The following is a 110,853-nucleotide window of genomic DNA, read 5'->3' as shown; positions in this document are numbered from 1 at the left end:
TCGAAGTCTGCGATCGGCACATCGTCATGAACCACGGGCGCAAGATCCTCGACGTTCGCCGCGAGGACACGAGCGTCGAAGAACTGACAGCCGCCGTCGTCGAAGGTGAACTCGGCATCCGCCGATACCGTGAGAACGCCACCGCGGCCTGACCCGACAAGCCGGTGATGACGGGACCCGGCGCACGCCTCGGAAGAGGTTCCCCGGCGACGGCCTTGCCCATGGGGCGGCAGGGCCGTCGAGTCGGGCAGACGTCACGGTTTCTCATCGTCAACGGACGTCCGCTGGCTTCCTGCCCCTACCCGTTCGCAACGTCATTCCGGAGGACCACAATGCTGCAGGATCACATCGTCTTGCCAGAGGACCTTTTCGTGGATGTCGACCGCGCAGGTCCCGTTCCCCTCTACTTCCAGGTCTCGTCCTGCATTGAGCAAGCAATTCTCACCGGCCACCTGCCCGCCGGTGCACGCCTGGAGAACGAGATGGTTCTGGGGCGACGGCTGGGCCTCTCACGGCCAACCATCCGCCACGCGATCCAAGAGCTCGTCGACAAAGGACTCCTGGTGAAAAGCCGGGGAGTCGGCACCCAGGTTGTCCACGGCCAGCTCACCCGGGATGTGGCACTGTCCAGCCTCTTTGAAGACCTGTCCAGGATTGGCAAGCGCCCGAGTTCCAGCGTTCTGACGCACGAGCTCATAACAGCCCCTCCACAAGTTGCCGAAGCCCTCGGCACCGGACCTGGCGCCAGGGTCTTGCACCTGCGCAGGGTACGTCTCGCAGACGGCGTCCCGTTCGCCATCCTCGAGAACTACCTGCCGGAAAGGTTTGCCGCCTTGTCGCACGGACAGTTGGAGCAAGGCAGCCTCTACCGGCTGATGCGAGCCCGTGGCGCAACCATGCGGGTGGCCAAACAGAACATCGGCGCCCGTACTGCCGAGCCGGACGAGGAACGGCTCCTTGAAATGCCTCCTGGAGCTCCCGTACTTACCGTCAACCGCCGGGTCTATGACAGCCTCGGGAAGGCTGTCGAGATCGGCCGCCATTGCTACCGTCCAGACCTGTACTCATTCGACATCACGCTGGTCGACAAGTAGACGGCTGGTCGGCTGCGTATAAAAGCGGCACCAACGCAAGCGGACGACGGCGGGAGGTCGCCCGCCGTCGTTCGCTTCTTGCCGGTAGCGGGTACTGCCTAGAGTGCGCCCTCTTGGGAAGTTCCGGCTGGGATCGGCACCTGGCGGACGACCTTCACGGGTTCCGCCAGGAGTCCCTCGAGCGCAGCATTGAGCCGCTTGACGGGATCCCCGTCGCCGTGGGCGTCGAGCAGTTCGGCGCCAGCAACCCAGCGGCTGAGACCTGGTCGGATGATGCCAGATTCGCGCCGGCCTCGCTGTCGAAGTAGCTGGCCATTCTGGCCTCGAGGGCTATGGTGCAGGGATCTCCGGCCATCAGGCGTGCTTGTCCCGTCTGGCGGATCCAGATGAGGTCGTCCTGGTTGAGTTCCCACATTTTCGGGCCGAGGGCAGGGTCCGGCTGGACTCCGATCAGGGTGTCCGCGCCGAGGTCTTCGATTCGCCGGACGGTACCCGCCAGACGCCGGCCGCCGACGTCGGCTGAGACCGTGAGATGCTCCGGTCGCAGGCCCACTCAAAGGTGCTTGTGCGTCCATTAGCTGCTGATTTCCGGTGCGGGGCGGATTCGGTGGGGGAATGGAACCTTGAGGCGTTCACACTGCGACGGCGGATGCCAACACCGCTCCGGCCGGCTGGCAAGACTGGCGTTCGATCAACCTGACGGGAATGACGTTTTTGCGCCGGAACCTCTTGTCGGGCGTCGCGATTCGGGCGAGGATGCGCTCGGCAGCAATCCGTCCGACCTGACGAGGATTCTGGTCGATGACTGACACTGAGGGTTGGAGGACATCCGCCATGGGAAAGTCGCCAAAACTGATGAGCGCAATGTCGCTTCTTTTCAAAGCCTGAAGGGCCGGGAAAACGCCCGTTGAGAACCGCGCGTTGGAGGAGAAGATGGCCGTCGGCGCATTGCGCAGCGCCAGCAGGGTCTTGCAGACCTGGGCGGCAGCGTCTGCGTCGCGTGACCCAAGCGCAATCAGTTCCTCGGCGATCTCCAAGCCGGCATCATCAAGGGCGGCGCGGTAGCCTTCCAGGCGCAGCCTTGTGGTGGGGACGTCCGGTGAGTCTCCGACGATGGCGATACGGCGGTGGCCGTGGGCGATGAGGTGCTGCGTCGCTTCGAAGGCCCCCCCGAAGTCGTCTTCGACGAAATAGTCGGCGTTGAGCTTGGTGGGTACGCGGTCAATGAAGACGATGGGGAAGCTGTCCTGCCACCGTGCGAGGTAGGACTGATCGGCCGCGATCGGGGCGATAATGAGGCCGTCGATCTGGCGGCGGACCGTCGCTTCAATGATGCTTTGTTCCAGGGACGGGTTATCCCCGAGGCTGGTCACGACTATGGCCATGTCGTGCTCGCGTGCGGCCAGCTCGATCCCCTTCGTGACGGCAGCGAAGAATGGGTCGGCGACGTCAGGCACGGCGATGCCAATGACGGCGGACTTGCCTTCGCGGAAGGTGCGCGCAAGCATGTTCGGCACGTACTTGAGTTCGCGCATGGCCGACTGGACGCGCTGCCGCGTGTCTTCCGTGACGTGCGGGTCGTCGTTAAAAACCCGGGAAACCGTCTTGGCACTCACTCCGGCGCGCGTGGCCACATCCTGCATCGTAGTCACGGTTCGGCTCCTTCATTGTTCGCTGGGCACACCCTACAGGCTGGGCTGTTCGAAAGCGGGAACACCTCCACTGCTAAAGATGTCATCGGTGTCAATCCGCCGCCCACCCCATCCTGCCCGATGTTCGAAGTAACTTCAAGCAACTCATGTCATCGATGACATGAGTTTTTCGGTTTTCCTTGACATCGATGACATGGGGCATCTAAGTTTCTGTAAGGCAGGTCACAGCGAGTTCCTCGAAGCCGAAGGTTAGAGCCACTCGATCCAGACCTGCGGGTTTGATTCAAGGCAGCGCTTCAAGGGTGTAGCAGCAGAGCTTCTTCACCGTGGCATGACCAACGGAGGAGACAGTGATGAACACCGCTGAAGTTCGGACCCCGGTTTCCCAGCGAGAGGCCGAGCATCTGACGTGCACCTTGGATGAGCTGGTAGAGCGGGCCCGCACTCTCGCTGTCAGTGGAAGCCGGCGCATCCTGGGCATTGCGGGAGCGCCTGGTGCTGGAAAGTCCACCGTGGCGCAGGCTATCGCCGATGCCTTGGATGGCCAGGCTGCCCGGGTCGGAATGGATGCTTTCCATCTGGCGAACGGAGTTCTTGCTGCGCGTGGCTCGACGGACCGCAAGGGCGCTCCGGACACGTTTGACCCGTGGGGATACGCCCACCTGCTACACCGGCTCAAGTCGAACGGCGAGCCGGTTGTTTACGCCCCGATGTTCGATCGCGGCCTCGAGGAATCGATCGGCTGCGCGATCCCGGTGGCCCGCGAGGTGCCGCTGGTCATTACCGAAGGGAATTATCTTCTCCTGGACGCCGAGGGCTGGCGGGAGAGCCGGGCGCAGATCGACGAGGTCTGGTTCCTGGACCTAAGCGACGACGAGCGGCAGCTGCGGCTGCTCCGGCGCCACGAAGCCTTCGGAAAGCCGCCCGCGGAAGCAGAGGCATGGGTCCTAGGCAGCGACCAGAGGAATGCTGCGGTGGTTGCTGCTACCCGAAGACGCGCCGATTTGATCATTGACCTGAGCTATTCCGACAGCCGTGAGACCTTCACGAAGGCCTGAATGAAGAGGAAGACAGAAGTGACAGCACAACGAAGTGTCTCCGGCTGCATGGCCGGGGTCGCCGCATTCGTCCCGTACCAGCTGACAGGTGTTACCCCATGACAACAATCCCCGTTTTGGAAGCCCGCGGCCTTACCCGCAGCTTTGGCAACGTGCGTGCCCTCGATTGCGTCGACTTTGACGTCAACGCAGGCGAAGTGGTTGCACTCATAGGTGACAACGGCGCCGGAAAATCGACCCTCGTAAAGGCCCTGTCGGGGAACCTTGCTTTGGACTCCGGCAAGATCCTGTTTGCCGGCGGCGAGGTTGAACTAAATTCCCCGAGCCATGCCAGCAGCCTCGGCATCGAAACCGTCTATCAGGACCTTGCCCTGGCACCACACCTGAACGCGGCCCAAAACATGTTCCTCGGCCGAGAAATCCCCAAGCCCGGCTTTCAAGGACGGCTCGGATTCATGGACAACAGGACGATGCGTGCCAAATCACGGGAAGCCTTCGATGAACTTGGAGCTACGGTTCGAAGCCTGTCCGACCCAGTCGGCAGCATGTCGGGAGGCCAGAAGCAGGCAATCGCCATCGCACGGGCTGTTGCCTGGGCCAAGGGTGTCATCTTCCTGGACGAACCGACAGCCGCACTGGGAGTTGTGCAGACAAAAAACGTGCTCGAGACGATCCGGAGGGTCCGTGACAAAGGAGTGGGCGTCGTGTTCATCAGCCACTCGATGCCGCACGTCATCGATGTAGCGGACCGGGTCCAGGTACTCCGGCTCGGACGCCGGGTGGCCACCTACGAGGCGAAGAAAACGACGGTGGAAGAACTAGTCGGCGCAATGACCGGCGCACTTGATGGAGCACACTCATGACCGCAACCGAAGCCGTACCCCGCGCAGCCGGGACCGCACCCGAAATCTCTCACGCACACACCCTCCGGCAGGTTCTCCAGGTTCAATCGTTCCAAATCCTGCTTGTTCTGATGGTCATCTTCCTGGCCTTCACAGCCCTGGCACCGGACGTGTTTCCGACCTGGGGCAACGTCCGCCAGATCATTCAGAATGTCTCCATCCTGGGTGTCCTGGGTATCGGCATGACCTTCGTCATTGTCACCTCGGGCATCGACTTGTCCGTCGGATCCAACCTTGTCTTCTCCGGAGTCGTGGCGGCAAAAGTCATGCAAGCCATGGGCGGCTCCGGATGGGGAACTGCCATTGTCGGTATCTTCGTGGCCGTCGGCTGCGGGCTCGGGTGGGGTCTTCTCAACGGTGTTCTCATCGCGAAGGCCAAGGTGCCGCCGCTGATTGTCACCCTGGGAACACTTGGCGGCGCCTTGGGGCTGGCGCAGGTCATCACAGGCGGCGTGGACATCCGCGAGGTCCCTGCTGTTCTCCAGGACACCATCGGATACGGCAACGTTCCGGGAACCACCTGGCCGACAATTTCCCTGATCGCGATGGTCCTGATCCTGATCTTCGGGACCGTACTTCACCGGACCAGGTTCGGCCTCTACACCTTCGCCGTTGGCTCCAACGAGGAATCCGCCCGCCGCGTTGGCGTGAAAGTGGACCGCCAACTGATTTCCATCTACGCACTCTCCGGTGGCCTCGCCGGCGTGGCAGGCATCCTGTCGCTGTCCCAGTACGGCACGACCGCCATCGCCGGTCAGTCAGCGACAAACCTTAACGTAATCGCCGCCGTCGTGATCGGTGGAACGTCACTCTTCGGCGGTGTCGGCACCATCTTCGGAACCGTCATTGGCCTCTTCATCCCCGCGGTACTCCAAAACGGCTTCGTCATCGTCGGCATTCAGCCGTTCTGGCAGCAGGTGGCGGTCGGTGCCGTTCTGGTCCTGGCCGTCTATGTCGATCAGCGCCGCCGGGCGGCGGCAGCCCGAGGGCAGTCCGCCAAGGCTGAGGGCAAAAAGAAGCTGTTCGGCCGACGCTCCAACTGATCTTCCTCCCCGCATCAACCTCCCGCATCAACCCGTCCAAGCAAACCAGGAGCACACAATGAAGTTGACCCCTAAAGCCACCCTGCTCGCGGCAGGCCTCCTCGCCGCAACTTCCCTCACGGCCTGCGCCGGCGGAACTGCCTCGGCCGGGAGTTCGGCCGGAGACCAGCCCAAGCTCACCTTCATCCAGGGTGTCGCCGGTGACGAGTTCTACGTCAGCATGCAATGTGGCATCGACGCCGCCGCCAAGGCAGCCGGCGCAACAATAAACACGCAAGGGCCGGCCAAGTTCGACCCGACGCTTCAAAAGCCCATCGTTGATTCTGTTGTGGCAGCCCAGCCGGATGCCATCCTGATCGCACCAACGGACGTGGCTGCAATGCAGGCGCCCTTGAAGGCCGCCGCGGCGGCAGGCATCAAGGTCATCCTGGTTGACACCACGGTGCAGGACCCGTCGTTCGCCGCGTCTGCGATCGCCTCGGACAACAAAGGCGGCGGCCTTGAAGCCTTCAAGGCAATCAAGAACCTCAGCCCCAACGGAGGCAAAGTCCTCGTAATTTCCACCGACCCCGGTGTCTCAACAGCCGATGCCCGCGTTGCTGGCTTCGAAGAGGGCGCCAAAGCTGACTCAGCCTTCCAGTACCTGGGAGTGCAGTACAGCCACAACGATCCGGCTGAAGCCGCCAGACTCGTTTCTGCTGCATTGACCAAGGACCCGGACATTGTCGGCGTCTTCGCGGCCAACACCTTCGCGGCAGAAGGAACAGCTACGGGCATCCGCCAGGCCGGCAAACAGAACCAGGTGAAAATCGTCGGCTTCGATGCCGGCCCGGCACAGGTCAAGCAGCTCAAGGAGGGCATCGTCCAAGCCCTGATCGCACAGGAACCGGCGTCAATCGGGACCCAGGGTGTGGACCAGGCACTCAAGGCCATCAAGGGCGAGCCCACAGAGAAGGAAATCCAGACCGGGTTCAAGCAGATCACCACGGACAACATCAGCGGTGACGGCGCCGAGTACGTCTACAAGTCCTCCTGCTAACAGCGAGCGTTCCGGTGCCGTTGCCCGCAGACTCCCAAGCTGGCAACGGCACCATCCCGCCTCTCCCGACCGAAGAGAAGAATGACATGACGTCCCTGAATGAAGCGGCCCTTCCAGAAGCGGCAGGCCGGCTACCCATCCCCTTGTATCAGCGCCGCGCGGTCCGGACCGGGATTGTCCACTTCGGCGTCGGCGGATTCCACCGATCGCACCAGGCCATGTTCATCGACCGCCTCCTGAACCTGGGCGGCTCCCAGGACTGGGGAATCTGCGGCGTCGGAGTGCTCGCCTCGGATGCCCGCATGCGCGATGTCCTCGAAAGCCAGGACGGCCTGTACACACTCGTGTTGAAGGGCGCCGAAGGCACCGAAGAGGCCAGAATCATCGGTTCCATCACCGAGTACCTTTATGCCCCTGACGACCCGGCCGCGGTCATCCGCAAGCTCGCAGATCCCGCTACCCGCATAGTCTCCCTGTCCATTACCGAGGGCGGCTACAACATCAGCGACAGCACAGGAGAATCCGATCCCCGTACACCGGACATTCTCCGCGACCTGATACCGAACACCGCTCCAGGCTCCGCGTTCGGTCTGATCACCGCTGCCCTGGCCCGGCGCCGTGATCAGGGCACTGCCCCGTTCACCGTCATGTCCTGCGACAACATTCAGGGGAATGGCAACGTCGCCCGCAAAGCGCTCGTGTCCTTCGCCCGACTCATGGATCCCGAACTCGCCGGCTGGATCGCAGAGACCGTGGCCTTTCCCAACTCCATGGTCGACCGCATCACCCCAGTCACCACCGACCATGACCGGGCTGCGGTGGCCGAAGCCTACGGATTCTCAGATGCATGGCCGGTGGTTGCCGAGCCGTTTGAACAATGGGTTCTCGAGGACAAGTTCACAGCCGGGCGTCCGCCTTTGGAAGACGCCGGTGTGCAGATCGTGGACGACGTCGAGCCTTACGAACTCATGAAACTTCGGCTCCTCAACGCGAGCCACCAGGTCATGAGCTATCTCGGATATCTCGCCGGACACAAGTACGTCCATGAGGTCTGCGCCGATCCGCTGTTCGCCGAGTTCATCAGCGGCTTCATGGAACGCGAGGCGATGCCCACCCTGCGACCCGTGCCCGGCATCGATCTGCACGCGTACCGGGACGAACTCATCCACCGCTTCGCCAACCCCGCAATCCGTGACACCCTCGCCCGCCAAATGGTCGACGGATCAGAACGGATCCCCAAATTCGTGCTTCCGGTGGTGCGTGAACAGCTCGAACTCGGAGGCCCCATAGACCGGGCCGTGCTCGCGATCGCAGCCTGGGCCCGGTTCCTGGGAAGTACAGACGACCGTGGCGAACCCGTAGCCGTCACCGACCGGCGCCTCAGCGAACTCCGCGCGGCCGCCCGTGCGGACCAGAGCGAGCCGGGCGCCTTCCTCAACCTGACCGAAATATTCGGCGGCCTGGGCCAGGACACCCGTTTCGCCGCCGCGTACCGGCAGGCCCGCGAAGCCCTGGAACGCTCCGGGGCGCGGACCGCCGTTCAGGGCCTGACCGAACTCTTGATGCCTATAGGGAGTACTTCATGACCGACTCACCCACAGCCAGCATGGCAGCCGAAGCCCGATCTGAAACAACCGACTTCAACGGCCGTTCCGTCCTCGTCACCGGCGCCAGCGGTGGCATCGGGGCCGCCACCGTCCGGCAACTCACCGCCGCGGGTGCGAAGGTCATCGCCAGCGCCCGCACGCTCGAGTCGTTAGCGCCGCTCTGCGATGAAACCGGCGCCCAGCCCCTGGCATTCGACCTGACCTCCGAGGAAAGCATCAGAGACGCCATCGAGGGCCTGGACCTGTGGGGCGTCGTGAACTGCGGCGGCTTCGGCGGCGAAATCGCCACACCGCAGGATACCGACATCGACGTCTTCGACAAGGTCATCAGCATCAACGCCCGCGGCGCCCTGCTGGTCATCAAACATGCGGTGCCCTCCATGATCCGCCAGGGCAATGGCGGCGCAATCGTCAACGTCTCCAGCCAGGCCAGCATGGTGGCACTTCACGGCCACATCTCCTACGGCTCCTCCAAAGCCGCTCTGGACAACATCACCCGCGTATCGGCGCTGGAACTTGGCAAGCACAACATCCGCGTCAACAGCGTCAACCCGACAGTGGTCATGACCGACATGTCCAACTTCTACTGGGGACGGCCGGAAGTCGGCGGCCCCTTCCTTGAGCAAATGCCACTCGGACGATGGGCCACGGTGGACGACGTGGCCGGCCCCATTGTCTTCCTGCTCAGTGACGCCGCCGCCATGATCACGGGCATTTCCCTCCCGGTCGACGGCGGCTACACCGGCCGCTGACCTCCGTTCCGCCGCGGGGCGCCGCGACCCGACCTCAATTTGAAATGGATGACAAATGAACCTGACCGACGAACGCGCATCCGAGGCGATTATCGTCTGCGGAGTGCCGGCGAGTGGCAAGACGACGTTTGCCCATGACCTGGCCCGCGAGCTCCACTGGACCATCCTTGACCTGGACACCGTCACGAATCCCTTGTTTGAGCACATGGGCGGCGAATTCCTGGTCGATGTCCCCACAGCACAACCCGCAGCGCGTGCGAGCGTGAACGATATCCGCTACACCTGCCTCTTTGACACCACCCGGGAGAATCTCGCTCTGGGCAACAGCGTGGTTGTTGTTGCTCCGTTCACTTCCGAACGCACCTTCCCGGCTGCATGGGCACGGCTCGTTGAGCGCCTCGCGATCCCTGAACCGCGGGTGCACCTGGCCTGGATGGACACCCCGCCGGGCGAGGTCGTGAGGCGAATGCGGCTACGCGGAGCGGCACGCGACCTCGACAAGGTCAAGAACCCGGAGCGTTTCCTCTCTCCAGAGGTTACGCAGGCCCCCGGCGTCGCTCATATCCGAATTGATGGCTTACTTACGCCGCGTCAACAGCTCGAGCACTTCCTGTCGGACTTCGCCGTGCGCGAGGCCGTGCACTGAGCCGCCGCTAGCAGTTACCACGTCATTCCTCTACCGAGGGGCCATGCCTCCCAAGGCGCACCTCCTCCGAGACGCGATTCGTCGTGCCCTCACGACGGCGATTTCCGGTGCATCCGGCCGCCGGACCCCAGATCCTCACAAGACCAAAACCATCTAAGTAGGAGATACCAGTGAACACTCTCACCACTCTCGAGCGCCGCGGCATGGCAGCGATCTCGACCCCCGGCGGCAAGATGCTCATCGTTGCTGCCGACCAGCGCAACGGCATGAAGGCCGTCATGAACGACGCACCGGACGGGCCGGGCTCCATCACGGCCGAGCAGCTCTCCGACGCGAAGGTGGACCTGGTCCGATACCTCGGAAACGCCGCGCCGGCCATTCTGCTCGATCCTGAGATTGCCCTGCCCCGTGTGGCCGATGAGGGCGTTCTCTCCCGCGATACCGCGCTGGTTGTCGGTCTTGACGCTTCGGGCTTCGACACGGTCGACGGCCTTCAGTACACAAAGTTCGTCCCGGGAATGACGCCCCGCAGGGTGCGCGAACTCGGCGGCGACGTGGCGAAGATGCTCTGGTACATGCGCCCCGATCTTCAGGACGCCAGCTCGCGCGTCGCGGATGAAATCCGCGAACTCGTCACGGCATGCACCGACGAAGGACTCCTCCTCATTGTCGAGATCCTGGTCTATCGCCTCGAAGACGAAAGCGAAGAGGCCTATGCTGCTGCGTTCCCCGGACTCGTCGCCGGTGCTGCCCGGCTGTCCGTCGAATGCGGCGCCAAGGTGCTTAAGCTGCAGTACCCCGGATCCGGTGAGGCCAGTGCCTTGGTCACCGAGGCGGCCGCAGGCGTGCCGTGGGCCGTACTGTCTGCAGGCGTGGACCACGAGACGTTCATCAGGCAGGTAGAGATCGCTGTCGCAAACGGTGCCGGCGGCGCCATGGCGGGACGCTCGCTCTGGAAGGACAGCCTGGCTGTGTCGGCAGAAGTCCGCGAGCGACTGCTGACGACGCGTGCGCTTCCCCGCCTGCAAGAGCTCGAAGCCGTTGTGGACGGGACGCTGGTGGCGTCCTAGCGCGCCACCATCTGCTCAGCGCCCCATGAGGCTGGCGGACGACGGCGGGAGGTCCCGCCGTCGTCCGCTTCTCCCGTTGTTCAGTTGTCCAGGAGTCCGCCGCTGGCCCAGCGGCGGACGGCGAGCTTCTCTGCGGCGTCGAACTCCAGCAGAGCCACCCGGCAGAGTTCCTCGACGTTCGCGGTCCACGCTGCTGCCAGGCCTTCCGCTGTCGCCTCGTCGGTGAGCGGGAAATTGACGTAGGCCAGGCCTTGAAGGACAAAGCTCACGGCGTTGCGGGAGACCGGCTGGTCCGCGTTGACGCAGTCATCCCGCACCTGCCGGGACAGTTCGGTGCGGTTGAGCGGATGCTCACGAAGCCTGGCTGCCATGGACTGGAACATCTGCCGGAACTGGGCTGCGGAAAGGGCCGGCACGTCCGTCACCCTGGTGACCTGTTCCTCGATGCCCGGCTGCAGGTCCGCGGGCGCAGGAAGATCCTCGCTTGAGAACCGCTTCGCGTCCCACACCCAGCCACCTTGTGCCGGGGAATATTCGACGCCCTGGCCGATCTGGGACACCCACGTCCCGAACTTTCCCCAGCCGCCCCAGTCCGTCTTCAGGGAAGGCTCTGCAGTGAGTGCCCGGTGGGCCACCATTGCGCCGACGACAGGGCCAGGCGCGGTGCGGACGAACTCGAGAACCTCACGGATCGCGGGCGAGGTGGACTTGGTTTTAGACTTCGCCGGCTGCTGCTGTTTCCCGGGCGCCACCGCATGAACCGGCTCCACAGTTGAGCCGTTGAGGATGGCGACGAAGTCGTGGGATTCCACAACGTGGTCCGCCATCTCCCGGTACGCGAAGGCCACCGCGCCGGCTGCGATAACCGTAGTCATCCGGTCAGCGGCACGGAACCGCTGGATCAGGGACGTGAAATCGGCGTCGGCCGAGGCGATGAAGAACTCTTCGATGCCAACGTTCCCGGACAGTGCATCCATCGCATCAAGCACCAGATTGATGTCCGTGCTGCTCTTGCCCCGCTGCGTCAGCGACGGGCAGTCAATCACGCGGAAACCGGCGCGCGTCCAGTAGGTCCGGTACTTCGAGTACACCACCGGGTTCAGGTAGCAGTTGCGGATCAGGAACCGGCGGGCGTCCTCGCCGGAACCACCTGCTGACAACGCATCCGCCCAGTGCTTCGGGTCTTCGGCAAAGCGCTTCGCCGCCAGCGGATCCAGCGACTGCAGGCCGGTGAAGACATTGTCGAAATCAACAAACATCGCAGCTCGGATGCCAGGCCTGCGGGACGGTGGGTGCGCCTCATTCATTGGCTCAGTTTGGCAGCAACGGCTCGAACTGGCGACACGTCTGGCTGCGCCACGCCAGGAGCTGTTGTTGATGCCCTGTCCATGCCGCATTTATGCGGCGTGCAATTTGTCTAACGGGCATTAATATTCCGCCTTAGTCGTGCTTTTTTATGGAAACTGGCATTAAAAATATAAGTGTGTATGGTATCGGGTAGATACAAAACAAAGAAAGGTGTGATTCCAATGTCAGGAAAATCGCCCAAAAGCGTCAGCGCCAAAAAAGCGGGAAAATCAATTCTCGAAAAAAGGGCTGATAAAAGAGCTAAAAACGAATCCAGTGAAACTCTGTTCGCAAAGCCGCGCAAAAACCAGCGCTAATAAACTCGGGCAGCCGAATGCGAGACTCCTAGCCCCGTTCGGCTGCCCGCCACCACCTATCCCGGCCTGAGGCCGCAGCAGAGAACATCGTTTCAGCCACAAGGACAAGACCATGAACACCACCTACAACGCCCTGATCGTCCCGGCGCACCTCACTCAACCGGTGCGCATTGAAACCGTGGACACAGTCATGGCATCCCTGCAGAAACTCGTTGCAGGAAACATCGAATCCATCACCAGCAGAGACTGGCATGTCTACTTGAACGACGAGGGACCCCGCCTGCCCCAGAACCCGCGGGCCGAAGTGCTCGTCCGCGAAGCAGGCGTCTATCTCGACGACACCCTCAACGGGACGGCGGTGTTCCTCGGGAACGGACGCCGCGGAGACGAATCCGATACACCCGGGCACCTCATCCGGCTTGCCGAGCAGCTTTTCGACCTGCCGCTGGCGGCCTGACACGTAGGGTGCGGCGCCAAGCCGGGTACGGCACCACCCCGGGCATGGCACCAAACGCAAAGCGGACGACGGCGGAACCTCCCGCCGTCGTCCGCTTACTTCCTGCCCCGGTTACAGAACCTTGCTGAGGAACCCCTGAGTTCTGGCGTTCCGCGGCGAGGAGAAGATCTCATCGGGGGAGCCTTCCTCGACGATCAGTCCCTGGTCCATAAAAAGCACCCGGTCGGCCACTTCCCGGGCGAAGCCCATTTCGTGGGTAACTACCACCATGGTCATACCCTCATTGGCCAGATCCTTCATGACGGTGAGAACCTCGCCGACAATTTCCGGGTCCAGGGCTGAGGTGGGCTCGTCAAAGAGCATGATTTTTGGATCCATGGCCAGCGCCCGGGCTATGGCCACACGCTGCATCTGACCGCCGGACAGGCTCCCCGGGAAGGCCTCCATCTTTTCGGCCAGTCCCACTTTTGCCAGCAGCATTTCGGCTTTGGCGCGGGCTTCGTCCTTGTTGGCCTTGGCCACCTTGAGCGGGGCCAGCATGACGTTGTCGATGACCTTAAGGTGCGGGAACAGGTTGAAATGCTGGAAGACCATTCCCGCTTCCTGCCGGACCAGGTTGATGTTCGTTTTCGAGTCGTCCAACCGGTGCTTGTTGATCACGATGCTGCCGGACGTGATCGATTCCAGGCCGTTCATGCACCTCAGGAACGTGCTCTTGCCTGAACCCGAGGGGCCAATGACGCACACCACCTCGCGCTCACGGATGTGGCAGTCAACGCCTTTGAGGACATGGTTCGGGCCGAACTTCTTATTCAGATTCTCAACAAAAATCACAGTCATATTCCGATCTAAACGCTCGCGGGCTCGGGAAGTTTGAGGGGGTCCACCTGGATGCCGGTCCGTTTCTCGTACAGGCGCCCCAGCAGGGAGATGCTGTAGCAAATGACGAAGTACATGGCGGCGACGGTGAGGAACGTCATGATGGGGTCGCCGGTGAGGTTGGTGACAATGTTGCCCGCGTGGGTCAACTCGACCAGCCCGGTCACCGTCACCAGGGAGGAATCCTTCACCAGGCCGATGATGAAGCCGACGCCGGGCGGAACCATGATCTTCCTGGCCTGCGGCATCACCACATACCGGAGCTTCGCCCAGTAGTTGAGGCCGAGGGCATCTGCCGCTTCACTTTGCCCCCTGGACACCGCCTCGATGCTGCCACGCACGATTTCTGCCACATAGGCGGCGGCGAAGCAGGTCAGCGCGATGACGGCCGAGGTGAACTTGTCCAGTTCCAGGCCGGGGAACAGCAGCGGGATCCCGAAGAAGATGAAGAAGATGATGACCAGAATCGGGATGCCGCGTACACAGCTGATGTAGATGGTGCTGATCCACCTCGCGATCCTGCTGGGGGACGTTCTGGCGATGCCAAGGATCAGTCCGAAGATGACTCCGAGAATGCCGGACATGGCGCAGAGCTGAATGGTCAGCCATGCCCCCTTGGCCAGCGGAATGAGGTCCTGCCAATCAAAGGCCCTAAACACGTGCGCCCACCGCCCACCGGAACAGCGTCGTTTCGGCCCGTTTCGAGGCCAGGGACAACAGGGCGGATACGCCAAGGTAGAGCAGCCCGCCCACTGCGAGCACCTCGATGGTCCGGTACGTGGTGTTGCTGACGCTCATGATCGCGTTGGTCAGTTCAGGAAGCGAGATGATGGATCCAATCGACGAAGCCAGGAACAGCAGGATCAGCTGGTTGGTCAGGGCGGGGAAGACGTTCCGGGTGGCCGGCAGCAGGACGATGTAGCGCACGATCTGGGCGTTTTTCATGCCCAGCGCCTTGCCGGCCTCGCGCAGGCCGTGGGGCACGGACTCGAAGCCGGCCCGGTAAATTTCCGCAGTGTAGGCCGCGTTGTTGAGGGTCAGGCCAATAACGGCGGCCCAGATGGGTTCGAGGTTGATGCCCAGCGCGGGAAGGGCAAAGTAGATCAGGTACAGCTGCACCAGCAGAGGCGTGTTGCGGATGGCCTCGATGTAGCACGTGCAGAAGATGCTGACTGCCTTTCCGGGCCCGACCTTCCCCAGGTACAGAAACACGCCGAGTGCGCTTCCCGCCACCATGGCCACGAGCGTGATGTACAGAGCTGTCCAGAGCCCCTCAAGCAATAGCGAGCTGAACGGGAGAAGGTCTCCGAAATATAAAGCCATGAGCAAAGGGTCCTATCCGTGAACGGCGGTGTGGGTGAATGACTGCCTGTCCTTCACCCACACCGGAGAGTGCGTCCGAATACTGTTAGTGGGCGAGGAAGGGCGGAAGTTCCAGCCCGAACCACTTCTGCAGGGAGGCTTCGTTCTGTCCGGAGATGGTGTAGTTCCGGATGAAGTTGTTGATGTAGTTAACCCACGTCTGGTCGCCCTGCTTGACGCCGATGGAGAACAGCGCCGGCTTGATCGGGTCGCCCTTGAGCACCTGGAATGCGGATGGCTCGCTCTTCACGAGCCCGCCGATGATGGCGTTGTTTTCAATCAGCGCGTCCACTTTGCCGCTCTTGAGGGCCTGGATGGAATCGGCCGTGGTGTTGAAGCCGGCGATCTTGGCGTTCGGGAAGGTGGCCTTGAGGATTTGCTCGCCCACACTTCCGCGCGACGTGGCCACGGATTTCCCGTCCAGATCCGCATAGCTGGCAATCGGGCTTCCCACGGGAACCATAAAGACGGTGGAGCTGGCGGCGTACGGCTCGGACATATCCACTACCTGGGCGCGCGCATCCGATGCCGTGAAGGTTGCAATGACGGCGTCCGCCTTGTCGGTCTGCAGCAGCGGAATGCGGCTTTCGTTCGTGGCCGTGACGAACTCAATCTTTGCGCCCAGCGAGGCGCCGAGCGCGTTCGCGACATCAATGTCGAAACCCTCGTGCTCACCGGATGACGTCATCACGCCGTATCCCGGAGAGTCGGCACTGACGGCGATCTTGATCGTCTTCGTCTTGAGGATCTGGGTGAGGTGGCTGTCCGCCACGGCTCCTGTTGCGCTCGCAGCGCCGGCCGAGGCACCGCCGGAGGAGCAGCCTCCCAGCGTGAGGGCCAACGCGATAGCCGGTACAAGAAGCAACTTCGGTGTTGCTTTGAACATGGTGCTCTCCTGGGGATTATTGATGCGGATCGGATGCGGGGGTGACGGAGTCCGGGGATCCCGGTCGTTCGCCGTCGAAGATCATATAGGAATACGCACTATCATATAGGGGATGTGACACAGGTCAAGCCCCTCCTGAAAACCGCTTGCGTGCGCTCGCCGGAAGGGGACCGCGCCTCGCTCCTGAAACGCCAGAGGCGCCGCCGTGCCCCGATAAATCAGGACACGACGGCGCCTCGCAGCTTCTTACTTCGCCGGGGCGTTACCCGGCGGGACGGTACTCGGCGGGACGCTACCCGACGGGACGCAGACGCACGGCCTGCATGCCGCCGTCGACCGCCAGTTCAGTGCCCGTCGTCGAACCGGCCAGCGGACTGGCCAGGTACGCGACCGCTGCTGCAACCTCCTCCGGCGTCACCAGCCGGCCGTGCGGCTGCCGGGCCTCCAGCGCCGCGCGTTCCGCTACCGGGTCATCCGCCTGGCTCAGCAGCCGGTTGATCCAGGGCGTGTCAGCGGTGCCCGGATTGACGCAGTTGACCCGGATGCCTTCGCGGACGTGATCGGCCGCCATGCTGAGCGTCAGCGCCCGGATGGCGCCCTTGGTGGCCGCGTAGAGTGCGCGGGCGGGCAGCCCGGCCGTGGCGGCGATGGAGGACGTGTTGACGATCGCGGCGGCGGGAGACTGCCGGAGATGGGGCAAGGCGGCACGGCTCACCCGCACCGCGCCGATCACGTTGACGTCCAGGACGCGCTGCCACTCGGCGTCGTCGTTGTCCGCAACGGTGCCCTGGGCTCCAATGCCTGCATTGTTGACCACGACGTCGATCCCCCCGAATTCGCGGGCAACGCGTTCGACGGCGGCACGCACCGAAGCATCATCGGCCACGTCGCATCGGATCGACAGCGCCGCTTCGGATGCTGCGTCCGGGTTCAGATCCAGCACCGCCACCTTCGCCCCGCGCCGGGTCAGATGCGCCGTTATGGCCGCTCCGATGCCGGAAGCCCCGCCGGTGACGATGGCACGGATGCCTTCAAACTCCATTGCCGGGTCTCCGTTCATGCGATGAATTCATGGCGCTGCCGCCCCAGCCCGTCAATTTCGATTTCCACAACGTCGCCGGCCTTCAGGTACGGGAACCGCCCGGACAGCGCGACTCCCTCGGGGGTGCCGGTGCAGATGAGGTCGCCGGGCTCAAGCACCATGTACTGGCTCAGGTTCCAGACGATGGTCCCGACGTCGAAGATCATGTCCGCCGTGGATGAGTCCTGGCGGATTTCGCCGTTGACCCAGCTGCGAAGCCGCAGCTTGCCGGCGTCGACCTCGTCCGGGGTGACCAGGTAGGGACCCGTGGGGCAGAACCCCGGTGAGCTCTTGCCCTTGGACCACTGGCCGCCGGAAACGTTCAGCTGGAAGTCACGCTCGGAGAGATCGTCCACCACCACAAACCCGCCGATGTGGTCCCGCGCGGCTTCGGGGGAGTCCAGGTAGGAGGCACGTTTCCCGATGATGATCCCGAGCTCCACCTCCCAGTCGGTCTTGGTTGAGCCCCGGGGGATGGCGACGGCATCGTCCGGCCCGCCGACCGTATTGGGCGTCTTGAGGAAGATGACCGGATGCTCAGGCGGCTGGGCACCTGATTCCGCTGCGTGGGCGGCATAGTTCAAGCCAACGCAGACGACGGCGGACGGGCGCACCACCGGGGCGCCGTAGCGTACGACGTCGGAGGTGACGTCCGGCAGTGTTCCTGCGGCCAGTGCGGCGGCGGCAGCCGCGGGGCCACCGTTGGACAGAAAGTCACCGTTGATGGCGGGTGTGATGCTTTGGAGCGAGTAATGCCGGTCCCCGTGGACCAGGACCGGTTGTTCGGCGCCCGGGGCGCCAATCTGGGCGAACTTCATGAGGCATATTCCTTACTGCTTGATTCGCGGACTTCGCGTTGGGCATGAAGGTAGCCGAACAGCTGCCGCAGGCCAAACGACCATTCCGGCAACTCTTCCGCAGCCCCCACAACGTTCACGAGGGCGCCGAGGTGGCGGCTGCGGATGGTCACGGTGTCGCCCATATGGTGGGTGAACCCCTGGCCCGGGTGGTCCCTGTCCTGGGTCGGTGCGAACAGCGTGCCGGTGAACAGGGCAAGCCCGTCCGGGTACTGGTGGTGTTTTCCGATCGTCGCGGCGACGAGTTCTTCGAACGGACGGCTGATCCGGGATACGGAATTGCGTCCCTCCAGTGAGTAGCCGTCCCGGCCGTCCACGCGCAGCAGGATCTCCTCCTGGCGCAGCGTCTCCAGTGTGAACCCGTCGTCGAACAACCGGATCAAAGGACCCAAGGCGCTGGACGCGTTGTTGTCCTTCGCCTTTCCGAGCAGCAGGGCACTCCGGCCCTCCACATCGCGGAGGTTCACGTCGTTGCCCAGGGTTGCGCCCACAACGGTGCCGTCTGAAGTGGCAATAAGCACCAGTTCCGGTTCCGGGTTGTTCCACGAGGAAAACGCAGGGATCCCGATCCCGGCGCCCAGCCCGACCGAGGAGAGCACCGGAGCCTTCGTGAAGACCTCGGGGTCCGGGCCGATCCCCACCTCCAGGTACTGTGACCAGAGCCCTTCGGCGATGAGCACCTTCTTGGCTTCGGCTGCCGCGGGGGAGCCGGGCCGGATGGAGCCGATGCTGCCGCCGAGGGCACGGCCCACCAGTTCCCGCATCTCGGCCGCGCGGCTCGCGTCTCCGCCGCAGCGCTCCTCGATGACCCGTTCGATCATGCTGTCCACAAACGTCACGCCGCAGGCCTTGATGACCTGAAGGTCCACCGGAGCCAGGAAATGCGGACGGGCCGCGTCCCGCGTCAGCGACGCGTGGATGATCTCGCTGGTCTTCCACCGGGGCAGCGTCATGGCGGCGCGGACGGCGGCCACGAGATCCGGCCGTTCCAGGAGCTCGGAGACGGTTTCGGCCAGATGCTGGAGGTCGAAGACGTCATGCTCCTGGACGGCGACCACGCGTGGTCCGCCGGTTTCGACGTCCCAGACGCGGCCGATCAGGAGTGCCCGCACCGCGTCGTCCGGGAGCACCGAGGCCCCGCCGAGGTCCAATGCGGCGCTCATGGCCGGACCTCGATTCCTGCAGTCTGGACTGCAGTCTGTCCCTGCCGTGTGGGCCGCTGCCACACCCCATCCACTCGCTGCGGAACGCGCCAGGGATTGGCGTCCTGCAGAGGTTCGGGCAGGCGACCTTCCGGGAACGACTGGTAGGCCACGGGCCGGAGGAAGCGCCGGATCGCGGCCGTTCCTACGGAGGTGGTGGCCGATGTTGTGGCGGGGTACGGTCCGCCGTGGTGCTGGGCGTAGCTGACCGTGACCCCCGTGGGCCAGCCGTTCCAGAGGACCCGGCCGCTGATGTCAGTCAGCCGAGCGGCCAGTTCTGACACGTCATCCTCCGGCTCCGCCTGGAGCGTGGTGGTCAGCTGTCCCTCCAGCAGTCCGGTGAGTTCCAGGAGTTCCGATTCGTCGCCGTACTCCACCACCAGGCTGGCGGGCCCGAACATTTCCTGCCGCAGGATTGACGGATCACTGCGGACAGCCGCGGAAGTCGTGTGGAGTACGGTTGGCGCCGGTGCCTCGTCGAAGTCTCCTTCCACGAGAACCTCCACGCCGGTAGTGCCCCGCAGATCCTGCACGGACTGCCGGTAGCCCTCGTGCAACCGCGGGTTCAGCAGCCGCGCTGCGGCAAAGTCCGCCAGCGCGGCGCTCAGAACCTGCCGGACGCCGTCGGCCTCTCCAGCCGGAACAAACAGCAGCCCCGGCTTGGTGCAGAACTGTCCCATTCCCATGGTGAATGAAGCGGCGTATCCGCTGAGGATTTCGTCGCGCCGCACCGCCCAGGCGTTCTCGGTGACGAAAACGGCGTTGATGCCGCCCAGTTCGCCGAAGAAGGGAATCGGTTCGGGCCGGGCGGCGGCGCGGTTGAACAGTGCCCGGCCGCCCGCCGTCGAACCCGTGAACCCGATGGCCTTCACGGCAGGATGGTCCACCAGGGCCTCCGCGGCAGGCCGGCCGGTGACGAGCGAGAACAGCCCGGAAGGGGCTCCGGCGGCATCCAGCGCGGCGATGACGATCTCGGCGGTGCGGAGCGCGAGGTTCCGGTGCCCGTCATGTGCCTTGTGCACCACTGCGCACCCGGCGGCCAGTGCCGAGGCGCTGTCGCCGCCCATCACGCTGAAGGCGAAGGGGAAGTTGGAGGCTCCGAAGACGCCCACCACGCCGATGGGCACGTTGAGCCGGCGCAGGTCCGGCCGCGGGCCCATGCCCCAGTCCGCGTCCATATGGTCGATGGTGGCGTCGAAGTGCTCACCGTCGCGGACCTCCGTGGCGAAGAGCCGGAGCTGGAAGACCGTGCGCTTGAACTCGCCCCGGAGCCGTGGCTCGCCCAGGTGGGTTTCCTGGGCGGCGAGCTCCACCAGCGCTTCGGCGTCGTTCTCCAGTGCAGCTGCTATCGCTTCCAGCCAGGATGCCCGGGTGCCGGGGTCCGCGGCACGGCCCTTTTCGAAGGCGGCGTGGGCGGCGTCGACACTCGTGTTGAGGTCATGGACCGTGGTGGTCATCGGAGTGCACCGGCTCCCGTCACGGAGGCGCCGGTAACCGCGGCGCGGTCGCCCACTTCGAGCCATCCGTCCCCGGCGGGGAACTCCCAGCGGGCCCGCGAGGCGCTGAGCATTTCGGCGCCGGTGCCCGGGAGCGCCGGGGCGGCGTAGCGGCCGTTGACGATCCGGACGGGCTCGGCGAAGTGCTCGTGCAGGTGGTCAACGTACTCGATCATCCGGCCGTCCTGGCTGCCGGTGATCGCCGCGTAGTCGAAGAAGGAGAAGTGCTGGACGAGTTCGCACAGCCCCACGCCGCCGGCGTGCGGGCAAACCGGAACATTGAAGCGGGCCGCGAGCAGAAGGTTGGCGATGTTCTCGTTGACGCCGCCCACGCGGGTGGAATCCAGCTGGAGGACGTCGATGGAACCGGCCTGGAGCAGCTGCTTGAACACGATGCGGCTGGCCACGGCCTCGCCGGTGGCGACCCGGACGGGGGCAACGCCCTTCCGGATCTCCGCGTGGCCCAGGATGTCGTCCGTGCTGGTGGGTTCTTCGATCCAGTACGGGTTGAACTCGGAGAGCTGGTTGACCCACTCGATGGCCTCGGAGACTTCCCACCGCTGGTTGGCGTCGATGGCGATCGGGAGGTCGCCCACGGCCCTTCGGGCCAAGGCCATGCGGCGGCGGTCGTCATTGATGTCGCCGCCCACCTTCAGCTTGATCATGGAGAAGCCGTCCGCGGCGGCTTCCTTGCTCAGCCGGACCAGCTTCTCGTCGCTGTAGCCCAGCCAGCCCGGCGAGGTGGTGTAGGCGGGGTACCCGTCCACCTTCAGGGCGGCGATCCGGGCGGCCTTGCCGTCTTCGCCGGCGCGCAGGATGTCCAGTGCCTGCTGGGGGTTCAGCGCGTCGCGGATGTGGGTGAAATCAACGACGTCGACGATTTCCTCGGCGGGCATCTCGCTGAGCAGGAGCCACAGGGGCTTGTTCTCGCGCCGTGCGCGGATGTCCCAGAGTGCGCTGACGAGGGCGCCGGCCGCCATCTGCGTGACGCCCTTCTCGGGGCCGAGCCAGCGCAGCTGGGAATCGTGGATGAGCCGCTTCGACGCGCCACCGAGGTCGTAGATCAGTTCATCGATGTCCCGGCCGAGGAGCAGGCCGGCGTAGGCGTCAATGGCGTGCGTGAGGATTTCGTTGCCGCGGCCGCAGGTGAAAACAAAGCCGTGGCCTTCGTCGCCCGCGTCAGTGCGGATGACGACGTACGCGGCGGAGTAGTCCGGGTCAACGTTGACCGCGTCGGAACCGTCGAGCTCCAGGGACGTGGGGAACCGCACGTCCTGGGTGTGGATGGAAATGATGGAGGTCATGGGTTTCTTCTCTCTCTGGTCAATTCAATTCGTGAACACGATTCCTATATGAATTCTTATAATCATATAGGAATCGTGACTCGGATCAAGTGCCGGAGAAAAAAGAAGCCCCGGCCAGCAGGCCGGAGCTTCGATTTCAGGTGACGATATGCCTTCCTGGTGGTCCGCCGTTCTCCAGCGGCGAGAGGTCTGCCGTGCCTTCGAAGGCCTTGGCGAACCGGGCGAAGGAGTTCCTGATGTGCTCGGCCATGGCTTCCTCGGCGCGGTCGGGCAGGCAGGACGCGATGGCCTCCCGTACGGTGGCGTGCTCGGCGATGGTGATGGCGCCGTCGATGTCCGCCGGGTAGAGGCGGAAGGTATGCAGGTGGCAGTGGGTCTGGGCGAAGGCGTGCTGGACTACCGGGTTCCCGGCTGCCAGCAGGATGGTGTCATGGAAGCGGGTGTCATGGGCCACGAGGTCCTGCCGAGCGTCGCCGCTGGTGGTCTTCATGGAGTTGCGGATGGCCGACAGTTCCTTCTCCAGGGCCGCGGCCGGGTTGGCGAGGCGGTCCACGGCAGCGGACCGCGCGGCCCACGGTTCCACCAGCAGCCGGAATTCAAAGAGCGATCGCAGTGCGGGTAGGTCCAGCAGCGGTGTGGTGCTGTATCCTCGGCCGGGACTGTAGACCACCAAGTTGTCGCCTTCCAGCCGTTGCAGCACTTCGCGGACCGGGGTCTGTGAGACTCCCAGGCTGCGGGAGACCGCATCAATATTGATCCGTGCGCCGGGTTCGATTTCGCCCTTGAGGATGGAGGCCCGCATGGAGGCATAGACGTCACTTACGGCGGCCTTGCCTTTGGATGCATCGGATGATTGACGTGTGGGCACGCGGTTACCTCTTTGTGCTGGTTGGTGGAGTCGCTTTGGGAATCATATTCCACGGGGTGGGAGCGGCCGGGTGGGGTGTTTTCTTCCAAAAGTTGCTCTGGATCACATTAACTATATTATTGTTCAGATTCCTACATGATCTTGCGCCGCAATCCTCGGCGTCTTCCTCGGTGTCCAGGCACTCGAAAGCCACGTTTACGTCAAAGGAGACGGTATGACTGTCCTAGGCAGCAGGCTCGCCCCCAATTCTTCCCCCGATCTTTCGTCCAAGGCTCCCCGCACCATGACCCGCAAGCGCTGGGTGATCATCTGGCTCGCGTTCGTGGGGCTCAGCATTAACTACCTTGACCGATCCAGCCTCAGCGTGGCCCTGCCGTTCATGGGTAAGGATTTTGAGCTCTCGGCCACCCAGCAGGGGCTCATTTTCGCCGCCTTCTTCTGGGCGTATGACTTCTGCCAGCTGGCCGCCGGGTGGTACGTCGACAAGGTCGGGCCCCGAAAGTCCTTCGCCCTGGCAGCGGTTTGGTGGTCCGTCTTCACCATGGTCACCGCCTTTGCACAGAATTTCTGGTCGCTGTTCGCCGCGCGGTTCCTGCTCGGCGTCGGTGAAAGCCCGGCCCCAAGCACCGCCGCCAAAGTGGTGGCCACCTGGTTCCCGGTCCGCGAACGGGCCTTTGCCACCAGCATCTGGGACTCAGGCTCCCGTGTGGGTGCGGTCATCGCGCTGCCCATCGTCACATTGATCGTCGCCTTCACGTCCTGGCACGCGGTCTTCATCATCATTGGTGTAGCCGGCCTGATCTGGGCTGTCGTGTGGTGGAAGATGTACCGCAACCCCGAGGATCACCCCACGGCCAATGACGAGGAGCGGGCCTATATCCGGGAAGGCGGTGCCCGGAGCGAAGCAGACGACGACGCCGACGCAGCGAAGCTTCCCTGGCGCTCGCTCTTCAAGTACCGCACCATCCTCAGCATGATGTTCGGCTTCTTCTGCCTGAACAGCGCCATCTACTTCTTCATCACCTTCTTCCCGAGCTACCTCGTGAAGGAACGCGGCTTCGACCTGCTCAAACTCGGCATGTTCGGTGCCATCCCCGGCATCTGCGCGGTGGGCTTCGGCTGGCTGGCCGGCTACGTTGCGGACAAGGCCGTCCAGCGCGGCGTCGCGCTGACACGGGTCCGCAAGACCGCCATCGCCGGCGGTCTGATCGGCGGCTCGGTCATCATGTTCGCCGCCGTGGTCCCGGAGGCATGGATGGCACTTGCCCTCCTGTCGGTGGCGTACTCCAGCCTCACGGTTGCTGCTACCGGCATCTGGTCGCTCCCCGCGGACGTTGCCCCGAGCTCCCGCCACGTCGGATCCATTGGCGGGCTCCAGAACTTCGCCTCCAACCTGGCAGGCATCTTCACGCCGGTCCTGATCGGTGTCCTGGTGGACCAGACGGGATCCTACGTGGCGCCGCTCGCGGTCATCGGATTGGTATCGCTGGCCGGTGCGGCGAACTACCTGTTCGTCCTTGGCAAGGTGGAGCCACTGAAGGTTCCCGCCTCCGCCGCGGCGTAGGCGAGCGGCACCAACGCAAGCGGACGACGGCGGGAGGTCCCGCCGTCGTCCGCTTCTCCACTGCACACACCGCCGGTGAGTTCCGGAGGCTGATGCTGGGGGGTGGAGAATGATTCTATGAGGATCGAACTGCTGCACATCGACGACTGCCCCAACGTTGCCACGACGCAGGAGCGCCTGGAATCAGCCCTGGCCGCCTTGGGACACAGCGACATTCCAGTGACGATGCGACTCCTGGAGTCCGCGGCCGATACTGCGGGGACGGGATTCGCGGGTTCCCCCACGATCACCCTCAATGGGTCTGACATTTTCCCGACCGGTGCACCTGCAGATGACCTGGCCTGCCGGATTTACGCGACTCCAAGCGGGCTGGCAGGCCTTCCAACGATCAGCCAAATAACCGAAGCGCTCAAGAACAATGGACTCTGAAGCCACGTGCAGATGCTCCTGCTGCGGCAGGACCATGAGTCGCAAGAAGCTTCATGCACTCGGAACCGAACCCGCCTACATGTGCCGGCGCTGCGGTTTATGGGTTGCCCTCAGGCTTCGGCCAGACAACCCAGAACGCATTGGCTGACCGGCCGATCAAAGGCGATCTCCTAGGGCAAGTCCTCGATGCGGGCAGCCTGGTCGGCGGCCTCACCCGTTGACATCCCGCTCAGCGTGCCAATGTAATCCAGCGTTTTGGGACTGACATGCCGCACCTGCGCAAGGGCTTCCCGAAGAGCGGCACCCTTGGCGTGGTCCTCGAGCGTGCCGCGGAGCTCCGCTACCGTTTCGATGCCCTCACGCTCGAACACTTGCGTGATGTCCTCTACCTGGGCAAGGCGGCCGGGCGACGGCCAGTCGATGACTTCCGAGAGCTTCCCCATATCGAGGTGCCGCCGGAATCCACTCGTTGTGGCGGCATCCGGCCATTCCGCGACCAGGGCTTCGACGCGAGGCTTGACGGTTTCGTTGTAGTTCTGCCGGCGCTGCAGCGTGGCATCCACAATGATGGCCCCTATGTGGTCCCAACCACGGCTGACTTCGGTTGAGGCGTCTGTGCCCTGTGAGTCCGTTGGCGCCGGAAGGTTGGCATCATCATTGTCGATAGTCATACCTGAATACTTCCACGTGCCAGGCCATCAACTGTCGCTGGACTAATCCAGGGGCGGTCGGCGAGTCCGCGTCATCGCGTTGAAGTCCAGGCACTGTTTCGGACGAGACGTAGGTCCTTGGCTGTCACGGCGATTCAGAGTTCCGCCTGAATCGGCACGACGATGCCTGCCCGGCCGTCGACAGTGACGCGTTGTCCTGTGCGGAGGCGGAGGGTTGAGTCTCCCGTTCCTACGACGGCTGGGATTCCGAATTCCCTGGCAACCAAGGAAGCGTGAGCCGCCAGGGTGCCGCCGTCGGTGACGACAGCTGCGGCGCGTGCGAAGAGAGGTGTCCATGCCGGCGCTGTTGACTTGGCAACCAGGACTTCGCCTTCGAGGAAGGAGTCGAAGTCTTCCGGTCCATGCATGACGCGGACGATCCCTGTGACCCGTCCGGCGCTGGCGGGATGGCCGACGATTGCGCCTTCCGGCAGGTCATGTAGGCTTCTTGCCGCGTTCACCGCTCGGGCGATCGGATCGCCGATGAACCTGGCGGGCTTGCCGAGTGTCAACGGTGCGGCTACGTTGCGCTGTTGTTGCCAAGCGTCGCGCCGGCTGGTCACAGGTGGCCGCGTGCCCGTTGATGGGCCGGTGACCTCCTTCAGTTTAAGGAAATGCAGGTCCGCTGGATCTTCGACGAGGCCGGTGGCTGCCAGCTGTTCGCCGAGGTGGCGGGCGCAGCGGCGCAGGAGTGGCCATCCCAGGCTAAGGTCGCGGGACTGTTCTTCCCGGAGGGCCGCGTAGTGCTGGGCGACCTCAAGAAGGGCGTTGAAGTGTGTGAGCAGCCGTGGCTGATCCTTGAGCGTCGTGCGTGCGGCCGCTTCGGCGTCCACTCGCTGGACGCTAAGAGCCTCGGCCTTCCCAGTTGTCGGCAGTTGTCCGGCTCGCTGGTGCCCAGGCCACGATTCGCCGGCAGTGGGGTGATACCAGTCCAGGGAGTAGACAGCGTGAGGAGCCTGTGCCGGCGTGGTTCCGGGCAGGCCGCGAAGAAGGACCTGGTGGCCGGTTTCTCCTGCCGCCGTCCCGCTCAGGGGGCCAGCCAAATGCTTGTGCCAGAAGCGGGCCAGCGCGGATTCCATCTTCCAGGCAGATCCGCCAACGACGGACAGGGACCAAAGATAGATTCCTGCCTGATTGCACACAGCATCCACGAGCTCGACAATCCTGCCGGGGGATGCTGAATCAACCTCCTGTTCCGCCTTCCGGACGAGCTGGCGGTAACCGGGCAGCAGGTGGTTGCGCCATCGTACTTCCAGACCGCTGAGAACTGCCCGGTGTGCCGCGGCAGGATTGGTGGAGACGCGGATGAGTGCGTTGAACAGGAACCAGGGTGCCCGGCCGCGGCTGTCTAGAATTACGCGCGCGAGTAGCCTCGGGGAGGGCACCGGCGGGGCGTTGTAGTACCAACCGTTGACGGAGGCATAGCGGAAGGGCACCCGCACTCGGGCGTCGGTCTGCATACCGTCGAGGAATCCGATTTCGATCCGGGGCAGGAGCCATTCCTCGAACAGCGGGGTCATTGGGTCCGGCAGCCATTCACCGAGACGGAAGTTCCGGGACCATAGTCCCTTGCCGGGCGCCACCCAATCAACAGCCTCCGGCAGGGCTGTCATGGGCCGCGCCTGCAGAAGGAACAGGACACCATCTGTGTCGATGGCCCACTCAGTATCCTGAGGGGCCCCGGCATGGGCTGCGACACGGCGGGCCAGCTCCGCGACTTCCAGCGCCTGGGCTGGAGTGAGCGTGCCGGCGCTCCGGATGCAGACTGCGTCCTGATCCCGGACGGTCCATTGTTCCCCGATGGCGTCACCGGCCACTAGGGATTCGCCGAGCCCTTGGACGGCGGTGATGCTGGTTTCGTCACGGTCACCGGTAAGAGGATTGGCGGTGAAAGCGACGCCGGCGGCAAGGGGCTGGACCATCTGCTGCACGAGTACCGCCATGGCAGTCGCGGCCGGTTGTGCCTGACCCGACGCTCCGCGCGCTGACTCATACGCCGCCACCCTTTCGTGGGCAGCGGACGCCAGACAGCGCCTGACTGCATCCTCAAGGTCATCGCGTGCAACGTTGAGGAAGGTCTCGTAGAGGCCCGCATACGAGGCGCCGGGCAGGTCCTCCGCGGCTGCGGAGGACCTGACGGCAAAAGGGCCCGGGCCGATCCTGTCGGCGGCTTCGTGCAAGGCATCGGCGAGGATCCGGCCGGGCCGGTCACAAGTCTCTGCCGTGACGACGAACCCCGGCGGAACACGGAATCCAACCTTCGAGAGGTCATTGAGCGCCGACGCTTTGCTGCCCGGCGATGCCTGTCCCGCACGAACGGCACCAAGCAGGGGAAACGACTCGTTAGTGTCCGTCATCGGTTTTCTCCGTGAGTCGGAAGGGCTATATGCAGTGACGTTACACCCGATCCACTCCTGGCCCGGCTAGTTTCACAGGGTGGCCAGGAGGTCCTGCATTTCCTTGACCTCCGCATCCTGCGCGGACACTATTTCCTTGCTCAGCTCCAGGGCCTTGGGATCCTTGCCGTCGGTATTTTCCGCGTTGGCCATCATGATGGCACCCTCGTGATGGGCGATCATTTGCTTCAAAAACAGCTTGGCGGCTTCGGTGCCGTGCGCGGCCTCAAGTTCCTTCAGCGCCGTCTCATCCAGCATGCCGGTCATGGAATGACCGTCGTGGCCGGAGGCCATTTCGGTCGGTTTGTTCCAGCCTTCAAGCCAGCCAGTCATGGTCTGGATCTCCGGGCCCTGGGCTTCCTTGATTTTGGTGGCCAGTGCGGTGACGGGGGCCGGGATGCCCTGTTTGGCGAGGATCATGTCGGACATCTCCACGGCCTGGGCGTGGTGGGGGATCATCATCTGCGCGAACGTCACGTCGGCGGAGTTGTACTCCGTCGAGGCAGCCAGTGCGCTGGAGCTGCCGTGGGTCATCCCGGACATGCTCTCGGGGCCCGAACCGGACGCGCACCCGGCCAGGGCAATGGCTGCTGCGATGGCGGTTGTCGAAAGGGTCAACAGTTTCTTATTCATGGGAAATCGGTCCTTCAAGGTTTCGGCCGCGCCGGGCCGGGTGAACGGGGAGCATTCCGGGGGATGCCGGGAAACGCGGTAGTCGCGCGTCAAAACGGGGCTGCGCCGTGTGGGCAGCGGTGTGCCCTGTTTACGTCCGGCTGAAGGACAGCTCACCCGGTGAAGGACTGCCGGGGACATAGGCATAGGAAGCACCTGCCCGGACCGGAAGCCCGTCCCAGCTATCGGAAGCCAGAGTGCCCTGACCCGGCTCGGGCGCGGTCAAGGCCCCTGCATTGGTTGAGGGGATGCATGCCGCGCTCATCGCCTGGACGCTGGTGCATTGGGCAGAACACGTACACGACGCCGCCTGCCCTGCACCCAAAGCACCGGCCACCCGGTGCTCGGCGGCCCCGGCTGTTTAGGTGTCAGGGAGCCCCTGGTGGGCTGTGCTCTGGTGGCTGGCGTGGCTGTCACCGACGCTCACGGCTGCGGCTGGTGCCTGCGCTGCGGCGGGGGAGTGCATGATGTGGTTGCCGGTCATGACGTGCATGCCGAAGATCCCGGCGATGATGGCCAGGATCCCCGCCACGATGCCGGCGCGGAGGAGGAACGCCGTGACGGGCCCGCGGGATGCTGCGCTCATGGTGTTCCTCCTTCCGAGTTGGGTTCGTCTGTGTCAAAGGCTACCGGCCGGGCATGGTCAGGCGTGCCAGCGGGACGGACAAAATCTTGTAGCCGGTGGCCCAGATAAGGTTTTGCCACATCTTCCGCTAGCTCGCCCTGGACAGGTCCACCATGGACAGCACAGCCGGGGATCGTTTCCCGCCAGGACCACTCCTGAATATTCCATGGCCACGTCGGTACCGGCGCCGATCGTGATGCCAACCTCGGCCCGGGCCAGCGCTGTGGAGTCGTTCGCCCCGTCACAGACCATCGCGAACTTCACCCCGGCCCTGGAGTTCGGCGACTTGCTTCCACGTGCCGCGCGGCGGCGGCTGGTCGGGGCCGTGGATCAGCGGTTAGCTCAGTTGGATTAGTCCGGCACTGGTGGGGCGGAAACCGCATGCATCGAAGTAGAAACTCTTCAGATGATCGTCGAAGTCAACATGAAGCCACTCGCAGCCCGCTTCCTTGGACTCCTCGGTGGCGACGGCGAGCAGTCTTTTCCCGATTCCTTGCCGGCGGGCACGATGCGCGACCAAAGTGTCTTCGATGAACGCGTGCGCTTGGCCGTCCCAGATCACGTTGACGAAGCCTACGAGCCCCTGTTCGTCCCGCGCTGTGACCCACCCCAGGCTGAAGCGCGCGAGCCTGTCAGTCCAATCGTCGTCACCGCCGGCATGGTCGAAGCCTTCCGCATGCAGCTGGTTGATTTCTTCGTTCCTAACCGCTCCGCGCCATTCAAAGGTCATCGTCATGCAGAACAGCCTTGCAGGTAGTGTGGCCAAATGCTCAACCTCAGCATGAACATCAGACTCGCCGCCATCAGCGACGCGGACGACGTTTGGCGTCTCGTTCAGGATTTCCCGCCGACGTTCCGGCCAGACCGGGAAGCTTTTGAACTGACGTTCCGTGAGCTGGTGGCCGAGGCGTCCCAGACACTCGTTCTAGTGGCCGAACAGGGTTCCGGATCCGTCGTCGGTTATCTTTTGGCCCATTGCCGCGCCACGTTTCTGGCGAACGGCCCAGCCGTCGGGGTCGAGGAGGTTATGGTCGCCGAGCGATCACGCCGGCAAGGTGTGGGACAGGGCCTGATGAATGAAGTCGAGTCATGGGCGGAGTCCCAGGGCGCTGCCCATGTTTCGTTAGCCAGCCGGCAGGCGGGCGACTTTTATCGTGCTCTCGCGTATGAGGACACTGCCACGTTCTTTAAGAAGCCACTGGCCCGATGATCAGGGAAGCGAGAGCAGAAGACCTTCCGGCGATGCGCGGCATCGAAGTCGCGGCCGGCGAAGCATTCCGGAACCTTGGGATGGGAGCCGTCGCTGATGATCCACCACCCAGTTTGGAAACCCTGGCCAACTATCAGCAGGACGGCAGGGCATGGGTTGCCACCGATTCCGGTGACGTGGCGGTGGCTTACTTATTGGTGGATGTGGTGGAGCGGTTTGCCCATATCGAGCAGGTGACTGTCCACCCGCTTTATGCACGGCAGGGTCTTGGCCGGAAGCTCATCGAGGAAGCGGCCCTCTGGGCGGCGACCCTCGGCCTCAAGGGAATGACTCTGACCACCTTCGCAGACGTTCCTTGGAACGCTCCGTACTACGCCCGCCTGGGATTCCAGCCGGTGCCCGAAGACGAGTGGTCCGCCGGTCTGCGTCGGATCGTGCAATCAGAACGTGATCATGGTTTGGATGCGTGGCCACGAATCGTCATGAAAAGGCGCCTCGCAGGAGGCCGGGCCGTCTACTGACGGTTTTATTCCCCATCCGCTCCCTAACCTCGCAAGCTCCGCCAGGGAACCGGCGGTCGTGGCCCCAAGCTCAACCACCGGGCACCGGCGACAGGCGGACGACGGCGGGACCTCCCGCCGTCGTCCGTTGCCATTTGAAGCGGCGCCTTTCCGACACGACGCGGTGCCTCCGTCCAAGGACCCGATCCCGTTTGGCCACACACGCCCCGAAATCCGTTCGCGCTTAAATGTCAGACCCCCACTAAATGATGGAGTTATGGGAAACGCAGCGGTGGCGAACGCATATGAGGACATCTTTGCCGCCATTGATGTGCTGAATTCCGCACTGGACGGGGATGACGAGTCTGGTTCTGAAGCGTCATCGGAGGCTGATCCTTTGCATGGCATGGGTGATACGTGCCTGGACATCCTCTCCGGCGCTGCGGGAGTGGAGGCGCGGGTGGCGGGACTGAAGGCCCGGGCTGCAGTGAAATATTCGAACGCCGCCCAAGCCCTCGCTTCGCCCGATGCACCTGTTCGGGCACAGGAGATGGCGGTGACCGCGGAGGTCGCCTGCGTACTGAACATCGGTGACCGTGCTTCGGGGGCCCTGCTGAACCAGTCACAACTGCTGACCACCGCTTTGCCGCTGACGCTGTCTGCTCTGCAATCTGGCACCATTTCGTGGCAGCACGCGCGGGCCATGGTGGATGAAGCCGCAACCCTCGACCCTGCCGGTGCCGCGGCCCTGGAGGCCCACTTTTTGGACCCGGATGCGCCGAACCCGGCCGGCGGTTGTCCCGCAGGGGAGATGCCGGCGTCCCGGTTCCGTCACAGGGCACGCACCTGGCGCGAGCGCCACCACACCGAGAGTATCGAGAAGCGCCACGCAAAGGGTGTCCTTGACCGCCGGGTGGAGTACGCCCCGGATCAGGACGGGATGGCTTGGCTCTCTGCATACCTTCCCGCCGACCAGGCGGCAGCAATCTGGAACCGGACCACTGCCGTCGCCCGTGGTTTGCAGGGCCCGGACGAGCCCCTGACCCTCACACAGCTACGCGCCGACGTACTCGCCGCCGCCCTCCTCAGCAGCGGGAATCCGGCAGAACATGATCCCGGGCAGGTTCCGCCGCCCCGGGCCCTCGTGATGGTGACGGTCCCGGTGTTTTCCCTGCTCGGCGCGACCGAGGAGCCGGCGATGCTTGACGGCTACGGTCCTATCCCCGCGTCGATGGCCAGGGACCTCGTGGCGAACGGGGCCGATTCGTTCTACCGGGTCCTGGTTGACCCGCGGGACGGGGCGCCCCTGGAGATCGGCCGCACCAACTACCGTCTCACCAAGGCTATGCGGAACTGGCTCAGGATGCGCGACGGCAAATGCCCCTTCCCGGGCTGTTCCAACCACTCCCTGGACAACGAAGCGGACCACATCCTCGCCTGGCATAAGGGCGGAACTACTGGTGTATCGAATTTGGGACAGCCCTGCCCCAAACATCACCGCCTGAGACACACCAGCGCCTGGCATCCCACACCAGCCACCAAGAACGAACCACCGGGTTGGATCTCGCCCACGGGCCGGCACTACAAGAGCGAACACCAGGACTGGGAACCTCCACACTGGCCAAAAGAACCAAAACCGGAAGCGCGCAGGAACGGGCACTGGCTCCCCACGCCGCGCGAAGGTTGCGGCGATCCGGATTTTGTTCATATCGGACTGTCTCTTGGAGAGAACGGCGTGGAACGGTTCCTCCACTCCACCGGTTGATGCGCGCCCAAGAGCAGTCTCCCTGTGCCTGTGCCTGTGCCTGTGCCTGTGCCTGTGCTTGTGCCCGTGAACCGTGCACAATGCACGCCCCAGCCTGCCTCCGGGTTTCCGCCGCCTGTGATCGCAACCCGGGCGCCCGGCAATCCTGGAGTCTGGAACCCCCCGCGCACCCGGCAAGCTTGGCGCCCGGCAACCCCGCCGTGCACCGGCGACAAGCGGACGACGGCGGGACCTCCCGCCGTCGTTCGTTTCCACCTGAAGCAGCACCTTCCCGACGCTGACGCACGGTGAGACGATTTCAGTATGAGTGAGAAGATCGCTGACGGCCCGCAGGATCATGGCCCGCACCAGCATGCCCACGCCGCTCCGACAACGCAGCAAATGCGGACCGTGGGTCAACGCCGCCGGGAGTCGGAGGAAAAGTTAGAGCAGCACCTCGAGCAAGCCCGCCACAAAGACGATCCGCACCACGATGCGGTGTCTGAGTCCGAAGAGGTGGGTCCACTGGACAGCGAGGGCGAAGGATCCCCGGCGGAGAAATGATCCGGGGGCATGCTGCCTAACGGATGCGCAGGACCACGTTGCCCCGCTTCCGTCCGGTGTCCACGAAGCGGTGGGCCTCGACGATGTCGGCGAGGTTGTAGGTCCTGTCGATGACAGCCTGATACTTGCCTTCCTCCGCGAGGCTCACGAGGTAGGCGACGTCGTCGGCGGTGTACATGAGCTTGAGGCCGCCGAAAGTGACCAGCTTGCCGCTTCGGCGGCTCTGTCCCCGCGCGCCGAGCATGCCTTTGAGGTCGGCGATGACCAGGAGCAAGGCACCTCCCGGGGCGATGCTGCCTTGCACCCTCGCGAACGGGGCGTTCCCCACGCAGTCAATGACGACGTCGTACGTTGTTCCGTCTGCGGTGAAATCCGCCGAGGTGTAGTCGATGAAGCCGTCCGCGCCGAGTGATTCCACCAGTTCCCTGTTGACCCCGCTGCTCACAGCGGTGACGTGGGCGCCCAGGTGTTTGGCCAACTGTATTGCCGCCGTTCCCACCGCGCCCGAGGCGCCGTTGATAAGAACCGTGTCGCCGGTCTTGATGTCCGCCATGCCCAGGAAGGTTTTCGCTGTGAGTCCGCCGAAGAGCAGCGTGACGGCCTCCTCAAAGCCCATGTTCCGCGGCTTGGCGGCGATGGGCCCGTCCGCCGGAACGGACACGTACTCGGCGTGGCCGCCGAACCCTGCCCCGAGCATCGCAATAACCTCGTCGCCAGCCTGGAAGGCGGTCACGCCCGGGCCGACGGACTCCACCACGCCGGCCACGTCCATGCCGAGGACCCGGGTCCGCGGGCGGAAGACGCCGAGGGCCAGGGCCGTGAATACCACGAGTCCCGTGGGGACATTGCGGCTGCGGACGCGGTGGTCGGCGACGCTGACAGTGCTGGCCATGACTTTGATGAGCACCTCTCCGGCGCTCGGAGCGGGCTGTGCGATCTCCTCGACGCGGACCACATCCGGCCCGCCGAACCGGCGGTAGGTCGCGGCTTTCATGGTCCGTGCTCCCGCGGCCGTTGCGGCCGCCGGCTGGATTGGGTTCATGGGTTGGCTCCTCGATTTTCCATGAGGTGTACGGCGTACACCTGCCTGTTGGAACTGACATTAGGTGTACTTAGTACACTTGTCAATGGAAGATGTTTGCAGCGTCGGAAGCAGGGAACAGTGACTCAGCAGATTGCCGCCGAACGCCGGGCGCGGCTAAACCGGGCGCGGGTGTTGCGGGCGGCCGTTGCACTCGCCGACGAGGTGGGGATCGGCCCGCTGAGCATGCGCCGCCTCGCCCAAGAACTGGACGTGGTGCCGATGGCGCTGTACAAACACGTGGCCAACAAGGAGGAGCTCCTCGACGGCATGGTGGACGTGGTCATCGGCGAGATTGATCCTCCCGTTGCCGGTGCTGACTGGAAGAGCATGGTGCGGCTGCGGGTGCTCTCCGCGAGGCGGGTGCTCCAGCGCCACCAGTGGGCCAGGCGCGTCCTGGAAACCCGCACCAACCCGACGCCCGCCGTCCTTGGCTACATGGACTCGTTCATCGGCATGTTCTTCGCCGGGGGCTTTTCCGTTGACCTCACGCACCACGTGATGCATGCCATCGGAAGCCGGATGTGGGGCTTCACGCAGGAACTGTTCGACTCCACGGCCATTTCAGAGGGCGACACTCCCGCTGCGGTGGCACCGGAAGTCCAGGCCGCCATGTTCCAGGAAATGTCCGCCAGCTACCCGAACGTCATACAGGTGGCCACTTCTGCCAGCCACGATGACGGCTCGGTAGTCGGCAGCGGCTGCGACGACCAGTTTGAGTTCGAGTTCGCCCTGGACCTCCTCCTGGACGGCATCGAGCGGCTGCACCAGCGGGACTACAGCCCCACAGCCGCCCGACTCGAGCGGGGTTAAACCGGAAGCGGACGACGGCGGGACCTCCCGCCGTCGTCCGCTTGCGTCTGTGGGTATCATCGGAACACCCGTCCCTTTGAGAGTGGAGTTACGCATGCAGCTCGGCGCTTTTTCGATCAGCCTCACCGTTAAGGACATCGCGGCGTCGGCTGCGTTCTACGAGAAGCTGGGCTTCACCAGTTTCGGCGGCGACATCACCCAGAACTGGCTGATCCTCAAGAACGGCGAGACCGTCATCGGCCTCTTCCAGGGGATGTTTGAGAAGAACATGCTGACGTTCAACCCGGGCTGGAGCCAGAACGCGGAAGCGCTGGATTCCTTCACCGATGTGCGCGACCTCCAGCGGGAACTCAAAGCCGCCGGCGCGGAGTTCGTTGCCGAGGCTGACGAGGCCACCACCGGTCCGGGGAGCTTTATTGTCGTGGATCCGGACGGCAACCCGGTGCTTGTGGATCAGCACGTCTAATTAGGGCAGCCGCGAAGCTCGCAACAGCGTCGCCTCGCCTGCGCGCTCAGGCTCCAGCGGCACAGGGCTGACCAGCACCGCCGGCCCGCGGTGCAGGACGCCATCGGAAATTACCCGGCACCGCACGCCGCCGCGCCCGCGCATCGCTTTGTGGGCACCCGGGGCGAGCATCTCATCCATCCAGACGCAGGGGTGGGCGGGCCGCCCGGCCGTGAGCCGCACCAAGGCACCCTGGGATTCCAGCGCGAAGTCGTGTCCCAGCAGCGGGGCCAGGTGGGCGCCCCGGAGTACAACGTTGCGCCGGGTCAGGAGCGGGTCAAACGGCCCCGTTCCCAGCTCTGCGGCGATGGCCTCAAGGGACTCGATGGCAAACAGCGTGACTGCCGCGTCCATGTGCGCGGCCTTGCCGAAGAACCGATCCCCGACGATGCCCTTGCCCGCTACAAGCTCCGCTCGCTCGGCATCCGTGGTGGGGACATCCGCGGCACCCTCGCGGGCCCGGCCGAAGTAGGCGTGCGCCGGAGACACCAGCAGATGCAGGACCTCTACGTCATACCGGTAGCTTTCCGTCATGCCACTAAGGTACTCCGCCGCGCGGGGGCTGCGGGGGCTGCGGGGGCCGCGGGGGCTTAACTGACCTTTCGCGCACGCCCCAAACGCAAACGCAAGCGGACGACGGCGGGAGGTTCCGCCGTCGTCCGCTTGCGTTACTGCTAGGCGGTCTGTTCTCGCCTTTCGTGTGTCTGCCCGTAGGGGACGTCGCGGCTGACGGCGACGGTGTAGCTGGTGTAGCTGTGCTGTGTGACCAGGATGCCGTGGCGGCTTTCCCTCATGGCGTGTTCGCGGGCCATTTCCACGGCGGTGTTGAGGTCGTTTTCGACGGTGTCAGGATCGTGGGCTGTGATTGCCAGGACGAGGTCAGAGTGGCGCTTGATCATGGTGGTCTCTTTCTCGGCGGGATCCCGGGACTCTGGCTGGGCACAGGCTTCCGGGGCCGGGTGCACCCGGGGAGGCGGAAAGCGGTGGTTCCAGAGGGGTTGCCCGGCATCTCTGATGGGGCGGTGGCCGGCCGAATTGTCCGGCGGGCTGGATCGGCGGAAGCATTTGTTCCTGCGGATCTGTAGCCAGTGTGCCTGAAGCGATGGTCCCTAGGCAATAGGTGGGCCGAAAAATCCGAGGAGCCCAGCTAAACGTCAGGGTACGACGGCGGGAGGTCCCGCCGTCGTCCGCTCCGTTGCCTAGGCCTGGACGAGCAGGCCGGTGGCGAACATCAGCCCCATGCCCAGGACGATGCCTGCCCCGGTGAGCGGGGTGAAGGTCTTGCCCGCGGTGTCCCTGAGCATTGGCAGGAGTTTGACGGCAACCTGGGCGACGGCTCCGGCTCCGATGCCGAGCAGGAAGGCTGCAAGGGCCGGCTGGTACACGGTCGCTCCGATGAGGGCGCCGGCGGCGGCGGGTGCTCCTGCGATGAGTCCCAGGATTGCCAGGCGGCCCAGGCCGGGGGCTTGTTTGGCGAGCGGTGTGACGATCGCCAGGCCCTCGGTGGTGTTGTGGATGGCGAAGCCGACAATCAGGGACGCGCCCAGGGCGAGTGAGCCCACCGCGTAGGCGGATCCTATGGCGAGGCCTTCGCCGAAGTTGTGCAGGCCGATGCCAACAGCGATCAGCAGCGCCAGGTGCTGGGGCGGCAGGGCTGAAGGTTGGCTGGCGGTAGTTGAGTTCTGGTGCCGGCGCATCCACGCATCCGTTCCCTCGAGGATGAGGTAGGCGGTCACGGCGCCGAGGAAGACGACCATGGGGCCGCCGAACGCGCCGTTGCCAGTGACGAGTCCCACGGCTTCGAGGGTCGCGTCGAAGGCCAGGAAGGCCAGCAGCCCGACGGTGACTCCCAAGAGGACGCGGACCCAAGACGCGGACGAACGGCGCACGAACGGCATCCACAGCATTCCCAGGGCTACCGGTATTACGCCGACATAGACCCCCATGAGCAACATGAGTCCGAAGAAGGAGCTGCCGCGCTCCGGACTCAGGGCGGCCGCGTCAATAACCGCCGGGATCTTGCCGCCGTTCGAGGTCACCAGCGCCACCTCGTAGGGATCCCCTTCCACCCAGTTGTAGATGATGGTGAGGGTGGTGGACTCCAGCGGCGCCATGGTTCCCCGCGTCTGCGTGAACAAGGCGTAGTAGTCCGAGACATTGACCTGCGCGATGGACACCGGATCCGGTCCCTCGTTCCGGACGGTAATGGTGATCTGGCCCGCTGTCAGGCGGACACCTTCGACGGCGACCTCCTCCTTCGGCGGAACACCCTCGGAGAGTTTGTTGAGACCGGGTGCGTTGAGCAGGGTGAACAGGCCCAGCAGGATCGCGATCACCACCAGCGGCCCAATGCCGAGCAGCCACCGCGGGACCGGTGGCCGGCGGTGAGGTGCTGCGGCCAGAGCGGCAGCTGACTTTTCGTCAAGGCTCATGATGGGCCCACCTCGAAGAAGCCCATCCAGCCCAGTTCAGCGAACTCGGTCTTGTGGGCGTGGAACATGTATTTGCCCGGGTACGGGAAGCGGAGTTCCACGATGCCGCGCTGGCCCTGCACCTGCGAGACGGTGTCCGTGTATTCACTCGGGGCCAGCATGGTCCCGGTGGGGTAGTAGTGGAAGAAGTTCCCGTGCACGTGGAAGGAATTGATGGGGTCGTATTCGAGGACGTTGATCAGGTGGATTCGGACCAGCTCGTGCTGCCTGACCTGGACGGGGAAGTCCATAAAATGGAAGGGCAGGCCGTTGACGGAGTAGAACTCGTTGTCGTCGCCGCCGTCGGTGTTGTAGCCGTTCATCACCATGACCATTTCGTTGTCGGCTTTCGGCCGGCCTTCTTTGGGTTCGATGATGAAGCCGCCGTAGAGGCCCTTGGCGATGTGCGGCGCCAGTGGTGACTGGTGGCAGTGGTAGAGGTGCGTGCCGAACGGGGTGGCATCGAATTCGTAGGTGAAGCTTTGGCCCGGGGCGATGGATCCGGCGCCGATCCCCGGGGTGCCGTCCATCTCGGCCCGGTGGATCCCGTGAAAGTGGATGGTGTGGGGGTGCGCGCCGGCGTTGGTGAAGTGGATCCTCAGGGCATCACCTTCCTGCGCCCAGAGAGTCGGACCGGGGATCCGGCCGTTGTAGCTCCAGCCCGGGAACGTCACCCCCGGCGCGATCTCGAAGTCCATATCTACTGCGACGATGTCCCATTCCCGAAGGGTGCGGCCGTCCGGAAGAGTGCTGGTTTTGCCTCGATCGAAATCGTGCAGGATCGCGGTCGGGTCGATCCCGGCGCGCTCCGGCGGGACGGAACCGCCGGCGAAGCCTGCGTGACCGGCATGGTTCACCATGTGGCCAGCGTCGGTGAGGGGCGAACTAGAACCCGTCGCCGCCGGACCGGACACCGTGCCGTGTCCGGCGTGATGCCCGGGATCCTTGGAATCCAACGGCACCCAGCCGGCAAGCGCAGGCGCGGCGGCGAACGCCGCGGCTCCCGTGAGCATGGCACGCCGCGTCGGCAGCGTCTTTTCCGCTGGTTTCGGCGTGCCGTCCATTTCATCTCCATAGATCAAACAGTTTTGTTAGGCCAGTCTAACATTCATGTTCGGCGGGTAATATGAAAATATGACCGTCTCCGAGCTGACAGCTTCCGCGCAGGACTACCTGAAGATGATCTGGTCTTCAACGGAATGGGCCGAGGCTCCCATCACCGTTGGCGCCATGGCTGAGCGGATGGCGCTGAAACCGTCAACTGTTTCGGACGGCATCCGTCGGCTGGCCAAGCAGGGCCTGGTCACGCATGCCCCCTATGGCAGCATCGAACTGACGCCCGCCGGCCGGGCACACGCCGTCGAAATGGTGCGCAGGCACCGTCTCCTGGAAACATTCCTCGTGCAGGTTCTGGGATACGGCTGGGACGAGGTGCACGACGAGGCCGAGATCCTCGAGCACGCCGTTTCCGACACCATGATCCAGCGCATTGACGAGAAGCTCGGCCACCCCACCAGGGATCCGCACGGAGACCCGATCCCCTCGGGGAATGGGCTGCCGCACCGCCCGCAAGGGGATCCGCTGACATCCGTGGAACCGGAACGAACGGTCACCATCACAAGAATCTCGGACGCGGACCCGGACATGCTTCGGTACTTCACCCAGCTCGGGCTGGGACCGGACACCCGGCTTCAAGTCTTGGCACACCGACCGTATGCCGACGTGACCACGATTCGGGTCGGCGACCGCGACGTTGACCTGGGCCCCTCCGCAGCCGAAGCCATCTGGGTAGTGGCAAACTAAGGCCCCCCGGGACAGCGTTCCGGGCTGGCCCGGCGCGTGCCCGCCGTGCCCTGCACCACAGCGGCCTGACTGCGGGTAAAGATAGAGTGTCACGGTGAAGATTGCCCTGGCTCCCGATGACGCCGAGCTGGCCTGGGCCGACGAGGGCAGCGGCGAGCCCCTCCTCCTGATCGCCGGCCAGGCAACGGCCATGGACGGTTGGGGACCAACGGCGGCGGCCCTGGCACAGCATTTCCGCGTCATCCGCTTCGACCACCGGGGGATCGGCGGGAGCAGCAATGGCGACGCCGGCCGCTACACCACGCGGCTCCTCGCCGCCGATGCGGCTGCTGTCCTCAAAGCGGCGAACGTGGACAGTGCACACGTGTACGGCCACTCCATGGGCGGGCGGGTGGCCCACTGGCTCGCCATCGACCACCCGCACGGTGTTCGTACGCTGATTCTTGCTGCCACCAGCGGAGGCAAACTGGCCGGGGCCGAGCCCACCAAGTACGCCATGGAAGCGCTGGTCAGCGGCGACATGGCGCGACTGGAGCCCCTGTTCTTCGCGCCGGAATGGGCCGCCGATCACCCCGATGCAACACACACGTTCTTCAACTCACGGGCCACAGCCTGGGCCAAGGCACGCCACTTCCGCGCCAGCCGGGACCACGATGCGTGGAGCCGGCTCGGCGCCATCGAATCGCCCACGCTCATCCTCCACGGCACTGATGACGCCCTGACGCCCATGCCCAACGCCATCCAGCTGCACCGGCACATCCGCCGTTCCACGCTGGTCAAGGTCCCCGGCGCCGGCCACGGCCTCCACCTGGACCGTCCGGAAACCATCCAGTGGATCCGGCAGTTCATCGCCGCTAAAGCACCCCTCTGAAACAGAGAGCGGACGACGGCGGGAGGTGCCGCCGTCGTGCGCTCCGCGGCGGTGGGCGGATTCAGGAGCGAAAGATTTCCTTGGCTACCGTGATGGCGGACATGGCTTTGGGCCACCCCGCGTAGAAAGCCAGGTGGATGATGGTTTCCTTGAGTTCGGCTTCGGTGAGGCCATTGGCCTTGGCCCGGACGAGATGTCCTCGGAGCTGCTCCATGCTGCCGCTGGTGACCAAGCTGGCAACAGTAACGAGGCTGCGGTCCCGTGGTGAGAGTGCACTGCGCTCCCAGATGTCTCCGAAGAGCACGTTGTCTGTGAGGTCGACGAGTTTGGGTGCGAAGTCGCCAATTAGTTGTTGGGCGCGGGTCTGATTGGAATCGTTCAATGGGTCAGTCCTTCAGGGTGATGGAGCAAGCTGGGCCGACGTGTCTGCGTTGGGGTAGCTTTTGAGCAGCCCGGTGCCCGCTCATGGCGTGGGTGGTGACGGATGGATTGTTATGCCGGCCAAGTCGTACCTTTCGGTGAATGTCGTCATGATCATTGGTGCCCGGACGTTCCAGCTCCCGCTGGCCAGCAACACGGTGTCGTATTGGTCGATGGACGCCAACGAGGAGGCCATGGCCGGGCGGGCATCAGTGCTTTGCTCGCGGACGTTTCGTGCGACCGCGGCGTCGTAGTTCTCGGGGTAGGGCTAGAAACAGGCCAGCAGGCAGGCAGGCAGGCATGCCGGTGACGGCTGCACGCAGTACGGAGTGCCGGCCGATAGCCCTGTGGTTTGTGGTCATCACGGCATCAGTCGATTCTGCGGCCACCCAACCAGGTCACCATCGCGGGGTCTCGGTGGTCGAAGAACAGGCTCGTGCCGGCGTCCAGGGCAGCGATCCGGCTCATCTGCTCCTCGGTGATGGCGAAGTCGAACACCGCAAGGTTTTCGGCCATCCGCTCCGGCCGCACGGACTTCGGGATTGCGACGACCCCGCGTTGGATGAGCCAACGGAGGACGACCTGTGCGACGGACTTATCGTGTTCCTCGGCGACGGCGGCGAGCACCGGGTTCGTGAACAAATCATTCCGCCCTTCCGCGAACGGCCCCCAGGACTCAATTTGGACGCCGCGTTCGCGCATCACCGCCTGATCAGCGGCGCGCTGGTGGAAAGGGTGGGTCTCGATTTGGTTGACGGCGGGGACAATCTCGTTGTGGTCAATGAGGTCGACAAGCCGGTCGGAGTGGAAGTTCGATACGCCGATCGCACGGGCCTGGCCTTCCTTGTTGAGGTCCTGCATGGCCCGCCACTTGCTGTAGTAGTCCCCGAGCGGTTGGTGGATCAGGTAGAGGTCGAGGTAGTCCAGCCCGAGCCTGTCGAGGGAGTTTTCAAAGGCCCGCCTGGTGTCGTCTTGAACGCTGCCGGTCGGGGCGTGCTGGATCCAGAGCTTGGTGGTGACGAAAAGATCTTCACGGGGGATACCGCTGGCCTTGATCGCCGCACCCACGGCCGCTTCGTTGCCATAGGAGGCTGCCGTGTCCAAGTGCCGGTAGCCGGCTGCGAGGGCGGCTTCGACGGCGGGCTGCGTCTCCACATCGGGGATCTGGAAGACGCCGAAGCCCAGGATGGGCATCTCGATGCCGTTGTTGAGGGTCACGCTATTCATGAGTTTCCTTTGCTTGGTGGATGACTATCGTGTGGGCGGTTTCGTAGTCCTGGTCAGTGACGGCTTCCAGCCAGGTGGCGCTCTGTCCGTGGTGGTGCTCGACCAGGGCCAGGTGGCACATCATGTTGGACTGGGTTGCGCCGTGCCAGTGCTCCTCGCCGGGCGGTGTGTGGACCGTGTCTCCGGGTCGCATGAGGATGGCGTGGCCGTCGCGCGTGGCGACGATCCCGATGCCGTCACTGCAGTGCAGCGTCTGGCCCAAAGGGTGGGAGTGCCAGTTCGTGCGGGCCCCTGGCGTGAAGCGGACGATCGCCGCGACGAGGGCCGAGGGAGCCTGGCCATTGTGAAGCATGTCCAGGTAGACGTCCCCTGTGAACCTGTCCTCAGGGGCCTTGGCGGTGGGGGTGGAGGGTATGAGATGCATTCTGTGGTCCTTGATGGGGGCTGTCCCGTCATTGATTTCGAGGAGTTGGACTGCCGCGGCGGGTCCACTGCATTCAAGGAAACCAGCCATTTCCCGCGCGGGGGAGTCACTGCTGTGCGGTGTTCTGCCAGTTCCTGTTAGGCCAGCCCGGCTCCGTCGTAACGTGGAGGTTATGCAGAACAGCAAAGACGTCCGCGAGTTCCTCATGAGTCGGCGGTCGCGAATCACCCCGGCTCAAGCCGGGCTGCCTGCTTACGGCGGGGCCAGGAGAGTGGCCGGTCTAAAACGCGAGGAAGTGGCCATGCTCACCGGCGTCAGCACGGAATACTACGCCCGGCTCGAACGGGGAAACCTGCGGGGAGTCTCCGACAGTGTCCTTGAGTCCCTCGCCGCCGCCCTCCAGCTCGACGAGGCCGAACGGGCCCACCTGCTCGACCTGGCCAAGGTGGCTGCGCCCTCGCAAACATCAGGAACGCGCAAGGTCCGGGCGGAAGTACGCCCCAGCGTTCAAAGGATCCTGGCGGGTATGACCGGCACGCCCGCCTACGTCCGCAACTCACGCATGGACATCGTGGCCGCTAACAACCTCTGCTTCGCCCTGTATAGGGACATCCTCAACGCCGATACGCTGCCTCTGAACCTCGCACGGTTCATGTTCCTTGACCCCCGGTCACGAGACTTCTTTGTCGAATGGGAAACCATCGCCGATGACCTCGCCGCAGCGCTGCGCACCGAAGCCGGACGGAACCCCCGCGACCGGGCCTTGAACATCCTCATCGGTGACCTGGCCACGGGAAGCACGGAATTCTCGACACGCTGGGCACGGCACAATGTCCGCTTCCACCGTTCGGCCCGCAAGACACTGCACAACCCGTTAGTCGGCGACCTCGAACTCACGGGCGATTCACTTGAACTGCCCGGAGAAGGTCTGACGCTCATCGCCTACACGGCCGAACCGGGAAGCGAATCACAGGAAAAACTGGACTTCCTCATCATGTGGACCTCCTCCAACAAGCGCCCGGTTGAATCGGCTCAAGGTGATTCCAACACGTCAACGATCACCCCGCCCGAAGCTGGCACCCGGTTCTGACGGCCGGACTGCCCTCAGCGCCTGCACGGGGCGGGAGTTCAGTTGATGGCCTCGATGCCAAGCCGCTTGAGTTCTTCAAGGTGGTTCCGCATGTTCTGAAGCACCTCGGGGGAATGGGGCTGCCAATCCAAGATCTCGTCAACCACCCGCAGCGGCTCTTGGGTGCGGTAGGACCTGGTGGGGTTGCCCGGGAACTTCTTGTCCGTCAGATTGGGGTCATCCTCAAAGGAGCCCGTGGGTTCCACGCGGTAGATCCTGCCTGGTCCCTCGCCCACCCCGAGCTCTGCTCCCCAGGTTGCCGCATCCAACGTGGCAGTCAGGTAGATGTAGTTCGCCGTCTTTCGCTCCCCGTAATTCGATGTTTTGCCGGGTTTCAGCAGGTCCCACGCTTCAAGTCAGCTTTGGTGCCGTGGTAAAAGGGCCCGGGGTCTTTGGCTTCGGACGGCATCGGTTCCTTCTCCATGCATGGCCTCCTCGAAAGTGGGCTTTCACTCTAGCCCGCCCACCGCTTAGGGCACGTTGGGTGTGGGTCACCCCTGCATTCGTTGGCGGTAGTTCCGGGGCGTTTCGCCGGCGTCGTTCAGGAAATGCCGGTTGAAGTTGGACAGGTTGGAGAACCCGACTTCGTAGCAAATGTCCGAGATGGGTTTGTCGCTGCGCTCGAGCAGCCGCCGTGCATGGGCCAGCCGGAGTTTGCGGACCAGATCGCTGAAGTTCTGCCCGGTGGCGCGCTTGAAGTATTTCGAGAAGGTCGGCTCGGACATGCCTACCAGGGCCGCCGCCTCGGACATCTTGACGGTGCCGGCGTGATTGCCGAACACGTACTCCAGGACAATGTCCACCACCGCCGCGGCCTGGCCGTCCAGCTGCGGCCTGAACCATTCGTCAGCGAGGTAGCGCCGGTCCTCCTGCGGTGAGCGCGCAAGGATGGCAAAGAGTTCCAGCAGGTGGTGCAGACGCCCCAGCCCGGTGGCGGTGCCCATCGCTTCGATGGATGCGGCCGCAGACAGTGCCGTGCTCCCGAGAAACTCGATGCCGCGTGCGGACTGTTCCAGCAGGGGTTCGATTTCGGCCAGCTCCGGGACGAGGGCCGCAGTCTGCTCCACCCACTTTCCATCGAACTGGATCAGGGCGTCCCTGCCGGCAATGACCTCGCCGGGCTCGAGGTCGCTGACCCAGTCGTGGGGCAGTCCTGATCCCACCAGGGACACATGCCCGGCCTCGAACGTGCCGATGTGGTCCCCGACAATGAACTTACCCGTCCCTTTCCTGATCAGGTGGATCTCGTACTCGGGGTGGTAATTCCAGCGGGCCGCCGCGGTGGGGTAGTCATGCTCGTGCCACCGGACGGAATGGTGCGGGTCCGCCGGGATGACCTCCCGGCTGGCCCGCATTCCCAGCAGCCGTTCGGCCAGCCTGGCCGTTGCTCCGTCGGCGGTGTCCGCGGCAGTCATGGGGAATCTCCGTACTGGGTCTTATGAATTATGGACAGCTTTAGGCAGCCTTTCCCCAGACTAACGCCTACTGCCTCGAAATGGACCGGAAAATAAGTATCAGAAATCGGCAACCAGGACGCTAGTTGTGCCCTATCCCACAGGCCTAATGTTGAGGAACATCAGCGGGACACCAACTTGTAGATCCAGTGCCCCGCTTCAGTCCCTACCTCGGCAAAGCAGCCGGAACAAGGTGACTGTGCACCCTCATGAAGAACAAAGGAGTCCTTAATGCGCTCAAAAATGCGCGCTGCCTCGCTGGCCGCCGGTGCCCTGTGTCTTGCACTGTCTGCGTCCGCCTGCTCCGGAGCCGGCGGTGGGACCACCGCCGGGGACCAAAACAGCATCAACGTCCTGATGGTGAACAACCCCCAAATGGAGGACCTGCAGAAGCTCACCGCTGACAACTTCACCAAGGACACCGGCATCAAGGTCAATTACACGATCCTGCCGGAGAACGATGTCCGGGCCAAGATCAGCCAGGAGTTTTCCAGCCAGGCGGGCCAGTACGACGTCGCATCCCTGTCCAACTACGAGATCCCGTTCTACTCCGCGAACAAGTGGCTCGCGCCGCTTGACAGCGTGGCCAACGACGCGGAGTTCGACCAGGACGACATCCTGCCGGCCTACACGGCCTCCCTCACCGGCACGGACGGCAAGCTCTATGGCGAACCGTTCTACGGCGAATCCTCCTTCCTGATGTACCGGAAGGACATCCTGGAGGCCAAGGGCCTGACGATGCCAGAGAAGCCCACGTGGGATGAGGTGGCTGAGATAGCGGCACAGGCCGACGGCGCAGCCCCGGGAATGAAGGGCATCTGCCTCCGTGGCCAGCCGGGCTGGGGCCAGGTCTTCGCACCGCTGACCACGGTGGTGAACACCTTCGGCGGCACCTGGTTCGACAAGGACTGGAACGCCAAGGTCAACTCCCCTGAATTCACCGAGGCCACAGAGTTCTATACCAAACTGGTGCGCGAGCACGGTGAAGCAGGCGCTGCCCAGGCCGGATTCACCGAGTGCCTGAACAACATGAGCCAGAGCAAAGTGGCCATGTGGTATGACGCCACGTCAGCCGCAGGCGCCCTGGAAGCAGATGCTTCTCCGGTGAAGGGCAAGATCGGTTACGCCCAGGCTCCCGTGAAGAAGACTGACTCCTCCGGCTGGCTGTGGACATGGTCATGGGGCGTCCAGGCTGCGTCCAAGAAGCAGGACGCAGCAGGCAAGTTCATTGCCTGGGCAAGCTCGAAGGAGTACGAGGAACTGGTGGCGTCAAAACTGGGCTGGGCCAAGGTTCCGTCGGGCAAGCGTATCTCCACCTACGAGAACGCCGACTTCCAAAAGGCCGCCCCGTTCTTCGAGGCAGAACGCTCCGCTATTGAAAACGCCGACCCGAAGAATCCAGGCGTTCAGGAACGCCCCGTTGTTGGCATCCAGTTCGTCGGCATCCCCGAGTTCGCCGACCTGGGCACCACTGTCTCCCAGGGTGTGAGCTCGGCCATCGCCGGCCAGGGCACCGTGGCTGACGCACTGGCCAAGGGCCAGGAAGCCGCCCAGAAAATCGGCGACAAGTACAAGAAGTAACCACCCCACAACCGGATCTGTGGCCCGCCTGAGGGCGGGCCACAGAACCGCAGGAGAACACCATGACTACCGCAACAGCGCGCACCGCCCGCACCGGGCACAGCGCAACGAAACCTTCCAAGAACGCCAGGTCCCGTGAACGCGCCCTGGCCTGGGCTCGGCGTGCGCCGCTGCTGCCGGCCCTGATTTTCCTCATCATCGTCACCCAGCTGCCGTTCGTGGTGACCCTGATCATTTCCTTCCTCAACTGGAACAGCCTGCGTCCGGACCAGACCGGGTTCGCCGGGTTCGACAACTACATCCAGGTCCTCACTAACGCGGACCTGCGCCAGGCCATCTTCACAACCATCGTGCTCACCGTCTCCGTCGTCCTGGCCAGCCTGCTCATCGGGCTGGGGCTGGCACTGCTGCTGGACAAGAAGTTCATTGGGCGCGGTCTCGCCCGCACGTTGCTGATTGCACCGTTCCTGGTGGTTCCCGTAGCCGCGGCCCTCATCTGGAAGCACGCCCTGCTCAACCCCACGTACGGCCTGATCAACGGCACCCTGACCTGGATCTGGTCACTGTTCGGCAGCGACACACCGCCGCAGCCGGACCTGCTCTCGCAAACGCCCTTGATGGCCGTGATCGTCTCACTGGTCTGGCAGTGGACGCCGTTCATGATGCTCATCCTGCTCGCGGGCCTTCAGTCCCGGCCCATGGACACCGTGGAAGCCGCCCAGATGGACGGCGCCACGCCCTGGGCGATCTTCCGCCACCTCACGCTGCCGCACCTGCGCCAGTACCTGGAACTCGGCGGCCTGCTCGGAGCCATCTACATCGTGCAGAACTTCGACGCAGTGTTCACGCTTACGTCTGGCGGCCTGGGCACCGCCAACCTGCCCTACGCCATCTACCAGACCTTCTACTTCGCCAACGAATACGGCCTGGCCTCAGCCGCCGGTGTCGTGGTGGTCATCGGCACCATCGTCGTGGCGACCTTCGCCCTCCGCACCGTCTTTTCGCTCTTCAAGAAGGAGGCAGCACGATGAGCACCCTCACCCCTGCCGCACCCCGCAACACGCCCGCTGGCCCCACCGCACTGAACGTCGGGCCCCGGCGGCGCGGCAAGTCCCGCATGGACCCCACCCGCAACAACACCGCCGCCGGCCTCGCCGCCTGGCTGCTCGCCCTGCTGTTCGCCGCCCCGGTCCTGTGGATGATCCTGACGTCGTTCCACTCCGAAACGGACGCCGCCACGAACCCGCCGTCTGTCGCGGCGAACCTGACCCTGGACGCCTACGCGGAGTTCTTTGGCGCAAGCTCCGGGGTGAGCCCCTGGCCGCCGCTGATCAACTCGGCAACTGCATCCATCCTGTCCACGGTCGTTGTCCTGGCCCTGGCCATCCCCGCGGCGTACGCACTGTCCATCAGGCCGGTCAAGAAGTGGACCGACGTGATGTTCTTCTTCCTCTCCACGAAAATGATGCCGGTGGTCGCGGCGATACTGCCGCTGTTCCTGTTCGCCAAGACGGTGGGCGCGCTGGACAACATCTGGTTCCTGATCCTGATGTACACGTCAATGAACCTGCCCATTGCGGTCTGGATGATGCGCTCCTTCCTCGCCGAAGTGCCGGTGGAAATGCTGGAAGCCGCCCAGATCGACGGCGCCGGCCTGCTCCTGACGCTGCGGAAGATCATTGCCCCCGTCGCCATGCCCGGCATCGCCGCGACGGCACTAATCTGCTTCATCTTTAGCTGGAACGAACTGCTGCTGGCCCGTGTCCTCACCGGCGTCATGGCCGGAACCGCGCCGGTCTTCCTCACCGGGTTTGTCTCCAGCCAGGGCCTCTTCCTCGCCAAGGTCTGCGCCGCGGCCGTCGTGATCTCCCTTCCCGTGCTGTTCGCCGGCTTCGCCGCCCAGGACAAGCTCGTCCAGGGTCTCTCCCTCGGCGCCGTGAAATAACGCCGCCCGGCACCCGGCCTTCCATTTCCGAATTCCCGAAAGGACCACTTCGATGACAGCATCAACCGCCCAGTCCACCATCCTGGCCCCCGCCGAACTGCCAGCCACCATGCGCGCCTCCGTTCTGAAGCGCCAAGGCGACATGATCATGGAAACGCTGCCCCTGCCGCAGCTCGACGCCGACCAGGTCCTGGTGCAGGTGGCCGCCGTCGGCATCTGCGGCAGCGACGTCCACTACTACGAACACGGCCGGATCGGCGACTACGTGGTGGACCACCCGCTGATCCTGGGCCACGAACTCTCCGGCCGGATCGCCGCCGTCGGAAGCGCCGTTGACCCTGCACGCATCGGCAACCGCGTCGCCGTCGAACCCCAGCGACCCTGCCGCACGTGCAAGCAATGCAAAGCCGGACGCTACAACCTGTGCCCGGACATCGAGTTCTACGCCACTCCGCCGATCGACGGCGCCTTCGCCGAGTACGTCACCATACAGAGCGACTTCGCCTACGACATCCCGGACAGTGTCAGCGACGAGGCGGCCGCCCTCATCGAACCCCTCTCCGTTGGCCTCTGGGCATGTGAGCGTGCCGAAATCAAGCCGGGCAGCCGGGTTCTGATCGCCGGCGCCGGCCCCATCGGCATCATCGCCGCCCAGGCCGCACGCGCCTTCGGCGCCACGGAAATCTACATCACCGACATCGCCGAAGACCGGCTCGCCTTCGCCCTCAAGCACGGGGCAACGCACGCGCTCAACGCCAAGACCGACAGTGTGGAAGGGCTTGACGTCGACGCGTTCATCGACGCTTCCGGCGCACCCCAGGCGGTCCGGTCCGGGATCAAGGCCGTTGGACCGGCAGGAAGGGTCATTCTCGTGGGGCTCGGGGCGGACGACGTCGAACTTCCCGTTTCATTTATCCAGAACCGGGAGATCTGGCTCTCCGGCGTCTTCCGCTACACCAACACCTGGCCGCTGGCGATCCAGCTGATCGCCGACGGCAAGGTGGACCTGGACATCCTCGTGACCGGCAAGTTCACCCTCGCGGAGTCCGAAGAGGCCCTGAAAGCAGGCAAGCAGGCCGGCCAGCTCAAAGCCGTCGTCTACCCGGGCCGATGACCATGATCACCGTCATCGGCGAATCGCTCGTGGACATCATCAGCGACCCCCGCAGGCCGGGGGAGGTCCAGGCCCATTCGGGAGGTAGTCCCCTCAACGTGGCGGTGGGCGTTGCCCGACTGGGGCTGGCGGCGACCCTTGTGACGCACTACGCCGCCGACCCCTATGGCGACATGATCGAGGGACACCTGAACACCAACGGCGTCACCGCGATCATCGGCGGCAGTGCACCGACGTCGACGGCGACCGCAACGCTGGGTTCCGACGGCGCCGCCACCTACGCGTTCGACATCAGCTGGGACATTAACGGCGCGGCCCTTCCGGCATTGGCAGCCGTGCAAGATTCCAACCACGTTCACACGGGATCAATTGCGGCGGTGCTGGGGCCCGGTGAACAGGCCACGCTTGGACTGCTGGAGGCCGCCCGTGAGCGGGCGACGACCAGTTTCGACCCCAATTGCCGGCCGGCGATTTGCCCCGATGCGGCCGTGGCCCGCACGAAGGCAGAGCGTTTCGTCGCCGTGAGCGACGTCGTCAAGGCCAGCGAAGAGGACCTCGCCTGGCTCTATCCGCACCGGACGCCGGAGGAAAGCCTGGCAGCCTGGCTTCAACTCGGCCCCGCACTCGTTGCCCTGACGCGCGGAGCATCCGGACCGGTCATTCTTGCCCGCCGAGGTCGCGTGGAAATGGCAGCCAAACCCGTCACTGTGGCGGACACCGTGGGCGCAGGCGACTCCTTCATGGCCGCACTCATATCCGGTCTGGACCAGCTCGCAGCGCTCGGGGCCGGCGCGCGGGACAGGCTCCACAGCCTGTCCCACGATGAACTGCATGCGCTCGCCGCCTACGCCAACGGCGCCGCGGCGATCACCTGCTCCCGGCCGGGGGCAAACCCACCCACCTCGGCCGAGCTCGGTCGGCTGTCTGTTCCGTTGCGGACCCCGTTGGGGCATTAACGAAAGCGGACGACGGCGGGAGGTCCCGCCGTCGTGCGTCCGGTCGACCAGAGGGGCCCAAGTGTCCGATCGCGCAGGGTTCTGGCGGCGATGCCAACGGCCGTCACACCACAGCCATGGAGCCAGATCTCACACACTTGTATCTGGCTGCGGCCGAACAACAACGAGCATGCTGCAGCCGGCGCCGCTGAGGTAAGGTCCGTGGCGCATGCCAGGTGGACGGCACGCGTACATGCCGGGGGTAAATGTCTTCCCGAGGGTCACATCGGTGAGTTCCCCCGAGAGAATCATGACCTCCTCCCAGTAGTCGTGGACGATCACGCCGCTGGCAATGGTGTCGGCGCCGGGCTCATAGCGTTGGAGCAGGGTCGAATCTCCGCTCAGCGGATCCGCAGCAAGGTCAGTGTTGTATACATATGGTATGCGAGGGGTTCCGCATAAAGTGTAAGGATGACCATCCCAGAGGAAATCGACACACCTGAGATCATCATCGACCGGGACGTGCTCCAGCGAAATATCGAGCGCATGGCAACGACGGTCCGGGCCAAGGGTCTGCATCTCCGGCCGCATGTCAAGACGCACAAAGTGCCCGAAATCGCGGAAATGCAGCTGGCGGCCGGAGCCGTCGGGCTGACAGTGGCCACCCTCGGGGAGGCCGAAGTCTTTGCAGAGCATGGGGCCAAGGACATCTTCATCGCGTATCCGCTGTGGGTCGGTCCCCGGCAGGCTGAACGGCTCCAGCGCCTTGCAGCAAAAGCCAGGATCGCAGTCGGTCTGGACTCACGGGAAGCAGCCGAAACCATGGCCGCGTCACTGGGCGATGCCGTCGGGGAGATTGAAGTGGTGCTGGAGATCGACAGCGGCCATCACCGCAGCGGGATAGCACCCGACGCCGTCGTCGGCGTCGCCCAGGCCGCGGCGCGGGGAGGGCTGCGCGTCACGGGAATTTTCACGTTCCCAGGACACAGCTATGCCCCGGGCATGCCTTTAAAGGCTATGGACGAGGAACGGCTGGCCCTCGGCGAAGCCGCCGACCTGCTCACCGCGGCAGGTTTCCCCATCACCCACCGCAGCGGCGGGTCCACACCCACCGCCACCCTCACCGCCGGCGACTCCGGAGCCACAGAAGTCCGGCCCGGCGTGTACGTTTTCGGAGATGCCCAACAGCTGGAACTGGAACGCTGTGCGGCCGAAGATATCGCACTGACCATCGCGGCAACAGTCGTCAGCCGGCATGAAGGCACCGACCTCATACCGCGAAGGGTCATCCTGGACTCCGGCAGCAAGATCCTCGGCGGGGACCGGCCCGGCTGGGCCACCGGCTTCGGGCGTCTCCTGGACCACCCGGAAGCCCGAATTACCGCACTGTCAGAACACCACGCCACCGTCGTCTGGCCGGCGGAGGCATCGCTGCCGGCACTCGGAGACCGGCTGCGTGTGGTCCCCAATCACGTCTGCATCGCGATGAACCTCGTCGACGACGTCACAGTGATCAGCGGCGGCAAAATCGTGGACCGCTGGCACGTGGCCGCACGCGGACGAAACAAATAAACCCGTCAGAGACGGCGGCGATCCTTAGATGCCGAGCTCTGCCCTAAGCGCTGCGACGTGGCCCTGGGCCTTGATCTGGTACTGCGTGAGCGTGACGTTGCCTTCGGCGTCGAGCACCACGGTGGAACGGACCAGGCCGTCAACCACTTCGCCGTTGACGAGCTTTTCGCCCCAGGCGCCGTAGGCCAGCGCCACTGCGTGGTCTTCGTCGGAGAGCAGCGGGAATGTCAGGGCGAAGTCGCCGGTGAAGGCTGCCAGCTTCTCCGGCGAGTCCGGGGAGATGCCCAGGACCTCGTAGCCGGAGGACTGCAGGCTGGCGAGGCTGTCGCGGAAGTCGCAGGCCTCGGTGGTGCAGCCGGGCGTGGCGGCTTCCGGGTAGAAGTACACAATGACGTTGCGTCCGCGGTAATCGGACAGGGAGACCTTCTGGCCGTCGGCGTTGAGCAGGGCGAAATCGGGGGCCTGGGTTCCGGCGAGGAGTTTCTGGGTCATGTTTCGTTCCTTGACTTGTGGGGCAACCGCCATGGCAGGCGATCAATCTATGGGTGCAACGGGCTGCCTAGATGCAGTATTCCGCGGGTCCGCGGACCGTGCTGCCCGGTCCGGGCACAAACTGGTAGCCGCCGCCGCGCACTGTTGCGATGGCGTGGCGGGCCGATCCCAGCTTGCGCCGGACGCGTCCAACATACACGTCGATGGAGCGGAATGCCGCGCCGGGGCAGTCCAGGGACTCGAGGACGCGTTGCAGTTCTTCACGTTGAATCGTCCGCGACTGGTTTTCCACCAGGTACCTCAGGAGGCTGAATTCCATGTGGGTGAAGCTGACCGGGACACCGTCCAGGAGGACGGTGTCCGCGGCCAGATCCACTGCCACGATGCTGCGCCGCCCGGCCAGGGCGACTGGCGGGGCGACGGCGGCTGAGGTGCCGTTTTCGGTGTCGGACGCCGTTTCCGGAACATCAGCACCGGCCGTTCCGGCCGCACTGCACACGTGGACTTCGGCTTCCGGAGCAAGCCGGCGGGCACGCGCCAGGACCGCCTTGGCGGCTTCGGCCCAGACCGCCGGGTCGATGTCGTCGCCTTCACAGGGCTGGAGCCATACCGCCAGGCCGCGCGGCTGAAGCCCTGGCTGGAGGCCGGGACGGGCGCCCGGACTAACGCCAACACGGGAGCCGGCGTGCTGCTGCGGGTATGGCGCATGGACGTTGACGGCCATCGCGCTGCGCCTCAGACGCCGCCGCGGCGGATCAGCTTGCCGCTGGGCGTGCGGCCGTCAATCTCGTTGCCGCGAAGGAACGTTTTGCGGACGACGCCGGAGAGCGCCTTGCCGTCGTAGGGCGTGATGGGGTTCTTGTGCTTGAGCTTGGTGACGTCGACGACGAAGGCGTCGTCCGGCGCGAAGATGGAGAAGTCCGCATCGTAGCCCAGGGCCAGCTGGCCCTTGTTGTGCAGGCGGGCCAAGGCGGCGGGCTTCTCAGCCATCCAGGACACCACCTGCTCCAGGGTGATGCCGCGGTGCCGGGCTTCGGTCCAGATCAGGGAGAGTCCCAGCTGCAGTGAGGAGACGCCGCCCCAGGCCACGGCGAAGTCGCCGTTTTCCAGGTCCTTCAGGTCCAGGGTGGACGGGGAGTGGTCCGAGACGATGCAGTCGATGGTGCCGTCCTGCAGGCCCTTCCAGAGCAGTTCGCGGTTGGAGGCCTCACGGATCGGCGGGCAGCACTTGTACGCGGTGGCGCCGTCGGGGATTTCCTCGGCCATCAGGGTGAGGTAGTGCGGGCACGTCTCCACGGTGAGGTGGACGCCGTCGCGCTTTGCACTGGCGATCATGGGCAGCGCGTCGGAGGACGAGAGGTGCAGGATGTGGGCGCGGGCGCCGGTCCAGCGGGCCCGTTCGATGACCTCGGCGATGGCCTTGTTCTCGGCGCCGCGCGGGCGGGAGGCCAGGAACGTTTCGTAGTGGTCGCCGCCGGGGTGCGGGGCGCGGTCGATCGCGTGGGAGTCCTCGGCGTGGACGATCATGARGGAGTCGAAGGACTTGAGTTCGGCCATGTCCTCCTCCATCTCGTCCGCTTCGAGGTGCGGGAACTCGTCCACGCCGGAGTGCAGCAGGAAGCACTTGAAGCCGAAGACGCCCTCGTCATGCAGGCCGCGGAGGTCCTTCTTGTTGCCCGGCACGGCGCCGCCCCAGAATCCGACGTCCACAAACGCCTGATCCTCGGCAACCTCGCGCTTGAGCTTGAGGCCTTCCACCGTGGTGGTGGGCGGGATGGAGTTCAGCGGCATGTCGATGATGGTGGTGACGCCGCCGGCGGCCGCGGCACGCGTGGCGGAGGCGAAGCCCTCCCACTCGGTGCGGCCGGGCTCGTTGACGTGGACGTGCGTGTCCACGAGGCCGGGGATGAGCGTCTCGTCGTCGGCCAGGTCAATGACCTGTGTGCCGGTGAGGCCGTTGCCGAACGGTTCGATGGCGACGATCACGCCACCGCGGATGCCGACTTCGCGGGCGGTGATGCCGGCGGTGGTGAGGATGCGCTGGCCGCGGATGACCAGGTCAAACGAGCCGGCCGCCGGGGTGGTTTCTTCAGACATGGACGTTCTCCTTGTTTTCTGTCGCCTTGGTGCTGGCCGGGAGCCCCGCAAGGTGGGCGCCGATGCTCTTCCCCAGTTTTTCGAGCAGCGGTCCTGCTTCAGCAATGCATTTTTCTACGTTTGGTTCGAGGTCGGTCAACGCGTGGACCTGCTGGAAACCAGCGTCCGCGAGTTGTTCTGCGCTCAGGGTACTCCGGCCGCACACGGCGATGACAGGGACGCCTGCACGTTCCGCGGCACGGGCCACACCCATGGGCGTTTTGCCGAGCAGGCTCTGCTCGTCCAGGCTTCCTTCGCCGGTGATCACCAGGTCAGCGCCGGCCAGCCGCTGCTCCAGTTCAGTGAATTCGAGGACGACGTCGATGCCCGGCCTGCGTGCCGCGGCCAGCGCCGCGATGGCAATGTAGCCGACTCCGCCGGCTGCTCCTGCGCCGGGTGCGACGGCGGCCCTCTCGGCGCGGATGCCGATCTCGCCGGCGAGGACCGAGACGAAATTGGTCAGGGCGGCGTCGAGGGCGACGACGTCACTCGGCGTCGCGCCTTTCTGCGGTCCGAAGATCGCGGCGGCGCCGCTGGGCCCCAGCAGGGGATTGTCGACGTCGGACGCCAGGGTGAAGCGGGCGTCCTCCAGCCGGACGTCCAGGCCGGAGAAATCGATCCGGTCCAGGCGGGCCAGCGCGGCCCCGCCGCCGGGGAGCTCGTTGCCCTCGGCGTCCAGGAGCGCTGCCCCGAGGCCCTGCAGGACCCCGGCGCCGCCGTCGGTGTTGGCGCTGCCGCCCACACCCAGGATGAACTTCCGGCAGCCAAGGTCCAGGGCGGCCCGGATGAGTTCGCCGGTGCCGAGGCTGGTGGCGGTGGTGGCCGTTCCGGAGTCCGGGCCGCCGCCGTGGATGACGGCGGGCAGCAGCGCGAGCCCGGAAGCTGCGGCCATTTCGATCACGGCCTCCCGGCCGCGGACCGCGAAGTCGGCCCGGACCGGCTGGCCGGTGGGGCCGGTGACGGTGGCGGTCCGGCGGGTGAAGCCGGAGCCGACGGCGGCGTCGAGGGTGCCCTCGCCGCCGTCGGCCACCGGAATGAGTGTGGCCTCAAGGCCCGGCACAGCTGACTGCAGTCCCGCGCTCAGGCGCCTGGCGACGTCGGGGGCGGACAGCGAGCCCTTGAACTTGTCCGGGGCGATGACCACACGCATTCCGGTACCTCCTTCCATTGTTTACGTTAGGCCAGCGAGGAGAGGATGGCAGTGGGGGCGTCCTCGCGGGTCTCGGCCAGGTCCTCGAACTCGTTGACGGCGTTGATTTCAACACCCATGGAGATGTTGGTGATCTTTTCCAGGATCACTTCAACCACCACGGGAACCTTGAACTCGCCCATCAGGGCCTTGGCCTTGTCGAACGCGGCCGGCAGGTCTGCCGGGTTTTCCACCCGGATGGCCTTGCAGCCCAGGCCCTCGGCCACCTTGACGTGGTCCACGCCGTAGCCGTTTGTTTCCGGGGAGTTGATGTTCTCGAACGCCAGGGAAACGTTCTGTTCCATCTCGAAGCCGCGCTGCGACTGGCGGATCAGGCCCAGGTACGAGTTGTTCACCACGACGTGGATGTACGGCAGGTTGAACTGCGCGCCCACGGCCAGCTCTTCGATCATGAACTGGAAGTCGTAGTCACCGGACAGGGCAACCACGGTCTCGTCCGGCTTGCCGCGGACCACGCCCAGGGCGGCCGGGGCGGTCCAGCCCAGGGGGCCCGCCTGGCCGGCGTTGATCCATTTGCGCGGGCCGAACACGTGCAGCATCTGCGCGCCGGCGATCTGCGACAGGCCGATCGTGGACACGTACGTGGTGTCCTTACCGAACGCCTTGTTCATTTCCTCGTACACACGCTGCGGCTTGATCGGCACGTTCTCGAAGTGCGTCTTGCGCTGCAGGGAGCCCTTGCGTGCGGTGCACTCGGCAACCCAGCCGGCGTAGTCCGGCAGGGACTTCGCTGCCTGGCGCTCGCGTGCCAGCTCAATCAGCCCGTCCAGCGCCGCACCGGCGTCGGACGCGATGCCCAGGTCCGGCGAGAACACGCGGCCGATCTGGGTGGGCTCGATGTCGATGTGCACGAACTTGCGGCCGGCCGTGTAGGTGTCCAGGCCGCCGGTGTGGCGGTTGGCCCAGCGGTTGCCGATGCCAATCACGAAGTCGGAGGCCAGCATGGTCTCGTTGCCGTAGCGGTGGCTGGTCTGCAGGCCCACCATGCCGGCCATCAGGACGTGGTCGTCCGGGATGGTGCCCCAGCCCATCAGGGTGGGGATGACCGGAACGTTCAGCAGTTCGGCCAGTTCCACCAGCTGCGCGGAGGCGCCGGCGTTGATGATGCCGCCGCCGGCCACGATCAGCGGGCGCTCGGCTGCGGTCAGCATGTCCAGCGCCTTTTCCAGCTGCTTGCGGCTGGCCGTGGGCTTCTGGACAACGATGGGCTCGTAGGCGTCGATGTCGAATTCGATCTCGGCCATCTGCACGTCGAACGGCAGGTCCAGCAGGACCGGGCCCGGACGGCCGGAGCGCATCAGCTGGAAGGCCTTCTGGAAGGCGCCCGGAACCTGGCCCGGCTCCATGATGGTCATGGACATCTTGGTGACCGGAGCGGCGATGGTCTGGATGTCCACGGCCTGGAAGTCTTCCTTGTGCAGCTTGGCCACGGGGGCCTGTCCGGTGATGCAGAGCATCGGGATGGAATCCGCCCAGGCCGCGTACAGGCCGGTGATCATGTCCGTGCCGGCAGGGCCCGAGGTGCCGATACAGATGCCGATGTTGCCATCCTTGGCCCGGGAGTAGCCGTCCGCCATGTGGCTGGCGCCTTCTACGTGGCGGGCCAGCGTGTGCCGGACCCCGCCGTTCTTCCGCATCGCCGAGTAGAACGGGTTGATTGCCGCTCCTGGCAGGCCGAACGCCTCGATGGCGCCTTCCTTTACCAGGATCGCGACGGCAGCGTCAACGGTGCGCATCTTAGTCATTGTGTACTCCTTGAAAGTCTGTGGTGAAGCCTGTTTTTGGGTGTGCTGAGGGGAGGCCCGGCGAACTGTCGCGGGGCGCTTTGGGGGAGTCGTCGTCGTAAATTACGACGGCGGCCGGCGTGTCCGTGTCGAAGTGCCCCGTTTCGGGGGCTGCTCCTACTTGCGGCCGCTGAGCTGCAGGACCTGCTTGAAGAGGCCGGAGTGGTCGAGGCCGCCGTCGCCCTGGTTGACGGTTGCGGCGACGAGCTGTGCGACGACGGCGCCGAGGGGGACGGCGACGTTGGCTTCGCGGGCTGCCGAGGTGACGATGCCGAGGTCCTTGTGGTGGAGGGCCAGACGGAAGCCGGGGTCGAAGTTGCGGTCCAGCATCTTCTGGCCCTTCTGGTCGAGGACCTTGGAGCCGGCCAGGCCGCCGCCGAGGACCTTGAGGGCTGCGTCGGTATCCACGCCGTAGGCCTCAAGGAAGGCGATCGCTTCGCCGAGGACCTGGATGTTGACGGCCACGATCAGCTGGTTGGCTGCCTTGACGGTCTGGCCGGAGCCGGCGGGGCCAACGTGGACGATGGTCTTGCCGACGGCGGTGAGGACCGGCTGTGCTGCCTCGAAGTCGGCTGCCTCGCCGCCCACCATGATGGAGAGAACGGCGTTGATGGCGCCCTGTTCGCCGCCGGAGACCGGGGCGTCGAGGGGGCGGATGCCGGCTGCGGTTGCCTCTGCGGATAGGCGCTTGGCGACGTCCGGGCGGATGCTGGATGCGTCGATCCAGATGGTGCCCTTCTTCGCGTTGGCGAAGACGCCCTCCGGGCCGCTGACTACGCCCTCGACGTCGGGGGAGTCCGGCACCATGGTGATGACGACGTCGGCGTCCTTGACGGCGTCGGCGATGCTCGTGGCACCCTTGCCGCCTTCGGAGACGAGCTTGTCGATCTTGTCCTGGCTGCGGTTGAAGCCGGTGACGGTGTGGCCGGCCTTGACGAGGTTGATGGCCATGGGGAGGCCCATGATTCCGAGTCCGATGACTGCAACGTTGCTCATTGTGGTTCCTTTACTGAAAGTCTGTGGTGGTGCTGGGGGTGGTTAGCGGCTGGCCCGCTGGCGGATGGCCCAGCTGAACGCGGTTTCCGCCGGTTCCTTGTATTCGAGGCCGATGTAGCCGTCGTAGCCGAGTTCGCGGCTGCGGGCGATCCATTCGCCGAGGGGAAGCTCGCCGGTTCCGGGAGCCCCGCGGCCGGGGTTGTCGGCGATCTGGATGTGGCCGAAGTCCTTGGCGTGGTTTTCGATGACGGCTGCGACGTCGTCCCCGTTGACTGCCAGGTGGTAGAAGTCCGCGAGGAGCTTGACGTTCTCTGCGCCGGATTCCGCATTGACGCGGGCGATCACCTTAAGGGCGTCCGCTGCCGTGAGGAGCGGGTACCTGGGTGCGCCGCTGACGGGTTCGAGGAGGACGGTGCCGCCGATGCCTGCGACACCGGCAGCGGCCGCGGCGAGATTTTCGGCGCCGATGGCGTCCTGCTTTTCGGCCGATTCGCCGTCGACGCGGTTGCCGTAGAGGGCATTGAACGCCTTGCAGCCGAGGCGCTCACCGATGCCGGCAACGACGTCGATGTTGTCCAGGAATTCGGTGGAACGTGCGGGCCAGGAGACCAGGCCGCGGTCGCCGCCGGGCATGTTGCCGGCGTTGAAGTTCAGGCCCGTGAGCTGGACGCCGGCATCCTTGATGGCGTTCTCAAACCCGGTGACCTGGGCGTCCGTGGGGACGGAGGTGTCGAAGGGCCACCAGAACTCAACGGCGTCAAAGCCGGCAGCCTTCGCGGCGGCGGGGCGCTCGAGCAGGGGAAGCTCCGTCAAGAGGATGGAGCAGTTCACTGTGTACGTCATCGTAGGTCCTTCCGAGGAGGGCTTTGATCTATCTTCCGGCTTGCTTGGCTCTCTCAAGTTTCCGCTTTGTGGAATTTAGATTCTGCTTTATGAAAAGTCTAGGGAAGGTGGGGGCGGGAGTCAAGGGGGTGTGTGGGTTGGGAGGGGGTGGGGACAGCAAACTCTTCCCGACCGGGCATAAAGAACGGGCGGCTCCTGGCAGGGCCGCCCGTTCGATTGATCGTATTCAGTGCCGCTTGAAGGCGTGCCTGATCTTTTCGCCGGCTTGCTTGAGGTCGGCCCGGACTGCGCGGGCCTTGCCTTCTGCCCTCATGCGGTCGTTTCCGCTGACCTCACCGGCGGCCTTCTTTCCCTTGCCGTGAAGCCTCTCCGCGGCGTTGTGGATCCTGTCACCCAAACCCATTGCGGTCCTCCTTGTGGTGCGGCCGGTTCGGCTGATTGCCGCCTATGCCGCCACTTAAATTGTAGAAAGGAATGGCCCCCACGGACCTGTGGGCAGCCTAAAAGATCTGCGGGAATACAGGGGATCGAGGTAGTTCTGGTACCGGCCCCGCGGCTGAGTCCGGGCCTTCCGCGACGCCGACGCCGGTGCACTCTCCCGGACGGCCGAATGGATTAATTACCGCAGGCCAGCACCGCCCGCCAAACGTCAGACGGTCCGCGGCGCCTTGGCCAGGGTCTCGCTGAGTTCAGCGGCGTTCTGCCGCACCACATTCGCCGGACGGCCCGGTTCCGCGCGCCAGCTCTCCGAGAGCGGGCCGAGGTCCACCGTGTCGAAGCCGAACTCGTCATACAGCCTCGTCACGAGCTCGCTGGCCTCGGCGTAGTCGCTCGCGGTGGCCAGGGCGCGGCGGTTCGGGGTGCCGGGAGGCGTGCCGTCCGTGGTGACCTCGCTGTACCGGATGTGGTTGAAGCCCTTCGCCACCTTGGACGTGGGCAGGTGTTCCTGCACCAGAGCGGAGGACGTGGTTTCGCCGGAGTCGAGGGCCGGAACATGGCCATCGCGCTTCCAGTAGTAGTTGCCGGTATCGATCACGATCTTCCCCGCGAGCGGCTCCACGGGGATGCTGCCGAGGCTCCTGAAAGGAATGGTCACGACGGCGAAATCGCCCGCCGCTGCCGCTTCGGCCGGCGTCGCGGCCCGGGCACGGGGTCCCAGTTCTGCCACGAGTGCGGCCAGCGTTTCGGGGCCGCGGGAATTGCTGATCACCACGTCGTAGCCGAGTTCCACCGCTTTGCGGGCAACCTCGCTGCCAATGTGTCCTGCTCCGATGATTCCGATGGTTGTCATATCCGGGGCAACACCGGCGCCCGCAGGGATATTTCGGGCGATAGGCGCTGCGACGGCCGGTTAAGGCTAGACAGCATGAACCTGAATCGAGGACGGACCGGAATGTGTCACTCATGTCGAACTCTGGTGCCAACGGCGCCCTGAGAGTAGCGTTTCCCCCATCAGAAAACTCCGCTGATCTGGGCTCCGGACACATTCTTGGTGTGGAGGTGCCCCTTGTGAAAAGTGGCGGAGCGGCATCACAGGCGAATCTCAAACTCATTGTCTTGTGCTTGATGCTTCTGAATTCCCTGGCCATGGTTGCCTGCTCTACGTCGATCCCCACCCAAGCAACGAACAGATGATCTCTGGCTCGCTGCTGCGGGCCACTAATCGAGGAGGATGAGATGAAGCACAAGGTACTCGCCACCTTGGGCGCGGTGATCTCCGCGATCGGAATCTCGATCGCATCGGCTGCCCCTGCGTTGGCGGCGCGGCCGCTCGAGCACGACCACTTTACGGATTCCAGCAGCGCCATTGCCCAGGAAGAATTCCCCGGATTCTGCGCCGGGATCGTAGACTTCCCGGTGCGACACGACAGGCACGCCGAGGGGATGTTCCTCTTCGTTCATCACGGCGACGGTCTCGCATACGGAGGGGGTCCGATCCGCTCAACCGATGTGTGGACAAACACCCTGAACGAGCAGACCTACACGATCACGGAGTCAGGCCAGGCACGGGACCACAAAATCACCGACAACGGCGATGGCACCCTGACCGTCGAGATCGCCGTCTCTGGCGTCCAGAAGGTCTACGGCCCGGACGGTACGCGTCTCTTCATGGACACGGGTACATTCAGGTTCGCGATCCTCATGGATCACGGCGGCACGCCTGCTGACCCCTCCGACGACGAGTTCATTAGGGACCTCGGCGAGACGGCCAGTCACGGGCAAGCGGACACGGCAGGACGCGACTTCTGCGAAGACCTCGTCACCTTCATCGGTTAACAAAATTCAAGCGGCCCTGGGAAAACGCCCGGACGGACCTTTTCAACCACATCTTTCCGCGGCCGGCAAAGACCTGACTGGCCACCCGGGACCGAAACAACCAAGGACCCACGGTGGAACACGACCGGCAGCAGGGCTGGTAATCGGGCATGCCGCGAACCCGGGCCCGCGCAAACGGCCCATTTCTCTCTTTGGGACGCCTTTGCGCCGAGCCGCTGGGACGGAACGACGGCGACACCACGGGGGCGATAGCCTGAACGTTGAACCCAGCCCCACCCCGGAACGAGGATTTCCCCATGATCACACGCACCGACGTCGACGAAGCCGCTGCCCGGATTGCCGGAAGGATCCGCGTTACGCCCGTACTGGCGGCTGACCGAGGCCCATTCCCCGGCGAAGTGTGGCTTAAGTGCGAGTTCATGCAGCACACCGGCACGTTCAAGGCTAGGGGCGCGTTCAACCGGGTCCTGGCCTGCCGGGAGCGCGGCGAACTCAAGGACGAGGTCGGCATTGTGGTGGCCTCCGGCGGCAACGCCGGCCTCGCCAACGCCTACGCGGCCACGGAAGTGGGGGTCCCGGCCACGGTGTTCGTGCCCGAGACCGCCCCGGCCGTGAAGGTCAAGAAGCTCTGGGACATCGGCGCTAACGTGATCCAGCGCGGCGTCGAATACTCCGAGGCCTACGACGCCGCGATGGCTTACGCCGCCGAGACGGGCGCGGTCTACTGCCATGCATATGACCAGCCCGAGATCGCAGCCGGTGCCGGCACCATCGGAACCGAGCTGCTGGAGCAGCTGGGCGACGTGGACACCGTGGTGGTGGCTGTGGGCGGCGGCGGGCTCATGGCCGGTGTGGCAGCCGCCGTCGAGGGCCGGGCCACTGTAGTGGGCGTCGAGTCCGAAAACACGCCCTCCCTGCACGCCGCGCTCGCGGCCGGGACCCCGGTGGATGTGGCCGTTTCCGGGATCGCCGCCGACTCGCTGGGCGCCCGGCAGATCGGCCGGATCGGCTTCGACGTAGCCGTCCGTACCGGTGTCCGCGCCGTGCTGGTCTCCGACGAGGACATCGTGGCCGCCCGCTCCCTGCTGTGGGAGGACTACCGCATCATCGTGGAGCACGGCGCGGCCACAGCCTTCGCCGCCCTGCACTCCGGCGCCTACGTCCCGGCGGCCGGGGAACGCGTGGCCGTGATCCTCTGCGGCGCCAACACGGACCCCGCCACGGTCTGAGGTTCTACTGGTCCGCCGCGACGACGTCCCTCCCGTTGAGCGGCTGGACCGGCCGGCTGTTGCCCGCGTGCGCCGCGCGAAGTGTGGCAAGCTGTCCGGCTCCCAGCTCAACGGGGGTCTTGAGGAGCAGCCAGCGCACGCCTTCCGAGCAGGGCGGAGTGGTCAGGCTGCCGTCGTACGCGAAGTGGTCCAGCGACGCCGGGAACAGCGCCGGGAAGTCCACGACGCCAGCTGGCACCTTCTGCCCATCGGCTGCGGCCGGCACGCCTTCCGTGAACGGCGCCCACGCCGCATTGGGAGCCCCCACTGTGGCGAGGATCCCGACGACGGCCAGCCCGCCGTCGTCGGCCTGGTGGACGAAATGGAACTCGGCCTCGTGCCGGACGCCGTCCAGCGTGTGCTCGGATGGGGCGTGGAAGTGCAGCTGCTTGAAGGCGTACTTCTTGCCGCCAACCGTGATGCCCTGGGCCGTGAGGGCGTGCAGCTCGGTGGTGTGGCCATTGTCGGTGATCTCGCCTTCGGAGGCGGAATAGGCTAGGGCCAGCGGCGCAGGGGAAAGGCCCGAACCGCCGCCGACGTCGATGGGGGACTGGGCGGTGCCCGACGAGCAGGAGCCGAAGTCGGAGCTCAAGGCGCCCCAGTGTTCGGGACCCTCGGCGCCGTCGTAGGACCAGGCGTGGGGTGCTGCGGAGGCGGACGGCGAGGGTGCTGCCGCCCCGGCGGCGGACCTGCTGCAGCCGGTGACAAGTGCCAGCAGCCCCAGGCCGGATCCAACTATCAAAGACTTCCTGGTCATTAGTGTGGCGCTGCGCATCTTCCATCCTTCGGGTCGTGTAGATCCGCACCGGAGAGCCCGGGCGGACCTACGACGACTACCACGGGGGCCGGTGGCAGGTCTTGTCACAGAGGCCCGCCGCAGGATGTGACCCGCTGTCCTTCCGGAAGTCAGGGCGCCTTGCTGGCGCCGGACGCGTCCGTGTCTTCTGTGGCCCGAGGGGCAGCCGCGGCGGCCGGCACTTCGGCGCCGAAGCTGCCGAGCAGGGTCAGGGAATCGGCCGACGGCGAGTCCGGCTTCGCCGAATACACCCGCAGGACCTGATCTGAATCGTCGGGAAGCGTCAGGTCTTCGAAGTTCAGTTCCAGGTCCCCGACGACGGGATGGTGCAGCCGAACACTGCCTGCGGACCCTGTGGCCAGCCGGTGTCCGGCCCACCATTGGCGGAAGCGCTCGCTGTGCACTGCGAGTTCGCCGACGAGTTGATTGGCCAAGGGGTCGTTGGGGTGCCGGCCGATATCCGCGCGCAGGGTCCCGACGGCTTCGGCCGCCACGGTCTCCCAGTCCCGGAAGAGATCGTGGGAGCGCGGATCGAGGAAAACCCACCGGGTGAGGTTCCGCTCCGCTGCCGGCATGGCCGGGAATTCCGCAAGCAGAAGGAACGCCAGGCGGTTGCCGGCCAGAACGTCTGTGCGCCGGCCCAGGACCAGGGCGGGAACGTTGCCCACGGCATCCAGGAGTTGGCGGAGCGCCGGCCGAACACTCTGTTCCGGAATGGGTGAATGCTGGGACTTCGCGCAGTTTTCCAGAAGGTCGAACATGTGCGCCTGCTCGCCGGGATCCAGGCGCAGGGCGCGCGCCACTGATTCCATCACCGCCCGGGAGGGGTGGATGTTCCGGCCCTGCTCGAGCCGCGTGTAGTAGTCGGTGCTCACGTCCGCCAGGCGCGCGATTTCCTCGCGTCGCAGCCCGGGGACGCGCCTGCCACCGGAGGTCGCGGCTATCCCGGCCTGCGCCGGCGTCAGCCGCGACCGCATTGCCTTCAGGAACTTTCCAAACTCAGCGCTCTGACCCATGTCTTCCATTGTCCAAGCCCGCGTCCCCGCTTTTCCAGTGACGAAGGTAGGACTGCCAGTCCTAGGAAAAGGAGGGAATGGCTTACCTGCTGACACGGCCTGCCGGCGTGCCTAGCGTTGAATGCATAGCCCGCCCGTGCAGGGCTGTTCGAGCAAACACCACCACCAAGTACGGTGCCACACCTGCCCAGATTGTGCTCGCGTGGCATCTCAGCCAGGGCACCATCGTCATCCCGAAATCGGTCCAGGCCGCTCGCATGCGGGAAAACCTGGGTGCTGCCGCCGTATTGCTAACGCCGGCGGAGGTAGCCGAAATCACGGACCTGGAGTCCGGCGCCCGCACCGGCGGGGATCCCGCCGTCGCCGCGCACAGCCAAATGTAGCCAATCCGCACCGGGGAAGTGCAGACCGAGAGCCAGCCCCACCGAACAAGAAGAGAACCATGGACAATTCGCTGATGATGGCTTGGGCAGTCATCCACCTCATAAACAACGACAGCCGCAGCGCCTTGCCCGATGCCCCCGTCGTGGCACCACGACAGGCCGGACGCGCACGCAGGAGACTGGCCCGCTTCCAGCGGCGGCTGGCCAGTTTCCTGCACGAAGCCGCGTGGGCCATTGAACCTGAACCGCGGACGGCTACTGAGCCCTGACCGCCGAAGGGCGGTGGCACCGGAATCCCGGTGCCACCGCCCTTCGGTATTTGGGAGTGTTCGGAGAATGCTCTGGGGCGTTACAGAACCTTCTCCAGGAATGACCTGATGCGCGGGTTGGTGTTGCTTTCGGAGAAGAACTCTTCCGGCGGCAGGTCGGCGGCGATCGTGCCGCCGTCGATGAACACCACGCGGTCGGCCACCTTGCGGGCAAAGCCCATTTCGTGTGTGACCACCACCATGGTCATGCCGTCGGCGGCGAGGCCGGCCATGACGTCCAGGACATCGTGGACCACTTCGGGGTCCAGGGCGCTGGTGGGTTCGTCGAAGAGCATCACCTTGGGGTTCATGGCCACGGCGCGGGCGATGGCGATGCGCTGCTTCTGGCCGCCGGAGAGCCGGTTCGGGTAGACGTGCGCCCGGTGGGTCATGTTGACCTTTTCGAGCAGTTCCATGGCCCGCGCTTCCGCGTCTTTTTTGCTGAGCTTCAGCACATCCATCTGCGGAAGCATGACGTTTTTCAGGGCCGTCATGTTGGGGAACAGGTTGAACTGCTGGAACACCATGCCCATGCGGGAGCGCAGGCGGTCCAGGTCCACCTTCGGCGCCAGGAGGTCCTCGCCGTCGAACACCACATGGCCGGAGGTGGGCGTCTCGAGGAGGTTCAGGCAGCGCAGGAAGGTTGACTTGCCGCCGCCGCTGGGACCGATGACGGCGACAACTTCGCCCGGCTCGATGGTGAAATCGATGCCCTTGAGGACGTGGTGGTCACCGTAGGACTTGGTGATCTCTTTCGTTTCCAGGAGTGCCATTAGATGTAAACCGCCATCTTCTTCTCGATTGCGTTTGCGGCCAGGCCGATGATGTTGGTGAGGACGTAGTACACCAGGCCGATGAAGACGTACACGGTCAGTGCATCGAAGGTGCGGGAAATGATGGTCTGGCCCACCAGGAACAGTTCGCTGATGGTCACGAAGGACACCAGAGCGGAGTTCTTGGTCAGGGACACAAACTCGTTGCCGAGCGGCGGGAGCATGCGCAGGAAGGCCTGCGGGATGATCACGTGGCGCAGCGCGGACGCGGAACTCATGCCGCAGGACCGGGCGGCTTCCATCTGGCCCTTGTCCACGGACTGGATGGCGCCGCGGACGATTTCCGTGACGTACGAGCCGCTGTAGAGGCCCAGGGCCAGGATGCCGGCCACCATCGGCGAGAGCTGGATGCCCAGCTGCGGCAGTCCGAAGTAGATGAAGAACAGCTGGACGATGAACGGCGTGCCGCGGACCACGGAGACGTACACCTTGCCGATCCAGCGGATGGGCCGGAGGTGCGAAAGCTTGGCGAAGCCGCCCAGCATGCCGAACAGCAGGCTCAGGGCGAGCGAGAGGGCGATGATCTGCAGCGTGGTGCCCAGGCCCTGCATCAGCGGGCCCCAGGAATTGGTGATCGAGGCGACGTTGAAGATGCTGCGTTCCTTGGCGGGGCCGGTGGCGGTGCTGGTTTCGTCGCCGAACCACTTGGTGGAGGCCTTGGTGAAGTCGCCCGAGTCCTGCATGCCCTTCAGCGCCGTGTTGAAGGCCTCGCGGATGTCCGAGTCGGTCTTCTGGAACGCGAACCCGTAGTTCTCGTTCGTCAGGCGGTCGCCGACCTGTTTCAGGCCGCCCTGCTCGTGGATGAAGTACCGGCCGCCGGGCTGCCCGGTGACCACGGCGTCGGCCTGGCCGAGCTTGACGGAGGAGAACATCTGGTCGTTGGTCTGGACCTGCACCAGCTCGGCCTGGGGCTGGTTCTGGCGCAGCCACTCAACGGACTTGGTGCCCACCTGCACGGCAACCTTCTTGCCGGCGAGGTCGGCCAGCGACTTGACGGTGTCGTTGGACGTGGAAACGAACATGCCCAGGCCGCCGGGGTAGTAGATCTCGGAGAAGTCCACCACCTTGGCCCGCTCGGGGCTGATGTAGATGGCGGAAGCGCCGACGTCGATCTGGTTTGCCTGCAGCGCCGGGACGATGTTGCCGAACGGCATCTGCACGAACTCGACGTTCTTGATGCCCGCTTTGGCAGCGAGGTCCCGCACAACGTCGATGTCGAAACCGATCTTGGTGCCGTTGGCATCGGTGAATTCGAACGGCGGGAAGGAGGCGTCGGTGCCGACCTTGAGGGTGGTCTTGCCGGAGCGCAGGTCCGCCATCTTGCCGGCCGACGGGGTGGCCGGCGTCGTCTCGGCCTGGGCTGCCGGCGCGGCCAGCCCCAGCAACGCGGCAAGGAGGGCGGCCGTCGTGGCAGCCCATCCGAATCGCGAGAATCGGTTCTTCATGTGTGCTCGTTTCTGGGGAGGGGAGGCGGGCTTCCGGCTACGCATGCCGGTGCCCGGATCGCTCTGTGGCGATCGTGTGGATGAGGCGTGCGGCCGTGCGTGCCGTGCGGGAGTCGATGTCGAACCTGGGGTTCAGTTCGACGACGTCGACGGCGGCGAGCTTGGGGGAGCGCGCCAGTTGACGGCATACGTCCAAGACGACGGAGAGGGGAACCCCGTACGACGCCGGCGCGCTGACACCGGGAGCGACGTACGCGGGGAGGACGTCGAGGTCGATGGTCAGGTAGACCACGTCCACGGAATCCATGAAGTCCTGCGTGAACTGCCGGACCTGCTCGGTCCTGGACTCGGTGCATTCCTCGTCCAGGAGGTATTTGACGCCAAGCTCCCGAGCTGTCTGGAACAGGGCCTCGGTGTTGCCGGGCTGGCTGATGCCCACCACCGTGTAGCTGAACCCGTGGCCCAGGGCACGCTCGGCCTCGGCCACCTGCCGGAACGGCGTGCCAGAGGACGGGATGGCCTCCGCCCGGAGATCGAAATGCGCGTCCAGGTTGATGATGCCGATCCGGCGTCCATCGGTGACCTGGCTGGCGCGGAGGCCCGTGTACGTGCCAAAGGCGGTTTCGTGGCCGCCGCCCAGGATGATGGGCAGGTGGCCCGCGTCCAGGGCCTGGCGGACGGCCGCGCCGAGACGCTCCTGGCCGTCCTCGAGGTTTCCGTCCACCACGGCGGTGTCGCCAAGGTCATGGACCAGGAGTTCCGCCGGTGCCGCCATGGGTGCCAGGGCGGAGCGGATGCTTGCGGGACCGTCGACGGCGCCGACCCGGCCTTTGTTCCGGCGGACACCTTCATCGCTGCGGAATCCAAGGATGGCGATTCCCGTGATGCCGGCCTGGGCCGTGTTCACTGCGTGGTGCCAGCGCCGGTGCTCGGGGCCGGGACCGTCGTCGCGGCCCGTCCACGTGTGCTGGATGGTGGGGTTGGTCATCGTGATCCCTCTCCGTGTCCGAGCGCCAATGCGGCGTCACGGGTGCTTGCTATGAGTTGCTTTTCGCGCCGGACCGCACGGTCCGCCGGAGCCATGGTGCTGACGGCACCCAAAAGCCGGCCGCCGTCGTCGAACACGGGGAAACTGACGCCCCAGACGCCCGCATCCACCGCCCCGTAGCTGAGGCCGAAGCCGCGGCCCTGGACGATCTGGAGCTCGTGGTTCAGGTTGTCTGCGTCCTCCGCGCCCAGTCCGAGCCCGGCCACGATCCTGCTCTGCTCCTGGGGGTCCAGGTGCGCCAGCAGGGCCATGGCGCTGGCGCCCTTCAGCAGGGGAAGCGAGCGGCCCGGCGAATAGCTGCAGCGCAGCATCTGAGGGCCTTCGATGGCATCCACGCACAGTGCCTCCGCACCGCGGACCACCAGATACGCGGCCAGCTCCTGGGTTTCGTCTGAGAGCAGCTGTAGCTGCTCCGAGATGCGGCCCTTGACCATGGCTTCCTGGTGGAAGTTGGCGGCGAGGCGCAGGGTTTCCGGGCCGGCGCTGTACTGGCCTCGGCGCCTGGTCTGCGCCACCAGCCCGGACTGCACCAGCAGTGCCAGGTGCCGGTACACGGCGCTGGCGGGGATGCCCGTTGTTTTGCTTATCTGGGCTGCAGTCAGGGTCCGGTGCCGCGCGAATTCGAGCAGGATGTCGACGAACCGTGAGGCGTTGCCTTCCGATATCACGGAATGGCTCGGATCTGTATGCATAAGAGCGACGTTAGTGGCTGGCATCACAGACGGCCTTAATAAGTTCCCATTAAATGGGAATTTACTTTCCGCCGGGTGGGAATGACCCGGGGAACGCTTGGGGAACGGTCGCGACCTACCGTTAAGTGAAAAATCTGAAAGGAGGTGAGAACAATGGCAGACCACTATGCCTCAGGAACCTGGCAGGTGAAGCAGGGCAGCGAGCAGGAATTCATAGACCGGTGGACCGAGTTCCTTCAGTGGTCCCGGGCGAACTACCCGTCGATCCTGGTGGCGAACCTCATTCGTGACCGACGTATCCCTGGTCATTATGTTTCGTTCGCGGAGTGGACCGACGAGGCGTCCCGGGACGCGTGGAAGCAGAACCCGGGTTTCATGACCCACTTCGATGCCTGCGTTGCGCTGTGCGAGCACATGAGCGGTGCTGATTTCGACCGGGTAGCGACCGTGTAAGTTCTGAGTCAGGTTGCCCGGCGCGCGGCCGCGAGCGCCCGCATCGCGCCGAGTTGCTCGAACGCAATGGCAGAGTCGTCCAGCAGGTGCCGGTCAGCCGACCCGCCCGCGCCGGCCAAAGCGGCCTGCAGCCGGCAGCGGGCGGACCAGAAAGGCTGATGGGCCCTTTCGTAGAGGCTCGCCGCGGATAGGAACCGTTCGCGTGCCCCGCCCGCGTCCGCGTCGGTCAGCGCCAGGGAACCGCGGGCAGACTCGGCCATGGCAGTCCACGCCGAACTTTGGAAGGAGTGCCCAACCCGCTCGGCCGCCTGGGCGAATACGGTTGCGCCCGCCCTGTCGCCGAGCGCAGCGAACGCTTCGGCCGCCATCGGATACAGCAGGGCCGTGCACGTCGGACATTCGCCGTAGCGCGCCGCTGTCGCCGCCGCGGACCGGACTACGCGGACTGCCTCGGCCGGATCGCGGCGCTCCAGCGCGTCCAACGCCGCTGTCGCATAGAGCCGGCCCCACGCGTGCCGGGCCAAGGGCGACACCACGGCGATCGCCATCCCGTGACGAAGGTACGTCGCCGCCGCGATGCTATCGCCTCGCATTACCGCGAGTTCGGCGAGCCGCTGCCAAGGCAGCGCACCGGAACGGGCATCGAGCTCAGCGTACAACTCAGTGCTGCGCTCCAGGCACCCCGCGGCCTCATCCCAGCGCCCCTGCAACAGGAGTGATTCCCCGAGCAGGCACCAGGCGAACGCCTGAGCGTGGCGCGCACCCCGGTCGATGGCCAGCGCCAGCGTGCCGCGGGCATAGTCTTCGACCGTCTCGCACAGTCCGTCCCCATACAGATGGTATTCACCTATGCAGCAATGGAATTCGAAGATCCTTCCCAGCCGCGGATCCTCGTCGCCCACATCACCCAGCCGCTCGATCTCGGCCTGAAGACCAGGCCGCCATGCTCCGCGCATATGACAGATGATGGCGAGTGTTTCCTGCACCGCGGCGATGTCCTCGCCGGTTCCGTGGACCGCGGCCGCCGCCAGGCTAGCCTCCGCTGCGGATTGTGCTTCGTCGTAGCGCCCCACGGACCACAGCCAATTCGCGCGCGCCTCCATAACCCGCGCCTTCTCGGCCTCGTCTTTCCTGCCTGCCAGCAGGCCCTCGGCCGCCCGTAAGTGACTCTCCGCGGCAGCCGCGTCCTGCATCATAAGGTGGGCCTGCGCGGCTTTGCGGTGCAGCCGGGCCGACCGGTGATTGGCGCTGGAACCGCGCAGGCGCGCAATCGCCGCAACGAACGCTGCGACCGCACCCTGAAAATCGCCCGACACCAACCGCAGGCCACCGACCTGCTCCAACAACTCGCTGGCCAGCTCAGGCTCCGACGACAGGCCTGAGCGGATCTGCTCGAACAGCCGTTCCGTAGCAGGGTCTGGCTCGATGCCTAGTTCCTGGTCCAGCGCTGCGCGCAGGCGCTCGTGTTCCTGCATCGCCTCGTGTCGCCGGCCCGCCAGAGCGTGCACCCGCATCAACGCGGCACCTGCCTCCTCGTGGACGGGGTCAGCTGCAATGACCCGCCGCAGTGCCGATACGGCGCCGTCGAAGTTGGCGCGGGCCTCCAACAAGCGTGCCTGTTCCACCAGCAGAGCGAGGAAATCCGACCGGAGCGACCCCTCCCTGGTTATTGCCCAGTCCTCATATCGGTCCTCCGGCAGGAGATCCCCGTCGTACAGTCCGATCGCAGCCGCATACGCGGCCGGGTCGCCGGTCCGGCGTGCCCGCAAAGCCGCAGCCTCGAACGCCTCAACATCCACCCACGTCGACTCACGGTCCAGCCGGAGCTGCTCGCCCGAGATGAGGTATCGGTCCAATGCCGACAGACTCGGATCCAAGACGAGGCGGGCCTCGTGGACCACCTTGCGAAGCTGACCGCCGGCCGCATCCGGGTCCAACCCGGGCCACAGATAATCCAGCACCTGCTCCCGCTGCAACCGGTGACCCGGTGCCAACGCCAGAAGTTTGACCACGGCCTTGGCCTTACGCAAACGCCACTCGCCATCCGGGATGTCCCGCGAACCCACCGACACGCGGAAGCCGCCAAGCAACCGAATTCGAACCTCGCCCTCGACCAACGCCGTCACGCTTCCAGAATCCCACCACCACGCTGTCAATGACAGGGCCGGCTGCGAGCCTTCGGCGGCGGATCGGGAAAGGACCCGCCTAGCTGCCGAGCCGCTGGTACGAACGACGACGGCGGCACTGAAGCGCGCCGCCGTCGTACGTTGTGTTTAAGCCCGCCCGAGGCAGCCTAGGTTAGCTTGATCTGGCGGTTCATGTCCTTGTACAGCAGGTAACGGAACTCGCCGGGACCGCCGGCGTAGCAGGCCTGCGGGCAGAAGGCGCGCAGCCACATAAAGTCGCCGGCCTCCACCTCAACCCAGTCGTTGTTGAGCAGGTACATGGCCTTGCCCTCCAGGACGTACAGGCCGTGCTCCATGACGTGGGTCTCCGGGAACGGGATGACCCCGCCCGGCTGGAACGTCACAATGTTGACCTGCATGTCGTGGGCCAGGTCGCTGGAATCCGTGAAGCGGGTGGTCTTCCAGGCGCCGTTGGTGTCCGGCATGGCGGTGGGCTCCACCTCGGCATCACTGGTGACGAAGGACTTGGCCTCGTAACCTTCGAGCCGCTCGTAGGCCTTGCGGATCCATTGGAAGGAGACAATGTCGTCCGAGACGTTCTCCAGGCCCCAGGTGGAACCGGCGGCCAGGTACGCGTAGCCGCCTTCCTCAAGCTGGTGGAGTTCGCCGTCGAGGGTCAGGTTGACCTTGCCCTTGGTGACAAAGACGACGCCTTCAACACCGGGCTCAAACTCGGCCTTGGGGGCACCGCCGCCGGGGCCGATCTCCACGATCAGCTGCGAGAACGTGGTGGCAAACCCGGAGATCGGGCGGGCCAGGATCCAGGAGCGGGTGTTGGAGAAACCCGGCAGGGTGCTGGTCACGATGTCGGTCATAACGCCCTTGGGGATGACCGTGTAGGCCTCCGTGACGATGGCCCGCTCCGTGGTGAGGTGCGTCTGCGGCGGCAGCCCGCCCTGGGGGTAGTAGTACTTGCCCATCATTGGATCCTTACTTCGAAGTGGTGTGTGCCAGCCGCGGGTGCGCCAGTGCGGTCAGCTGGGAAGGTTCGACGCCGGCGAGCGCCTGGACCTCTTCGGTCCCCACCGCGCCGCACTGGACGCCGCGCAGGACGAAAGCGGCCAGGGCACGTGCGGTGGCGGGTTCGTCCATGACCCCGCCTTCGGTGCGTTCGACATAGTTGCGGAGGCGCGCCGCGGCGGCCGGGAGCCCCTCGCGGTAGAACGCATACGTGGCGGCGAAACGGCTGGGCAGCTGCGCGGCATGCAGGTCCCAGCCCTGGTAGTAGCCGCGCTCCAGCGAACGGCGGACGAGCCGTCCGTGCAGCTTCCAGGCATCCTCGACGGCGTCGCCCACCGGGATGATGTTGGTGGAACCGTCGGACAGCCGGATGCCCGTGCCGGCGACGGCCAGCTGCATGACTTCCTTGGCGAAGTCCGCCACCGGGTGCTCCATGGACTGGTACTCGGCCGAGATCTGCAGCGACGCGGAGTAGTCGTAGGTGCCGTAGTGCAGGGCGCTGATGCGTCCCGGAACCACGTGCGGCAACTGCGCCATCGGGGAGGTGCCTTCCGGCCCGAGGATCAGCTGCGGCGTTTCCACCTGCACCTCGAAGCGGAGCCGGCCGGCGGGAAGCCCGTGGACCTCCTCCAGCCGGGACACTGCGAAGTCCATCGCCTGGACCTGGGCCACGGTACTGACCTTGGGCAGGGTCAGGATGAGCCCGGCAGGAAGTTCGCCGGCCTGCGCGAGCGTGGAGACAAACAGGTCAAGGGTCTTCAGGCCGCGGGCACGGGTGGGCGACTCGAAGCACTTGAAGCGGATGCCGATGAACGGCGGCGCGGTGCCGGCGGCAACTGCCGCGGCCACCGCGTTGGCAGCCCCAACCGCTGCCAGGTCCTCTGCCTCATCGCCGCGGTCGCCGAAGCCGTCCTCGAAATCGAGGCGCAGGTCCTCGATCGGTTCCGTGTGCAGCTTGGCGCCGACCCGTACGGCGACGGCGGCAGCGAGCTCCGACTCCTGGCCCAGCAACGCCCCGAGCTTCTCGAGCCCGCCGTGCGCCTCTGCCGTCGTGAGCGCCTCGGCACCCCAGTCGGCAGCGAACGACGGCGTGAAACGGTCCGCCGGAACGTACACGGTGTGCACGGGCTGGCGAGTGCCGTCGTCGCCCGGGTAATTACGTTCCAGCAGCTGGTCGGTGGCGGCCAGCTGTGTGTCGATGGCGGCGAGGTCCGCCGCGGAGAGCGACGGCGTGGGGGAGACCGCCATGACTCAGCCCACCAGTTCGTAGGCCGGAGTGGTGAGGAAATCCGTGTAGTCCTCGGACAGGCAGATCTCGGCGATCAGCTTGCTGGCCGGCTGGTAGTACAGGCGGAACGCCTCGTCGCCGAATTCGGTCCGGAGCCGTTCCGTTTCCTCGCCCAGGATCTTTTCGACCAGTTCGCGGGTGACGGTGTTTCCCGTGTCGGCGAGGACGGACTTGTTGCGGATCTGCTGCCATACCTGCGAGCGGGAGATCTCGGCGGTGGCGGCGTCCTCCATGAGGTTGTGGATGGCAACGGCGCCGTTGCCGGAGAGCCAGACGGCGGTATAGGCGACGGCGACATACAGGTTCAGCCGCAGCCCGCCTTCGGTGACCTGTCCGTCAGCCGAGGCGATGTCGATCAGCTGGTCAGCGGTGACCGAAACTTCGGGGCGCTGCTTGTCCAGCTGGTTGGGGCGCTCGCCGAGGACGGCGTCGAACACCTCGCGGCAGGTGGGGACCAGATCCGGGTGGGCCACCCAGGAGCCGTCGAACCCGTCTTTGGCCTCGCGGGTCTTGTCCGCGCGGACCTTGGCGAAGGCTGCTTCGGTGACTTCGGGGTGGCGGCGGTTGGGGATGACGGCGGCCATGCCGCCCATGGCGAAGGCGCCGCGCTTGTGGCAGGTCTGCACCAGCAGCTCGGTGTAGGCCCGCATGAACGGAGCAGTCATGACCACCGAGGCGCGGTCCGGGAGCACAAATTCCTCGCCGGCGTCGCGGAAGTACTTGATGATGCTGAACAGGTAGTCCCAGCGGCCGGCGTTGAGGCCCGAGGCGTGGTCCCGCAGTTCGTAGAGGAACTCGTCCATTTCGAACGCGGCCGGGATGGTTTCGATCAGCATGGTGGCGCGGACGCTGCCCTGGGGGATTCCGAGGAAGTCCTGCGCGAACACGAACACCTCGTTCCAGAGGCGGGCCTCGAGGTGCGATTCCATCTTGGGCAGGTAGTAGTACGGGCCGTGCCCGTTGAGCAGCAGCTGCTTGGCGGTGTGGAAGAAGTGCAGGCCGAAGTCCACCAGCGCACCCACGGCGGGTTCGCCGTCGATCAGCAGGTGCCTTTCCGGCATGTGCCAGCCACGCGGACGGGCCACGACGACGGCGAGCGGAGCGTCGGTGCGGAGCGTGTATTCCTTGCCATCGGGCGAGGTGTAGGCCAGGGTGCCGGTTGCGGCGTCGCGCAGGTTCAGGATGGCGTCGATGACGTTGGGCCACGTGGGCGTGCTGGCGTCCTCGAGGTCCGCCAGCCATACCTTGGCGCCGGAGTTCAGGGCGTTGATGGCCATCTTGGCCGGGGTGGCCGGGCCGGTCATTTCGACGCGGCGGTCCTGCAGCGCGGCGGGCGCCTCGGCGACCGTCCAGTCGCCGTCGCGGATTTCCTGCGTCTCCGGGAGGAAGTCCAGGCGGCTGGTGCGGGCGACGCCGTCGCGCTTGGCCTGGCGGGCCTCGAGCAGCTCGTTGCGCGTGCCGGCGAAGCGCCTGTGGAGCTCCTCGACGAAGGCCAGTGCTTTCGGGGTGAGGATCTCTTCGGCGCGGGCGACCGGCTGGCGGTCTGTAACAGTGATAGCCATATTCGTAAGTCCTTTTTTCTAGAGAGCGCGGGCGGCGTGAGCGGCGCCCGCCACTGCGGCAGCCACATCGGCGGCTACATGAGGATCGAAGACGCTGGGGATAATGTAGCTCGCGTTGAGCTCGTCGTCAGCTACCCGGTTGGCAATGGCGTCTGCGGCGGCCACCAGCATCTCCGGCGTGATGTCGCTCGCGCCGGCGTCGAGCAGGCCCCGGAAGAAGCCCGGGAAGGCCAGCACGTTGTTGATCTGGTTGGGGAAATCGCTGCGGCCCGTGGCCACTACGGCGGCGTGCTTGGACGCAATGACAGGGTCGATCTCCGGGGTCGGGTTGGCCATGGCGAAGACGATCGCATTCTCAGCCATGGCGGCGACCTGCTCTTCGCCGATCACGTGCGGAGCGCTGACACCGATGAAGACGTCGGCACCGGCCATGGCCTCGTGCAGCGTTCCGGAGAAGCCTTCCTCGTTGGTGTTCGCGGCAATCCAGGCGCGGTGCTCGTCGTCGTACTGCTCGCCCGAGTGGATGGCGCCGGAGCGGCCGGCGGCAACGATGTGCTGCGCGCCCTGGGCCTTGAGGAGCTGGATGATGGCCGAGCCTGCGGCGCCGACGCCGGAGACAACAATGCGGACCTCGGAGAGCTTCTTGTCCACTACCCGCAGGGCGTTGTGGAGAGCTGCCAGGGTGACGATCGCCGTACCGTGCTGGTCGTCGTGGAAGACGGGGATGTCGAGTTCATCGCGCAGGCGCTTCTCAATTTCAAAGCAGCGCGGCGCTGCGATGTCCTCAAGGTTGATGCCGCCGTAGACGGGCGCCATGGCCTTGGCGATCATGATGATTTCCTCGGTGTCCTGGGTGTCCAGGCAAACCGGCCAGGCGTCGACGTTGGCGAACTGCTTGAACAGGGCGGCCTTGCCCTCCATGACGGGCAGTGCCGCGGCGGGGCCGATGTTGCCCAGGCCCAGGACGGCCGATCCATCGGTGAGGACGGCGATGGTGTTGCGCTTGACGGTCAGGTTGCGGGCGGCCGACGGGTCCTCCGCGATGGCCAGGCAGACGCGGGCGACGCCGGGCGTGTAGGCGCGGGAAAGATCGTCGCGGTTGCGCAGGGCCACCTTGGGGACCACCTCGAGCTTGCCGCCGAGGTGCATCAGGAAGGTGCGGTCCGAGACGTGCTGGACCGTGACGCCGTCGAGCGCGTTCAGGGCGTCCTTGACGCGTGCGGCGTGGTCGTCGTCGGTGGTGTTGCAGGTGACATCCACAACCAGGGTGTCGTGGTGGGATTCCGTGACGTCAAGCGCCGTGATGGCCGCGCCGGCCGCGCCAACGGCGGCAGCGAGCTCACTCGTGGCGGTGAAGCTCGACGGCGCCGCGACGCGCAGGGTGATCGAATTTCCGGGGCTCGGGTTCGCCATTGAATTTCCTCCTCGTTGGGTCCGTTCCCGGACCGCTCGTGCAACCGAATGTTTTCGTATTATGGATATTATTATCTGCAAAGTGGAAATGCAACCCCCTGGCGGTCATGTTTGGGGACATCGCCTGGGGCCGGGTTGTGCTGTATGTTGAGTGTTCTAAGCATCTTTTTTCACGATGTGGATAAGAGATGTCAGAATCTGAGCCATAGGAGACAACGGAATGGCTGAAAAAGCCTCCGGAGGCGTGCAGTCCGTCGAGCGCGTCTTCGAACTGCTGGAACTCATCACAGACGCGGGCGGTGACGTGACGCTCAGCGAGCTCTCCTCCTCCACGGATCTGCCCCTGCCCACCATCCACCGCCTGCTGCGCACGTTGGTCTCGCTTGGCTACATCCGCCAGCTGCCCAACCGCCGTTACGCACTGGGTCCCCGGCTGATCCGGCTTGGCGAAGCCGCCAGCAAGCAGCTTGGAGCCGTGGCCCGCCCGCAGCTGAAGAACCTCGTGGACCGCCTCGGCGAAACCTCCAACATGGCCGTGCTGGACTCGGACATGGTCATCTACGTGGCCCAGGTGCCGTCCATGCACTCCATGCGCATGTTCACTGAGGTGGGCCGCCGCGCCCACACGCACGACACCGGAGTCGGCAAGGCGATCCTGGCCCAGCTCGACGACGAGGTGGTGCGCGGCATCGTGGCCCGCACCGGCATGCCCACCCCCACGGCCAAGAGCATCGGCGACATTGATGCCCTCCTTGCCGATCTCAAGCTGATCCGTGAACGCGGCTACTCCATTGACGAGGAAGAGCAGGAGCTCGGCGTGCGCTGCTTCGCGATGGCCGTGCCCAACGCACCCACCCCTGCCGCCATCTCGGTCTCCGGGCCGATCAGCCGCGTGGACCAGAGCTTCGCCGACCGTGCCGTGCCGCTGCTGCGCCAGGCCGCGATGGCCATCTCGGCGGAACTCAACCAGAACTGAGTTTCCCTCCCCGCGAGGTGGCAGATGACGGCAGTGTTCACGTTGGAACACTGCCGTCAACTGTCATTTGGACGGGGTTAGTGCTCCGCGGACGTCTTGAGCGGGACTTCCTTGCCCTCTGCGTCGATGAGCTTGCCGCCCTCGTAACGGTCGCCGTCGGCCAGGCATTTCAGGTCAGCCTCGGTGACCGCCCGCGCGGTGCCGGCCACAAACACTGACTGGTTGTCCGAGTTTCCGGCCTTTAGGTGGTTGAAAAGCAGGTTCAGCAGGATGGCCATGACGGCGGCCGAGCTGATGCCCGAGTGGAAGATCGTGGAGAACCAGGACGGGAACTGGTCGTAGAACTTCGGGGCCGCAATCGGGATCATGCCAAAGCCAATGGAGGCGGCCACGATGACCAGGTTCATGTTGTTTTTGTACTCCACCTTGGCGAGCGTGCGGATGCCGCTGGCGGCCACCGTTCCAAAGAGTACGACGCCGGCGCCGCCCAGGACGGGTGTCGGAACCGCTGCGACCACCCGGCCAAGGATGGGCAGCAGGCCCAGGATCACCAGGATGAGCCCGCCGGCACTCACCACGAAGCGGCTCTTGATGCCCGTGATCGCCACGAGTCCCACGTTCTGGGCAAAGGCGCTCTGCGTAAACGAATTGAAAAGCGGCGAGATGGCGCTTGACAGCATGTCCGCCCGCAGGCCATCGCCGATGCGGCGTGAGTCCACCTTGGTGTCCACGATCTCGCCGACGGCGATGATGTCCGCCGAGGTCTCGGTGAGCGTCACCAGGATGACAATCAGCATCGAAATGATCGCCGCAATCTCAAAGGTCGGCATGCCAAAGGCGAACGGCGTGGGGAAGGCAACAACGTCGCCCTGGCCCACTTTGGAGAAATCCGCCATGCCCGTGAACAGCGCGATCACGGTGCCGATCACCATGGCCAGCAGGATGGACAGGCGGGAGATGGCGGCGTTGCCCACCTTGCTCAGCAGCAGGACGATGCCCATGGTGGCCGCGGCGAGGCCGATGTTGGCCACGCTCCCGTAGTTCTCGGCCTTGGCGTTGCCGCCCATGGCCCAGTTGGCGGCGACCGGCATCAGCGTCAGGCCGATCGTGGTGATGACCGTGCCGGTGACCACGGGCGGGAAGAACTTGATGATCTTGGAGAAGAGGGGCGTGATGGCCAGGCCGATCAGGGACGCCACAATCACCGAGCCGAAGACGGCCTGGATGCCGCCGCCGCCCTGCACGATCGCCACCATGGTGGAGACGCCGGCGAACGAGACACCCTGTACCAGCGGCAGTTGCGATCCGAAGAACGGGATGCCCACGGTCTGCAGGATGGTGGCGAGGCCGCCCACAAACAGGCAGGCCGCGATGAGCAGGCCGATGTCCGTGGCGGACATGCCGGCCGCCGCTCCGATGATGAGCGGCGGGGCGATGATGCCGCCGTACATGGTCAAAACGTGCTGGAAGCCGTACGCGAACGTGCTTCCGATGGAGAGGCGCTTGTCCTCGGGGCGGGCCGCGGAACTGGTCGACGCGGGGCGGGATTTCTTCTTGAAGTTCACGGCAGACTTTCTTGGTTCATGGCAGACGTCTTTGTCTGGCTAACGTGGTCTGGCTCTAGGGAATGTTGGTGCCCGGCCCCGGAGTTTTTGGGCAGATACAGCGGGTTTAAGGGTCCTGAAATCGCTTTAAGTGGACAAAAAACTCCGAGGCCGGGGCGGGGTGGCAGGTGGATCAGCAGAAGCCGGCGATGCCGTTCCAGGCGGCAGGGGCCGTGCCTGAGTTTTCGCGCTGGACCGTGGCCTCGATCAGGCCGTAGGGGCGGTCCGCGGCGAAGAAGACCTCGTTGGGGTTGTCGAGCCCGAACGGGCTGAGGTCAACCAGGAAGTGGTGCTTGTTGGGCATCGAGAACTTGATCTCGTCCACTTCGCCGTGTGCTTCCAGGACCTTCTTGCCCATGTCGAACAGGGTCTGCTGCAGGGCGTGGGAGTAGTTCTCCGTGAAGCCCTCAAGCAGCAGGGCCTTGATGTCCTCGTAGCTCTTGTTGAAGTCCGTGGCCGTGTGGTCCAGGCCCGTGCTGTAGCGCCAGCGGGCGGAAACATCCGTGGCCAGGATGCGGTCCGTGGTCTCGGGCAGGGTGGTGTACTTGTCTCGCGGGTAGCCCACAAAGCCGGACTGGGTGGTCTTCAGGACGGTCAGGTCCTTGAGCCCGGAGATCAGATGCGTGGTGTTGCCGTCCCGGACCACGACGGCGGTACGGACTTCCTGCCCGTTCCGGACAAAGCTGTGGTCGTGTTCGGAGCCGTGCGACTGGATGCGGTCCCAGGTGTAGGACTCGGCTTCCCAGCGGCCGCCCGTAACCCAGTCGAAGCCTGACGTGAAGTGCTCGCTGAGGCGAAGAAGGAAGGCCTCGGGGGAGCCAACGCCCGCCCTGGCGAAGGCGTAGATGGTGTTCTTCTGGGTGTCCGTGGCGACGACGTGGGCGTTGTCGCCTTTGAGGTGCGCAGCCTCGAAATCGCCGCGCAGCTGCGAGGTGACGTTCAGGTCTTCGATCTGGTGGCGGTCGGTGTCGCGGGTGACTTTGACGACGCGGACTTCTGCCTTGCCGTACTGGTTGTCGCCGAGGACGATTTTGTTGCTCATGGTCATATCCCAACTTCTACGAGGTGGAACCTTCAAGGTCCACCAACGAAATTAAGCGCGTATTTCCAACGCGTTTCTGGTGGAGCCGACCCAACAAAAAAGAGCCGGCATCCATTGATGCCAGCTCATTACGACCCTGCCTGCTGCTCCCAGGTTACGTGACCTGCGCCACGAAGTGAAAAAAGCGTAGCCCACTCTTGCCAGTGGTGTACATCACTTCCGGGGAATTGTTATGTACTTTCCGATTGTGACCGAGAGCCTCCCCGGCCATTGACGAACCAAGCGGTGGCCGTCTAGGCTATTTCACATAGCAAAAGTTCTTTTCCACCTTGCGGAAATATCATGCCAACCACCTCGGAGGAGGATCAGATGTACCAGCAGGACACAAAGCCGGTCGCACCGGAGCACACAGCGGCACCCGCCGTCCAGGAGTTCTACCTCCCCCTCGGAGGCGGAACCGATCCGGACTTCTATCTGCCGGCAGACCGGGAGCATGTTCCGGGCCGCTTCTCGCGCTGGGTCAGCGGCCTGCCGGGCTTCGGTGGCCAACGCCGGTAACGAGGCTGACGACACGCATCTCCGCTGGCGACGCGCATAAGGCCTGGCGACACCCGAATTCGGGTGTCGCCAGGCCTTATGCGCGTCGCTGGGTACTAGGCGTGTCGCCAGCGTCAGTGCCGGTGAGGAAAGGCCTAGCCGTTCACGAGCTTTCGCGCCGCTGCCGAGTGCTCCGCGATGAGCCCCGCGACGTCCAGGCCCGGAATCTGCCCGTCCACCACGCGCCATTGCCCGCCCACCATCACGCGGTCCGCGCGGTCGGCGCCGCACAGCAACAGTGCCGCAATGGGGTCGTGGCTGCCGGAGAAGCGAAGGTCGTCGAGGCGGAAGAGTGCCACGTCGGCCTGCATCCCCGGGGCCAGTTGGCCGATATCAGAGCGCCCCAGCACGGCCGCCGAGCCCCGCGTCGCCCAGCCAAGGGCCCGCTCCACGGGAACGGATGCCCCGTAGCGCAGCCTCTGCAGGTACAGCGCCTGCCGGGCCTCGAGCATCATGTTGGAGGCATCGTTCGACGCCGATCCGTCCACACCCAGCCCCACCGGCACCCCGGCGGCCTCAAGTTCCAGCACGCGGGCGGTGCCTGACGCGAGCCGCATGTTCGACGTCGGGCAGTGCGCGACGGCGGTGCCCGCGGCTCCCAGCCGGGCGATCTCGTCGTTGTTGAAGTGGATGCCGTGGCCCAGCCAGGTGCGGTTGCCCAGCCAGCCGACGCTTTCCAGATAGTCCACGGTGCGCAGGCCGAACATCGACTGGCAGAAATCCTCCTCGTCGACGGTTTCGGCGAGGTGCGTGTGCAGCCGGACGTCGAGCCGCTCGGCCATCAAGGCGCTCTCGGCCATGATTTCCTTGGTCACCGAGAACGGCGAACACGGGGCCAGCGCAATCTGGATGACGGCGCCGTCGCCGCGCTCGTGGTACTTCGAAATGAGGCGTTCGCTGTCCGCCAGGATGACCTCCGGCCGCTGCACGGTGGACTGTGGCGGCAGGCCGCCGTCGTCCGTTCCCAACGTCATGGAGCCGCGCGTGAGCGTGGCCCGCATGCCCAATTCGCGTACGACGCCGACCTCCACGTCGATTGCGTCCTCGAGTCCCGAGGGGAACAGGTAATGGTGGTCGGCTGCCGTGGTGCAGCCGGAGAGCAGCAACTCGGCCAGGGCCACCTTCACCGCGAGTTCCAAGCTGTCCGGAGTCAGGCGCGCCCAGACTGGGTAGAGATTCTGCAGCCACGGGAACAGCGGGGCGTTGGCCACGGGCCCCCAGGCGCGGGTAAGGGTTTGGTAAAAGTGGTGGTGCGTGTTGATCAGGCCCGGCAGCAGGACGTGCGCGGAAGCATCGAAGACGGAGGAGCAGGGTGCGGACGGCTGCCCGCCGGCCGGAACAACCTCGGCGATGATGCCGCCGCTGACCACGATGCCGTTGCCCGCGTCGAGCCCGTTGGCGGTGAAAACGGCGATCGGGTTCCTGATCCATAGCCTGGACGGGGATGGGACGGTGGATGGGACCGGGGCCGGGGAATGCGGGTGGGCCATGGATGGCTCCTTGTCTGGTCGGCAATAAATGCGTTCCAGCTCAGTTAGGCCCTGTCTGCTGATCCAGGATGCCGGGCTGCCCATGGGTAGCCGGTGGCAATCAGCGTAGGACGCATGCGGAAGCGCGTCAATGTGACCCGTTCGAAACAAGAATTTCACATCACGAAATTAAGTTTCCAGAAACTATGGCGCTGATCACAGATCCGGTGCTAATCTCGATCTTGCCAAAGGCGGGCACCCGGACTCCGGGAAGCTATCTACCAGGCGAACCTTCAAAAGCACATGCTGAAGCCTGGTAGCCATATCACTGGCGCGTCCCCGTCTCAGGGTTACTGGGCTTCCTTGCCACTAAGGAAGTCGCACAATGAGCACAACCGTCACGGCCGAACATTTTCTGGCCGCATCCATAAAACTGGCAACAGCCAACGTCCTGAACAGCGGCGGCCCGTTCGGCGCCGTCGTTGTCACCGCGGATGGCCACGCCTTCGAAGGCGTCAACCGGGTCACCGCCACGAACGATCCCACGGCCCACGCCGAGGTCACCGCCATCCGCAATGCCTGCCGCGAACTCGGCACGTTCGATCTCAGCGGAGCCACCCTCTACACCAGCTGCGAACCCTGCCCCATGTGCCTGGCCTCGGCCCTGTGGGCCCGGATCGGCAACGTGGTTTTCGCCGCAGACCGGCACGACGCCGCCTCCGTGGGCTTCGACGACGCCGTCTTCTACGAGTACTTCGAGAACGAGGACCGGAATGCACTGATGCCGGTCGCCAAGCTGGAACTGGGCGACCCCCAGGCTCCCGGCATCCTGGAACCGTTCAACACCTGGAACACGCTCGATTCCAGGATTGACTACTAGGATCCGGTGGCTGACATGACAATCCTGGACCCCGCAGAAATGCGAACCGCAGCTGAAAAGCAGGCTGCGCCCGAAGGCGCAGAGCACACGGCGGCACCCCGGCCCCCGGCGTCGAAATCCTTCCTGGATAGTTTCTTCCAGATCACCAAGCGTGGCTCCACGCTGGCGCGCGAATTCCGCGGCGGCATTGTCACGTTCTTCACGATGGCCTACATCGTGATCCTCAACCCGCTGATCCTGGGCGGTTTCTCGGCCCAGAACGCCCCCACGGACGTCGCCGGCGGCTGGCTCTCGGCAGCGCAGGTGGGGGCCGTTACCGGGCTCACCGCCGGCGTTATGACCATCGTGTTCGGCCTCGTCGCCAACCTGCCGTTCGGGCTCGCAGCGGGCCTGGGCATCAACTCGTTCCTGGCAGTGGCCGTCATCCAGGACGTCACCTGGCCCGAAGCCATGGGCCTGGTGGTCATCAACGGTGTCCTGATCGTCATCTTCGGCGCCACGGGTGCCCGGACGGCGATCTTCAAGGCAGTCCCCAAGGAACTCAAGGCTGCCATCACCGTCGGCATTGGCCTGTTTATCGCCTTCATCGGCTTTGTGGATTCCGGCTTCGTCCGCCCCACCAAAGGCGGCCCGCCGGTCCAGCTCGGCAACGACGGCTCCATCACCTCCATCCCCACCCTCGTCTTCATCGTCGGTCTGTTGGTCATGGGAATCCTCGTGGCCCGCAAGATCCAGGGCGGCCTCCTGATCGGAATCGTCGCCACCACAGCCCTCGCCGCCGTCGTCGAGGCCGCCATGCATATCGGTCCCGGCAGTGCCGACAACCCCGGCGGCTGGCACCTCAACGTACCCGTGCTCGCCGGCCAGCTGGTCTCCGCCCCGGACTTCAGCCTGGTGGGCCAGTTCGATCTCTTCGGCTCGTTCTCAAGGATCGGCGGCCTCGCGGCAACCATGCTTGTGTTCACCCTGGTCTTCACCAACTTCTTCGACGCCATGGGCACCATGACCGGCCTCGCCAAGAGCGCCGGAGTGGCGCACAAGGACGGCACGTTCCCCAGGCTGAAGTCGGCCTTCATCGTCGAAGGCATGGGCGCAGTGGTGGGCGGCGGAACGTCCGGCTCATCCAACACCGTCTACATCGATTCCGCGGCCGGTATCGGCGAAGGTGCCCGCACCGGCCTGGCCTCCGTGGTCACCGGCGTGCTGTTCCTGGGCTCGATGTTCTTTACGCCGCTGACCTCGGTGGTACCGCTCGAGGTTGCAGCCTCCGCCCTGGTGGTAGTGGGCGCCATGATGATGGCACAGATCCGCGAGATCAAGTTCAGCAAGTTCTCGATCGCGCTGCCGGCCTTCCTGACCATCGTCACGATGCCGCTGACCTACTCGATCGCCAACGGCATCGGCGTCGGATTCATCTCCTTCGCGGTCATCAGCGCTGCGTCCGGCAGGGGCAGGAAGGTCCATCCGCTCATGTGGGTGGTCACCGCGGGCTTCATCATCTACTTCGCCCGGGGACCCATCAACGCCCTGCTGGGCGCGTAGGCCCCGGCGTAACCGCCCATTCGGGCGCCTCAAACGGCGGTCCATCCGCACCCACCGCATCGAGTAGGCGTCCGCCGCCGTGGTCCGCAGCACCGGAACCCACGACGGCGGGCGGCGGTGGAGTGCGGCTGCGCCGTCACGGACCGGGGCGGGATTAGAGGCCCCGCCCCGGTCCCCTCAAACAACTCCCCTGACTTTCCCTCTACACCCAGCAAGGAATGAGATTATGAGGCAAGACCGCGCACTGTTCCGGACAGGCTTCCCGTCCGGAACCTCAGTGGTAAAGGACGTGTTGCCATGCTGGACCTAATACCTTCACTGGGAGGCTGGCGGCCCGCGGTCTCCGGCCAGCGCTGCGCCGTCGCCACCATCGTGGCCGCGGGCGGCTCCGTGCCCCGGCCTCTCGGCACCTCCATGCTTGTGTCGGAATACGGGGACGTCCTCGGCAGTCTCTCTGGCGGCTGCGTGGAAGGCGCCGTGGTGGACGCCGCCCTTGAGGCCATGCGCGACGGCGGCAGCCGCCTTGAGTCGTTCGGCTACAGTGCCGAGGACGCGTTCGCCGTCGGACTCTCCTGTGGAGGAGAACTGGAAGTCCACATCCAGCCGCTCGGGTCATCGCTGGAGGCCATGGACCTCGCCATGCTGAACAACTTGGCGGGCCGTCACTCCACCGCTGCCCTGGCACTGATCCGCAGGCTCGACGCCGGCGGGGGAGCCGTCGTCGTGCAGGATCCTGTGCGGTTCCGCGCCATGGAGTCCCCGGAACTTGCCCGGCTGGTGGGGGATCATCCCGCCACTGTTTACGCGGCAGCCGCCCAGCTCGAGCCGCTGCTCCAAGGCGGCCGCGCCGGTTTGGTCCGGGTGGCACCACCCGACGGCTGCTCCGACAGCCGGGACCAGACCCACCCCGAACCCATCACCCTGTTCGTGGAAAGCCGGCTCCCCGCCGCGCGCATGCTGATCTTCGGCGCCAACGACTTCGGCGCCGCGCTGCTCCCGGCCGGGAAGCTGCTGGGCTATGACGTCACCTTGTGTGATGCCCGGCCGGTTTTTTCGAACCAAAGCCGCTTCCTCGCCGCCAACCAGGTGGTCACTGACTGGCCGCACCGCTACCTTGCCGCAGAAGCAGCCGCAGGACGCGTGGACGGCCGCACCGCGGTGTGCGTGCTGACCCACGACCCCAAGTTCGACATCCCGCTGCTGGAAACCGCGCTCGGCCTGGGCCTCGCCTATGTGGGCGCCATGGGTTCGCGGCGCAGCCACCGCCAGCGCATCGACGCGCTGCTCGCGGACGGCACGCCGGCGGAAGCGCTGGAGCGGCTCCACTCGCCCATCGGCCTGGATCTGGGCGCGGTCACCCCGGCCGAAGTCGCGGTGTCCATTACGGCGGAGATCATCGCCTCCCGTGGCCGGGCCGGACGGGGCAGCACCACGCCGGCGCCGCTCAAGGCATCCTCGCTCAAGGACGGCAGCGGCCCCATCCACCCCACAACGACACCCCGTGCTGCGAGCAAACCCCGCACGCACGAACCCCGCCAGGAGAACCCATGGACATGAACACCATCGAGGCCGTCGTGCCCACGACGGACCCCTCCGAATGGCGCGACGGCGATGCCTGGCTGGCGGGCGGCACGGTGCTGTTCTCCTACGGGAGTACCGTCCTGAAGCGGCTGCTGGACCTTGGCCAAGCGGGTTGGCCCGCCGCTACCGTGAGCGATGCAGGGATTGAACTGGCCGCCACGTGCACCGTCGCGGAGCTCTACGCCCTGCCGGGTTCGGACGAAGTTGCCGGCAGGGAGTGGCCGGGCCTGGACTTGTTCCGTCCATGCTGCGACTCCTTCGTGGCATCGTTCAAGGTCTGGAACATGTCCACAGTGGGCGGCAACCTGTGCACCTCGCTCCCGGCCGGGCCCATGATCTCGCTCTGCGCAGGGCTGGACGCCACGGCCACCATCCTCGGCCCCGGCGGCGGCAGCCGCACGGTCCCGGTGGCCACGTTCATCACCGGGGACGGGCAAAACAGCCTGGCACCCGGCGAGCTCCTGCGCAGCATCCACCTGCCGGCGTCGTCATTGGCCGCGAAAGTGGCCTTCCGGCGGCTCTCGCTCAGCAACCTCGGCCGTTCCGGGGTGCTGCTGATCGGACGGCGGGATGCTGACGGCGGCCTGGTCCTCACCGTCACCGCCGCCACCAAACGCCCCGTGCAGCTGCGGTTCACCGCTGCCAAGATGGCGGGCCCCGCGGCCTTGGCGGCCGCCGTCGGGAAGGCCATCCCGGCGGAGCTGTACCACGACGACATCCACGGGCTGCCCGAATGGCGCCGGGACATGACCCTCCGGCTTGCCGAGGAGATCCGTGCGGAACTGCTGGAGGAACGGCTCACCGTGTCGGGCGATTTCTGGGCCGGCCGGCCGCACGCCTTGTCGCCGCAGCCGAGCGCGCAACCCGAAACAGCACAGAACAAGCAGCAGAAGGAGGCCTGAGCATGGCAATCGAAATCAACGGCACCGCCACCCCGGCCACCCCACGCCCCGGCCAGTGCCTGCGCACGTTCCTGCGCGAGCAGGGCAACTTCGGCGTCAAAAAAGGCTGCGACGGCGGCGACTGCGGTGCCTGCACCGTCCACGTGGACGGCGCCCCCGTACACAGCTGCATCTACCCGGCCGTCCGCGCCGACGGCAAGGCGGTCACCACCATCGAAGGGCTCGCCGGGACGTCCGGTGCAGCGGGAGGTGCGCTGCACCCCGTGCAGGAGCAGTTCCTGGCCGAACAGGGCTTCCAGTGCGGCTTCTGCACCGCCGGCATGATGATGACCGCAGCCACCTTCGACGACGAACAGAAAGCCAACCTGCCCCGCAGCCTCAAGGGCAACCTCTGCCGCTGCACCGGCTACCGTTCCATCGCGGACGCAGTGTGCGGGATCCGCGGCAAGCACAATCACGACGACGGCGGCGCGTCAGGTGGCGCCGCCCGTCCGGCTGCCGGAGCCGGCACCACCGCCCCCAGAACCACGGCAGCCCGGGCCGGGCAGCTCGGCGACAACGTGCCCGCCCCGGCGGGCCTCGCCGTCGTCACCGGAACCGCCCGCTACACCCTGGATGTCCCGGCTGACGAGCTGGAAGGCCTGCTGCACCTGAAGCTGCTGCGCTCACCGCACGCGCACGCACGGATTGTTTCCATCGACAGGACGGCCGCGCTTCAGGTGCCCGGCGTCGTCGCGGTCTTCACCCACGAGGACGCCCCGGCCCAGCACTTCTCCACCGCCCAGCATGAGCTCTACACGGACGATCCCGACGACACCCGCGTCCTCGATGACGTGGTGCGGTTCATCGGCCAGCGTGTGGCCGCCGTCGTGGCCGAATCCGTGAGTGCCGCCGAGGCCGGGGCCCGCGCCCTGCAGGTGGAATACGAGCTGCTGGACACTGTCTTCAGCCCGCAGGAGGCCATGCTCCCCGGCGCCCCGGCACTGCACGGGGACAAGGACGCCGTGAAGGCCCGGATCTCGCGGCCGCGGCAGAACGTCGTGGCCGAGCTGCACTCAGAGCTGGGCAGTGTGGCGGACGGTTTTGCCGCTGCCGACTTCATCCATGAGCACACGTACAGGACTCAGCGCGTGCAGCACGTCGCCCTGGAAACGCACTCCTCCATCGCCTGGCTCGACGAGGAAGACCGCCTCGTGGTCCGGACCTCCAGCCAGGTCCCGTTCCTGGTCCGGCGCACGCTGGGCCGCGTGTTCGACCTGCCGGAGGAACGCATCCGCGTGGTGGCCGGACGCGTGGGCGGCGGCTTCGGCGGCAAGCAGGAAGTGCTCACCGAGGACCTCGTTGCCCTCGCCACGCTCACGCTGCGCCGGCCTGTGCAAGTGGAGTTCACCCGCACGGAGCAGTTCACCGCCACCACCACGCGGCACCCCTTCGCCATCAAACTCAAGGCCGGGGCCAGCAAGGACGGTCTCCTCACCGCGCTGCAGCTGGACGTGGTCACCAACACCGGCGCCTACGGCAACCACGCCCCCGGTGTGATGTTCCACGGCTGCGGCGAATCGCTGGCCGTGTACAAGTGCGCCAACAAGAAAGTGGACGCGCATGCCGTCTACACCAACACCGTGCCGGCCGGGGCCTTCCGTGGCTACGGGCTGAGCCAGATGATCTTCGCGATCGAGTCGGCCATCGATGAGCTGGCAGTCGGCATCGGCATGGATCCCCTGGAATTCCGGCGCCGGAACATGGTGCGCGAAGGCGATGACATGCTCTCCACCAACCCCGAGCCCGAGGAGGACGTCCACTACGGCAGCTACGGCCTGGACCAGTGCATCTCCCTGGTGCGTGATGCCCTGGACCGCGGCCAGCAGCGCTACCGCGATGCCGGGCTCGACGACCTCGGTCCGGACTGGGTCACCGGGGAAGGTTCCGCGCTGTCCATGATCGACACCGTCCCGCCCCGCGGCCACTTTGCCGACACCCGCGTGAGCCTGCTTCCGGACGGCACGTTCGCGGCCGACGTCGGGACCGCCGAATTCGGCAACGGCACCACCACGGTGCACGCGCAGCTGGCCGCGACGGCACTCGCCACCACGGCGGGCAAGGTGGCCGTGCGGCAGTCCGATACCGACCTGGTGGAGCACGACACCGGTGCGTTCGGTTCGGCCGGGACGGTGGTGGCCGGCAAGGCCACCCTGATGGCGGCTACCGAGCTGGCCTCCCGGATCGTCACCGTCGCCGCGGCGCTGACCGGCGTGCCGAGGACCGAATGCGTGCTCGACGACGGCGGCGTGGACTGTGCCGGACGGCGGGTTCCGCTCACGGACATCCACGACGCCGCGCGGGACCAGGGCGTGCAGCTCGCCGTCGAGGGCCACTGGGACGGGACGCCGCGATCAGTGGCGTTCAACGTCCACGGGTTCCGGGTGGCGGTCAACACCGGCACGGGGGAGCTGCGGATCCTGCAGAGCGTGCAGGCAGCCGACGCCGGCGTGGTGGTGAATCCGCGGCAGTGCCGCGGCCAGATCGAGGGCGGCATCGGGCAGGCGCTGGGCGCTGCATTGTATGAGGAGGTCCGAGTGGACGACGTCGGCCGGGTCACCACGGACATCCTGCGGCAGTACCACATCCCGTCCTTCGCGGACGTGCCGCGCAGCGAGGTCTACTTCGCCTCCACCAACGACCAGGTAGGTCCGCTCGGGGCGAAGTCCATGAGCGAAAGCCCGTTCAACCCGGTGGCCCCCGCCCTGGCCAATGCGATCCGGAACGCCACGGGTGTCCGGTTCGCGGAGTTGCCGATCGGCCGGGACAAGATCTACCTGGGTTTGAAGGAAGGAGTGCCAGTTCCGTCCCGATAAGACCAACGCGGGGTCAGATACGGCCCAGGGGGCGTTTATTGGGCCGTATCTGACACCGCGTTGCTGGCGAAGCAACCGTTTGTGACCGGCCTTCTTTCGGCGACCCCTTGACTGATGCGTGACCTGGGTCATACCGTTATTTCACTACTCGATACCTATTTTTCGCATTGTGGAAAAGCAAAGACGCTTCTGCCGGTCGTTTCAGGCATGAATCCCACAGCGGAACATATGGAAGACATCTTCAAGAAGTGAGATCACGATGCAGACAACCCCGTTGACCGGCGTTGAACCGGCACCTGAGACAGCAGTTGACCTGGGCAAAGCAGCCCACCCCTCCGTGGGTGTCGACACGCTTTGCGATATAGCCAGTGCCGCCTCCGGCAGAACCATCAGCCCCACCCTCTACAACATCGACCTTGCCCCGACGAAGCGGGAAGGTCGCCGCTGGACCGGCTACAGCATTTTCACCCTCTGGGCCAACGACGTCCACAGCCTTGGCAACTACGCCTTTGCCATCGGGCTCTTCGCCCTCGGGCTGGGCGGCTGGCAGATCCTGCTCGCCCTGGGAGTCGGCGCCGTCCTGCTGTTTGCGCTCCTTAGCCTGTCCGGGTTTATGGGCGTAAAGACCGGTGTCCCGTTCCCTGTCATGAGCCGGATCAGCTTCGGCATCAGGGGCGCCCAGATTGCCAGCCTCCTGCGCGGGGCCGTGGCCGTCGCCTGGTTCGGCATCCAGACGTACCTCGCGTCCGTGGTGCTCAGGGTCATGCTCGTCGCCATGGTTCCCTCGCTGCAGGAGCTCGACACCAACTCCATTCTCGGCCTGTCCACGCTCGGCTGGGCTTCGTTCGTATTCCTCTGGATTGTCCAGCTGATCATCGTCAGCTTCGGCATGGAGATGATCCGCAAGTATGAGGCCTTCGCCGGCCCCATCATCCTGGTCACCATGGCGGCCATCGCCGTCTGGATCTTCGTCGAAGCCGGCGGCTCCATCGCCTGGGCCGGGGACAACGCCCTCGAGGGCGGCGACATGTGGCGCACCATCTTCGCCGGCGGTGCCCTGTGGGTGGCCATTTACGGAACGTTCGTCCTGAACTTCTGCGACTTCACCCGGTCCGCCGTCTCCAAGCAGGCCGTGGTTCGCGGCAACTTCTGGGGCATCCCCATCAACATGCTCCTCTTCGGCGCGATCGTTGTGGTGATGGCCGGTGGACAGTTCAAGATCAACGGCACTGTCATCCAGAGCCCGTCGGACATCGTCCAGACCATCCCGAACACGCTGTTCCTTGTCCTGGCCTGCCTTGCCCTGCTGATCCTGACCATCGCCGTGAACCTGATGGCCAACTTTGTGGCCCCTGTCTATGCCCTGACCAACCTCTTCCCGAAGCACCTGAACTTCCGCAAGGCGGCCTGGGTCAGCGGCACCATTGGCCTGATCATCCTGCCGTGGAACCTGTACAACAACCCGCTGGTGATCGTGTACTTCCTGGGCGGACTCGGAGCCCTGCTCGGCCCGCTGTTCGGCGTTGTCATGGCCGATTACTGGCTGCTGCGCCGCGGCAAGGTCAACGTCCTTGAGCTCTACTCCGAGGACCCGGCAGGTGCCTACTACTACAAAAAGGGTTACAACCCCCGGGCCATCATTGCCATGGTGCCCGCTGCCGCCATCGCACTCCTGATCGCCTTTGTTCCGGCGCTGGAAGCGGCCGCCCCGTTCGCGTGGTTCGTCGCGGCCGGCATCGCCGCGGTGGTCTACTACGTCATCTCGGACCGCAGGCAGCGACTCGACGACGTTGACGGCGAATCCATCGCCGTCGCCAGCGCCCACTAACCAAAGCGCCAGCAACCGCCGCGCCAGCAACCAACCTGTCCCGAAAGAGGAAAAGCACCATGCGCATCCTTGTGGCCAACGTCAACACCACACAGTCCATGACCGATTCCATCGCCGCGCAGGCAAAACAGGCCGCGCTGCCGGACACGGAGATCGTGGGAATCACTCCGCGCTTCGGCGCAGACTCCTGCGAGGGAAACTTTGAGAGTTACCTCGCTGCGATCGCCGTGATGGACGCCGTCGTCAACTACCAGGAGCCGTTCGACGCCGTCATCCAGGCCGGCTACGGCGAGCACGGCCGCGAAGGGCTCCAGGAGCTCCTTGACGTTCCGGTAGTGGACATCACCGAGGCGGCCGCGAGCACCGCGATGTTCCTGGGCCACAAGTACTCCGTGATCACCACCCTGGACCGGGCCGTGCCGCTGATCGAGGACCGGCTGAAGCTGGCCGGCCTCGACGCCCGGTGCGCCTCGGTCCGGGCCAGCGGCATGGCCGTCCTGGAGTTGGAGGAGGAGCCGGAGCGCGCTGTGGAAGCCATCATCGAACAGGCTCTGCTGGCTGTCCGTGAGGACAAGGCGGAAGTCATTGTCCTGGGCTGCGGCGGCATGGCCGGTCTGGACGAGGAAATCCGGAAGCGTGCCGGCGTCCCCGTGGTGGACGGTGTGGCGGCTGCGGTCACCATCGCTGAATCGCTGGTCCGGCTGCGGCTGAGCACCTCAAAGGTCCGGACCTACGCCACCCCGCGGCCCAAGACCGTCATAGGCTGGCCAATAACGGCAGCGAACGTGCCCGCTGCGCCTTAGCCCGGCCATCAACTCAAGGAGCGACCCATGACTGCAACCCACCGGCCCGCACATCCCCACCGGCCGGCACCGGTCGCCGTCGTGACCGGTGCAGGCTCCGGGATTGGCAGGGCGGTGGCGCGGCTCATGCTGGCCGACGGGTACCGCGTGGTGTTGGCCGGCCGCCGGGAGGCTCCGCTGCTGGAGTCGGCGGCCGGCCATCGCCAGGCGCTGGCGGTGACCTGCGACGTAACAGTGCCCGACGACGTCGAGCGCCTTTTCGCTGCAGCCCTCGGGAAGTGGGGGAGGGTTGACGTCCTGTTCAACAACGCCGGCGTGTTCGGCCCGGCCGCCTCGGTGGATGAAATCAGCGTGGCCGACTGGGACGCGGTGGTGGCGGTGAACCTCACCGGCTCCGTACTATGCGCCGCCGCCGCCGTGCGGGCCATGAAATCCCAGGATCCTCAGGGCGGCCGGATCATCAACAACGGATCCATTGCAGCGCATTCGCCGCGGCCGCGGACGGTGGCCTATACGGTCACCAAGCACGCCATGACGGGTCTGACCAAGAGCATCGAGCTGGACGGCAGGGACTTCGGCATTACCTGCGGCCAGATCGACATCGGCAACACAGCCACGGACATCATGGCCACCATCGGAGTGGACTCCGGTGCCCTGCAGGCCGACGGCAGCCGCCGGATGGAGCCCACGTTCCCGGTGCAGGACGCCGCGCGCGCCGTACTCCTGATGGCAGGCATGCCGCCGTCGGCCAGTGTGGGCTCGATGGTGATCACGGCCGCGGGAATGCCGTTCATCGGCCGGGGCTGACAAGGAATAATCCGCACCTTTCCGCTGCGGAAGCGGACGTCCGCGCCGGGGAGTTCCCCGGCAGGCGTCCGTTTTCGTGGCGGATTTTGTATGTCCGGGAAATTCCAGTGATTTCCACATTGTGAAAATGCGATTTCCCCTTGCGGAATCGTGTGACCGGGGTTACGTTGGAATCAGACCCCGATGTCCGGGGCTGTTCCCGATTGATAGGTACAGATCAATGAAGATCCCAGATTCCGCGGCGCTGAAGGCGAGTTCGGCCCCGCAGAAGAAGAAGCCCTTGTATAGGTCGCTCTTCTTCCAAATTCTGATCGCCGTCGTGGCAGGTGTTCTTATCGGACATTTCTGGCCGAACCTTGGCTCACAGCTGAGGCCGCTCGGTGACGGTTTTATCCAGCTCATCAAAATGATCATCGCGCCGCTGATTTTCCTGGTGATCGTCACCGGCATCTCGGCCGTAGGCGACGTCAAGGCGGTCGGAAGGGTCGGAGTCAAAGCCCTTCTCTACTTCACCGCGGCCACGCTCTTCGCGCTGGTCTTCGGCCTGATCGTAGGCAACATCGTCCAGCCCGGTGCCGGGCTGAACATTGATCCCAACACCCTCTCCCAGGAAGCGCTGACCGCCAAGACCGGCAATGCCGTGCCCAAGGACGCCGCGGCCTTCATCCTGGACGTCATCCCCACCAGCGTCATCGGCGCCTTCGCGAGCAACAGCCTCCTGCAGGTCCTGTTCTTCTCGGTCTTCTTCGGCGCGGCAATCGTCGTCATCGGACGCGAGCGCTGCATGCCGGTCGTCAGCCTCATGGAGACCGTCCTGGAGCTCATCTTCAAGATCATGTCCTGGATCATGAAGGTTGCCCCGATCGGTGCTTTCGGTGCCATGGCATTCATCATCGGCCAGTACGGGCTGGACACGCTCAGCACCTATGCGTTGCTCATTGCCGCCTGCTACGGCGCGGCCATTGTCTTCATCGGCCTGCTGTTCCTCGTGGCCTGGGGCTTTGCCCGCGTCCCGCTTTGGCACTTCCTGAAGTACACCCGCGAGGAGTTCCTGCTGGCGCTCGGCACCGCCTCCACCGAGGCTGTGATGCCGCGCATCATGACCAAGCTGACCAACGCCGGCTGCTCACGTGCCACCACAGGCCTGGTGGTGCCCACCGGCTACTCATTCAACCTCGACGGCGCCGCGATCTACCTTTCTATCTCCCTGCTCTTCCTGGCCCAGGCCTTCGGCCACAACCTGGACCTCGGCCAGCAGCTGGCAGCGCTCGGCGTCCTGCTGCTGACCTCCAAGGGCATGGCCGGCGTCCCCGGTTCATCGTTCCTGGCGCTGTCCGCCACCGCCGCGGCACTGGGCATCTTCCCGGTTGCCGGCGTGGCGCTGCTGCTCGGTGCCGACCGCCTCATGGACTCCATGCGGGTGGTAGTGAACCTCCTGGGCAACTGCGTCGCCACGTTCGTGGTCTCCAAGTGGGAGGGCCAGTTCGACCGGAGCGTTATGGTCAGGGCGTTCAAGGGTGAAATCACCAACCACGATTCCGCCATCATGCTTGGCGTCGAGGAAGAATTCGAAGACCAGGAGCTGGAGCGGATCAGCGGCGGCCAGGAGCCGTCTCCCAAGTTCCGCGGCGGACCGAACCCGGAGGAGATCCGCGAGTTCCACATGAGGCGGCCCACCCACGCCGCCGCCGCGCCTGACGGCTCGTCCGACGCGGGTGGCGGGAAGTAGCTTCCGGCCCCGGAACCCCGGCTGATGCCGTCCGCAACGCAAGGAACCCTGCCCCTGATTTGGGGGCGGGGTTCCTTGCATTTGCCATTGGCCACGCCAGCCACATGGTGGGACGTGGCGCCCGAGCTGCCGATCACGTGGCGCCCATTCAACTTCGGAGTGTCGAACCGCGTCTGAGCTGGGGATTCGGCAAGGATTGGGCCTATGACCAAGAGAACTGTGCTTATCGGGGGACGCTTTTTCTTTGGCCTTTTGACGTTGGTGGCGGTGGGAACACAGCTGACAGTTCATTTGGGCATGGGCTACGACGTCTGGAACTTCTTCAGCTACTTCACAAATTTGTCCAACATCTTCGCCGCGTTGGTGCTTCTCATCAGCGGTTACAGGGTGCTGATCCGCAAACGCCCCAGCGAAATCGACGACGTCACGCGCGGCACGGCAACCATCGCCATGGCCGTGGTGGGACTCGTGTTCGGTGCGCTGCTCGCCGGCGAAGATCTCGGCTCGCTGCTGCCGTGGGTCAACTTCGTGGTGCACTACCTGATCCCGGTGGTCATGGTGGTGGACTGGCTCTTCCAACCGCCGCGGGCCACGCTCACGGTCAAGCACATCTGGTATTGGCTGCTGTACCCTGTCGGCTACCTGGTCTACAGCCTGGTCCGCGGGGCCTTGGTGAACTGGTACCCGTACTGGTTCGTCGACCCCGCACGGGCAGGTGGCTGGGGCGGGGTGGTGGTGTTTGCCCTCGCCATTTCCGTCGGCTTCCTAGTCGTGAGCCTGGCCATGCTGTGGCTCGGTAACAAGCTCAAGCGGCAGGTGGATTACTAGGCCTTGATCCACCGATCCGTGGTTGGTCCTCAATCGAGGAGGTACAGGTGCTCGGGGGTGTCGAGGTCTTCACCGGCGGAGAGGTCGCTGCAGTCCACGAGGTCGATCAGCCCCGGGTGCTCCTGGAGGAAGAAGCGTGCCCCGGCATCGCCGGTTGCCGTTTCCGCGGCTTGAGCACGCAGGCTGGAATCCAGAAGCAGCGGGTGTCCCCGCCGGAGTCTTCCGTCCGTGCCACGGTGGGCGGCCGCAGTCACGCGGCCAGGCCGGTGGGAGGCCAGCAACCGGGCAACGGTCTCGGTGGTCAGGCCGGGCTGGTCCACCAGCGCAATGAGCACATGGTCCGCCGGGGCTGCGGCGGCAACTCCCGCCCGGAACGAACTTCCCATTCCGCTGGCCCAGTCCGGGTTGTCGATGACCCGGTGCCGGCTGAGATTGGTGGCGGCGCGGACCGTTGCCGATTCCGCTCCGAGCACCGTCACCACTTCCCGGCAGCCGCCGTCGAGCAGCACGTCGGCCAGGACTTCAACGAGCGTGCGGCCCTGGAACCGGAGTAACGCCTTGGGGCCGAGCCCCAGCCGCGTCCCGGCACCGGCGGCAAGCAGCACCGCCGTCGTGCGTTGTTTGTCCAGGTCAGCCATCGCCCCAGCCTATTCCCCAGCTCCGTCTGCCGCCCCATGGGAGTTTTTGTCCAGATAATGGCTTCAAGAGGGCAAAGCGCATTATCTGGACAAAAACTCCAGTTGTCGAAGGGTGGGATCAGGCGTCGCCACCTGCGCCGCCGGTGGTCCCGGCGTTGACGTCCAGGAGCTTGTAGCGGTCCATCGCGTAGGCGGGCACGCCGCCGTCCACCTCTCCGCGCGAAGCGAGCAGCTGCAGGGTCTTCACCACAACCGAGTGGGTGTCGTTCTTGAAGAAGCGGCGGGCTGCCGCGCGGGTGTCGGAGAAGCCGAAGCCGTCGGCTCCGAGCGAGGCGAACTGGTGCGGGAGGAACTGGCGGATCTGGTCCGGGACTGCCTTCATGTAGTCGGTCACGGCCACCACGGGCCCCTGCGCATCGGCGAGCTGCTGCGTGACGAACGGTACGCGGGCGGGCTGGCCCGGATTCAGGAAGGCCTCTTCCTCGGCGGCGAGCCCGTCGCGGCGCAGTTCGTTCCAGGACGTAACGGACCAGACGTCGGCGGAGACGCCCCAGTCCTCGGCGAGGATCCGCTGGGCATCCAGTGCCCACGGGACGGAGACGCCGGAGGCCAGGATCTGGCTCTTGGGCCCTTCGATACCCGACGCCGACACCCGGTAGATGCCTTTCAGCACACCGTTGACGTCGAGGTTCTCAGGTTCGGCCGGCTGGGAGATGGGCTCGTTGTAGACCGTGATGTAGTACATGAGGTTCTTATCGGATGCAGGTCCGGTTCCATCGCCGCTTGCGGCCGGCCCGTACATGCGCTCGATGCCGTCCCGGATGATGTGGCCCATCTCGTACCCGTAAGCGGGGTCGTAGGTGAGGACGGCCGGGTTGGTGGAGGCCAGGATCGGGGAGTGGCCGTCGGCGTGCTGGAGGCCTTCGCCGGTCAGGGTGGTGCGGCCGGCGGTGGCGCCGATGATGAATCCGCGGGTCATCTGGTCCGCGGCGGCCCAGAAGGCGTCGCCGGTGCGCTGGAAGCCGAACATGGAGTAGAACACGTAGATCGGGATCAGCGGCTCGCCGTGGGTGGCGTAGGAAGTTCCCGCGGCCGTGAAGGCCGCGACGGCGCCTGCTTCGTTGATGCCGGGGTGGATCAGCTGGCCCTGGGCCGATTCCTTGTAGGCCAGGACCAGGTCCCGGTCCACGGACAGATAGGCCTGGCCGTCCGGGTTGTAGATCTTGGCCGTGGGGAAGAACGCATCCATGCCGAAGGTCCGGGACTCATCCGGAACGATGGGGACAATGCGGTGTCCGAACTTCTTGTCCCTGAGCAGGTCCTTGAGCAGGCGCACGAAGGTCATGGTGGTGGCCGCCTGCTGCTTCCCGGAACCGCGCTTGGCAACCTCGTAGGTTTTGGCGTCCGGCAGCTCCACCGGCGCGTGGTCCGGCCGGCGTTCGGGGACGAAACCGCCCAGGGCGCGGCGGCGCTCCATGAGGTACCGGATCTCGGGGGAGTCCATGCCGGGGTGGTAGTACGGGGGCCGGTAGAGGTCCGCGTCGAGCTGTTCGTCCGTGATGGGGATCCGCAGGTGGTCGCGGAACTTCTTCAGGTCATCGAGGGTGAGCTTTTTCATCTGGTGGGTCGCGTTGCGGCCCTCGAAGTGGGGTCCGAGTCCGTAGCCCTTGACCGTTTTGGCCAGGATCACGGTGGGNATCCGCAGGTGGTCGCGGAACTTCTTCAGGTCATCGAGGGTGAGCTTTTTCATCTGGTGGGTCGCGTTGCGGCCCTCGAAGTGGGGTCCGAGTCCGTAGCCCTTGACCGTTTTGGCCAGGATCACGGTGGGYTTGCCCTTGAATTCGGTGGCTGCCTTATAGGCGGCGTAGACCTTGCGGTAGTCGTGGCCGCCGCGCTTGAGGTTCCAGATYTCGTCATCGGAGAGGTCCGCGACCATGTCCTTGGTCTGCGGGGTCTTGCCGAAGAAGTGCTCGCGGACGAACCCGCCGGATTCGGCCTTGTAGGTCTGGTAGTCCCCGTCCGGGGTCTCGTTCATGATCTTCACGAGCGAGCCGTCGGCGTCCTGGGTGAGCAGGTCATCCCACTCCCGGCCCCAGACGACCTTGATGACGTTCCAGCCCGCGCCGCGGAAGAACGCTTCGAGTTCCTGCATGATCTTGCCGTTGCCGCGGACGGGACCGTCCAGGCGCTGGAGGTTGCAGTTGATCACGAAGTTGAGGTTGTCGAGATTCTCGTTGGCGGCGAGCTGGAGCAGGCCGCGGGACTCGGGCTCGTCCATTTCRCCGTCGCCCAGGAACGCCCAGACCTGCTGGTCCGAGGTGTCCTTGAGGCCGCGGTTGTGCAGGTACCGGTTGGACTGGGCCTGGTAGATCGCGTTCATCGGGCCGATGCCCATCGAGACCGTGGGGAACTCCCAGAACTCCGGCATCAGGCGCGGGTGCGGGTAGGAGGAGAGCGCGTGGCCTTCCTTGGACTTTTCCTGCCGGAAYCCGTCCAGGTCCTCCTCGGCGAGCCGGCCTTCCATGAACGCGCGGGCGTACATGCCGGGGGAGGCGTGGCCCTGGAAGAAGACCTGGTCACCGCCGCCGGGGTGGTCCTTGCCGCGGAAGAAGTGGTTGAAGCCCACCTCGTACAGGGTGGCGGCSCCGGCGTACGTGGAGATGTGCCCGCCCACTCCGATGTTCGGCCGCTGTGCCCGGTGCACCATGATGGCGGCGTTCCAGCGCATGTACGCCCGGTACCGGCGCTCGAACTCTTCGTTGCCGGGGAACGGAGCTTCCTGGTCTACCGGGATGGTGTTCACGTAGTCCGTGGTGGTCACCATCGGCACGCCGACGCTCTGCGCGCCGGCGCGCTGCAGCAGGCTCCGCATGATGTATTGGGCACGCTCGGTGCCCTGTTCCTGAATCAGGGCATCCAGGGACTCCAGCCATTCGGCGGTCTCTTCCGGATCACGATCGGGCAGCTGGTTTGTCAACCCGCTGAGGATATGGGAGGTCTCTTCGGGATGGTGTTCACGTAGTCCGTGGTGGTCACCATCGGCACGCCGACGCTCTGCGCGCCGGCGCGCTGCAGCAGGCTCCGCATGATGTATTGGGCACGTTCCGTGCCCTGTTCCCTGATCAGTGCATCCAGGGACTCAGCCCATTCGGCGGTCTCTTCCGGATCACGATCAGGCAGCTGGTTTGTCAACCCGCTGAGGATATGGGAGGTATCTTCTCCTGCAGCCACGTCCAACCTCTCTTTGCGCGCATGCATCGGCGCCCACATGCCGGGCAGGGTGACTGTCCGGCATGAATGCGACGTGTGCGACGTATCGGTTACAACAGCCCGGTCATGTGCGCCGGGCAGGGTCCTATCACGCCTATGTCTGCCATTGAGTTCCAGGCGGTCGCCCCGCAGGCATAGTTGTCACCAGTCACTCTAGCTGTGACTCCAGCGCGATGCGTAGCCGCGTCCATGGCGTCCCTGTTGTATTTCGCCGTCATACTGGTTGTGTGACGAAAGCCGCTGCAACGCAGGCTGACGGCGCCGGATGTGACGCAGAATATGGCGGATCGCGGTGGTCGCAGCTTGAAGCGCAGGCACAAAGGGTGTTGGCTGGGAGTAATGGAAATCACTATGCGAATTGCATGTATTAGGCATTGGAGGAACACGTGAGCGAGGCCGACGCCGCCACTTCGGTAAATGTGGCGGAAAAATTGGGTTTCAAAAACGGGGATCTGATTCAGGAGTTCGGTTACGACGACGACGTCGATTTCGACTTACGTGATGATATTGAGGACCTGACAGGGTCCGAGCTCCTGGACGAGGACGACCACGACGTTGTTGACGCCGTCATTTTTTGGTGGCGGGACGGCGACGGGGATCTGGTCGATAGCCTCATGGATTCCCTCACCACGCTGAGTGAAACCGGGGTTGTTTGGGTGTTGACGCCAAAGTCCGGGCGCACCGGGTACGTGTCGCCGGCGGAAATCCAGGAAGCGGCGCCCACTGCGGGTCTGCACCTCACCACCTCGGCAGGTGTGTCAAAGGACTGGAGTGCCACCCGCCTGGTCAGCAGGAAGAACAAGTGACGGCAGCTCTTGCCGTAGCCGGGCAGACTGTTCCGGCGGTGGGGGAGCTTGCCCCGGACTTTGAGCTGGTAAACCAGTTCGGAGAACCTGTCCGGTTATCCACTTTCCGCGGGCAGAACGTTGTGCTGGTGTTTTATCCGTTTGCTTTTTCGGGTGTCTGTACCGGCGAGCTCTGCGAAATCCGGGACAACCTGGCCGCGTTCGAGGATGCCAGGGCCACCGTCCTGGCCGTGTCCGTGGACAGCAAGTTCAGCCTGCGGGCTTATGCCGAGAAGGAAAGCTACGGCTTTGACCTTCTGGCCGACTTCTGGCCGCACGGCGCTGTCGCTTCCGCCTATGGAGTCTTCGACCGGGAGAGCGGCATGGCTGGGCGCGGGACGTTCATCATCGATGCAGCAGGAACAATCCGCTATGTCGTGGTGAATCCGCGCGGGCAGGCCCGCGAGCTCGCCGAGTACCAGGATGCTCTGGCAGGTCTGGAACAGGCCTGAGGCCGCATGGACCGGCAGCGGCACGGCATCGGCCTGACAGGCTTCGCCAGCCTGCCGGCCGCTGACCCTGCCGCGCTGTCCAGTGCGGACTTTCAGGGGCTTGAACGCGTCCGGGAGCTTTTGTCCGGCAAGCGGCTGGCGTTACTGACCGGCGCAGGGCTGAGCACCGATTCGGGCATACCGGATTACCGCGGGCCGGACGCCGTGCCACGTTCGCCCATGACGTACCAGGAGTTTGTGCGCGACGGTGCCAACCGCCAGCGCTATTGGGCGCGGAACCATATCGGCTGGTCCCACTTGCGGCACGCAGATCCAAACCCTGGGCACCGTGCGGCCGCAGAACTTGAGCGGCGGGGCCTGCTCACTGGGTTGATCACGCAGAACGTCGACCGGCTGCACGAAGACGCCGGCAGCCGGAATGTCATTGACCTCCACGGCCGTTATGACCGGGTTGCCTGCCTCCATTGCAAGCGCACCTACACGCGCCGCCTGCTGGCTGGGGTGCTCGAAGAACTCAATCCCGGCTTCCTGGCGCGCGCCACAACTTCCGGCCTGGTGGAAATGGCGCCCGACGCCGACGCCACTGTTGAGGACATTGCTCTGATCAGCAGTTTTGTGGTCGCTGCCTGCCCCGCTTGCGGCGGAATGCTCAAGCCCGACTTTGTCTACTTCGGCGAGAACGTGCCCAAAGAACGCGCAGAAGCCGCCTACGCGATGGTGGACAGCGCAGAGGCATTGCTTGTTGCCGGATCATCGCTGACCGTGATGAGCGGACTGCGGTTCGTCCGTCACGCGGCGAAGGACGGCAAGCCTGTGGTGATCATCAACAGGGGCGATACCCGGGGCGACCAGTACGCAACCATCAAGCTCGACGCAGGCGTCAGCGAGGCACTGACCTGGCTCGCCGCCGAACTCCCCGATCTTTGACCGTTCGGGGCCGACCGTGTCGATTGGCTTTTCGTCCCGCCCGTCAGGTAGAGTTTATGTTCGTTGGTTGACGCGCTGAGGTGCGAAAAACCGGCAGTTTGGGTCTTTAGCTCAGCTGGTAGAGCGCCACGTTTACACCGTGGATGTCATCGGTTCGATCCCGGTAGGACCCACCGCCAAACCCCGTTGTTCCTTGCCCGAGTGGCCGGGAGCGGCGGGGTTTTTGTTGCCCTATGGGGTTCAGGGCGTAGGGTCGGCCCATGAATGTGAATGGGGTCGAGTATCTCCGCGGCGGGGATTCCCTCAACGGACCGCACTGGGCTCCACACGCATCACAGTGGAGCACGTCGGCTCGACATCTGTTCCCGGGCTTGCTTAGAAGCCGGTCATCGACATTGTCGTGCTCGTCAAAGACTCCGCCGCTGAGGAAATGTACATCCACCAGCTTGAGGCAGTCGGGTTCCTTCACCACCTCCGCGAGCCGGCGTGGTTCGAACACCGCCTGTTGAAGCACAAGGTTCACGACGTGAATTTGCACCCGTTTACCGCTGGATGCGAGGAAGCGCGCATGATCCGCTTTCGGGACTACCTGCGAAGTAACCAGGACGCCATATTGTCGGTGGCTGTCCCTAGTGTTCCCGCTATGGAATATGTGGTGGTGAGGACGGCCAACGACGGCAGCCCGACGGCGGTGGTCAGCAACGGCAGGGAATGGGCCGTCGGTGCCGACGCAGTGAGATGGTTTGAGCGTGTGAGCTGGTGGGAGGCGCAGCGGCGTATGCCCAAAGGTCTGGGCCGTGTGGACGTTGAGGTCTTGCAGGTCCAGGTGCGGCTGGGCCGCAATCCGCAGTCCGCACTGACCACCATGGTGCTGGAGCGCGACGGCCTTGGTGGCGGCTGGAGGCTGAGGGAATCCGTGGTGGACGTCGCCTGAACCCGGCGGCCCAGGCCACGGCAACATTCAGGCATTGGAAAACCCTCCACCGCGACTATTGGGGGATGCCGCGGTGGAGGGTCTGAAATGAATATACCGTGAACTTCCTGAAACAAACAAATGCCACGCGAACCGAGGGTGCGTGGCGCGGTGGACGGCGCCTTGGCCCGGGCCCCGAATCGCCGCCAAGCCATTAGGATGGTTACTGTTCAGCAGAATGAACGCATCTACGCGCAGCGCCCCGGCGTGCCGATCGAAGGAGAATCATGGCCGATTCCCGCACCCCCCGCTCCTCTGAAGGATTGGGCAGCACATCGCCGGCGCCTGCGGTCACGCGTGCCGCCGCCGTCATGGACGCGCTGGCAGCCTCCGCCACCGGAAGGCTTACGCTAAGCGACCTCGCCCGCGAGTTGGGTATCCCCAAGTCGTCCACCTCCAACCTGTTGCTGGCATTGGAAGAAGCCCGGCTAATCAGCCGCCAGGGCGCCGAATTCACGCTGGGCCGCAAGCTCGTGGAACTCGGAGCCGCCTATCTCAGCCGGCTCGACGAAGTACAGGAGTTCTACCGGTTCTGCGAGCGGGCGCCGACCCTTTCCGGGGAGACAGTACGCATAGCCATGCTGGATGGAACCAACGTGATCTATTTGGCCCGCTACGAGGGCCATCCGGCGGTCCGCCTGACGTCCAACATCGGCGACAAGATGCCGGTGTCCCTGTGTGCCGTGGGCAAGGCCCTGATTGCCCGCCTTCATGACCACGACGTCGACGCAATGTTTTCCGATGACGCCGAACTTCCGGTGCTGACCCCGAAGTCCCTCCGCACTGGGGCAGAATTGAAGGCACAGCTCACAACCATCCGTGAACAGGGCTATGCGTTCGAAGATGAGGAATCCACTACTGGAGTGGTTTGCCTGGCGGTGGCGGTGCCTACGCGCGGCGCCCACGGCCCGAGCCTTGGGTTGTCAGTCACGGCCCTTAAGGCCACGTACTCCGCGGAGCAGGGTTCCCGGATGATCAGGGAACTGAACGAGCTGGCGCGGTCCCTGGGCAACCCCATGGGCTGAGTGCCCCCCTCTGGCGGCCCTATTTAACGTTCATCACCCCGGTTGTGAACAAAATATCCGTCAACCACTTGCTGCGTGTTCAACTTGCTGTACTCTGTTCAATATAGTGATCGACACCACGGAGTGTCCTTGCTATCCCACCAGGCCAACGGGGGCCTGGAGTGTTTTTGAGGGAGTTCTTGTGACAACTCGTACTAAATCACCGCAGACTGACATGGACGGCGCCGCCGTCGATCCGGAGCAGCTGCGAAGGGCAACTCTTGCCAGCTCGGTAGGCTCCGCACTGGAGTACTACGACTTCTACATCTATGGCCTCGCCTCGGCCTTGATCTTTGGGCCGCTCTTCTTCTCACCGCTGGGGGAAAGCGGCGCCGTGATCGCGTCGTTCGCCACTTATGGTGTGGGCTTCGCAGCCCGGCCGTTCGGCGGCATCGTCTTCGGCTACATCGGTGACCGGTTCGGCCGGAAGATGGTCCTGATCCTGACCATCGGCCTAATGGGCATGGCCAGCTTCGCCATTGGGCTCCTGCCCACCTTTGAACAGGCGGGAATGGTCGGGGCAGTGCTCCTGGTGGCCCTTCGGATCCTTCAGGGCCTGGGCGCTGGCGCCGAGCAGGCAGGCGCCACCACCCTGATCTCAGAAGTGGCCCCGCGCCGCCGTCGTGGATTCTTCGCCGCACTGCCGTTCGTCGGCATCCAGCTGGGCACCCTGCTCGGCGCAGGCACCTTCGCCCTGATGGCACTGGCCGACAAGGAAGTGCTGCAGGGCTGGCTGTGGCGCGTTCCGTTCCTGGCGAGCGTCATCCTGATTGCAATCGCGGTCTTCATCCGACTCCGGCTCAAGGAAACGCCGGTCTTCCAGGAACTGGAAAAGCACAAGGCCGTGGTCAAGAACCCCGTCGTGCAGATCTGGAAGCACTCGAAGAAGAACGTGCTCATCGGCATCGGCCTGCGGATGGGAGAAAACGGAAACTCCTCCATTTACTCCGCCCTCCTGGTGTCCTTCATCAGCCTGCCCGCCGGAGTCTTCGCCGGCGACAAGTTCATCGGCCCCACCGGCCTCCTCATCGCCGCCGGATTCGCAGCGGTCATGGTGGTCACCTTCGGCGCCCTGTCCGACCGCTTCGGCCGCGTACCGGTATACCGCTACGGCGCCCTCTTTCAGGCCGTCATCGCCCTGCCGGCCTTCTACCTGGTCACGCTCGGCAATGTCACCCTCGTCTGGGTGGTCATGGTGGTGGGCATTTCGCTCGGTGTGCAGTCCATGCTCGGTCCGCAATGCGCCATGCTGCCGGAACTCTTCGGCTCCCAGCACCGCTTCACCGGGGTGGCGCTGAGCCGGGAGCTCTCAGCTGTCCTAGCCGGCGGTTTCGCCCCCATGATCGGTGTGGCGTTGCTGGCTGCGACCGGCCATTCCTGGCTCGTTCCCGCGATCTACTCCCTGGTCCTGGCGCTGATCTCCTTCGGCACTACCTTCTTCACGCCGGAAACCAACGGCCGGGACCTGCTCCTGGTGGAGGACGCAAGCTAGGCGCTCCATCAACGCAACAGGCGGCCTCCCCTGGATGGGGAGGCCGCCTATTTCCGTGCCGCGCGCTATTTGGGCGCCGCTGCTCAGCGTAAGTACGTAACTAATTCGCCGCTGACAGCACGCGGACACAACCGCCTGACACAAAAGAGCCCCTGCTGCGAATTCCTGTTTCCAGGAGCCACGGCAGGGGCTCTGTGGTGCGGGCCGGGGCCTGCGCCTTAGTAGAAGTGGACCGGGTCCACCAGGTGGGGGAGGTCGCCGCCGTCGAGGAACGTGCGCAGGTTGCTGCAGAAGCGCTCCGCGATCAGGCGATTCTCCGCGGCACTGAGTGCCGAAGTGTGTGGTGACACCATAACCTTGGGGTGGTTCCACAGCGGGCTGTCCTGGGGGAGCGGTTCCACGGCGAAGACATCAAGGCAAGCGTAGGAGACCTGGCCGTTGTCCAGGGCCTCCAGCAGGGCGCCCTCGTCCACCACGGTGCCGCGGCCGACGTTCACAAACACCGTTCCCGGCTTCATGGCGGCAAACACTTCACGGTTGAACAGCTTGTCCGTGTACGGCGTGCCGGGCAGGGTGTTGACGACGGCGTCCGCCGAGGCGAGCAGCCCGGCCAGTCCGTCGTTGCCGGCAACGTGCTCGATTCCTTCGATCGGCTCAACATTCCGCTTGGTGCCGCTGACCGTCATGCCCAGGGCGCGGGCGATCCGGGCGGTCTCCAGACCGATTTCGCCCAGGCCGGTCACTACCAGCGTGGAACCGCTGACCAGACGGGTGGGGGTCCGAAGCTCGGGCCACACCTTGGCGGCCTGGTCCTGGGCCAGCTCGGCGCTGCGCTTGAAGCCGTTGAGGATTCCCAGCGCAGCGAATTCTGCCAGCGGCAGGGCATGGATGCCGGCGGAGGTGGTCACCTTGAACTTGAGGAGTGTTTCCTGGTCCAGCCCGGAGGCCTTGACGGCACCGCCGGCGCCGGCGGCCATGGCGTGGACCCACTGGAGCCGTGGATTCTCGCGCGCGATCCGGGCCAGGCCCGCTGGGCTTTCATTGGGCAGGCCGTACAGCACCTGCGCCTGGTTGAGCATGGCCCAGTACTGCTCTTCCTGCGCGGGAGTGCGTTTAAAGTCCGGATCCCCGGAGTGGTCGGCCGGAAAACGCTCGGGCGGAACCAGGTCCGGCTCATAAAGGACGGTTACGGAGGGGTCTACGGCGCGGATGCGCTCCACCAGCTCTGCTTCGAGCGGGACGGCGATCGCGACGGTGGTTAGCGTCGTCATAGTGTTCATCATACTGAATAGCGGCTAGGATATTGGACAGATTTCCCTTCATTAACCACACAACGATGTGAGTCGAGGCCTATTTATGGAAGACAGAACAGCGGGCTTTGTAGGCCTGGGGCTGATGGGGCTGCCGATGGCGGCCAATCTGGTCCGCGCCGGCTGGGCGGTCACCGCCTGGAACCGATCCGAAGGTCCCCTGCAGGAGCTGGTGGCGCAGGGTGGCCATTCCGCGCCGGACGTTGCGTCCCTGCGGGACCTGCCAATCATCGCCTTTATGCTCCCGGACCTGTCCTTCATCGAAGAGGCATCGGCGGGGCTGCTGGCGAGCTGGGATGAAAATCCGCCGCAGGCCGGCACCACGGTGGTGGTCACAAGCTCCGTCTCACCGGCGAAGGTCCACGACTTCGGGCGCCGGGTCCTCGAGGCAAGCCACGGCCGCGCCAACGTGGTGGACGCCCCGGTCAGCGGCGGCACCAACGGTGCGACCGACGGGACACTGGCCATAATGGCCGGCGGCACCGCGGACGACTTCCGGCGGCTCGAGCCCTTCTTCAGCGCAATGGGGACCACCGTCAGGCACATGGGCCCACTGGGCGCGGGGTCGCTCGCCAAGGCGTGCAACCAGCTCATTGTAGGAACCACGACGGCGGCGCTCGCCGAAGCGGCCGAACTCGCCGAGCGCTCCGGGATGGATCCGGCCGCGCTTTTCGACGTCCTGGCCGGTGGGCTTGCGGGCAGCCGTGTGCTGGAGAACGTGGGACCGCGTCTGGCCCGGAAGGACTACACACCCACAGGCCCGGCGAAATTCATGCATAAGGACCTGTCCTTTGTGCTCGAATCAGCACAGGCGGCCGGCGCTGCCGTGCCGATGGCGACTGCCGGCGTCGAACTTTACGCCGAACTCAAGCGCCAGGGCCTTGGCGATCAGGACCTTGCCGTGGTCCGCCAGGCCATTTCGAATCTGAGCGACAACACCAACATCGCGGAACCTGCGGAGACCGCAACGAAAGGGACAGCTACACGATGAGTGGACTTTTTGATCTGACGGGGCGGGTTGCCTTGGTGACGGGGTCGAGCCGGGGGATTGGCAATGCGTTGGCGCGGGCGTTGGCCGGGGCGGGGGCGACGGTGGTGTTGAACGGGATTAATGCGGAGCGGTTGAAGGATGCGGAGGCGGCGATGGCCGCGGACTTCGCCCCCGGGCGGGTGCATAGTGTCGCGTTTGATGTCACGAGTGATGCCGAGGCTGCGCGGGGTGTTTTGTGGGTGGAGGAGCATGTGGGGCCGTTGCGGATCCTGGTGAATAATGCCGGGATCCAGCACCGGGTGCCGATGCTGGAGCTTGATGTCGCGGACTGGGAGCGGGTGATCAGGACGGATCTGACGAGTGCGTTCCTGGTGGGGCGGGAGGCGGCGCGGCACATGATCCCGCGCGGCAGGGGCAAGATCATCAATATCTGTTCGGTGCAGACGGACCTGGCCCGGCCCACGATCGCCCCGTATGTGGCGGCGAACATGATCCCGCGCGGCAGGGGCAAGATCATCAATATCTGTTCGGTGCAGACGGACCTGGCCCGGCCCACGATCGCCCCGTATGTGGCGGCGAAGGGCGGGCTGCGGAACCTGACCCGGGCGATGACGGCGGAGTGGGCGGGCTCCGGGCTGCAGATCAACGGGATCGCCCCGGGTTATATCCATACCGAGATGACGCAGAATCTGGTGGATGATGAGCAGTTCAATGCCTGGATCCTGGGCCGGACCCCGGCGCACCGGTGGGGCACGGTGAAGGACCTGGCCGGTCCGGCGGTGTGGCTGGCCTCGGACGGGTCGGACTTTGTGAACGGGCAGACGATCTTTATCGACGGCGGCATGACGGTGGTGGTCTGATGGGCACGAACACAGTGGCCAAGGAATCCAGCGCACCTGTGCTGCCGGTGTCGGGGGCGGCGGTGGTGGCGCATGCGGCGGGGGATCTGCGGATCGAGGAGGTCCCGTTGGGTGTGCCTGCGCCGGGCGAGGCCGTGATTGAGGTTGCGTATGGCGGGATCTGCGGGTCGGATCTGCATTACTGGCTGCACGGTGCGGCGGGAGAGTCGGTCCTGAAGGCGCCGATGGTGCTGGGGCATGAGATTTCCGGGACCGTGGTGGCGGCCGCGGCGGACGGGACCGGCCCGGTGGTGGGGACCGCGGTCGCGGTCCACCCGGCCACCCCGGGCCCGGGTGCGGGGGATGTGCGGTGGCCGGCGGACCGGCCCAACCTGTCCCCGGGTTGTACGTATTTGGGCAGCGCGGCGCGGTTCCCGCACACCGACGGCGCGTTCGCCCGGTACGTGAACCTCCCCGCGAGGATGCTGCGGGCGCTCCCGGCGGGTGTGGACCTGCGGACCGCGGCGCTGATCGAGCCGGCC

The 110,853-nt window shown here is 65.1% G+C and carries 108 protein-coding genes, 1 tRNA gene and 6 pseudogenes (2 of these 115 cut by a window edge); 57 read left to right on the top strand and 58 right to left on the bottom strand.

Annotated elements, in window-relative coordinates; translation table 11 throughout:
* Positions 1-152 carry the 3' portion of an ATP-binding cassette domain-containing protein gene (locus ASG77_RS02955; protein WP_104061666.1) on the top strand. 634 nt of this gene lie to the left of the window's left edge, so the window shows 152 of its 786 coding nt (coding positions 635-786); its start codon lies off the left edge, out of view; the stop codon is at positions 150-152.
* Between the two features lie 180 nt (positions 153-332).
* Positions 333-1,094 carry a GntR family transcriptional regulator gene (locus tag ASG77_RS02950; RefSeq protein WP_056340901.1) on the top strand — a complete coding sequence of 254 codons (762 nt, stop codon included), beginning with the start codon at positions 333-335 and terminating at the stop codon, positions 1,092-1,094.
* A 154-nt stretch (positions 1,095-1,248) separates the two neighbouring features.
* On the opposite strand, the gene ASG77_RS02945 is transcribed toward ASG77_RS02950, so the two are convergent.
* Complete coding sequence (locus ASG77_RS02945; RefSeq protein WP_056340900.1) at positions 1,249-1,647, bottom strand: TOBE domain-containing protein; 399 nt, start codon at positions 1,645-1,647, stop codon at positions 1,249-1,251.
* Positions 1,648-1,726: 79 nt separating this feature from the next.
* Complete coding sequence (locus ASG77_RS02940; RefSeq protein ID WP_235564312.1) at positions 1,727-2,737, bottom strand: LacI family DNA-binding transcriptional regulator; 1,011 nt, start codon at positions 2,735-2,737, stop codon at positions 1,727-1,729.
* 362 nt (positions 2,738-3,099) lie between these two features.
* On the opposite strand from ASG77_RS02940, the gene ASG77_RS02935 reads away from it, so the two are divergent.
* The 8 genes from ASG77_RS02935 to ASG77_RS02900 all read left to right on the top strand — a co-directional run bounded on the left by ASG77_RS02935 (position 3,100) and on the right by ASG77_RS02900 (position 10,863).
* On the top strand, positions 3,100-3,804 hold the full coding sequence (locus tag ASG77_RS02935; protein ID WP_056340896.1) for a nucleoside/nucleotide kinase family protein: 705 nt from the start codon (positions 3,100-3,102) through the stop codon (positions 3,802-3,804).
* A gap of 98 nt (positions 3,805-3,902) precedes the next feature.
* A complete protein-coding gene (locus ASG77_RS02930; RefSeq protein WP_056340894.1) occupies positions 3,903-4,667 on the top strand; it encodes an ATP-binding cassette domain-containing protein in 765 nt (254 codons plus the stop codon).
* Entirely contained in the window at positions 4,664-5,749 is a 1,086-nt protein-coding gene (locus ASG77_RS02925; protein ID WP_056340893.1) for an ABC transporter permease, read from the top strand. Before ASG77_RS02930 ends, ASG77_RS02925 begins: the two co-directional genes overlap by 4 nt.
* A 58-nt stretch (positions 5,750-5,807) precedes the next feature.
* On the top strand, positions 5,808-6,788 hold the full coding sequence (locus ASG77_RS02920; protein ID WP_082575793.1) for an ABC transporter substrate-binding protein: 981 nt from the start codon (positions 5,808-5,810) through the stop codon (positions 6,786-6,788).
* 86 nt (positions 6,789-6,874) lie between these two features.
* Positions 6,875-8,374, top strand: a complete 1,500-nt coding sequence (locus ASG77_RS02915; RefSeq protein WP_056340891.1) for a mannitol dehydrogenase family protein — start codon at positions 6,875-6,877, stop codon at positions 8,372-8,374.
* Complete coding sequence (locus ASG77_RS02910; RefSeq protein ID WP_200950615.1) at positions 8,371-9,147, top strand: SDR family oxidoreductase; 777 nt, start codon at positions 8,371-8,373, stop codon at positions 9,145-9,147. Before ASG77_RS02915 ends, ASG77_RS02910 begins: the two co-directional genes overlap by 4 nt.
* Before the next feature lie 55 nt (positions 9,148-9,202).
* The gene (locus tag ASG77_RS02905) at positions 9,203-9,793 is read left to right on the top strand and encodes an AAA family ATPase (RefSeq protein WP_056340888.1); all 591 of its coding nucleotides are present in this window, start codon (positions 9,203-9,205) and stop codon (positions 9,791-9,793) included.
* 170 nt (positions 9,794-9,963) lie between these two features.
* Positions 9,964-10,863 carry a hypothetical protein gene (locus tag ASG77_RS02900; RefSeq protein WP_200950614.1) on the top strand — a complete coding sequence of 300 codons (900 nt, stop codon included), beginning with the start codon at positions 9,964-9,966 and terminating at the stop codon, positions 10,861-10,863.
* A gap of 80 nt (positions 10,864-10,943) precedes the next feature.
* Here the strand turns inward: ASG77_RS02900 and ASG77_RS02895 are convergent, their stop codons facing one another.
* Positions 10,944-12,170 (bottom strand): NYN domain-containing protein, encoded by a 1,227-nt coding sequence (locus tag ASG77_RS02895; RefSeq protein ID WP_056340885.1) that lies wholly within the window; start codon positions 12,168-12,170, stop codon positions 10,944-10,946.
* Between the two features lie 222 nt (positions 12,171-12,392).
* Here ASG77_RS02895 and ASG77_RS22795 point away from each other — a divergent pair, with 222 nt between their 5' ends.
* The gene (locus tag ASG77_RS22795) at positions 12,393-12,527 is read left to right on the top strand and encodes a hypothetical protein (RefSeq protein ID WP_268760635.1); all 135 of its coding nucleotides are present in this window, start codon (positions 12,393-12,395) and stop codon (positions 12,525-12,527) included.
* A 112-nt stretch (positions 12,528-12,639) separates the two neighbouring features.
* Positions 12,640-12,984, top strand: a complete 345-nt coding sequence (locus ASG77_RS02890; protein ID WP_056340883.1) for a DUF3846 domain-containing protein — start codon at positions 12,640-12,642, stop codon at positions 12,982-12,984.
* 111 nt (positions 12,985-13,095) lie between these two features.
* Here the strand turns inward: ASG77_RS02890 and ASG77_RS02885 are convergent, their stop codons facing one another.
* The 10 genes from ASG77_RS02885 to ASG77_RS02840 all read right to left on the bottom strand — a co-directional run bounded on the left by ASG77_RS02885 (position 13,096) and on the right by ASG77_RS02840 (position 22,919).
* On the bottom strand, positions 13,096-13,824 hold the full coding sequence (locus ASG77_RS02885; protein ID WP_327019603.1) for an amino acid ABC transporter ATP-binding protein: 729 nt from the start codon (positions 13,822-13,824) through the stop codon (positions 13,096-13,098).
* A gap of 8 nt (positions 13,825-13,832) precedes the next feature.
* Positions 13,833-14,522: an amino acid ABC transporter permease gene (locus ASG77_RS02880; RefSeq protein ID WP_056340881.1), complete on the bottom strand. Its 690-nt coding sequence runs from the start codon at positions 14,520-14,522 to the stop codon at positions 13,833-13,835.
* Positions 14,515-15,186, bottom strand: a complete 672-nt coding sequence (locus tag ASG77_RS02875) for an amino acid ABC transporter permease (protein WP_056340879.1) — start codon at positions 15,184-15,186, stop codon at positions 14,515-14,517. The genes ASG77_RS02880 and ASG77_RS02875 overlap by 8 nt, the downstream gene beginning before the upstream one ends.
* An 85-nt stretch (positions 15,187-15,271) precedes the next feature.
* Positions 15,272-16,111 (bottom strand): transporter substrate-binding domain-containing protein, encoded by an 840-nt coding sequence (locus tag ASG77_RS02870; RefSeq protein WP_056340878.1) that lies wholly within the window; start codon positions 16,109-16,111, stop codon positions 15,272-15,274.
* Between the two features lie 292 nt (positions 16,112-16,403).
* Positions 16,404-17,153: an SDR family NAD(P)-dependent oxidoreductase gene (locus ASG77_RS02865; RefSeq protein ID WP_056341590.1), complete on the bottom strand. Its 750-nt coding sequence runs from the start codon at positions 17,151-17,153 to the stop codon at positions 16,404-16,406.
* A 14-nt stretch (positions 17,154-17,167) separates the two neighbouring features.
* Positions 17,168-18,010: a fumarylacetoacetate hydrolase family protein gene (locus ASG77_RS02860; RefSeq protein WP_056340877.1), complete on the bottom strand. Its 843-nt coding sequence runs from the start codon at positions 18,008-18,010 to the stop codon at positions 17,168-17,170.
* Entirely contained in the window at positions 18,007-19,212 is a 1,206-nt protein-coding gene (locus tag ASG77_RS02855; protein WP_056340876.1) for a fumarylacetoacetate hydrolase family protein, read from the bottom strand. Before ASG77_RS02855 ends, ASG77_RS02860 begins: the two co-directional genes overlap by 4 nt.
* Positions 19,209-20,708: an aldehyde dehydrogenase (NADP(+)) gene (locus ASG77_RS02850; RefSeq protein WP_056340875.1), complete on the bottom strand. Its 1,500-nt coding sequence runs from the start codon at positions 20,706-20,708 to the stop codon at positions 19,209-19,211. The genes ASG77_RS02855 and ASG77_RS02850 overlap by 4 nt, the downstream gene beginning before the upstream one ends.
* A complete protein-coding gene (locus tag ASG77_RS02845) occupies positions 20,705-22,051 on the bottom strand; it encodes an enolase C-terminal domain-like protein (protein ID WP_056340874.1) in 1,347 nt (448 codons plus the stop codon). Before ASG77_RS02845 ends, ASG77_RS02850 begins: the two co-directional genes overlap by 4 nt.
* Positions 22,052-22,187: 136 nt before the next feature.
* A complete protein-coding gene (locus ASG77_RS02840; RefSeq protein WP_056340871.1) occupies positions 22,188-22,919 on the bottom strand; it encodes a GntR family transcriptional regulator in 732 nt (243 codons plus the stop codon).
* 214 nt (positions 22,920-23,133) lie between these two features.
* Here ASG77_RS02840 and ASG77_RS02835 point away from each other — a divergent pair, with 214 nt between their 5' ends.
* Positions 23,134-24,483, top strand: coding sequence for an MFS transporter (locus tag ASG77_RS02835; RefSeq protein WP_056340869.1), 1,350 nt, complete (start codon positions 23,134-23,136; stop codon positions 24,481-24,483).
* Positions 24,484-24,600: 117 nt separating this feature from the next.
* Positions 24,601-24,912, top strand: a complete 312-nt coding sequence (locus ASG77_RS02830) for a hypothetical protein (protein ID WP_056340867.1) — start codon at positions 24,601-24,603, stop codon at positions 24,910-24,912.
* 170 nt (positions 24,913-25,082) lie between these two features.
* Here the strand turns inward: ASG77_RS02830 and ASG77_RS02825 are convergent, their stop codons facing one another.
* The 6 genes and pseudogenes from ASG77_RS02825 to ASG77_RS02800 form a co-directional block, all read right to left on the bottom strand.
* Complete coding sequence (locus tag ASG77_RS02825; RefSeq protein WP_056340866.1) at positions 25,083-25,583, bottom strand: hypothetical protein; 501 nt, start codon at positions 25,581-25,583, stop codon at positions 25,083-25,085.
* A gap of 134 nt (positions 25,584-25,717) precedes the next feature.
* A complete protein-coding gene (locus tag ASG77_RS02820; RefSeq protein ID WP_056340863.1) occupies positions 25,718-27,979 on the bottom strand; it encodes a PEP/pyruvate-binding domain-containing protein in 2,262 nt (753 codons plus the stop codon).
* A 72-nt stretch (positions 27,980-28,051) separates the two neighbouring features.
* Positions 28,052-28,651 (bottom strand): DUF305 domain-containing protein, encoded by a 600-nt coding sequence (locus ASG77_RS02815; protein WP_056340862.1) that lies wholly within the window; start codon positions 28,649-28,651, stop codon positions 28,052-28,054.
* A gap of 400 nt (positions 28,652-29,051) precedes the next feature.
* Positions 29,052-29,276 carry a hypothetical protein gene (locus ASG77_RS02810; RefSeq protein ID WP_056340860.1) on the bottom strand — a complete coding sequence of 75 codons (225 nt, stop codon included), beginning with the start codon at positions 29,274-29,276 and terminating at the stop codon, positions 29,052-29,054.
* 64 nt (positions 29,277-29,340) lie between these two features.
* A pseudogene (locus ASG77_RS22380) lies at positions 29,341-29,607 on the bottom strand (heavy metal translocating P-type ATPase); the annotation flags it as partial.
* Positions 29,608-29,652: 45 nt separating this feature from the next.
* The gene (locus tag ASG77_RS02800; protein ID WP_056340856.1) at positions 29,653-30,051 is read right to left on the bottom strand and encodes a GNAT family N-acetyltransferase; all 399 of its coding nucleotides are present in this window, start codon (positions 30,049-30,051) and stop codon (positions 29,653-29,655) included.
* Between the two features lie 30 nt (positions 30,052-30,081).
* Here ASG77_RS02800 and ASG77_RS02795 point away from each other — a divergent pair, with 30 nt between their 5' ends.
* The 4 genes from ASG77_RS02795 to ASG77_RS02780 all read left to right on the top strand — a co-directional run bounded on the left by ASG77_RS02795 (position 30,082) and on the right by ASG77_RS02780 (position 33,333).
* Positions 30,082-30,525: a GNAT family N-acetyltransferase gene (locus ASG77_RS02795; protein ID WP_156380153.1), complete on the top strand. Its 444-nt coding sequence runs from the start codon at positions 30,082-30,084 to the stop codon at positions 30,523-30,525.
* Positions 30,522-31,046: a GNAT family N-acetyltransferase gene (locus tag ASG77_RS02790; RefSeq protein WP_056340855.1), complete on the top strand. Its 525-nt coding sequence runs from the start codon at positions 30,522-30,524 to the stop codon at positions 31,044-31,046. The genes ASG77_RS02795 and ASG77_RS02790 overlap by 4 nt, the downstream gene beginning before the upstream one ends.
* Positions 31,047-31,302: 256 nt before the next feature.
* The gene (locus ASG77_RS02785; protein WP_056340853.1) at positions 31,303-32,790 is read left to right on the top strand and encodes an HNH endonuclease signature motif containing protein; all 1,488 of its coding nucleotides are present in this window, start codon (positions 31,303-31,305) and stop codon (positions 32,788-32,790) included.
* A gap of 303 nt (positions 32,791-33,093) precedes the next feature.
* Positions 33,094-33,333: a hypothetical protein gene (locus tag ASG77_RS02780; protein ID WP_056340851.1), complete on the top strand. Its 240-nt coding sequence runs from the start codon at positions 33,094-33,096 to the stop codon at positions 33,331-33,333.
* 16 nt (positions 33,334-33,349) lie between these two features.
* Here ASG77_RS02780 and ASG77_RS02775 read toward each other — a convergent pair whose 3' ends face one another.
* The gene (locus ASG77_RS02775) at positions 33,350-34,375 is read right to left on the bottom strand and encodes an NAD(P)-dependent alcohol dehydrogenase (RefSeq protein ID WP_056340850.1); all 1,026 of its coding nucleotides are present in this window, start codon (positions 34,373-34,375) and stop codon (positions 33,350-33,352) included.
* A 120-nt stretch (positions 34,376-34,495) separates the two neighbouring features.
* Between ASG77_RS02775 and ASG77_RS02770 the strand changes: the two genes are divergently transcribed.
* Positions 34,496-35,227, top strand: coding sequence for a TetR/AcrR family transcriptional regulator C-terminal domain-containing protein (locus ASG77_RS02770; protein ID WP_056340848.1), 732 nt, complete (start codon positions 34,496-34,498; stop codon positions 35,225-35,227).
* A gap of 94 nt (positions 35,228-35,321) precedes the next feature.
* A complete protein-coding gene (locus ASG77_RS02765; protein WP_056340846.1) occupies positions 35,322-35,693 on the top strand; it encodes a VOC family protein in 372 nt (123 codons plus the stop codon).
* Here the strand turns inward: ASG77_RS02765 and ASG77_RS02760 are convergent, their stop codons facing one another.
* The 4 genes from ASG77_RS02760 to ASG77_RS02745 all read right to left on the bottom strand — a co-directional run bounded on the left by ASG77_RS02760 (position 35,694) and on the right by ASG77_RS02745 (position 39,267).
* Positions 35,694-36,266, bottom strand: a complete 573-nt coding sequence (locus ASG77_RS02760; protein WP_056340844.1) for an MOSC domain-containing protein — start codon at positions 36,264-36,266, stop codon at positions 35,694-35,696.
* 140 nt (positions 36,267-36,406) lie between these two features.
* Positions 36,407-36,631: a hypothetical protein gene (locus ASG77_RS02755; protein ID WP_056341583.1), complete on the bottom strand. Its 225-nt coding sequence runs from the start codon at positions 36,629-36,631 to the stop codon at positions 36,407-36,409.
* Between the two features lie 300 nt (positions 36,632-36,931).
* On the bottom strand, positions 36,932-38,164 hold the full coding sequence (locus ASG77_RS02750; protein WP_056340842.1) for a ZIP family metal transporter: 1,233 nt from the start codon (positions 38,162-38,164) through the stop codon (positions 36,932-36,934).
* Positions 38,161-39,267: a multicopper oxidase domain-containing protein gene (locus ASG77_RS02745; RefSeq protein ID WP_235564255.1), complete on the bottom strand. Its 1,107-nt coding sequence runs from the start codon at positions 39,265-39,267 to the stop codon at positions 38,161-38,163. The genes ASG77_RS02750 and ASG77_RS02745 overlap by 4 nt, the downstream gene beginning before the upstream one ends.
* A 70-nt stretch (positions 39,268-39,337) precedes the next feature.
* Between ASG77_RS02745 and ASG77_RS02740 the strand changes: the two genes are divergently transcribed.
* The gene (locus tag ASG77_RS02740; protein ID WP_056340840.1) at positions 39,338-40,006 is read left to right on the top strand and encodes a metal-dependent transcriptional regulator; all 669 of its coding nucleotides are present in this window, start codon (positions 39,338-39,340) and stop codon (positions 40,004-40,006) included.
* A gap of 94 nt (positions 40,007-40,100) precedes the next feature.
* Positions 40,101-40,877, top strand: a complete 777-nt coding sequence (locus tag ASG77_RS02735; RefSeq protein WP_056340839.1) for an alpha/beta fold hydrolase — start codon at positions 40,101-40,103, stop codon at positions 40,875-40,877.
* A gap of 61 nt (positions 40,878-40,938) precedes the next feature.
* On the opposite strand, the gene ASG77_RS02730 is transcribed toward ASG77_RS02735, so the two are convergent.
* From ASG77_RS02730 to ASG77_RS02715, 4 genes are all read right to left on the bottom strand, one after another.
* The gene (locus tag ASG77_RS02730) at positions 40,939-41,259 is read right to left on the bottom strand and encodes a carboxymuconolactone decarboxylase family protein (RefSeq protein ID WP_056340837.1); all 321 of its coding nucleotides are present in this window, start codon (positions 41,257-41,259) and stop codon (positions 40,939-40,941) included.
* A gap of 81 nt (positions 41,260-41,340) precedes the next feature.
* On the bottom strand, positions 41,341-41,493 hold the full coding sequence (locus ASG77_RS20995; protein ID WP_082575791.1) for a hypothetical protein: 153 nt from the start codon (positions 41,491-41,493) through the stop codon (positions 41,341-41,343).
* Between the two features lie 173 nt (positions 41,494-41,666).
* Positions 41,667-42,524, bottom strand: a complete 858-nt coding sequence (locus ASG77_RS02720) for an aldo/keto reductase (protein ID WP_056340834.1) — start codon at positions 42,522-42,524, stop codon at positions 41,667-41,669.
* On the bottom strand, positions 42,517-42,948 hold the full coding sequence (locus tag ASG77_RS02715; RefSeq protein ID WP_056341577.1) for a (R)-mandelonitrile lyase: 432 nt from the start codon (positions 42,946-42,948) through the stop codon (positions 42,517-42,519). Before ASG77_RS02715 ends, ASG77_RS02720 begins: the two co-directional genes overlap by 8 nt.
* Before the next feature lie 172 nt (positions 42,949-43,120).
* Between ASG77_RS02715 and ASG77_RS02710 the strand changes: the two genes are divergently transcribed.
* Positions 43,121-44,038: a helix-turn-helix transcriptional regulator gene (locus ASG77_RS02710; protein ID WP_056340833.1), complete on the top strand. Its 918-nt coding sequence runs from the start codon at positions 43,121-43,123 to the stop codon at positions 44,036-44,038.
* Between the two features lie 38 nt (positions 44,039-44,076).
* Here the strand turns inward: ASG77_RS02710 and arr are convergent.
* Both arr and ASG77_RS02700 read right to left on the bottom strand, forming a co-directional pair.
* Positions 44,077-44,501, bottom strand: a pseudogene (arr, locus tag ASG77_RS02705) (NAD(+)--rifampin ADP-ribosyltransferase).
* A gap of 67 nt (positions 44,502-44,568) precedes the next feature.
* Entirely contained in the window at positions 44,569-45,492 is a 924-nt protein-coding gene (locus tag ASG77_RS02700; RefSeq protein ID WP_082575790.1) for an AraC family transcriptional regulator, read from the bottom strand.
* 270 nt (positions 45,493-45,762) lie between these two features.
* Between ASG77_RS02700 and ASG77_RS02695 the strand changes: the two genes are divergently transcribed.
* From ASG77_RS02695 to ASG77_RS02665, 6 genes are all read left to right on the top strand, one after another.
* Positions 45,763-47,112: an ABC transporter substrate-binding protein gene (locus tag ASG77_RS02695; protein ID WP_056340831.1), complete on the top strand. Its 1,350-nt coding sequence runs from the start codon at positions 45,763-45,765 to the stop codon at positions 47,110-47,112.
* 62 nt (positions 47,113-47,174) lie between these two features.
* Entirely contained in the window at positions 47,175-48,143 is a 969-nt protein-coding gene (locus tag ASG77_RS02690) for a carbohydrate ABC transporter permease (RefSeq protein ID WP_056340829.1), read from the top strand.
* Entirely contained in the window at positions 48,140-49,057 is a 918-nt protein-coding gene (locus ASG77_RS02685) for a carbohydrate ABC transporter permease (RefSeq protein ID WP_056340828.1), read from the top strand. The genes ASG77_RS02690 and ASG77_RS02685 overlap by 4 nt, the downstream gene beginning before the upstream one ends.
* Before the next feature lie 52 nt (positions 49,058-49,109).
* Positions 49,110-50,171, top strand: coding sequence for an NAD(P)-dependent alcohol dehydrogenase (locus ASG77_RS02680; RefSeq protein ID WP_056340826.1), 1,062 nt, complete (start codon positions 49,110-49,112; stop codon positions 50,169-50,171).
* 2 nt (positions 50,172-50,173) lie between these two features.
* Complete coding sequence (locus tag ASG77_RS02675) at positions 50,174-51,127, top strand: carbohydrate kinase family protein (protein WP_056341570.1); 954 nt, start codon at positions 50,174-50,176, stop codon at positions 51,125-51,127.
* Positions 51,128-51,577: 450 nt separating this feature from the next.
* Positions 51,578-52,678 carry a D-TA family PLP-dependent enzyme gene (locus ASG77_RS02665; RefSeq protein WP_056340822.1) on the top strand — a complete coding sequence of 367 codons (1,101 nt, stop codon included), beginning with the start codon at positions 51,578-51,580 and terminating at the stop codon, positions 52,676-52,678.
* 24 nt (positions 52,679-52,702) lie between these two features.
* Here ASG77_RS02665 and bcp read toward each other — a convergent pair whose 3' ends face one another.
* From bcp to ASG77_RS02620, 9 genes are all read right to left on the bottom strand, one after another.
* Positions 52,703-53,170: a thioredoxin-dependent thiol peroxidase gene (gene bcp, locus ASG77_RS02660; protein ID WP_056340820.1), complete on the bottom strand. Its 468-nt coding sequence runs from the start codon at positions 53,168-53,170 to the stop codon at positions 52,703-52,705.
* Positions 53,171-53,237: 67 nt separating this feature from the next.
* A complete protein-coding gene (locus tag ASG77_RS02655) occupies positions 53,238-53,894 on the bottom strand; it encodes a winged helix-turn-helix domain-containing protein (RefSeq protein ID WP_056340818.1) in 657 nt (218 codons plus the stop codon).
* A gap of 11 nt (positions 53,895-53,905) precedes the next feature.
* Positions 53,906-55,267, bottom strand: a complete 1,362-nt coding sequence (gene allB, locus ASG77_RS02650) for an allantoinase AllB (RefSeq protein ID WP_056340816.1) — start codon at positions 55,265-55,267, stop codon at positions 53,906-53,908.
* The gene (locus ASG77_RS02645; RefSeq protein WP_056340814.1) at positions 55,260-56,456 is read right to left on the bottom strand and encodes a glycerate kinase; all 1,197 of its coding nucleotides are present in this window, start codon (positions 56,454-56,456) and stop codon (positions 55,260-55,262) included. The genes allB and ASG77_RS02645 overlap by 8 nt, the downstream gene beginning before the upstream one ends.
* A gap of 26 nt (positions 56,457-56,482) precedes the next feature.
* On the bottom strand, positions 56,483-58,261 hold the full coding sequence (gcl, locus tag ASG77_RS02640; protein WP_056340812.1) for a glyoxylate carboligase: 1,779 nt from the start codon (positions 58,259-58,261) through the stop codon (positions 56,483-56,485).
* A 156-nt stretch (positions 58,262-58,417) separates the two neighbouring features.
* Entirely contained in the window at positions 58,418-59,296 is an 879-nt protein-coding gene (locus ASG77_RS02635) for a 2-hydroxy-3-oxopropionate reductase (RefSeq protein ID WP_056340810.1), read from the bottom strand.
* Between the two features lie 42 nt (positions 59,297-59,338).
* Positions 59,339-60,139 (bottom strand): hydroxypyruvate isomerase family protein, encoded by an 801-nt coding sequence (locus tag ASG77_RS02630; RefSeq protein ID WP_056340808.1) that lies wholly within the window; start codon positions 60,137-60,139, stop codon positions 59,339-59,341.
* A gap of 226 nt (positions 60,140-60,365) precedes the next feature.
* The gene (locus ASG77_RS02625) at positions 60,366-60,542 is read right to left on the bottom strand and encodes a CsbD family protein (protein WP_056340807.1); all 177 of its coding nucleotides are present in this window, start codon (positions 60,540-60,542) and stop codon (positions 60,366-60,368) included.
* 246 nt (positions 60,543-60,788) lie between these two features.
* Positions 60,789-61,430 carry an NADPH-dependent F420 reductase gene (locus tag ASG77_RS02620; protein WP_056340801.1) on the bottom strand — a complete coding sequence of 214 codons (642 nt, stop codon included), beginning with the start codon at positions 61,428-61,430 and terminating at the stop codon, positions 60,789-60,791.
* A gap of 386 nt (positions 61,431-61,816) precedes the next feature.
* On the opposite strand from ASG77_RS02620, the gene ASG77_RS02615 reads away from it, so the two are divergent.
* Together ASG77_RS02615 and ASG77_RS02610 are read left to right on the top strand one after the other, a co-directional pair.
* Complete coding sequence (locus ASG77_RS02615) at positions 61,817-62,416, top strand: hypothetical protein (RefSeq protein WP_056340797.1); 600 nt, start codon at positions 61,817-61,819, stop codon at positions 62,414-62,416.
* A gap of 296 nt (positions 62,417-62,712) precedes the next feature.
* On the top strand, positions 62,713-63,645 hold the full coding sequence (locus ASG77_RS02610) for a threonine/serine dehydratase (RefSeq protein WP_056340795.1): 933 nt from the start codon (positions 62,713-62,715) through the stop codon (positions 63,643-63,645).
* Between the two features lie 4 nt (positions 63,646-63,649).
* On the opposite strand, the gene ASG77_RS02605 is transcribed toward ASG77_RS02610, so the two are convergent.
* Both ASG77_RS02605 and ASG77_RS02600 read right to left on the bottom strand, forming a co-directional pair.
* Positions 63,650-64,459 (bottom strand): carbonic anhydrase, encoded by an 810-nt coding sequence (locus ASG77_RS02605; protein WP_082575789.1) that lies wholly within the window; start codon positions 64,457-64,459, stop codon positions 63,650-63,652.
* Between the two features lie 131 nt (positions 64,460-64,590).
* On the bottom strand, positions 64,591-65,496 hold the full coding sequence (locus ASG77_RS02600; protein WP_056340791.1) for a helix-turn-helix transcriptional regulator: 906 nt from the start codon (positions 65,494-65,496) through the stop codon (positions 64,591-64,593).
* 77 nt (positions 65,497-65,573) lie between these two features.
* Here ASG77_RS02600 and ASG77_RS02595 point away from each other — a divergent pair, with 77 nt between their 5' ends.
* Both ASG77_RS02595 and ASG77_RS02590 read left to right on the top strand, forming a co-directional pair.
* Positions 65,574-65,879 carry an aldo/keto reductase gene (locus ASG77_RS02595; protein ID WP_056340789.1) on the top strand — a complete coding sequence of 102 codons (306 nt, stop codon included), beginning with the start codon at positions 65,574-65,576 and terminating at the stop codon, positions 65,877-65,879.
* A gap of 59 nt (positions 65,880-65,938) precedes the next feature.
* Positions 65,939-66,148, top strand: a complete 210-nt coding sequence (locus ASG77_RS02590; RefSeq protein WP_056340787.1) for a hypothetical protein — start codon at positions 65,939-65,941, stop codon at positions 66,146-66,148.
* An 80-nt stretch (positions 66,149-66,228) separates the two neighbouring features.
* Here the strand turns inward: ASG77_RS02590 and ASG77_RS02585 are convergent, their stop codons facing one another.
* The 4 genes from ASG77_RS02585 to ASG77_RS02570 are packed head-to-tail and all read right to left on the bottom strand — an operon-like array spanning position 66,229 to position 70,205.
* Complete coding sequence (locus ASG77_RS02585) at positions 66,229-66,960, bottom strand: amino acid ABC transporter ATP-binding protein (protein ID WP_056340782.1); 732 nt, start codon at positions 66,958-66,960, stop codon at positions 66,229-66,231.
* Entirely contained in the window at positions 66,960-68,465 is a 1,506-nt protein-coding gene (locus ASG77_RS02580; RefSeq protein ID WP_056340778.1) for an ABC transporter substrate-binding protein/permease, read from the bottom strand. Before ASG77_RS02580 ends, ASG77_RS02585 begins: the two co-directional genes overlap by 1 nt.
* Positions 68,466-68,502: 37 nt before the next feature.
* Positions 68,503-69,453, bottom strand: coding sequence for a formimidoylglutamase (gene hutG, locus ASG77_RS02575; RefSeq protein ID WP_056340774.1), 951 nt, complete (start codon positions 69,451-69,453; stop codon positions 68,503-68,505).
* Positions 69,450-70,205, bottom strand: a complete 756-nt coding sequence (locus ASG77_RS02570) for an IclR family transcriptional regulator (protein WP_056340771.1) — start codon at positions 70,203-70,205, stop codon at positions 69,450-69,452. Before ASG77_RS02570 ends, hutG begins: the two co-directional genes overlap by 4 nt.
* 153 nt (positions 70,206-70,358) lie before the next feature.
* Between ASG77_RS02570 and ASG77_RS02565 the strand changes: the two genes are divergently transcribed.
* Positions 70,359-70,658, top strand: coding sequence for an antibiotic biosynthesis monooxygenase family protein (locus tag ASG77_RS02565; protein ID WP_056340768.1), 300 nt, complete (start codon positions 70,359-70,361; stop codon positions 70,656-70,658).
* An 8-nt stretch (positions 70,659-70,666) separates the two neighbouring features.
* Here the strand turns inward: ASG77_RS02565 and ASG77_RS02560 are convergent, their stop codons facing one another.
* From ASG77_RS02560 to ASG77_RS02540, 5 genes are all read right to left on the bottom strand, one after another.
* Positions 70,667-72,730: an AfsR/SARP family transcriptional regulator gene (locus ASG77_RS02560; protein WP_200950613.1), complete on the bottom strand. Its 2,064-nt coding sequence runs from the start codon at positions 72,728-72,730 to the stop codon at positions 70,667-70,669.
* Between the two features lie 221 nt (positions 72,731-72,951).
* Positions 72,952-73,764 carry a bifunctional allantoicase/(S)-ureidoglycine aminohydrolase gene (locus ASG77_RS02555; protein ID WP_056341567.1) on the bottom strand — a complete coding sequence of 271 codons (813 nt, stop codon included), beginning with the start codon at positions 73,762-73,764 and terminating at the stop codon, positions 72,952-72,954.
* Positions 73,765-73,774: 10 nt separating this feature from the next.
* Positions 73,775-75,052, bottom strand: a complete 1,278-nt coding sequence (locus ASG77_RS02550; protein ID WP_056340765.1) for a DUF6986 family protein — start codon at positions 75,050-75,052, stop codon at positions 73,775-73,777.
* A 3-nt stretch (positions 75,053-75,055) separates the two neighbouring features.
* Positions 75,056-76,654 carry a malate synthase A gene (aceB, locus tag ASG77_RS02545; RefSeq protein WP_056340762.1) on the bottom strand — a complete coding sequence of 533 codons (1,599 nt, stop codon included), beginning with the start codon at positions 76,652-76,654 and terminating at the stop codon, positions 75,056-75,058.
* Positions 76,655-76,672: 18 nt separating this feature from the next.
* Positions 76,673-78,067, bottom strand: coding sequence for an NAD-dependent malic enzyme (locus tag ASG77_RS02540; protein ID WP_056340759.1), 1,395 nt, complete (start codon positions 78,065-78,067; stop codon positions 76,673-76,675).
* 220 nt (positions 78,068-78,287) lie between these two features.
* Between ASG77_RS02540 and ASG77_RS02535 the strand changes: the two genes are divergently transcribed.
* A complete protein-coding gene (locus ASG77_RS02535) occupies positions 78,288-79,043 on the top strand; it encodes an IclR family transcriptional regulator (RefSeq protein WP_056340756.1) in 756 nt (251 codons plus the stop codon).
* A 77-nt stretch (positions 79,044-79,120) separates the two neighbouring features.
* Here the strand turns inward: ASG77_RS02535 and ASG77_RS02530 are convergent, their stop codons facing one another.
* Together ASG77_RS02530 and pucL are read right to left on the bottom strand one after the other, a co-directional pair.
* Complete coding sequence (locus ASG77_RS02530; protein WP_056340754.1) at positions 79,121-80,608, bottom strand: nucleobase:cation symporter-2 family protein; 1,488 nt, start codon at positions 80,606-80,608, stop codon at positions 79,121-79,123.
* A 172-nt stretch (positions 80,609-80,780) separates the two neighbouring features.
* A complete protein-coding gene (pucL, locus tag ASG77_RS02525) occupies positions 80,781-81,695 on the bottom strand; it encodes a factor-independent urate hydroxylase (RefSeq protein ID WP_181037298.1) in 915 nt (304 codons plus the stop codon).
* Between the two features lie 336 nt (positions 81,696-82,031).
* Here pucL and ASG77_RS02520 point away from each other — a divergent pair, with 336 nt between their 5' ends.
* A complete protein-coding gene (locus tag ASG77_RS02520; RefSeq protein ID WP_442854229.1) occupies positions 82,032-82,247 on the top strand; it encodes a hypothetical protein in 216 nt (71 codons plus the stop codon).
* A 134-nt stretch (positions 82,248-82,381) separates the two neighbouring features.
* Here the strand turns inward: ASG77_RS02520 and ASG77_RS02515 are convergent, their stop codons facing one another.
* On the bottom strand, positions 82,382-83,776 hold the full coding sequence (locus ASG77_RS02515; RefSeq protein WP_056340749.1) for an 8-oxoguanine deaminase: 1,395 nt from the start codon (positions 83,774-83,776) through the stop codon (positions 82,382-82,384).
* A gap of 364 nt (positions 83,777-84,140) precedes the next feature.
* On the opposite strand from ASG77_RS02515, the gene ASG77_RS02510 reads away from it, so the two are divergent.
* The 10 genes from ASG77_RS02510 to ASG77_RS02465 all read left to right on the top strand — a co-directional run bounded on the left by ASG77_RS02510 (position 84,141) and on the right by ASG77_RS02465 (position 97,510).
* On the top strand, positions 84,141-84,635 hold the full coding sequence (locus tag ASG77_RS02510) for a nucleoside deaminase (RefSeq protein ID WP_056340747.1): 495 nt from the start codon (positions 84,141-84,143) through the stop codon (positions 84,633-84,635).
* 15 nt (positions 84,636-84,650) lie between these two features.
* Positions 84,651-86,177, top strand: coding sequence for an NCS2 family permease (locus tag ASG77_RS02505; protein WP_235564311.1), 1,527 nt, complete (start codon positions 84,651-84,653; stop codon positions 86,175-86,177).
* Positions 86,178-86,474: 297 nt separating this feature from the next.
* Positions 86,475-87,734, top strand: coding sequence for an XdhC family protein (locus ASG77_RS02500; protein ID WP_056340741.1), 1,260 nt, complete (start codon positions 86,475-86,477; stop codon positions 87,732-87,734).
* Positions 87,725-88,660, top strand: coding sequence for an FAD binding domain-containing protein (locus ASG77_RS02495; protein WP_056340738.1), 936 nt, complete (start codon positions 87,725-87,727; stop codon positions 88,658-88,660). The genes ASG77_RS02500 and ASG77_RS02495 overlap by 10 nt, the downstream gene beginning before the upstream one ends.
* A 2-nt stretch (positions 88,661-88,662) precedes the next feature.
* On the top strand, positions 88,663-91,515 hold the full coding sequence (locus ASG77_RS02490; protein ID WP_056340735.1) for a molybdopterin-dependent oxidoreductase: 2,853 nt from the start codon (positions 88,663-88,665) through the stop codon (positions 91,513-91,515).
* Positions 91,516-91,774: 259 nt separating this feature from the next.
* Positions 91,775-93,343 carry an NCS1 family nucleobase:cation symporter-1 gene (locus tag ASG77_RS02485; RefSeq protein ID WP_056340732.1) on the top strand — a complete coding sequence of 523 codons (1,569 nt, stop codon included), beginning with the start codon at positions 91,775-91,777 and terminating at the stop codon, positions 93,341-93,343.
* 59 nt (positions 93,344-93,402) lie between these two features.
* Entirely contained in the window at positions 93,403-94,146 is a 744-nt protein-coding gene (locus ASG77_RS02480; RefSeq protein WP_056340729.1) for an aspartate/glutamate racemase family protein, read from the top strand.
* A gap of 27 nt (positions 94,147-94,173) precedes the next feature.
* Entirely contained in the window at positions 94,174-94,953 is a 780-nt protein-coding gene (locus tag ASG77_RS02475) for an SDR family oxidoreductase (RefSeq protein ID WP_056340726.1), read from the top strand.
* Positions 94,954-95,173: 220 nt separating this feature from the next.
* Positions 95,174-96,682: a cation:dicarboxylate symporter family transporter gene (locus ASG77_RS02470; protein ID WP_056340723.1), complete on the top strand. Its 1,509-nt coding sequence runs from the start codon at positions 95,174-95,176 to the stop codon at positions 96,680-96,682.
* 204 nt (positions 96,683-96,886) lie between these two features.
* Entirely contained in the window at positions 96,887-97,510 is a 624-nt protein-coding gene (locus ASG77_RS02465) for a Pr6Pr family membrane protein (protein ID WP_056340720.1), read from the top strand.
* 29 nt (positions 97,511-97,539) lie between these two features.
* Here ASG77_RS02465 and nboR read toward each other — a convergent pair whose 3' ends face one another.
* The 4 genes and pseudogenes from nboR to ASG77_RS02450 all read right to left on the bottom strand — a co-directional run bounded on the left by nboR (position 97,540) and on the right by ASG77_RS02450 (position 101,340).
* Positions 97,540-98,148, bottom strand: a complete 609-nt coding sequence (gene nboR / locus ASG77_RS02460) for a nicotine blue oxidoreductase (protein WP_056340717.1) — start codon at positions 98,146-98,148, stop codon at positions 97,540-97,542.
* A 118-nt stretch (positions 98,149-98,266) separates the two neighbouring features.
* Positions 98,267-99,763, bottom strand: a pseudogene (locus ASG77_RS22375) (transketolase-like TK C-terminal-containing protein); the annotation flags it as partial.
* Positions 99,764-99,845: 82 nt separating this feature from the next.
* Positions 99,846-101,125: pseudogene (locus ASG77_RS22960) on the bottom strand (pyruvate dehydrogenase (acetyl-transferring), homodimeric type); the annotation flags it as partial.
* Entirely contained in the window at positions 101,122-101,340 is a 219-nt protein-coding gene (locus ASG77_RS02450) for a hypothetical protein (RefSeq protein WP_056340711.1), read from the bottom strand. The pseudogene ASG77_RS22960 and the gene ASG77_RS02450, both read right to left, overlap by 4 nt.
* Positions 101,341-101,804: 464 nt before the next feature.
* Between ASG77_RS02450 and ASG77_RS02445 the strand changes: the two genes are divergently transcribed.
* The 8 genes and pseudogenes from ASG77_RS02445 to ASG77_RS02415 all read left to right on the top strand — a co-directional run bounded on the left by ASG77_RS02445 (position 101,805) and on the right by ASG77_RS02415 (position 107,171).
* Positions 101,805-102,224: a DUF3052 domain-containing protein gene (locus ASG77_RS02445; RefSeq protein WP_056341561.1), complete on the top strand. Its 420-nt coding sequence runs from the start codon at positions 101,805-101,807 to the stop codon at positions 102,222-102,224.
* Complete coding sequence (locus ASG77_RS02440; RefSeq protein ID WP_056340708.1) at positions 102,221-102,715, top strand: peroxiredoxin; 495 nt, start codon at positions 102,221-102,223, stop codon at positions 102,713-102,715. The genes ASG77_RS02445 and ASG77_RS02440 overlap by 4 nt, the downstream gene beginning before the upstream one ends.
* Before the next feature lie 6 nt (positions 102,716-102,721).
* Complete coding sequence (locus ASG77_RS02435) at positions 102,722-103,642, top strand: NAD-dependent protein deacetylase (protein ID WP_056340705.1); 921 nt, start codon at positions 102,722-102,724, stop codon at positions 103,640-103,642.
* 100 nt (positions 103,643-103,742) lie between these two features.
* Positions 103,743-103,815: transfer RNA gene (locus tag ASG77_RS02430), tRNA-Val, on the top strand.
* A 215-nt stretch (positions 103,816-104,030) separates the two neighbouring features.
* A pseudogene (locus ASG77_RS22790) lies at positions 104,031-104,240 on the top strand (GrpB family protein); the annotation flags it as partial.
* A gap of 45 nt (positions 104,241-104,285) precedes the next feature.
* Complete coding sequence (locus ASG77_RS22365) at positions 104,286-104,576, top strand: hypothetical protein (RefSeq protein WP_056341558.1); 291 nt, start codon at positions 104,286-104,288, stop codon at positions 104,574-104,576.
* Between the two features lie 266 nt (positions 104,577-104,842).
* Positions 104,843-105,640 carry an IclR family transcriptional regulator gene (locus ASG77_RS02420; protein ID WP_056340702.1) on the top strand — a complete coding sequence of 266 codons (798 nt, stop codon included), beginning with the start codon at positions 104,843-104,845 and terminating at the stop codon, positions 105,638-105,640.
* Between the two features lie 214 nt (positions 105,641-105,854).
* Positions 105,855-107,171 (top strand): MFS transporter, encoded by a 1,317-nt coding sequence (locus tag ASG77_RS02415; RefSeq protein ID WP_056340699.1) that lies wholly within the window; start codon positions 105,855-105,857, stop codon positions 107,169-107,171.
* A 218-nt stretch (positions 107,172-107,389) separates the two neighbouring features.
* Here ASG77_RS02415 and ASG77_RS02410 read toward each other — a convergent pair whose 3' ends face one another.
* Positions 107,390-108,454, bottom strand: a complete 1,065-nt coding sequence (locus ASG77_RS02410; protein ID WP_056340696.1) for a D-2-hydroxyacid dehydrogenase — start codon at positions 108,452-108,454, stop codon at positions 107,390-107,392.
* Between the two features lie 73 nt (positions 108,455-108,527).
* Here ASG77_RS02410 and ASG77_RS02405 point away from each other — a divergent pair, with 73 nt between their 5' ends.
* The 3 genes and pseudogenes from ASG77_RS02405 to ASG77_RS02395 all read left to right on the top strand — a co-directional run.
* Positions 108,528-109,472 (top strand): NAD(P)-dependent oxidoreductase, encoded by a 945-nt coding sequence (locus tag ASG77_RS02405; RefSeq protein ID WP_056340693.1) that lies wholly within the window; start codon positions 108,528-108,530, stop codon positions 109,470-109,472.
* Positions 109,469-110,332 (top strand): SDR family NAD(P)-dependent oxidoreductase, encoded by an 864-nt coding sequence (locus ASG77_RS02400; RefSeq protein WP_056340690.1) that lies wholly within the window; start codon positions 109,469-109,471, stop codon positions 110,330-110,332. The genes ASG77_RS02405 and ASG77_RS02400 overlap by 4 nt, the downstream gene beginning before the upstream one ends.
* A pseudogene (locus ASG77_RS02395) lies at positions 110,332-110,853 on the top strand (L-idonate 5-dehydrogenase) (it continues 721 nt past the right edge of the window). Before ASG77_RS02400 ends, ASG77_RS02395 begins: the two are co-directional and overlap by 1 nt.

It is taken from the genome of Arthrobacter sp. Soil762, assembly GCF_001428335.1.
Lineage (GTDB): Bacteria > Actinomycetota > Actinomycetes > Actinomycetales > Micrococcaceae > Arthrobacter.
The sequence above is the reverse complement of the archived record's forward strand: the minus strand, read 5'-3'. Positions and strand labels throughout refer to the sequence as shown.

What these genes read in the sequence shown, in the direction of transcription:
- ASG77_RS02590 (WP_056340787.1), top strand. Translation starts at nt 65,939, where the DNA reads ATGGACAATTCGCTGATGATGGCTTGGGCAGTCATCCACCTCATAAAC.
- ASG77_RS02685 (WP_056340828.1), top strand. Translation starts at nt 48,140, where the DNA reads ATGAGCACCCTCACCCCTGCCGCACCCCGCAACACGCCCGCTGGCCCC.
- ASG77_RS02505 (WP_235564311.1), top strand. Translation starts at nt 84,651, where the DNA reads ATGACAATCCTGGACCCCGCAGAAATGCGAACCGCAGCTGAAAAGCAG.
- ASG77_RS02500 (WP_056340741.1), top strand. Translation starts at nt 86,475, where the DNA reads ATGCTGGACCTAATACCTTCACTGGGAGGCTGGCGGCCCGCGGTCTCC.
- hutG (WP_056340774.1), bottom strand. Translation starts at nt 69,453, where the DNA reads ATGACCAACCCCACCATCCAGCACACGTGGACGGGCCGCGACGACGGT.
- ASG77_RS02475 (WP_056340726.1), top strand. Translation starts at nt 94,174, where the DNA reads ATGACTGCAACCCACCGGCCCGCACATCCCCACCGGCCGGCACCGGTC.
- ASG77_RS02665 (WP_056340822.1), top strand. Translation starts at nt 51,578, where the DNA reads ATGACCATCCCAGAGGAAATCGACACACCTGAGATCATCATCGACCGG.
- ASG77_RS02695 (WP_056340831.1), top strand. Translation starts at nt 45,763, where the DNA reads ATGCGCTCAAAAATGCGCGCTGCCTCGCTGGCCGCCGGTGCCCTGTGT.
- ASG77_RS02790 (WP_056340855.1), top strand. Translation starts at nt 30,522, where the DNA reads ATGATCAGGGAAGCGAGAGCAGAAGACCTTCCGGCGATGCGCGGCATC.
- ASG77_RS02885 (WP_327019603.1), bottom strand. Translation starts at nt 13,824, where the DNA reads ATGACTGTGATTTTTGTTGAGAATCTGAATAAGAAGTTCGGCCCGAAC.
- ASG77_RS02405 (WP_056340693.1), top strand. Translation starts at nt 108,528, where the DNA reads ATGGAAGACAGAACAGCGGGCTTTGTAGGCCTGGGGCTGATGGGGCTG.
- ASG77_RS02845 (WP_056340874.1), bottom strand. Translation starts at nt 22,051, where the DNA reads ATGACCTCCATCATTTCCATCCACACCCAGGACGTGCGGTTCCCCACG.
- ASG77_RS02535 (WP_056340756.1), top strand. Translation starts at nt 78,288, where the DNA reads ATGGCTGAAAAAGCCTCCGGAGGCGTGCAGTCCGTCGAGCGCGTCTTC.
- ASG77_RS02850 (WP_056340875.1), bottom strand. Translation starts at nt 20,708, where the DNA reads ATGACCACCACGGTCCATGACCTCAACACGAGTGTCGACGCCGCCCAC.
- nboR (WP_056340717.1), bottom strand. Translation starts at nt 98,148, where the DNA reads ATGGCTGACCTGGACAAACAACGCACGACGGCGGTGCTGCTTGCCGCC.
- ASG77_RS02765 (WP_056340846.1), top strand. Translation starts at nt 35,322, where the DNA reads ATGCAGCTCGGCGCTTTTTCGATCAGCCTCACCGTTAAGGACATCGCG.
- ASG77_RS02480 (WP_056340729.1), top strand. Translation starts at nt 93,403, where the DNA reads ATGCGCATCCTTGTGGCCAACGTCAACACCACACAGTCCATGACCGAT.
- ASG77_RS02720 (WP_056340834.1), bottom strand. Translation starts at nt 42,524, where the DNA reads ATGAATAGCGTGACCCTCAACAACGGCATCGAGATGCCCATCCTGGGC.
- ASG77_RS02810 (WP_056340860.1), bottom strand. Translation starts at nt 29,276, where the DNA reads ATGAGCGCAGCATCCCGCGGGCCCGTCACGGCGTTCCTCCTCCGCGCC.
- ASG77_RS02870 (WP_056340878.1), bottom strand. Translation starts at nt 16,111, where the DNA reads ATGTTCAAAGCAACACCGAAGTTGCTTCTTGTACCGGCTATCGCGTTG.
- ASG77_RS02755 (WP_056341583.1), bottom strand. Translation starts at nt 36,631, where the DNA reads ATGATCAAGCGCCACTCTGACCTCGTCCTGGCAATCACAGCCCACGAT.
- ASG77_RS02935 (WP_056340896.1), top strand. Translation starts at nt 3,100, where the DNA reads ATGAACACCGCTGAAGTTCGGACCCCGGTTTCCCAGCGAGAGGCCGAG.
- ASG77_RS02420 (WP_056340702.1), top strand. Translation starts at nt 104,843, where the DNA reads ATGGCCGATTCCCGCACCCCCCGCTCCTCTGAAGGATTGGGCAGCACA.
- ASG77_RS02400 (WP_056340690.1), top strand. Translation starts at nt 109,469, where the DNA reads ATGAGTGGACTTTTTGATCTGACGGGGCGGGTTGCCTTGGTGACGGGG.
- ASG77_RS02540 (WP_056340759.1), bottom strand. Translation starts at nt 78,067, where the DNA reads ATGGCGAACCCGAGCCCCGGAAATTCGATCACCCTGCGCGTCGCGGCG.
- ASG77_RS02910 (WP_200950615.1), top strand. Translation starts at nt 8,371, where the DNA reads ATGACCGACTCACCCACAGCCAGCATGGCAGCCGAAGCCCGATCTGAA.
- ASG77_RS02830 (WP_056340867.1), top strand. Translation starts at nt 24,601, where the DNA reads ATGAGGATCGAACTGCTGCACATCGACGACTGCCCCAACGTTGCCACG.
- ASG77_RS02680 (WP_056340826.1), top strand. Translation starts at nt 49,110, where the DNA reads ATGACAGCATCAACCGCCCAGTCCACCATCCTGGCCCCCGCCGAACTG.
- ASG77_RS02630 (WP_056340808.1), bottom strand. Translation starts at nt 60,139, where the DNA reads ATGACGTACACAGTGAACTGCTCCATCCTCTTGACGGAGCTTCCCCTG.
- ASG77_RS02710 (WP_056340833.1), top strand. Translation starts at nt 43,121, where the DNA reads ATGCAGAACAGCAAAGACGTCCGCGAGTTCCTCATGAGTCGGCGGTCG.
- ASG77_RS02615 (WP_056340797.1), top strand. Translation starts at nt 61,817, where the DNA reads ATGAAGCACAAGGTACTCGCCACCTTGGGCGCGGTGATCTCCGCGATC.
- ASG77_RS02715 (WP_056341577.1), bottom strand. Translation starts at nt 42,948, where the DNA reads ATGCATCTCATACCCTCCACCCCCACCGCCAAGGCCCCTGAGGACAGG.
- ASG77_RS02555 (WP_056341567.1), bottom strand. Translation starts at nt 73,764, where the DNA reads ATGGGCAAGTACTACTACCCCCAGGGCGGGCTGCCGCCGCAGACGCAC.
- ASG77_RS02780 (WP_056340851.1), top strand. Translation starts at nt 33,094, where the DNA reads ATGAGTGAGAAGATCGCTGACGGCCCGCAGGATCATGGCCCGCACCAG.
- ASG77_RS02875 (WP_056340879.1), bottom strand. Translation starts at nt 15,186, where the DNA reads ATGGCTTTATATTTCGGAGACCTTCTCCCGTTCAGCTCGCTATTGCTT.
- ASG77_RS02745 (WP_235564255.1), bottom strand. Translation starts at nt 39,267, where the DNA reads ATGGACGGCACGCCGAAACCAGCGGAAAAGACGCTGCCGACGCGGCGT.
- ASG77_RS02940 (WP_235564312.1), bottom strand. Translation starts at nt 2,737, where the DNA reads ATGCAGGATGTGGCCACGCGCGCCGGAGTGAGTGCCAAGACGGTTTCC.
- ASG77_RS02750 (WP_056340842.1), bottom strand. Translation starts at nt 38,164, where the DNA reads ATGAGCCTTGACGAAAAGTCAGCTGCCGCTCTGGCCGCAGCACCTCAC.
- ASG77_RS02515 (WP_056340749.1), bottom strand. Translation starts at nt 83,776, where the DNA reads ATGGCCCACCCGCATTCCCCGGCCCCGGTCCCATCCACCGTCCCATCC.
- ASG77_RS02815 (WP_056340862.1), bottom strand. Translation starts at nt 28,651, where the DNA reads ATGAATAAGAAACTGTTGACCCTTTCGACAACCGCCATCGCAGCAGCC.
- ASG77_RS20995 (WP_082575791.1), bottom strand. Translation starts at nt 41,493, where the DNA reads ATGGCCTCCTCGTTGGCGTCCATCGACCAATACGACACCGTGTTGCTG.
- ASG77_RS02625 (WP_056340807.1), bottom strand. Translation starts at nt 60,542, where the DNA reads ATGGGTTTGGGTGACAGGATCCACAACGCCGCGGAGAGGCTTCACGGC.
- ASG77_RS02585 (WP_056340782.1), bottom strand. Translation starts at nt 66,960, where the DNA reads ATGGCACTCCTGGAAACGAAAGAGATCACCAAGTCCTACGGTGACCAC.
- ASG77_RS02675 (WP_056341570.1), top strand. Translation starts at nt 50,174, where the DNA reads ATGATCACCGTCATCGGCGAATCGCTCGTGGACATCATCAGCGACCCC.
- ASG77_RS02835 (WP_056340869.1), top strand. Translation starts at nt 23,134, where the DNA reads ATGACTGTCCTAGGCAGCAGGCTCGCCCCCAATTCTTCCCCCGATCTT.
- ASG77_RS02435 (WP_056340705.1), top strand. Translation starts at nt 102,722, where the DNA reads ATGGACCGGCAGCGGCACGGCATCGGCCTGACAGGCTTCGCCAGCCTG.
- ASG77_RS02415 (WP_056340699.1), top strand. Translation starts at nt 105,855, where the DNA reads ATGGACGGCGCCGCCGTCGATCCGGAGCAGCTGCGAAGGGCAACTCTT.
- ASG77_RS02760 (WP_056340844.1), bottom strand. Translation starts at nt 36,266, where the DNA reads ATGACGGAAAGCTACCGGTATGACGTAGAGGTCCTGCATCTGCTGGTG.
- ASG77_RS02410 (WP_056340696.1), bottom strand. Translation starts at nt 108,454, where the DNA reads ATGATGAACACTATGACGACGCTAACCACCGTCGCGATCGCCGTCCCG.
- ASG77_RS02920 (WP_082575793.1), top strand. Translation starts at nt 5,808, where the DNA reads ATGAAGTTGACCCCTAAAGCCACCCTGCTCGCGGCAGGCCTCCTCGCC.
- ASG77_RS02915 (WP_056340891.1), top strand. Translation starts at nt 6,875, where the DNA reads ATGACGTCCCTGAATGAAGCGGCCCTTCCAGAAGCGGCAGGCCGGCTA.
- ASG77_RS02690 (WP_056340829.1), top strand. Translation starts at nt 47,175, where the DNA reads ATGACTACCGCAACAGCGCGCACCGCCCGCACCGGGCACAGCGCAACG.
- ASG77_RS02905 (WP_056340888.1), top strand. Translation starts at nt 9,203, where the DNA reads ATGAACCTGACCGACGAACGCGCATCCGAGGCGATTATCGTCTGCGGA.
- ASG77_RS02565 (WP_056340768.1), top strand. Translation starts at nt 70,359, where the DNA reads ATGGCAGACCACTATGCCTCAGGAACCTGGCAGGTGAAGCAGGGCAGC.
- ASG77_RS02855 (WP_056340876.1), bottom strand. Translation starts at nt 19,212, where the DNA reads ATGAGCGCCGCATTGGACCTCGGCGGGGCCTCGGTGCTCCCGGACGAC.
- ASG77_RS02620 (WP_056340801.1), bottom strand. Translation starts at nt 61,430, where the DNA reads ATGACAACCATCGGAATCATCGGAGCAGGACACATTGGCAGCGAGGTT.
- ASG77_RS02740 (WP_056340840.1), top strand. Translation starts at nt 39,338, where the DNA reads ATGACCGTCTCCGAGCTGACAGCTTCCGCGCAGGACTACCTGAAGATG.
- ASG77_RS02600 (WP_056340791.1), bottom strand. Translation starts at nt 65,496, where the DNA reads ATGGGTCAGAGCGCTGAGTTTGGAAAGTTCCTGAAGGCAATGCGGTCG.
- aceB (WP_056340762.1), bottom strand. Translation starts at nt 76,654, where the DNA reads ATGGCTATCACTGTTACAGACCGCCAGCCGGTCGCCCGCGCCGAAGAG.
- ASG77_RS02550 (WP_056340765.1), bottom strand. Translation starts at nt 75,052, where the DNA reads ATGGCGGTCTCCCCCACGCCGTCGCTCTCCGCGGCGGACCTCGCCGCC.
- gcl (WP_056340812.1), bottom strand. Translation starts at nt 58,261, where the DNA reads ATGACTAAGATGCGCACCGTTGACGCTGCCGTCGCGATCCTGGTAAAG.
- ASG77_RS02895 (WP_056340885.1), bottom strand. Translation starts at nt 12,170, where the DNA reads ATGAATGAGGCGCACCCACCGTCCCGCAGGCCTGGCATCCGAGCTGCG.
- ASG77_RS02930 (WP_056340894.1), top strand. Translation starts at nt 3,903, where the DNA reads ATGACAACAATCCCCGTTTTGGAAGCCCGCGGCCTTACCCGCAGCTTT.
- ASG77_RS02925 (WP_056340893.1), top strand. Translation starts at nt 4,664, where the DNA reads ATGACCGCAACCGAAGCCGTACCCCGCGCAGCCGGGACCGCACCCGAA.
- ASG77_RS02775 (WP_056340850.1), bottom strand. Translation starts at nt 34,375, where the DNA reads ATGAACCCAATCCAGCCGGCGGCCGCAACGGCCGCGGGAGCACGGACC.
- ASG77_RS02820 (WP_056340863.1), bottom strand. Translation starts at nt 27,979, where the DNA reads ATGACGGACACTAACGAGTCGTTTCCCCTGCTTGGTGCCGTTCGTGCG.
- ASG77_RS02610 (WP_056340795.1), top strand. Translation starts at nt 62,713, where the DNA reads ATGATCACACGCACCGACGTCGACGAAGCCGCTGCCCGGATTGCCGGA.
- ASG77_RS22365 (WP_056341558.1), top strand. Translation starts at nt 104,286, where the DNA reads ATGGAATATGTGGTGGTGAGGACGGCCAACGACGGCAGCCCGACGGCG.
- ASG77_RS02635 (WP_056340810.1), bottom strand. Translation starts at nt 59,296, where the DNA reads ATGAGCAACGTTGCAGTCATCGGACTCGGAATCATGGGCCTCCCCATG.
- ASG77_RS02580 (WP_056340778.1), bottom strand. Translation starts at nt 68,465, where the DNA reads ATGAAGAACCGATTCTCGCGATTCGGATGGGCTGCCACGACGGCCGCC.
- ASG77_RS02950 (WP_056340901.1), top strand. Translation starts at nt 333, where the DNA reads ATGCTGCAGGATCACATCGTCTTGCCAGAGGACCTTTTCGTGGATGTC.
- ASG77_RS02510 (WP_056340747.1), top strand. Translation starts at nt 84,141, where the DNA reads ATGAGCACAACCGTCACGGCCGAACATTTTCTGGCCGCATCCATAAAA.
- ASG77_RS02570 (WP_056340771.1), bottom strand. Translation starts at nt 70,205, where the DNA reads ATGCATACAGATCCGAGCCATTCCGTGATATCGGAAGGCAACGCCTCA.
- ASG77_RS02785 (WP_056340853.1), top strand. Translation starts at nt 31,303, where the DNA reads ATGGGAAACGCAGCGGTGGCGAACGCATATGAGGACATCTTTGCCGCC.
- ASG77_RS02495 (WP_056340738.1), top strand. Translation starts at nt 87,725, where the DNA reads ATGGACATGAACACCATCGAGGCCGTCGTGCCCACGACGGACCCCTCC.
- ASG77_RS02655 (WP_056340818.1), bottom strand. Translation starts at nt 53,894, where the DNA reads ATGGCCGTCAACGTCCATGCGCCATACCCGCAGCAGCACGCCGGCTCC.
- ASG77_RS02520 (WP_442854229.1), top strand. Translation starts at nt 82,032, where the DNA reads ATGCCAACCACCTCGGAGGAGGATCAGATGTACCAGCAGGACACAAAG.
- ASG77_RS02795 (WP_156380153.1), top strand. Translation starts at nt 30,082, where the DNA reads ATGCTCAACCTCAGCATGAACATCAGACTCGCCGCCATCAGCGACGCG.
- ASG77_RS02485 (WP_056340732.1), top strand. Translation starts at nt 91,775, where the DNA reads ATGCAGACAACCCCGTTGACCGGCGTTGAACCGGCACCTGAGACAGCA.
- ASG77_RS02865 (WP_056341590.1), bottom strand. Translation starts at nt 17,153, where the DNA reads ATGGAGTTTGAAGGCATCCGTGCCATCGTCACCGGCGGGGCTTCCGGC.
- bcp (WP_056340820.1), bottom strand. Translation starts at nt 53,170, where the DNA reads ATGACCCAGAAACTCCTCGCCGGAACCCAGGCCCCCGATTTCGCCCTG.
- ASG77_RS02595 (WP_056340789.1), top strand. Translation starts at nt 65,574, where the DNA reads ATGGCTTACCTGCTGACACGGCCTGCCGGCGTGCCTAGCGTTGAATGC.
- ASG77_RS02605 (WP_082575789.1), bottom strand. Translation starts at nt 64,459, where the DNA reads ATGCGCAGCGCCACACTAATGACCAGGAAGTCTTTGATAGTTGGATCC.
- ASG77_RS02890 (WP_056340883.1), top strand. Translation starts at nt 12,640, where the DNA reads ATGAACACCACCTACAACGCCCTGATCGTCCCGGCGCACCTCACTCAA.
- pucL (WP_181037298.1), bottom strand. Translation starts at nt 81,695, where the DNA reads ATGACCATGAGCAACAAAATCGTCCTCGGCGACAACCAGTACGGCAAG.
- ASG77_RS02490 (WP_056340735.1), top strand. Translation starts at nt 88,663, where the DNA reads ATGGCAATCGAAATCAACGGCACCGCCACCCCGGCCACCCCACGCCCC.
- ASG77_RS02700 (WP_082575790.1), bottom strand. Translation starts at nt 45,492, where the DNA reads ATGACTGCCGCGGACACCGCCGACGGAGCAACGGCCAGGCTGGCCGAA.
- ASG77_RS02860 (WP_056340877.1), bottom strand. Translation starts at nt 18,010, where the DNA reads ATGAAGTTCGCCCAGATTGGCGCCCCGGGCGCCGAACAACCGGTCCTG.
- ASG77_RS02470 (WP_056340723.1), top strand. Translation starts at nt 95,174, where the DNA reads ATGAAGATCCCAGATTCCGCGGCGCTGAAGGCGAGTTCGGCCCCGCAG.
- ASG77_RS02800 (WP_056340856.1), bottom strand. Translation starts at nt 30,051, where the DNA reads ATGACGATGACCTTTGAATGGCGCGGAGCGGTTAGGAACGAAGAAATC.
- ASG77_RS22795 (WP_268760635.1), top strand. Translation starts at nt 12,393, where the DNA reads ATGTCAGGAAAATCGCCCAAAAGCGTCAGCGCCAAAAAAGCGGGAAAA.
- ASG77_RS02825 (WP_056340866.1), bottom strand. Translation starts at nt 25,583, where the DNA reads ATGACTATCGACAATGATGATGCCAACCTTCCGGCGCCAACGGACTCA.
- ASG77_RS02645 (WP_056340814.1), bottom strand. Translation starts at nt 56,456, where the DNA reads ATGCGTGTGGTCATCGCCCCGGACAAGTTCAAGGGCTCGCTGTCCGCC.
- ASG77_RS02465 (WP_056340720.1), top strand. Translation starts at nt 96,887, where the DNA reads ATGACCAAGAGAACTGTGCTTATCGGGGGACGCTTTTTCTTTGGCCTT.